General features: G+C 63.3%; 98 protein-coding genes and 1 tRNA gene (2 of these 99 cut by a window edge). 49 read left to right on the forward strand and 50 right to left on the reverse strand.

Annotated features, from left to right (window positions below; genetic code table 11):
• From ACIPZ5_RS03635 to ACIPZ5_RS03690, 12 genes are all read left to right on the forward strand, one after another.
• Positions 1-484, forward strand: the 3' portion of a protein-coding gene (locus ACIPZ5_RS03635; protein WP_343599486.1) for an EAL domain-containing protein. 3,260 nt of this gene lie to the left of the window's left edge; the window shows 484 of its 3,744 coding nt (coding positions 3,261-3,744); its start codon lies beyond the left edge, outside the window; the stop codon is at positions 482-484.
• A gap of 16 nt (positions 485-500) precedes the next feature.
• A tRNA-Ile gene (locus ACIPZ5_RS03640) sits at positions 501-577 on the forward strand.
• A gap of 120 nt (positions 578-697) precedes the next feature.
• Positions 698-1,159 carry an Lrp/AsnC family transcriptional regulator gene (locus tag ACIPZ5_RS03645; protein ID WP_261941816.1) on the forward strand — a complete coding sequence of 154 codons (462 nt, stop codon included), beginning with the start codon at positions 698-700 and terminating at the stop codon, positions 1,157-1,159.
• 193 nt (positions 1,160-1,352) lie between these two features.
• Positions 1,353-3,035: an FAD-dependent oxidoreductase gene (locus tag ACIPZ5_RS03650; protein ID WP_313710132.1), complete on the forward strand. Its 1,683-nt coding sequence runs from the start codon at positions 1,353-1,355 to the stop codon at positions 3,033-3,035.
• A 15-nt stretch (positions 3,036-3,050) separates the two neighbouring features.
• Positions 3,051-3,845: a carbon-nitrogen hydrolase family protein gene (locus ACIPZ5_RS03655; protein ID WP_400806754.1), complete on the forward strand. Its 795-nt coding sequence runs from the start codon at positions 3,051-3,053 to the stop codon at positions 3,843-3,845.
• A gap of 157 nt (positions 3,846-4,002) precedes the next feature.
• The gene (gene pqqF / locus ACIPZ5_RS03660; RefSeq protein WP_400806756.1) at positions 4,003-6,282 is read left to right on the forward strand and encodes a pyrroloquinoline quinone biosynthesis protein PqqF; all 2,280 of its coding nucleotides are present in this window, start codon (positions 4,003-4,005) and stop codon (positions 6,280-6,282) included.
• A 169-nt stretch (positions 6,283-6,451) separates the two neighbouring features.
• Positions 6,452-6,523, forward strand: coding sequence for a pyrroloquinoline quinone precursor peptide PqqA (gene pqqA, locus ACIPZ5_RS03665; protein WP_003243383.1), 72 nt, complete (start codon positions 6,452-6,454; stop codon positions 6,521-6,523).
• Between the two features lie 80 nt (positions 6,524-6,603).
• A complete protein-coding gene (pqqB, locus tag ACIPZ5_RS03670; protein ID WP_400806759.1) occupies positions 6,604-7,515 on the forward strand; it encodes a pyrroloquinoline quinone biosynthesis protein PqqB in 912 nt (303 codons plus the stop codon).
• 27 nt (positions 7,516-7,542) lie between these two features.
• Positions 7,543-8,280: a pyrroloquinoline-quinone synthase PqqC gene (gene pqqC / locus ACIPZ5_RS03675; RefSeq protein ID WP_176247323.1), complete on the forward strand. Its 738-nt coding sequence runs from the start codon at positions 7,543-7,545 to the stop codon at positions 8,278-8,280.
• Positions 8,277-8,552: a pyrroloquinoline quinone biosynthesis peptide chaperone PqqD gene (gene pqqD, locus ACIPZ5_RS03680; RefSeq protein ID WP_261941821.1), complete on the forward strand. Its 276-nt coding sequence runs from the start codon at positions 8,277-8,279 to the stop codon at positions 8,550-8,552. Before pqqC ends, pqqD begins: the two co-directional genes overlap by 4 nt.
• Positions 8,524-9,672 carry a pyrroloquinoline quinone biosynthesis protein PqqE gene (gene pqqE, locus ACIPZ5_RS03685; RefSeq protein ID WP_400806762.1) on the forward strand — a complete coding sequence of 383 codons (1,149 nt, stop codon included), beginning with the start codon at positions 8,524-8,526 and terminating at the stop codon, positions 9,670-9,672. The genes pqqD and pqqE overlap by 29 nt, the downstream gene beginning before the upstream one ends.
• Complete coding sequence (locus tag ACIPZ5_RS03690; protein WP_400806765.1) at positions 9,638-11,461, forward strand: prolyl oligopeptidase family serine peptidase; 1,824 nt, start codon at positions 9,638-9,640, stop codon at positions 11,459-11,461. The genes pqqE and ACIPZ5_RS03690 overlap by 35 nt, the downstream gene beginning before the upstream one ends.
• 32 nt (positions 11,462-11,493) lie before the next feature.
• Here ACIPZ5_RS03690 and ACIPZ5_RS03695 read toward each other — a convergent pair whose 3' ends face one another.
• Positions 11,494-11,652, reverse strand: a complete 159-nt coding sequence (locus ACIPZ5_RS03695) for a YqaE/Pmp3 family membrane protein (protein WP_009681539.1) — start codon at positions 11,650-11,652, stop codon at positions 11,494-11,496.
• Positions 11,653-11,791: 139 nt separating this feature from the next.
• On the reverse strand, positions 11,792-13,072 hold the full coding sequence (locus ACIPZ5_RS03700) for an aspartate aminotransferase family protein (RefSeq protein ID WP_400806767.1): 1,281 nt from the start codon (positions 13,070-13,072) through the stop codon (positions 11,792-11,794).
• 211 nt (positions 13,073-13,283) lie between these two features.
• Here ACIPZ5_RS03700 and ACIPZ5_RS03705 point away from each other — a divergent pair, with 211 nt between their 5' ends.
• On the forward strand, positions 13,284-14,207 hold the full coding sequence (locus ACIPZ5_RS03705; RefSeq protein WP_343599519.1) for a LysR family transcriptional regulator: 924 nt from the start codon (positions 13,284-13,286) through the stop codon (positions 14,205-14,207).
• A gap of 285 nt (positions 14,208-14,492) precedes the next feature.
• On the opposite strand, the gene ACIPZ5_RS03710 is transcribed toward ACIPZ5_RS03705, so the two are convergent.
• The 10 genes from ACIPZ5_RS03710 to bioB form a co-directional block, all read right to left on the reverse strand.
• A complete protein-coding gene (locus ACIPZ5_RS03710) occupies positions 14,493-16,271 on the reverse strand; it encodes an acyl-CoA dehydrogenase C-terminal domain-containing protein (protein WP_400806769.1) in 1,779 nt (592 codons plus the stop codon).
• A gap of 146 nt (positions 16,272-16,417) precedes the next feature.
• Positions 16,418-17,701, reverse strand: coding sequence for a GGDEF domain-containing protein (locus tag ACIPZ5_RS03715; protein ID WP_343599523.1), 1,284 nt, complete (start codon positions 17,699-17,701; stop codon positions 16,418-16,420).
• A gap of 292 nt (positions 17,702-17,993) precedes the next feature.
• Positions 17,994-20,132 carry a cytochrome c peroxidase gene (locus tag ACIPZ5_RS03720; protein ID WP_343594298.1) on the reverse strand — a complete coding sequence of 713 codons (2,139 nt, stop codon included), beginning with the start codon at positions 20,130-20,132 and terminating at the stop codon, positions 17,994-17,996.
• A gap of 524 nt (positions 20,133-20,656) precedes the next feature.
• The gene (locus ACIPZ5_RS03725) at positions 20,657-22,462 is read right to left on the reverse strand and encodes a phenylacyl-CoA dehydrogenase (protein WP_261941829.1); all 1,806 of its coding nucleotides are present in this window, start codon (positions 22,460-22,462) and stop codon (positions 20,657-20,659) included.
• Positions 22,463-22,758: 296 nt separating this feature from the next.
• On the reverse strand, positions 22,759-23,055 hold the full coding sequence (locus ACIPZ5_RS03730; RefSeq protein WP_060512164.1) for a hypothetical protein: 297 nt from the start codon (positions 23,053-23,055) through the stop codon (positions 22,759-22,761).
• A 124-nt stretch (positions 23,056-23,179) separates the two neighbouring features.
• The gene (gene bioD, locus ACIPZ5_RS03735; protein WP_261941830.1) at positions 23,180-23,860 is read right to left on the reverse strand and encodes a dethiobiotin synthase; all 681 of its coding nucleotides are present in this window, start codon (positions 23,858-23,860) and stop codon (positions 23,180-23,182) included.
• 10 nt (positions 23,861-23,870) lie between these two features.
• A complete protein-coding gene (bioC, locus tag ACIPZ5_RS03740; protein WP_400806773.1) occupies positions 23,871-24,689 on the reverse strand; it encodes a malonyl-ACP O-methyltransferase BioC in 819 nt (272 codons plus the stop codon).
• Positions 24,682-25,413, reverse strand: a complete 732-nt coding sequence (locus ACIPZ5_RS03745) for an alpha/beta fold hydrolase (protein WP_400806776.1) — start codon at positions 25,411-25,413, stop codon at positions 24,682-24,684. Before ACIPZ5_RS03745 ends, bioC begins: the two co-directional genes overlap by 8 nt.
• Positions 25,406-26,578 carry an 8-amino-7-oxononanoate synthase gene (bioF, locus tag ACIPZ5_RS03750; RefSeq protein ID WP_400806779.1) on the reverse strand — a complete coding sequence of 391 codons (1,173 nt, stop codon included), beginning with the start codon at positions 26,576-26,578 and terminating at the stop codon, positions 25,406-25,408. Before bioF ends, ACIPZ5_RS03745 begins: the two co-directional genes overlap by 8 nt.
• A 1-nt stretch (position 26,579) precedes the next feature.
• A complete protein-coding gene (gene bioB, locus ACIPZ5_RS03755) occupies positions 26,580-27,638 on the reverse strand; it encodes a biotin synthase BioB (protein ID WP_313710162.1) in 1,059 nt (352 codons plus the stop codon).
• An 89-nt stretch (positions 27,639-27,727) separates the two neighbouring features.
• On the opposite strand from bioB, the gene ACIPZ5_RS03760 reads away from it, so the two are divergent.
• The 4 genes from ACIPZ5_RS03760 (at position 27,728) to rarD (ending at position 31,259) form a co-directional block, all read left to right on the forward strand.
• Positions 27,728-28,465: a ComF family protein gene (locus tag ACIPZ5_RS03760; RefSeq protein WP_400807313.1), complete on the forward strand. Its 738-nt coding sequence runs from the start codon at positions 27,728-27,730 to the stop codon at positions 28,463-28,465.
• 26 nt (positions 28,466-28,491) lie between these two features.
• Positions 28,492-29,256 (forward strand): TOBE domain-containing protein, encoded by a 765-nt coding sequence (locus ACIPZ5_RS03765; RefSeq protein WP_343594303.1) that lies wholly within the window; start codon positions 28,492-28,494, stop codon positions 29,254-29,256.
• Positions 29,257-29,341: 85 nt separating this feature from the next.
• Entirely contained in the window at positions 29,342-30,316 is a 975-nt protein-coding gene (locus ACIPZ5_RS03770; RefSeq protein WP_343594304.1) for a serine/threonine protein kinase, read from the forward strand.
• 55 nt (positions 30,317-30,371) lie between these two features.
• Positions 30,372-31,259 (forward strand): EamA family transporter RarD, encoded by an 888-nt coding sequence (gene rarD, locus ACIPZ5_RS03775; protein ID WP_343594305.1) that lies wholly within the window; start codon positions 30,372-30,374, stop codon positions 31,257-31,259.
• A 247-nt stretch (positions 31,260-31,506) separates the two neighbouring features.
• Here the strand turns inward: rarD and ACIPZ5_RS03780 are convergent, their stop codons facing one another.
• Positions 31,507-32,025: a glycine cleavage system protein R gene (locus ACIPZ5_RS03780; RefSeq protein WP_400806783.1), complete on the reverse strand. Its 519-nt coding sequence runs from the start codon at positions 32,023-32,025 to the stop codon at positions 31,507-31,509.
• Positions 32,026-32,475: 450 nt separating this feature from the next.
• Between ACIPZ5_RS03780 and ACIPZ5_RS03785 the strand changes: the two genes are divergently transcribed.
• A complete protein-coding gene (locus ACIPZ5_RS03785) occupies positions 32,476-34,653 on the forward strand; it encodes a malate synthase G (protein ID WP_343594306.1) in 2,178 nt (725 codons plus the stop codon).
• Between the two features lie 100 nt (positions 34,654-34,753).
• Here the strand turns inward: ACIPZ5_RS03785 and ACIPZ5_RS03790 are convergent, their stop codons facing one another.
• Entirely contained in the window at positions 34,754-35,197 is a 444-nt protein-coding gene (locus tag ACIPZ5_RS03790; RefSeq protein WP_261941840.1) for a response regulator, read from the reverse strand.
• A 213-nt stretch (positions 35,198-35,410) separates the two neighbouring features.
• On the opposite strand from ACIPZ5_RS03790, the gene ACIPZ5_RS03795 reads away from it, so the two are divergent.
• The 8 genes from ACIPZ5_RS03795 to ACIPZ5_RS03830 all read left to right on the forward strand — a co-directional run bounded on the left by ACIPZ5_RS03795 (position 35,411) and on the right by ACIPZ5_RS03830 (position 46,893).
• Positions 35,411-37,348: a putative nucleotidyltransferase substrate binding domain-containing protein gene (locus tag ACIPZ5_RS03795; protein WP_400806784.1), complete on the forward strand. Its 1,938-nt coding sequence runs from the start codon at positions 35,411-35,413 to the stop codon at positions 37,346-37,348.
• A complete protein-coding gene (locus ACIPZ5_RS03800; RefSeq protein ID WP_343594308.1) occupies positions 37,345-38,055 on the forward strand; it encodes a 3'-5' exonuclease in 711 nt (236 codons plus the stop codon). Before ACIPZ5_RS03795 ends, ACIPZ5_RS03800 begins: the two co-directional genes overlap by 4 nt.
• A gap of 274 nt (positions 38,056-38,329) precedes the next feature.
• Positions 38,330-38,848 carry an RNA polymerase sigma factor gene (locus ACIPZ5_RS03805; RefSeq protein ID WP_400806787.1) on the forward strand — a complete coding sequence of 173 codons (519 nt, stop codon included), beginning with the start codon at positions 38,330-38,332 and terminating at the stop codon, positions 38,846-38,848.
• A complete protein-coding gene (locus ACIPZ5_RS03810; RefSeq protein WP_400806790.1) occupies positions 38,845-39,801 on the forward strand; it encodes a FecR domain-containing protein in 957 nt (318 codons plus the stop codon). The genes ACIPZ5_RS03805 and ACIPZ5_RS03810 overlap by 4 nt, the downstream gene beginning before the upstream one ends.
• A gap of 219 nt (positions 39,802-40,020) precedes the next feature.
• Positions 40,021-42,453 (forward strand): TonB-dependent siderophore receptor, encoded by a 2,433-nt coding sequence (locus tag ACIPZ5_RS03815; RefSeq protein WP_400806793.1) that lies wholly within the window; start codon positions 40,021-40,023, stop codon positions 42,451-42,453.
• A gap of 56 nt (positions 42,454-42,509) precedes the next feature.
• Positions 42,510-43,622 carry a PepSY-associated TM helix domain-containing protein gene (locus ACIPZ5_RS03820; RefSeq protein ID WP_400806795.1) on the forward strand — a complete coding sequence of 371 codons (1,113 nt, stop codon included), beginning with the start codon at positions 42,510-42,512 and terminating at the stop codon, positions 43,620-43,622.
• The gene (locus ACIPZ5_RS03825; RefSeq protein WP_343594313.1) at positions 43,619-43,795 is read left to right on the forward strand and encodes a hypothetical protein; all 177 of its coding nucleotides are present in this window, start codon (positions 43,619-43,621) and stop codon (positions 43,793-43,795) included. The genes ACIPZ5_RS03820 and ACIPZ5_RS03825 overlap by 4 nt, the downstream gene beginning before the upstream one ends.
• Before the next feature lie 71 nt (positions 43,796-43,866).
• Complete coding sequence (locus ACIPZ5_RS03830) at positions 43,867-46,893, forward strand: dermonecrotic toxin domain-containing protein (RefSeq protein WP_400806798.1); 3,027 nt, start codon at positions 43,867-43,869, stop codon at positions 46,891-46,893.
• Here ACIPZ5_RS03830 and ACIPZ5_RS03835 read toward each other — a convergent pair.
• The 8 genes from ACIPZ5_RS03835 to glnE all read right to left on the reverse strand — a co-directional run bounded on the left by ACIPZ5_RS03835 (position 46,854) and on the right by glnE (position 56,946).
• The gene (locus ACIPZ5_RS03835) at positions 46,854-48,296 is read right to left on the reverse strand and encodes a lipopolysaccharide kinase InaA family protein (protein ID WP_400806801.1); all 1,443 of its coding nucleotides are present in this window, start codon (positions 48,294-48,296) and stop codon (positions 46,854-46,856) included. The two genes, ACIPZ5_RS03830 and ACIPZ5_RS03835, sit on opposite strands and share 40 nt — an antisense overlap.
• Entirely contained in the window at positions 48,296-49,048 is a 753-nt protein-coding gene (locus ACIPZ5_RS03840; RefSeq protein ID WP_400806803.1) for a lipopolysaccharide kinase InaA family protein, read from the reverse strand. Before ACIPZ5_RS03840 ends, ACIPZ5_RS03835 begins: the two co-directional genes overlap by 1 nt.
• Entirely contained in the window at positions 49,045-49,779 is a 735-nt protein-coding gene (locus tag ACIPZ5_RS03845) for a lipopolysaccharide kinase InaA family protein (RefSeq protein ID WP_261941851.1), read from the reverse strand. The genes ACIPZ5_RS03840 and ACIPZ5_RS03845 overlap by 4 nt, the downstream gene beginning before the upstream one ends.
• Complete coding sequence (gene rfaP / locus ACIPZ5_RS03850; protein ID WP_343594317.1) at positions 49,779-50,585, reverse strand: lipopolysaccharide core heptose(I) kinase RfaP; 807 nt, start codon at positions 50,583-50,585, stop codon at positions 49,779-49,781. Before rfaP ends, ACIPZ5_RS03845 begins: the two co-directional genes overlap by 1 nt.
• On the reverse strand, positions 50,582-51,706 hold the full coding sequence (locus tag ACIPZ5_RS03855; RefSeq protein WP_400806806.1) for a glycosyltransferase family 4 protein: 1,125 nt from the start codon (positions 51,704-51,706) through the stop codon (positions 50,582-50,584). The genes rfaP and ACIPZ5_RS03855 overlap by 4 nt, the downstream gene beginning before the upstream one ends.
• Positions 51,706-52,764 (reverse strand): lipopolysaccharide heptosyltransferase I, encoded by a 1,059-nt coding sequence (gene waaC, locus ACIPZ5_RS03860; RefSeq protein ID WP_400806809.1) that lies wholly within the window; start codon positions 52,762-52,764, stop codon positions 51,706-51,708. Before waaC ends, ACIPZ5_RS03855 begins: the two co-directional genes overlap by 1 nt.
• Positions 52,765-53,814 carry a lipopolysaccharide heptosyltransferase II gene (waaF, locus tag ACIPZ5_RS03865; RefSeq protein WP_085676287.1) on the reverse strand — a complete coding sequence of 350 codons (1,050 nt, stop codon included), beginning with the start codon at positions 53,812-53,814 and terminating at the stop codon, positions 52,765-52,767.
• Between the two features lie 198 nt (positions 53,815-54,012).
• Positions 54,013-56,946, reverse strand: coding sequence for a bifunctional [glutamate--ammonia ligase]-adenylyl-L-tyrosine phosphorylase/[glutamate--ammonia-ligase] adenylyltransferase (glnE, locus tag ACIPZ5_RS03870; RefSeq protein WP_343594318.1), 2,934 nt, complete (start codon positions 56,944-56,946; stop codon positions 54,013-54,015).
• Between the two features lie 383 nt (positions 56,947-57,329).
• Here glnE and aceE point away from each other — a divergent pair, with 383 nt between their 5' ends.
• From aceE to ACIPZ5_RS03895, 5 genes are all read left to right on the forward strand, one after another.
• Positions 57,330-59,975: a pyruvate dehydrogenase (acetyl-transferring), homodimeric type gene (gene aceE, locus ACIPZ5_RS03875; RefSeq protein WP_261941856.1), complete on the forward strand. Its 2,646-nt coding sequence runs from the start codon at positions 57,330-57,332 to the stop codon at positions 59,973-59,975.
• Positions 59,976-59,988: 13 nt separating this feature from the next.
• Positions 59,989-61,611 (forward strand): dihydrolipoyllysine-residue acetyltransferase, encoded by a 1,623-nt coding sequence (aceF, locus tag ACIPZ5_RS03880; protein ID WP_400806814.1) that lies wholly within the window; start codon positions 59,989-59,991, stop codon positions 61,609-61,611.
• Positions 61,612-61,956: 345 nt separating this feature from the next.
• Positions 61,957-64,641, forward strand: coding sequence for a putative bifunctional diguanylate cyclase/phosphodiesterase (locus ACIPZ5_RS03885; protein ID WP_400806817.1), 2,685 nt, complete (start codon positions 61,957-61,959; stop codon positions 64,639-64,641).
• Between the two features lie 166 nt (positions 64,642-64,807).
• Positions 64,808-65,476 carry a peptide-methionine (S)-S-oxide reductase MsrA gene (gene msrA, locus ACIPZ5_RS03890; protein WP_261941859.1) on the forward strand — a complete coding sequence of 223 codons (669 nt, stop codon included), beginning with the start codon at positions 64,808-64,810 and terminating at the stop codon, positions 65,474-65,476.
• 3 nt (positions 65,477-65,479) lie between these two features.
• On the forward strand, positions 65,480-66,103 hold the full coding sequence (locus ACIPZ5_RS03895; protein ID WP_400806819.1) for a glutathione S-transferase: 624 nt from the start codon (positions 65,480-65,482) through the stop codon (positions 66,101-66,103).
• A gap of 84 nt (positions 66,104-66,187) precedes the next feature.
• On the opposite strand, the gene ACIPZ5_RS03900 is transcribed toward ACIPZ5_RS03895, so the two are convergent.
• Complete coding sequence (locus ACIPZ5_RS03900; protein ID WP_261941861.1) at positions 66,188-66,691, reverse strand: ATP-dependent zinc protease; 504 nt, start codon at positions 66,689-66,691, stop codon at positions 66,188-66,190.
• 182 nt (positions 66,692-66,873) lie between these two features.
• On the opposite strand from ACIPZ5_RS03900, the gene ACIPZ5_RS03905 reads away from it, so the two are divergent.
• Together ACIPZ5_RS03905 and ACIPZ5_RS03910 are read left to right on the forward strand one after the other, a co-directional pair.
• A complete protein-coding gene (locus tag ACIPZ5_RS03905; protein ID WP_400806821.1) occupies positions 66,874-67,761 on the forward strand; it encodes an acyltransferase in 888 nt (295 codons plus the stop codon).
• A 245-nt stretch (positions 67,762-68,006) separates the two neighbouring features.
• On the forward strand, positions 68,007-69,356 hold the full coding sequence (locus tag ACIPZ5_RS03910) for an APC family permease (protein ID WP_400806823.1): 1,350 nt from the start codon (positions 68,007-68,009) through the stop codon (positions 69,354-69,356).
• Positions 69,357-69,476: 120 nt separating this feature from the next.
• Here ACIPZ5_RS03910 and ACIPZ5_RS03915 read toward each other — a convergent pair whose 3' ends face one another.
• The 8 genes from ACIPZ5_RS03915 to ACIPZ5_RS03950 all read right to left on the reverse strand — a co-directional run bounded on the left by ACIPZ5_RS03915 (position 69,477) and on the right by ACIPZ5_RS03950 (position 79,207).
• On the reverse strand, positions 69,477-70,052 hold the full coding sequence (locus ACIPZ5_RS03915; protein WP_343594324.1) for a DUF2780 domain-containing protein: 576 nt from the start codon (positions 70,050-70,052) through the stop codon (positions 69,477-69,479).
• Between the two features lie 132 nt (positions 70,053-70,184).
• A complete protein-coding gene (gene fdhA / locus ACIPZ5_RS03920) occupies positions 70,185-71,384 on the reverse strand; it encodes a formaldehyde dehydrogenase, glutathione-independent (RefSeq protein ID WP_060480490.1) in 1,200 nt (399 codons plus the stop codon).
• A gap of 269 nt (positions 71,385-71,653) precedes the next feature.
• The gene (purU, locus tag ACIPZ5_RS03925; RefSeq protein ID WP_060512211.1) at positions 71,654-72,511 is read right to left on the reverse strand and encodes a formyltetrahydrofolate deformylase; all 858 of its coding nucleotides are present in this window, start codon (positions 72,509-72,511) and stop codon (positions 71,654-71,656) included.
• Between the two features lie 10 nt (positions 72,512-72,521).
• Positions 72,522-73,154, reverse strand: a complete 633-nt coding sequence (locus ACIPZ5_RS03930) for a sarcosine oxidase subunit gamma (RefSeq protein WP_085676302.1) — start codon at positions 73,152-73,154, stop codon at positions 72,522-72,524.
• A gap of 169 nt (positions 73,155-73,323) precedes the next feature.
• Complete coding sequence (locus ACIPZ5_RS03935; RefSeq protein WP_400806826.1) at positions 73,324-76,341, reverse strand: sarcosine oxidase subunit alpha; 3,018 nt, start codon at positions 76,339-76,341, stop codon at positions 73,324-73,326.
• Complete coding sequence (locus ACIPZ5_RS03940; protein WP_019436925.1) at positions 76,338-76,673, reverse strand: sarcosine oxidase subunit delta; 336 nt, start codon at positions 76,671-76,673, stop codon at positions 76,338-76,340. Before ACIPZ5_RS03940 ends, ACIPZ5_RS03935 begins: the two co-directional genes overlap by 4 nt.
• A gap of 14 nt (positions 76,674-76,687) precedes the next feature.
• Positions 76,688-77,938, reverse strand: coding sequence for a sarcosine oxidase subunit beta family protein (locus ACIPZ5_RS03945; RefSeq protein ID WP_003255680.1), 1,251 nt, complete (start codon positions 77,936-77,938; stop codon positions 76,688-76,690).
• A gap of 15 nt (positions 77,939-77,953) precedes the next feature.
• A complete protein-coding gene (locus tag ACIPZ5_RS03950) occupies positions 77,954-79,207 on the reverse strand; it encodes a serine hydroxymethyltransferase (RefSeq protein WP_261941866.1) in 1,254 nt (417 codons plus the stop codon).
• A gap of 347 nt (positions 79,208-79,554) precedes the next feature.
• Here ACIPZ5_RS03950 and ACIPZ5_RS03955 point away from each other — a divergent pair, with 347 nt between their 5' ends.
• Positions 79,555-80,595, forward strand: a complete 1,041-nt coding sequence (locus tag ACIPZ5_RS03955; RefSeq protein ID WP_343594326.1) for a low specificity L-threonine aldolase — start codon at positions 79,555-79,557, stop codon at positions 80,593-80,595.
• 235 nt (positions 80,596-80,830) lie between these two features.
• Positions 80,831-81,277 carry a hypothetical protein gene (locus ACIPZ5_RS03960; RefSeq protein ID WP_400806830.1) on the forward strand — a complete coding sequence of 149 codons (447 nt, stop codon included), beginning with the start codon at positions 80,831-80,833 and terminating at the stop codon, positions 81,275-81,277.
• A gap of 91 nt (positions 81,278-81,368) precedes the next feature.
• On the opposite strand, the gene ACIPZ5_RS03965 is transcribed toward ACIPZ5_RS03960, so the two are convergent.
• The 3 genes from ACIPZ5_RS03965 to ACIPZ5_RS03975 all read right to left on the reverse strand — a co-directional run bounded on the left by ACIPZ5_RS03965 (position 81,369) and on the right by ACIPZ5_RS03975 (position 84,017).
• Positions 81,369-83,306 carry a methyl-accepting chemotaxis protein gene (locus ACIPZ5_RS03965; RefSeq protein WP_400806833.1) on the reverse strand — a complete coding sequence of 646 codons (1,938 nt, stop codon included), beginning with the start codon at positions 83,304-83,306 and terminating at the stop codon, positions 81,369-81,371.
• A 181-nt stretch (positions 83,307-83,487) separates the two neighbouring features.
• Entirely contained in the window at positions 83,488-83,790 is a 303-nt protein-coding gene (locus ACIPZ5_RS03970) for a cell division protein ZapA (RefSeq protein ID WP_085676306.1), read from the reverse strand.
• Complete coding sequence (locus ACIPZ5_RS03975; protein WP_261941869.1) at positions 83,787-84,017, reverse strand: hypothetical protein; 231 nt, start codon at positions 84,015-84,017, stop codon at positions 83,787-83,789. Before ACIPZ5_RS03975 ends, ACIPZ5_RS03970 begins: the two co-directional genes overlap by 4 nt.
• Positions 84,018-84,293: 276 nt before the next feature.
• On the opposite strand from ACIPZ5_RS03975, the gene ACIPZ5_RS03980 reads away from it, so the two are divergent.
• Positions 84,294-85,919 carry a methyl-accepting chemotaxis protein gene (locus ACIPZ5_RS03980; protein WP_400806836.1) on the forward strand — a complete coding sequence of 542 codons (1,626 nt, stop codon included), beginning with the start codon at positions 84,294-84,296 and terminating at the stop codon, positions 85,917-85,919.
• Between the two features lie 107 nt (positions 85,920-86,026).
• Here ACIPZ5_RS03980 and gbcB read toward each other — a convergent pair whose 3' ends face one another.
• Positions 86,027-87,127, reverse strand: coding sequence for a glycine-betaine demethylase subunit GbcB (gbcB, locus tag ACIPZ5_RS03985; protein WP_261941871.1), 1,101 nt, complete (start codon positions 87,125-87,127; stop codon positions 86,027-86,029).
• Between the two features lie 295 nt (positions 87,128-87,422).
• Between gbcB and gbcA the strand changes: the two genes are divergently transcribed.
• Together gbcA and ACIPZ5_RS03995 are read left to right on the forward strand one after the other, a co-directional pair.
• Complete coding sequence (gene gbcA, locus ACIPZ5_RS03990) at positions 87,423-88,715, forward strand: glycine-betaine demethylase subunit GbcA (RefSeq protein WP_261941872.1); 1,293 nt, start codon at positions 87,423-87,425, stop codon at positions 88,713-88,715.
• Positions 88,716-89,392: 677 nt separating this feature from the next.
• Positions 89,393-89,596 (forward strand): hypothetical protein, encoded by a 204-nt coding sequence (locus tag ACIPZ5_RS03995; protein WP_343594330.1) that lies wholly within the window; start codon positions 89,393-89,395, stop codon positions 89,594-89,596.
• Positions 89,597-89,732: 136 nt separating this feature from the next.
• On the opposite strand, the gene ACIPZ5_RS04000 is transcribed toward ACIPZ5_RS03995, so the two are convergent.
• From ACIPZ5_RS04000 to ACIPZ5_RS04025, 6 genes are all read right to left on the reverse strand, one after another.
• Positions 89,733-90,503, reverse strand: coding sequence for an electron transfer flavoprotein subunit beta (locus tag ACIPZ5_RS04000; RefSeq protein WP_400806839.1), 771 nt, complete (start codon positions 90,501-90,503; stop codon positions 89,733-89,735).
• 10 nt (positions 90,504-90,513) lie between these two features.
• Complete coding sequence (locus tag ACIPZ5_RS04005; protein WP_343594331.1) at positions 90,514-91,746, reverse strand: electron transfer flavoprotein subunit alpha/FixB family protein; 1,233 nt, start codon at positions 91,744-91,746, stop codon at positions 90,514-90,516.
• Positions 91,746-93,698: a dimethylglycine demethylation protein DgcB gene (gene dgcB / locus ACIPZ5_RS04010; protein WP_400806841.1), complete on the reverse strand. Its 1,953-nt coding sequence runs from the start codon at positions 93,696-93,698 to the stop codon at positions 91,746-91,748. The genes ACIPZ5_RS04005 and dgcB overlap by 1 nt, the downstream gene beginning before the upstream one ends.
• Before the next feature lie 173 nt (positions 93,699-93,871).
• Positions 93,872-95,932, reverse strand: coding sequence for a dimethylglycine demethylation protein DgcA (gene dgcA, locus ACIPZ5_RS04015; protein WP_046614485.1), 2,061 nt, complete (start codon positions 95,930-95,932; stop codon positions 93,872-93,874).
• Between the two features lie 15 nt (positions 95,933-95,947).
• Positions 95,948-96,478 carry a DUF5943 domain-containing protein gene (locus ACIPZ5_RS04020; protein ID WP_008091518.1) on the reverse strand — a complete coding sequence of 177 codons (531 nt, stop codon included), beginning with the start codon at positions 96,476-96,478 and terminating at the stop codon, positions 95,948-95,950.
• A gap of 76 nt (positions 96,479-96,554) precedes the next feature.
• On the reverse strand, positions 96,555-97,532 hold the full coding sequence (locus ACIPZ5_RS04025; RefSeq protein WP_023382781.1) for a dipeptidase: 978 nt from the start codon (positions 97,530-97,532) through the stop codon (positions 96,555-96,557).
• Between the two features lie 285 nt (positions 97,533-97,817).
• On the opposite strand from ACIPZ5_RS04025, the gene ACIPZ5_RS04030 reads away from it, so the two are divergent.
• The 3 genes from ACIPZ5_RS04030 to ACIPZ5_RS04040 all read left to right on the forward strand — a co-directional run bounded on the left by ACIPZ5_RS04030 (position 97,818) and on the right by ACIPZ5_RS04040 (position 99,676).
• On the forward strand, positions 97,818-98,219 hold the full coding sequence (locus ACIPZ5_RS04030; RefSeq protein ID WP_343594333.1) for a lysozyme inhibitor LprI family protein: 402 nt from the start codon (positions 97,818-97,820) through the stop codon (positions 98,217-98,219).
• A 115-nt stretch (positions 98,220-98,334) separates the two neighbouring features.
• A complete protein-coding gene (locus tag ACIPZ5_RS04035) occupies positions 98,335-99,051 on the forward strand; it encodes a hypothetical protein (protein WP_343594334.1) in 717 nt (238 codons plus the stop codon).
• 73 nt (positions 99,052-99,124) lie between these two features.
• Complete coding sequence (locus ACIPZ5_RS04040) at positions 99,125-99,676, forward strand: hypothetical protein (protein ID WP_400806846.1); 552 nt, start codon at positions 99,125-99,127, stop codon at positions 99,674-99,676.
• Here ACIPZ5_RS04040 and ACIPZ5_RS04045 read toward each other — a convergent pair.
• Entirely contained in the window at positions 99,667-100,629 is a 963-nt protein-coding gene (locus ACIPZ5_RS04045; RefSeq protein ID WP_343594336.1) for a GlxA family transcriptional regulator, read from the reverse strand. The two genes, ACIPZ5_RS04040 and ACIPZ5_RS04045, sit on opposite strands and share 10 nt — an antisense overlap.
• Positions 100,630-100,774: 145 nt before the next feature.
• On the opposite strand from ACIPZ5_RS04045, the gene choX reads away from it, so the two are divergent.
• The 5 genes from choX to ACIPZ5_RS04070 all read left to right on the forward strand — a co-directional run bounded on the left by choX (position 100,775) and on the right by ACIPZ5_RS04070 (position 104,874).
• The gene (gene choX / locus ACIPZ5_RS04050) at positions 100,775-101,719 is read left to right on the forward strand and encodes a choline ABC transporter substrate-binding protein (protein ID WP_261941879.1); all 945 of its coding nucleotides are present in this window, start codon (positions 100,775-100,777) and stop codon (positions 101,717-101,719) included.
• Positions 101,720-101,840: 121 nt separating this feature from the next.
• Positions 101,841-102,725, forward strand: coding sequence for a 3-keto-5-aminohexanoate cleavage protein (locus ACIPZ5_RS04055; protein ID WP_400723773.1), 885 nt, complete (start codon positions 101,841-101,843; stop codon positions 102,723-102,725).
• Between the two features lie 176 nt (positions 102,726-102,901).
• Positions 102,902-103,867: an L-carnitine dehydrogenase gene (locus ACIPZ5_RS04060; protein WP_261941881.1), complete on the forward strand. Its 966-nt coding sequence runs from the start codon at positions 102,902-102,904 to the stop codon at positions 103,865-103,867.
• 10 nt (positions 103,868-103,877) lie between these two features.
• Entirely contained in the window at positions 103,878-104,348 is a 471-nt protein-coding gene (locus ACIPZ5_RS04065; RefSeq protein WP_261941882.1) for a thioesterase family protein, read from the forward strand.
• A 268-nt stretch (positions 104,349-104,616) separates the two neighbouring features.
• Positions 104,617-104,874: a hypothetical protein gene (locus ACIPZ5_RS04070; protein ID WP_003255717.1), complete on the forward strand. Its 258-nt coding sequence runs from the start codon at positions 104,617-104,619 to the stop codon at positions 104,872-104,874.
• 121 nt (positions 104,875-104,995) lie between these two features.
• On the opposite strand, the gene ACIPZ5_RS04075 is transcribed toward ACIPZ5_RS04070, so the two are convergent.
• Together ACIPZ5_RS04075 and ACIPZ5_RS04080 are read right to left on the reverse strand one after the other, a co-directional pair.
• Positions 104,996-106,102 carry a GlxA family transcriptional regulator gene (locus ACIPZ5_RS04075; RefSeq protein WP_085676322.1) on the reverse strand — a complete coding sequence of 369 codons (1,107 nt, stop codon included), beginning with the start codon at positions 106,100-106,102 and terminating at the stop codon, positions 104,996-104,998.
• A 481-nt stretch (positions 106,103-106,583) separates the two neighbouring features.
• Complete coding sequence (locus ACIPZ5_RS04080) at positions 106,584-107,960, reverse strand: L-serine ammonia-lyase (RefSeq protein ID WP_261941883.1); 1,377 nt, start codon at positions 107,958-107,960, stop codon at positions 106,584-106,586.
• 442 nt (positions 107,961-108,402) lie between these two features.
• Between ACIPZ5_RS04080 and ACIPZ5_RS04085 the strand changes: the two genes are divergently transcribed.
• The 3 genes from ACIPZ5_RS04085 to choV all read left to right on the forward strand — a co-directional run bounded on the left by ACIPZ5_RS04085 (position 108,403) and on the right by choV (position 111,455).
• Positions 108,403-109,350 (forward strand): choline ABC transporter substrate-binding protein, encoded by a 948-nt coding sequence (locus ACIPZ5_RS04085; protein WP_261941884.1) that lies wholly within the window; start codon positions 108,403-108,405, stop codon positions 109,348-109,350.
• 81 nt (positions 109,351-109,431) lie between these two features.
• Positions 109,432-110,280: a choline ABC transporter permease subunit gene (gene choW, locus ACIPZ5_RS04090; protein ID WP_177326675.1), complete on the forward strand. Its 849-nt coding sequence runs from the start codon at positions 109,432-109,434 to the stop codon at positions 110,278-110,280.
• Complete coding sequence (choV, locus tag ACIPZ5_RS04095) at positions 110,277-111,455, forward strand: choline ABC transporter ATP-binding protein (RefSeq protein WP_343594339.1); 1,179 nt, start codon at positions 110,277-110,279, stop codon at positions 111,453-111,455. Before choW ends, choV begins: the two co-directional genes overlap by 4 nt.
• Before the next feature lie 135 nt (positions 111,456-111,590).
• Here the strand turns inward: choV and hisF are convergent, their stop codons facing one another.
• The 6 genes from hisF to ACIPZ5_RS04125 all read right to left on the reverse strand — a co-directional run.
• On the reverse strand, positions 111,591-112,361 hold the full coding sequence (hisF, locus tag ACIPZ5_RS04100; protein ID WP_011536177.1) for an imidazole glycerol phosphate synthase subunit HisF: 771 nt from the start codon (positions 112,359-112,361) through the stop codon (positions 111,591-111,593).
• Positions 112,362-112,371: 10 nt separating this feature from the next.
• A complete protein-coding gene (gene hisA / locus ACIPZ5_RS04105) occupies positions 112,372-113,109 on the reverse strand; it encodes a 1-(5-phosphoribosyl)-5-[(5-phosphoribosylamino)methylideneamino]imidazole-4-carboxamide isomerase (RefSeq protein ID WP_003255731.1) in 738 nt (245 codons plus the stop codon).
• A gap of 27 nt (positions 113,110-113,136) precedes the next feature.
• The gene (locus ACIPZ5_RS04110) at positions 113,137-113,397 is read right to left on the reverse strand and encodes a DUF2164 domain-containing protein (RefSeq protein ID WP_085676326.1); all 261 of its coding nucleotides are present in this window, start codon (positions 113,395-113,397) and stop codon (positions 113,137-113,139) included.
• Positions 113,397-114,035, reverse strand: a complete 639-nt coding sequence (hisH, locus tag ACIPZ5_RS04115) for an imidazole glycerol phosphate synthase subunit HisH (RefSeq protein WP_060512243.1) — start codon at positions 114,033-114,035, stop codon at positions 113,397-113,399. The genes ACIPZ5_RS04110 and hisH overlap by 1 nt, the downstream gene beginning before the upstream one ends.
• Complete coding sequence (gene hisB / locus ACIPZ5_RS04120; protein ID WP_027917570.1) at positions 114,036-114,629, reverse strand: imidazoleglycerol-phosphate dehydratase HisB; 594 nt, start codon at positions 114,627-114,629, stop codon at positions 114,036-114,038.
• Positions 114,630-114,884: 255 nt separating this feature from the next.
• Positions 114,885-115,343, reverse strand: partial view of an OFA family MFS transporter gene (locus ACIPZ5_RS04125; RefSeq protein ID WP_343594341.1) — the 3' portion only. The gene runs 1,203 nt beyond the window's last position; the window shows 459 of its 1,662 coding nt (coding positions 1,204-1,662); its start codon lies off the right edge, out of view — the gene reads right to left on this strand; it ends in the stop codon at positions 114,885-114,887.

A 115,343-nucleotide genomic window follows, 5' to 3' on the forward strand; every position in this document is an offset into this window, starting at 1 on the left:
CATCGAGCATCTGTTGAAGGTCTACCAGCTCAAAGCAGGCGACCTACAGCTGGAGATCACCGAAAACTTCATCATGAGCCAGGCCGAAGAGGCCCTGACCGTGCTGCACCAACTCAAGAAACTGGGTGTGCAGCTGGCCATCGATGACTTTGGCACCGGCTATTCGTCGTTGAGTTACCTCAAGCGCCTGCCGCTGGACATTCTCAAGATCGACAAGTCGTTCATCCGTGGCCTGCCGGACGACCCCCACGACGCCGCCATCGCCCGCGCCATCATTGCGCTGGGGCGCAGCATGCAGTTGACGATCATTGCCGAGGGCGTGGAGAACCAGGCGCAGCAACGCTTCCTGGCGGCTGAAGGGTGCGAGCAGATTCAGGGTTACATCGTCAGCCTGCCGTTGCCACCGGATGAATTCGCGGCGTCGTTTCTTCGTATAGCACTGTCTGATCTTTCGGATGGCACGCTTTCAAAACCCTCGTTATAATCCGGGCACTTACTGAGGGCCTATAGCTCAGTCGGTTAGAGCAGAGGACTCATAATCCTTTGGTCCACGGTTCGAGTCCGTGTGGGCCCACCAGACATGAAGAAGCCGCGCATCAGCGCGGCTTTTTTGTGCCCGATGGTGTGCCAACGTCTTGGGGCTTGCCCTGCTCATCTTCGGCTGGCTAGGCTAGCGGACCCACCGTAGAGACTCACAATGTCGGACGCGCGCCCCATCACCCTCGATGAAATCGACCGCCAGCTGCTCGCCCTGCTGCAGATCAACGCCCGCGAAAGCGTCGCTACCCTCGCCCGCCAGCTGGGTATCGCCCGTACCACGGTCAACTCGCGCCTGGAGCGGCTGGAGAAGAACAAGGTCATCACCGGCTATGGCGTACGCCTCGGCCAGCGCCTGATTGGTGGTGGGCTGCAGGCTTATGTCGGGATCAAGGTGCAGCCACGCTCCGGCAAGGAAGTGGTACGGCGCCTGAGTGCCATGGGGCAGGTACAACAGCTGTGCGCGGTGAGTGGCGAGTTCGATTACGTGGCCTGGCTGCGCAGCGATTCGCCGGAGCAACTCGACCAGTTGCTGGACCAGATTGGCAGTGTCGAAGGGGTGGAGAAGACCACCACGTCGATCATCCTCAGCAGCAAGGTCGATCGCGGGCAGCCGCTCTAAAACCGCGCCCACAGCAATGCGCTGCCTGTTTATCATCAGAATGACCAGATGGTCGGTCGATATGACCATCCAACGCACATTACGACATCATTCTGCATCTTAATTACGAACACCCCGCTTCATAAAATGACTCACAGCCATCTCCTATACTCAGGCTCCGCCCCCCGCGCAGCCGCTCTGGCAAGGTCACTTCATGAACAAGAAAAACCGCCACCCCGCCGACGGCAAACAACCCATCACCATCTTCGGCCCGGATTTCCCTTTCGCCTTCGACGACTGGCTTGAACACCCGGCCGGCCTGGGCAGCATCCCGGCAGAGCGCCATGGTGAGGAGGTCGCCATCGTTGGCGCCGGCATCGCCGGGCTGGTCGCGGCCTACGAATTGATGAAGCTGGGCCTCAAACCTGTGGTGTACGAGGCCTCGAAACTCGGCGGACGCTTGCGTTCGCAAGCCTTCAACGGCACCGACGGCATCATCGCCGAACTCGGCGGCATGCGCTTCCCGGTGTCCTCCACCGCCTTCTACCATTACGTCGACAAGCTGGGCCTGGAAACCAAGCCTTTCCCCAACCCGCTGACCTCCGCCTCGGGCAGCACGGTGATCGACCTCGAAGGCCAGACCTACTACGCCGAAAAGGCCAGCGACCTGCCCAAGCTGTTCCATGAAGTGGCCGACGCCTGGGCCGATGCGCTGGAAAGCGGCGCACAGTTTGCCGATATCCAGCAGGCGATCCGTGACCGAGACGTACCTCGGCTGAAAGCACTGTGGAACAAGCTGGTGCCCCTGTGGGACGACCGCACCTTCTACGACTTCGTCGCCACCTCGCGCTCGTTCGCCCAGCTGAGCTTCCAGCACCGCGAAGTGTTCGGCCAGGTCGGTTTCGGCACCGGTGGCTGGGACTCGGACTTCCCCAACTCGATGCTGGAAATCTTCCGCGTGGTGATGACCAACTGCGACGACCACCAGCACCTGATCGTCGGCGGCGTGGAGCAAGTCCCCCAAGGCATCTGGCGCCATGTGCCGGAACGCTGTGCCCACTGGCCGGAAGGCACCAGCCTCAGTTCGCTGCATGGCGGCGCGCCGCGCACCGGGGTCAAACGCATTGCGCGTGCCGCCGACGGGCGCCTGGCAGTCACCGACAACTGGGGCGACACCCGCCACTACGGCGCAGTGCTCGCCACTTGCCAGAGCTGGCTGCTGACCACCCAGATCGACTGCGAAGAGTCGCTGTTCTCGCAAAAGATGTGGATGGCCCTGGACCGCACCCGCTACATGCAGTCGTCGAAAACCTTCGTCATGGTCGACCGGCCGTTCTGGAAGGACAAGGACCCACAGACTGGCCGCGACTTGATGAGCATGACCCTCACCGATCGCCTTACCCGCGGTACCTACCTGTTCGATAACGGCGACGATAAACCAGGGGTGATCTGCCTGTCCTACGCCTGGATGAGCGACGCCCTGAAGATGCTGCCGCACCCGGTGGAAAAGCGCGTGCAGCTCGCCTTGGATGCGCTGAAGAAGATCTACCCCAAGACCGACATCGCCGGCCATATCATCGGCGATCCGATCACCATTTCCTGGGAGGCCGACCCGCACTTCCTCGGTGCCTTCAAGGGCGCGCTGCCGGGCCACTACCGCTACAACCAGCGCATGTATGCGCACTTCATGCAGCAGGACATGCCTGCCGAGCAACGCGGCATGTTCATCGCCGGCGACGACGTGTCGTGGACCCCTGCCTGGGTCGAAGGCGCGGTGCAGACGTCGCTGAATGCGGTGTGGGGTATCATGAACCACTTCGGTGGCCGCACTCACGCGGACAACCCAGGCCCAGGCGACGTGTTCGACGAGATCGGCCCCATCGCCCTGGCTGACTGAAACCAAGGAGGCAGCATGCGCATCGCTCTGTTCCAGGGCGCACCCAACCCGCTGGACGTGCCCGGCAACCTGCAACGGCTGCGCCACCAGGCGCAACGGGCGGCCGAGCGTGGCGCGCAGCTGCTGGTGTGCCCGGAGATGTTCCTCAGCGGCTACAACATCGGCCTGGCCCAGGTCGAACGGTTGGCCGAAGCCGACGATGGCCCCTCGGCCATGGAGGTGGTGGAGATCGCCCAGGCGCACCGCATCGCCATCGTCTACGGCTACCCGGAGCGCGCCGATGACGGGGCGATCTACAACAGCGTGCAATTGATCGACGCCCACGGCCGCAGCCTGTGCAATTACCGCAAGACTCACCTGTTCGGCGAGCTGGACCGGGCGATGTTCAGCCCGGGTGCCGGCCATTTCCCGGTGGTCGAGCTGGAGGGCTGGAAGGTCGGCATGCTGATCTGCTACGACATCGAGTTCCCGGAGAACGCCCGGCGCCTGGCGCTGGCCGGTGCCGAGCTGATCCTGGTGCCGACGGCGAACATGACACCTTACGATTTCGTCTGCCAGGTGACCGTGCGCTCGCGGGCGCAGGAGAACCAGTGCTACCTGGTGTATGCCAACTACTGTGGAGCCGAGGACGAGATCCAGTACTGCGGGCAGAGCAGCATCATCGGCCCCGACGGCAGCCTGCTGGCCATGGCCGGGCGAGAAGAGTGCCTGCTGCTGGCGGAGCTTGAGCATGAGCGGGTGGTACAGGGGCGTGAGTCGTTCCCTTATCTGACCGATCTGCGTCAGGAATTGCATCTGCGCCAAGGCTAACAGGGGCCGCTTCGCGGCCCATTCGCGGGTAAACCCGCTGCCACACGAATAGCATCGACCGCCCAATCACACGGTCCCTGTGGGAACGGGTTTACCCGCGAATGCGCCAGAGCTGCGTTGCAAATGGGTTAGCATGAACACCTGCCCCGGAGTTCCCATGCCTGATGCCACCCGCCACCTCACGCTCGCCAACGGCCTGCAGCTGACCCTGCGCCACGCCCCGCGCCTGAAGCGCTCGGCTGCAGCCCTGCGCGTACACGCGGGCAGCCACGATGCGCCGCGTCAGTGGCCGGGCCTGGCCCACTTCCTTGAACACCTGTTCTTCCTCGGCACCGCGCGCTTCCCACTGCAAGACGGCCTGATGCGCTACGTCCAGGCCTTGGGCGGCCAGGTCAACGCCAGCACACGCGAGCGCACCACCGACTTTTTCTTCGAAGTGCCACCCGCGGCATTGGCCGAAGGCCTGGAGCGCCTGTGCCAGATGCTTGCCGAACCGGACCTGGGCATCGAACGCCAGCACCGTGAGCGGGAAGTCATCCACGCCGAGTTCATCGCCTGGTCGCGTAACCCGCAGGCGCAGCAGCAGTTCGCCTTGTTGCAATCTGTGGCTGGCGATCATCCGCTAATCGGTTTTCATGCAGGCAACCGCTATTCCCTCGTTTTGCGCAATATTGCCTTCCAGCAAGCGCTCACGGGCTTTCACCAGCGCTTCTACCAGGGAGGTCAGATCACCCTGAGCCTCTGCGGCCCGCAGCCGTTGGATGAACTGGAACAACTTGGCAGGCAATACGCCGGCATCTTCGAAGCGGGTGCCCTTGTGCCACAGACCTTGCCTCCAGCCCTGGCCGCCAACAGGCCGTTGCTGTTCGCCCACCAGGGGCTGCCCGCAGGTGCAGAACAGGCGCTGGAGCTGCTGATGGCCAACCTCGCTGACAACGGCCCCGGCAGTTGGCTGGATGCATTGGAGCGACGCGGCTGGCTCAAAGGGTTCAAGGTCGAGAAGTTGTATGCCTTCGCCGGGCAACTGCTCTGGCACATCGACCTGAAGCTTGCCCCGGATGCCGACAGCGATGAGGCACTGAAGCTGCTGCACGGCTGGTTCGACTTCGTCCTCCAGGCCGCCTGCGCGCCACTCAACAACGCGTTCGACCTGTTGCAACAACGTCGCGAACGCAGTGCCAGCGCGCTGGAACTGGCCCGTCGCGACAGCGCCGGGCAGCCGTTTGCCGCGCTGGATTCACAAGCGCGGGCCGCGCTCGAAGCATTGCTTGAACAGCTGCCGCGTTGCGCATACGGGGTATGGCAGCTGCCTGCGGCCGAGCCGTTGTTGCTCGATGAACTGCCCACTGCTCTAGCCGCAGAACCGCCACCTGCGCTGGGCCTCAGCGACCTGCTTGCGCCAGCCAGACAATACGCGGCACTTTATCTGCGCTGGCATGTGCCATCGGCATTGCGCCAGCAGTTGCATGGATTACTGGAACGCGCCTTGCACCCCATGCAAGTGCGTTGTGAGCGGGCCTGCGTGCAATTGCAGTTCAGTGCGTCAGGCGAATACTGGCAGTTGCGCTGCGCTGGCCACCCTGCAGCCGTGATACGCGCCACAGGCCAAGCCCTGGCGCTTCTGCAGGCGCCTTCCATCTGGCAACCAGCGCCACCTGAGGCGCTCGCCCTGATTCCGATCAGGGCGCTGATCAATCAACTACCAGACAGCGTGCTCGGCACTTGGCCCGAAACACCTGGGTCATGCACTCTAGACCAGGCACTGCTCGATGGCGCCTGGCAACAGAGCCTCTGGCATGGCTTGGCTGTAGGCTTTGATACCCGCGCCGCGCAGGCGCTGGGCGCGGTACTGCGGGGCTGCCCAGGGCAAAGCGCTACGCCCACGCCAGCCCCCCTCTGGGCGGGCCGTCGCTGGCAGCATGCCAAGGTGGCGGGCAGTGAGAATGCCCTGCTGCTGTTCTGCCCAGTGCCTACCGGGCAGCAAGCCTGTGGTCGCCTGCTGGCGCAGCTGCTGCAAGGCCCCGTGTATCAACGCCTGCGGGTCGAACTGCAACTCGGCTACGCGGTGTTCAGTACCTTCCGTCAGGTCGAAGGCATCGGTGGCTTGCTGTTCGGCGTGCAGTCGCCGCATGTCAGTCAGGCGGAAATCCTTGAGCACCTGCGCGCGCTTCTGAGCCAAGGCGTCACACTCGACAACGGCGCCCGACAAGCACTGGCCGAACAGTTCGACGAGGCAGCCATGGCCAACGCCGATGTCGCCGAATGGGCATGGCAGACACACCTGGCCACACAACCCGGCGATCTGCTTGCGCTGCAGCGGTCTATTCTGATGACGCAACAAGCGGATCTGGACGGCCTGTTACGCGACCTGCTCGGCACCGATTGCGCCTGGCTATGCCTGGCTAACAGCGCCGCACCAGATGCGTCCTGGCACTGAACCTGCGGGGATTGTTACGTTTGCTGCAAGGGCGCTTATCAAAGAATTAACCTTTCGGTACAAAGTTTTCTTGTAAGATAACGCTATCTCAGCCAACGGAACCTCCTGCTCGAGGCGGAGCCCAACTAGTAGCTGAAGTACCCCAACCCCATCCGGAAGGAGAACGCCCATGTGGACCAAACCTGCATACACTGACCTGCGTATCGGCTTCGAAGTGACCATGTACTTCGCCAACCGCTAAGCCCTGCTTTGCGGCATGACGCCTCGGCCTGCCGGGGCGTCGTCGTTTTTCCGATACGGCTTTTCGCAGAAGGAGTGGCCATGTACATCCAGATTCTCGGTTCCGCCGCCGGTGGTGGTTTCCCGCAGTGGAACTGCAACTGCGCCAACTGCAAGGGCTATCGCGACGGCAGCCTGCGCGCCACGGCACGCACCCAGTCGTCCATCGCCCTGTCCGACGACGGTGAGCACTGGATCCTGTGCAATGCCTCGCCCGACATCCGCGCCCAGCTCCAGGCCTTCGCGCCGATGCAGCCGGCGCGTGCTCTGCGCGACACCGGCATCAACGCCATCGTCCTGCTCGACAGCCAGATCGACCACACCACCGGCCTGCTCAGCCTGCGCGAGGGCTGTCCGCACCAGGTCTGGTGCACCGACATGGTCCACCAGGACCTGACCACCGGCTTCCCGCTGTTCAACATGCTCAGCCACTGGAACGGTGGCCTGCAGTGGAACCGCATCGAGCTCGAAGGCAGTTTCGTCATCGAAGCCTGCCCTGACCTCAGGTTCACGCCTTTCCCGCTGCGCAGCGCCGCGCCGCCCTACTCACCGCACCGCTTCGACCCGCACCCCGGCGACAACCTCGGCCTGCTGGTCGAGGACACCCGCACCGGCGGCAAGCTGTTCTACGCCCCTGGCCTCGGCCAGGTCGACGACCAGTTGCTGCAGATGATGCACGGCGCTGACTGCCTGCTGGTCGACGGCACGCTGTGGGAGGATGATGAAATGCAGCGCCGTGGTGTCGGCACCCGTACCGGCCGCGAGATGGGCCACCTAGCACAGAACGGCCCCGGCGGCATGCTCGAAGTGCTCGACGGTTTCCCGCGCCAGCGCAAGGTGCTCATCCATATCAACAACACCAACCCGATCCTCGATGAAGACTCCCCCGAGCGCGCCGAAGTCCAGCGCCGTGGCGTCGAAGTCGCCTTCGACGGCATGAGCATCGAGTTGTAAGGAGGCCCCGTGAGCGACGCACTGCCAATGACCCCTGCCGAATTCGAGCAGGCCCTGCGCGCCAAGGGCGCCTACTACCACATCCACCACCCTTATCACGTGGCGATGTACGAAGGCCGCGCCAGCCGCGAACAGATCCAGGGCTGGGTGGCCAACCGTTTCTACTACCAGGTCAACATCCCGATGAAGGATGCCGCGATCCTGGCCAACTGCCCGGACCGCGAAGTGCGCCGTGAGTGGATCCAGCGCCTGCTCGACCATGACGGCGCGCCCGGCGAGGACGGCGGCATCGAGGCCTGGTTGCGCCTGGGCCAGGCGGTCGGCCTCGACCCCGACCAGCTTCGCTCCCAGGAGCTGGTACTGCCCGGCGTGCGCTTTGCCGTGGACGCCTACGTCAACTTCGCCCGCCGTGCCAGCTGGCAGGAAGCGGCCAGCAGCTCGCTGACCGAGCTGTTCGCCCCGCAGATCCACCAGTCGCGCCTGGACAGCTGGCCGCAGCACTACCCGTGGATCGACCCTGCCGGCTACGAATACTTCCGCACCCGCCTGGGCCAGGCCAGGCGCGACGTCGAGCATGGCCTGGCGATCACCTTGCAGCACTACACCACCCGCGCGGGCCAGGAGCGTATGCTGGAAATCCTGCAATTCAAGCTGGATATCCTCTGGAGCATGCTCGACGCCATGAGCATGGCCTACGAGCTGAACCGCCCGCCTTACCACACCGTCACCCAGCAACGGGTATGGCACAAGGGGATCGCCCTATGAGTTTCGACCGCAAGCAAACGCCGAACTGGCGCCCAGGCTACCGCTTCCAGTACGAGCCAGCGCAGAAGGGCCATGTGCTGCTGTACCCTGAGGGCATGATCAAGCTCAACGACAGCGCCGGCCTGATCGGCGGGCTGATCGACGGCAAGCGCGATGTGGCGGCGATCATCGCCGAACTTGAACAGCAATTCCCTGGTGTGCCTGAAGTCGCCGATGACATCGAGCAATTCATGGAGGTGGCCCGTGCCGAACACTGGATCACCCTCGCCTGAGGTGCCGGTCGGTCTGCCGCTGTGGCTGCTGGCCGAGCTGACCTACCGCTGCCCGCTGCAGTGCCCGTACTGCTCCAACCCGCTGGACTTTGCCGCCCAGGGCCAGGAACTGAGCACTGCGCAGTGGTTCAAGGTGATGGCCGAAGCCCGCGAGATGGGCGCCGCACAGATCGGCTTTTCAGGTGGTGAGCCGCTGGTGCGCCAGGACCTTGCCGAGCTGATCGGCGAGGCCCGCCGGCTGGGCTACTACACCAACCTGATCACCTCCGGCATCGGCCTGACCGAAGCACGCATCGCCGCCTTCAAGGAGGCCGGGCTGGACCACATCCAGATCAGCTTCCAGGCCAGTGACGAGCAGGTCAACAACCTGCTGGCCGGCTCCAAGAAGGCCTTCGCGCAGAAGCTGGAGATGGCCCGCGCGGTGAAGGCCCACGGCTACCCGATGGTGCTCAACTTCGTCACCCATCGGCACAACATCGACAAGATCGACCGCATCATCGAGCTGTGCATTGCCCTCGAGGCGGACTTCGTCGAGCTTGCCACCTGCCAGTTCTACGGCTGGGCGCACCTCAACCGCCTGGGCCTGCTGCCGACCCGCGCACAACTCGAACGCGCCGAGCGCATCACCAACGAGTACCGGGAAAAGCTCAAGGCCCAGGGCAGCCCATGCAAGCTGATCTTCGTCACCCCGGACTACTACGAGGAACGTCCCAAGGCCTGCATGAATGGCTGGGGCAGCCTGTTCCTGACCATCACCCCGGACGGCACCGCCCTGCCCTGCCACGGCGCACGGCAACTGCCGGTGCAGTTCCCCAACGTACGCGACCATGACCTGCACCACATCTGGTACGACTCGTTCGGGTTCAACCGCTTCCGTGGCTACGACTGGATGCCCGAGCCGTGCCGTTCGTGCGACGAGAAGGAGAAGGACTTCGGCGGCTGCCGTTGCCAGGCCTTCATGCTGACCGGCGATGCCAGCAAGGCCGACCCGGTGTGCGCCAAGTCGGCCGACCACGGCCTCATCCTCAAGGCCCGCGAAGAGGCAGAAACCACCAAACTCGCCATCGAAGAGCTGACCTTCCGCAATGAGCGCAACTCCCGTGTCATCGTCCGCGGCTGACTTCAGCGCCGCCCAGGCCGTCGCCGCCGGCACCGACTTCGCCGAACTCAAGGTCAGTGCCGAGGGGCTGTTCTGGAACGAGTTCCGCCCGGCCGATGGCGCCTGCCGCATCTGGCATTGGCGTGACCACCAGGCGCGTTGCCTCACGCCCGATGGTTTCAGCGTGCGCAGCCGGGTATACGAATATGGTGGCGGCAGCTTTTGCCTGGGTGGTGACGGGCTGCTGTTCGTCAACGAAACGGACCAGCAGGTCTACACCCAGAGCCTCACAGGCGCTGCACCACGAGCCCTGACCGCCCAAGCCGAGTGCCGCTACGGCGATGTGCAGTGGCATGCCGGCAAGGTGCTGGCCGTCGAAGAGCGCCATGGCGAAAGCGTCGAGCATCGCCTGGTGGCCCTGGATGAAACCACCCGCGAAGTGCTCGCCGAGGGTGCCGACTTCTATGCCTCGCCAACGGTCAGCGCTGACGGCCAACGCCTGGCCTGGGTCGAGTGGGACCGACCGGCACAACCCTGGACCGTTACCCGGCTGATCTGCCGAACCCGCGCTGCCAACGGTGACTGGGGAGCCGCGCGCTGCATCGCCGCCGAGGACGAGTCGCTGCAACAGCCGCGCTTCGATGCCGAAGGCCGCTTGTACTGCCTGTCTGACCGTAATGGCTTCTGGCAGCCCTGGGGCGAGGTCGACGGCCACTGGCAAGCGCTGCCGGCCGAGCCGGCCGACCATGCCGCCGCCCCTTGGCAGCTGGGCACCAGCACGTGGCTGCCAATAAGTCCGCGGCACTATCTGGCCACCTGGTTCGAAGGCGGTATCGGGCAACTGGGCTTGCGCGATGAGAATGGCCGTATGGAGCGCTTTGCCAGCGCCTACACCCGGTTCCGCAACCTGGCCATGGACGCCGAACACCTCTATGTCGTCGCAGCCTCGCCGATCAGCCCGCCGGCGGTGATCGCCATTGCCCGCGCCAGCCATGAGGTCAGCGTACTGGCCGGCGGCGCCGAAGTGTTGCCTGCGGCGCAAATCAGCCTGCCGCAGTCGATCCATTACGGCAGCGGCGGCACGTCTGCCCATGGCTTTTTCTATCCGGCAACCGGCACCAGTGGCCCCGCGCCCCTGCTGGTATTTATCCACGGCGGCCCGACTTCGGCCTGCTACCCCGTGCTCGACCCACGCATCCAGTACTGGACCCAGCGCGGTTTCGCCGTGGCCGACCTGAACTACCGGGGCAGCACCGGCTATGGCCGCGCGTACCGACAGGCGCTGCACCTGCGCTGGGGCGAAAGCGATGTGCAGGATGCCTGCGCCGCCGTCGAACATCTGGCCGGGCTAGGGTTGATCGACCCCGGCAAGGCCTTTATTCGCGGTGGCAGTGCCGGTGGCTACACCACGCTGTGCGCCCTGGCTTTCCACAACGTGTTCCGCGCCGGTGCCAGCCTTTACGGGGTCAGTGACCCGGTCGCCCTGGGCCGGGCCACGCACAAGTTCGAAGGCGATTACCTGGACTGGCTGATCGGCGACCCGCAACAGGATGCCGAGCGCTACCGCCAGCGCACCCCGCTGCTGCATGCCTCACGGATCAAGGTGCCGGTGATCTTCTTCCAGGGCGAGCTGGACGCGGTGGTGGTTCCGGAACAGACTCGCTCGATGTTGGCGGCGTTGCAGGCCAACGGCATCGCCGCCGAAGGCCATTTCTATGGCGGGGAACGGCATGGTTTGCGAAAGGCCGAGAACCAGGCCCATGCACTCGAAGAAGAATGGAAGTTCTATTGCCGGGTGCTGGCCGGATAACACCCTGGGGCCGCTCTGCGGCCCCGGCATCCTCAGCGCTTGGCGATGATGTACACCGCGTGCACGATCCCCGGGATGTAGCCCAGCAGGGTCAGCAGGATGTTGAGCCAGAACGCCCCGCCAAACCCGACCTGCAGAAACACGCCCAGCGGCGGCAGGATGATGGCGATGATGATGCGAATGAAGTCCATGCGGGTCTCTCCTGAAGGGGTTACATCAGAGACTAGCCGCGCATCGCAGAGGTTCCACAGGCAAAAAAAACGCCCCGGGCCAAATGAAACAGGCACGGGGCGATGCGCAGAAACGCCAGACGGTTCGTTGAATTCGTGATCAGGCCGGCATCTCGCGGCGGGCCTGTTGTTGCGCATGCAGGCGGGCAAAGGCCCGGGCCAGGCGCAGCAGCATTTCATCGATGTTGCCCTTGCTCACGGTCAGTGCCGGCGAGAAGCGCACCACATCGGGCTGCGGGGCGTTCAGCAGCAAGCCTTCGTGCAGGGCGGCGTCGACCAAGCCCTTTGCCAGGTTTTCCTGCAACTGCAAGGCCCACAACAGCCCCTGGCCACGCACTTCGCCCTGGCCATAACGGCCTGCCAGGCGGCTCAGACCATCGCGCAGATGACGACCACTGTCCTGCACCTGCTCGAAAAAGCCCGGCTCCAGCACGGTATCCAGCACGGCAAGGCCAGCGGCGCTCATCAGCGCATTGCCGTGATGGCTGCCCTCCAGTTCGCCCGGTTCGGCACAGCATGCGGTCCCGCGAGCCAGCAGGGCGGCCAGAGGCACACCACCGCCCAGGCCCTTGCCGAGGGTAATGATGTCGGCGCGCACGCCGTAGGTCTGTTCCGCCAGCAATGCCCCACAGCGGCCAATGCCGGTCTGCACTTCGTCAAGAATCAGCAGGATGCCCAGTTCCCGGCAGAGCTTTTCCACGCCTTGCAGATACTCGCGTGTAGCCGGGATCACCCCCGCCTCGCCCTGTACCGGTTCGAGCATGATCGCCACGGTGCGCGAATCGACCTCGGCATGCAGCGCCGCCAGGTCGTTGAACGGCACCTTGCTGAACCCCGGCAGGCCCGGCTCGCAACGGTTGCACGGCAGCGGGTCGGAGGCCGACAGCGCGCCCAGGCTGCGGCCATGGCAGGCCTGGCTGGCAGTGATGATGTGGTAGGCGCCGTTGCGGTGCAGCTGGCCCCACTTGCGCGCCAGCTTGATCGCCCCTTCACAGGCCTCGGCACCGCTGTTGAGCAGATAGGCCTGGTCGCTGCCGGTGCTCTGGCACAGGCGGTTGACCAGCGCCAGCAGGCCACGGCTGTGGTAACCCGCCCCTGGGTTGATCAGCGCCTGGGCCTGGTTGCTCAGCGCCTTGACCAGCGCCGTCGGGCTGTGCCCGAGGCTGTTGACCGCGCCGCCTTGGGTGAAGTCCAGGTAGGCATGCCCTTCGTTGTCCCACAGCCAGGAGCCCTGACCACGCACGAACACCTGCGCCGCACGCTCGGTACTCGGCATCAGGCGCTCGCGAGACAACTGCGGCGCATCCGCCACGATCACCGCCGCACGCTTGGGCTCGGCAACCGCGGCAGGGGCCGAACGGCGCAGGTTGAACAGGTTCATCGGGGCTCCAACCAATCACGGTAAAGGGCGGCCAGGGTCCAGCCTTGCTGCTGGCACAGAATAATTTTGCCTTGCCTATCAAAAGTGTTTTTCAACTGCGGTAACAATGAGCGGCTGGATCGCTGTAACCCGTTGGAATACGGCGATAGACTAGGCTTCGGCAGCGTTTGCGGCCATTTCGTTTTCCCAGCTTTTTCGATAAGTGTTACTTATGGATTTTCGCCAACTGCGTTATTTCGTCGCGGTGTATGAAGAAGGCCATGTCGGCCGCGCCGCCGAACGCCTGTCGCTGTCGCAACCGGCACTGTCACAGCAGATTCGCCAGCTTGAGCACAGCCTCGACCTGAGCCTGTTCGAGCGCAGCAACAAGCGCCTGCTGCCGACCCTGGCTGCGCACACCCTGTACAACCATGCCCTGCCGCTGCTGGATGGCCTGCAACGGGCCCATGAAGCCATGCGCAACTTCAAGGGCCAGTCGCTGCGCACGCTGGCCATCGGCGTGCTGCAGACCGTGCGGCCAAGCCTGGTGCCGCAGTTGCTGGAGCGTGTGCGCAAGGCCCAGCCGCACCTGGTGGTGCAGATCTACGAACTGTCGGGGCTGGAGATCGAACGGCGGCTGCTCAATGGCAACCTGGACATCGGCATCAGCTACCTGCCACCGCGCCAGCCTGGGCTACACGGCTCGCTGCTGTACGAAGACGAGTTGCAGGTGGTGATCCCGGCCACCCACCCTCTGAAGGACTTCAAGAAAGTCTCCATCAAGCAGGCCGCCGAATTACCGATGCTGATGCTCGGTGAGGAATTCCAGATCCGCCAGATCTGGAAGGAACAGCTCGCTGCCCAGGGCCGCAGGCCACAGGTGCAAGCAGAGATGAACAACATGGCGGGGATTCTCGACAGCCTGGCGCACACGGCGCTGGCGACCATACTGCCGGGGCGGGCCAAGGATGCCGCCGAGGATGACCAGGGGTTGCTGTGGAAACCGCTGAGTGAGCCACGCGTGCCGCTCAAGGTTGGCCTGGTGTTCCGTGATGCCCAACGCCAGCAGGCGTCGGTGGAGCTGCTGCGCACGTTGCTGGAGGAAGAGACCGATTCGCGGCAACTGGGTGCCCCGCCGCTGGATGTGCTTGGCTGAAAAACACCCAGACGAAGAAAACCCCGCCGAAGCGGGGTTCTCTAGACTGTTTCCCTGTGACATCCCTATCGCCCCGCCATCCTGGCAGGTAATCCTTCGTTGTCCCTGTTCTGTCCTTTGCGCTTCCTGCGCAACGTCCATGTAGAAAGATTAACCGTGGATCCAATCTGGCACCAGTGGCGAAAAGTCACCACGTCATGTAGGAAAAGGCTTACAAGAAGTAGTCCAGATACATCGGCTGGAGCCCACTCGCGGGTAAACCCGCGAAAAGGCCCACGCGATCGGTCAAAACTGCTCGGCATCCAGTAGGTACAACGACTCACTGCCCGCCTTCACCGACGCCACCAGCGAATTCACCCGCGGCAGCAACCGGGCGAAGAAGAACCGTGCGGTGCCCAGCTTGGCCGAATAGAACGCCTCGTCGCCTTCAGCCGCCTGGGCTGCACGCGCCATCAATGCCCACATGTAGGCATAGGCCACATAGCCAAAGGCATGCAGGTACTCGACCGACGCGGCACCGATTTCATTCGGGTTGCCCTTGGCCTGCTCCAGCACCCACTCGGTCAGCCCATCGAGCTGATCGAGATAGGCGCCAAGCGGCTTGGCAAACTCCTCCAGCTCGCTGCCCGCGCTGGCAATGAACTGGCGAATCTCGGCAGAGAACAGCTTGTAGTACGCCCCGCCGCTGGCCACCACCTTGCGCCCCATGAGATCCAGCGCCTGGATGCCATTGGTGCCTTCGTAGATCTGGGTGATACGCACATCGCGCACCAGTTGCTCCTGGCCCCACTCGCGAATGTAGCCATGACCACCGAATACCTGCTGGCCGTGCACCGTGCACTCGAGGCCAAGGTCGGTGAGGAACGCCTTGGCCACCGGGGTCAGCAGCGCCACCAGCTCTTCGCTGCGTTTGCGCGTAGCCGGGTCTTCGCTGTACTTGGCGCTGTCGAGTTGCATCGCCACGTAGGTGGAGAAGGCACGACCGCCCTCGATCAGCGCCTTCATGGTCAGCAGCATGCGCCGAACATCAGGGTGAACGATGATCGGGTCAGCGGCCTTGTCCTTGGCCTGCGGCCCGGTCGGCGCGCGGCTCTGCAGGCGATCACGGGCGTATTCCACCGCGTTCTGGTAGGAACGCTCGGCCGACGCCAGGCCCTGGATACCTACGCCCAGGCGTTCGTAGTTCATCATGGTGAACATGGCCGCCAGGCCCTTGTTCGGCTCGCCTACGATGTAGCCGACTGCCTCGTCGAAGTTCATCACGCAGGTAGCCGAAGCCTGGATGCCCATCTTGTGCTCGATCGAGCCGCACGTGGCCGGGTTGCGCGGACCGAGGCTGCCGTCGGCATTGACCAGGAATTTCGGCACCAGGAACAGCGAGATGCCCTTGGGGCCAGCCGGCGCGTCCGGCAGCTTGGCCAGCACCAGGTGGATGATGTTTTCGGTCAGGTCATGCTCGCCGCCGGTAATGAAGATCTTGGTGCCGCTGACCTTGTAGCTGCCATCGGCCTGGGGCTCGGCCTTGGTACGGATGATGCCCAGGTCGGTACCGGCATGCGGCTCGGTCAGGCACATGGAGCCGGCCCAGACACCGGCGTACATGTTCGGCAGGTACGTTTCCTTCAGCGCATCGCTGGCATGGGCGTTGATCGACAGGCAGGCGCCAGCGGTCAGCATCGGGTACAGGCCGAAGGCCAGGCTCGAAGCATTGACCATTTCCTCGACCTGGGCCGAGACCGCCTTGGGCATGCCCATGCCACCGAACTGCGGGTCACCGCCCACGCCCACCCAACCGCCTTCGGCGTAGGTGTTGTAGGCCTCGATGAAGCCGGCGGGTGTACGCACGGCACCGTTGTCCCAGTGGCAGCCTTCTTCATCGGCGGCACGACTGAGCGGGGCGATGCTCTTGCTGGTGACCTTGCCGGCTTCTTCCAGCACAGCCATGGCGGTGTCCGCGTCGACCGCCTCGGCCAGTTCGGGCAGTTGCGACCACAACTCGGCCACGTTGAAGACTTCATTCAGTACGAAGCGCATGTCGCGCAGGGGCGCTTTATAGTCAGCCATGACAACCTCTCGCTGGTCGGGTCGGGGCGGTCACACGGACCGCGGCACGGGGTTCGTAAATAAAAGCAACCTGGGGTTGAATCCAGTGTAACCGAACAACTTTTGCGAGACATAGGGTCATCACGCGACCATATAGTCTATTTTGGTCACGCCATCCGCACGGCCCCGCGCTGGGATTGTTGACCATAGACCATGACACAGTTGCGCCCGGCCCCCTTGGCGCTGTAAAGCGCCTGGTCGGCGGACTTGAGCACTTCTTCCGGGTTGCGATGGTCGACCAGCCGCTCGGCCACGCCGATGCTGATGGTCACCGAGACCGTGCCGCCAGCGCTGCCACTGCGGCGCTGACGCCCGGTCGAATCGTCCTGCGGGCGGCTGTTCTGGTCACGCAGGTGCATGGTGTAGTTGGCGATCATCTCGCGCACCGCCTCCACGTGCGGCACGCACTCTTCGGCGGTCTTGCCGGCAAACACCAGGGCGAATTCCTCGCCTCCGTAGCGATAGGCGCGGCCACCGCCGGTGACCTTGGACAAGCGGCTGGCGACCAGGCGCAGCACCTGGTCACCGACATCGTGGCCGTGGGTGTCGTTGAATTTCTTGAAGTGGTCGACGTCGGTCATGGCGATCACGTAGTTGCGACCCAGGCGCTGCATGCGCTCGTTCAACGCGCGGCGCCCAGGCAACCCGGTAAGTTCGTCACGGAAGGCCATCTGGTAGGCCTCGTGCGATACCGCAGCGGCAATCATCAGCATCACCTGGCTGCACATGATGTTCAGGGTGAAGGGCAGGATGAAGGTCTTGGGCAGCATCCAGAAGATACCGACCAGGCCAATCAGCTGCGCCGCATGCAAAGGCCGCGGCTCGCGCAGGTACTGCACCACCAGCAGGGCGAAAACCACCAGGAATACCGGGTAGACCATCTGGATAAGGCTCATCCACTGGCCATGCAGCGACGGCCAGCGGATCTCCGCCAGCCAGCTCAGCAGCGCTTGAGGGAAACTTTGCTCGAGTGCCACCGCCACGCTGCCGACGGCGAACAGCACAGCGAAGCGGGCCAGCAGGTCCTGGGCCAGGTGAGTACGCTCCTGCCATGCGCCGAACAAGCCGTACAGGGCCGGCAGCAACAGGCACACCAGGTGGAAGATCACCGCTGCATCCTCGCGCACGCGGCCATTGTCGCGGTAGTAGTCGGTCTGCGTGTCGAGCAGGAAATAGGCGATGTACACCGTGACCATCAGGAACAGCTCACGCTGGCGGCGATACACGGCGCAGTAGGCGCCGCCCAGCAGCAGGACCAGGGTGGGAAGGACGTTGAACAGTGAGGTGAAGAAGACGCTGAGGTCTCTTACATAAGCCGCCGCAAGCCCAGCCAGCAACAGAAACAGCGAAGGCAGGAAATGGCTCGCGCGAACAGCGTTTAGACGAAACAAGGGCAATCTCCGACCCGGCAGATCAATAATAGCATTGTGCCTTTACTTCATCGGCAGCACACGTGAATAGATGAGTACACCGGTGGGTTAACGGCAGCGGGGGTGGAGGGCTTGAGTTTTTCTTGTAACTGGACTGTAAGCTGGCGCGGCCCCTGTGGGAGCCGCGCTTGCCGGCGAAGGGCCGCGAAGCGGCCCCGGCAATTCATGCAACAACTTTGAAATCGTGGGGCCGCTTTGCGGCCCTTCGCCGGCAAGCGCGGCTCCCACAAGTACAGCGCACGCCTAGAGAGCGTTACAAGTCGTTGTTGAATGGCTGCAGTGGCCCCTGCGCTGTGGAGCGACCTGAGGCACCGACGGCATTGAGCTGGAAGTCGGCGTCCTGGGCTTGCCGAGAGGTGATCTGCGCGCTGGCCGGTTTTTGCCCGACCGAGTTTTCATCGCCCTTCTCACCCTGTGGCAGCACCAGTGAAGGGTGATCGAACGGCGCCCGTTCCCAGGCGACGCGCGGGTCGGTCAAGCCAACTTCCATGAACTTGACCAGTGCATCCACTTCATCCGGGGTCAGGTTCAGCGCGGTCATGTCCGGATCGAGGTTGGAGCCGTTGTGCTGATTGACGGCTGGGTGCTCGAAGCCGCTGGTGTTGCTGGCGTCTTCACCACGCCGGTCGCCGCCGCGGTTGTAGAACTCCATCACCTGTTGCAGCGTTGCCCGGCTGCCATTGTGGAAGTACGGCCCGGTCAAGGCGATGTTGCGCAAGGTCGGGGTCTTGAAGGCGCCATCGACCGAGTCACGGAAACCGACATTGGGCTTGAGTGTCGGATCGCAAGGGATCGCTGCGCTCAGCGGCACCTCGAAGGTGCACACATCGACATCCAGTGGGTCAGGAATATTCCCGCCTTGCAGTTGAGTGTTGTACTGACGGGTGAAGGACAGAGGGTTGCCCCAGGCGTCCGAGCCGCCCAGCGCCAGGTCCTCGGAGGTCGGACGGACACCGGTGTTGTAGAAGCCGTTGTCATAGAGCGTGGTCAGGCCGTCCGCCATGACCATGCGCTCGATGCGCTCACGCGGCTGGAACAGCAGGCGGCTGCCGGCGTTGGTCAACTCCGCGCCACCGTGGCAGGCAACGCACTTGCCCTTGCCCAGGAACAGGTTCATGCCTTGCACCTGCTGAGCATTCATGGCGGTGTGATCACCCTGCAGATAGGCATCCAGTGGCGCCTGGTCGGAGATCAGCGTGGACTCGTACATCTGGATCGCCAGCCCGAAGAACAGCGGGAAGTTCGCCTCCATCTGGGTGTAGGGCTCGCCGCCCAGCAAGACCTGTTGCGTGGCATTCCACAGGCGCGGCTGGAAGGCATTCTTGATCAGCTCGCGATAGGTCGGCCGGCGGGCACTGGAGACGGGCCCGAGTACCGAGTCGGTGGGCGCGATCTTCTGCCCCTTGAGCATCATGGTGTCGAGCATGCGCCGGCCAATGTCGGCGAAAGTACGCCCGCCACACGACATTTCCACCGCGCTGCCGGGTGGGCCGACGGCTTGCGAGGCGGCGGAGGCATCCTTGAGGGCCAGGCGCACCTTGACCGCCACGCCACTGGCATCCTTGGTCACGAAGATCCCCGCGTCAGGGTCGCGGTTACCGAACGGCGAGAAGCCGTTGAACACGTTGTTGGCCCGACCATCCCAGAAGTTGCGCACGTTGAAGGCCGCGTTGATCACCGACGGCGCATTGCGCCCGGTACTGCGGCGCACGTTGATGCCGCCCACCTGGAAAATGCCGTCCGGTTGCTGGGTGCATTTGTCGAAGCGCGATTGACGGGGTTTGACGAAGTTGGCGTCGAACACCCCTTGCGAACCGATCACGTCATCGCTCGAATAGACAATCGCCGAGTTGCGATCCAGGGGGTTGGCCAGCACGTGGGTCGGGAAGTCGCCTTTTTTCAACGTGTAGTTCGGGCCGCCCTTGCCACCGGAGCGCGTGGTGTAGCTCGGCACGTCGCCGGGAATATCTGCGGCCGTGAACGGTTTGTTGAAGATCGACGCGACGTTGGCGTTGGTATTGGCCTGGCCGGGGTTGATCTGGTTGGTGACCCGGTGATCGACACCTGCGTGGTAATGGCAGGAAGCGCAGGCGGTGGCGCCGTCACTGCCAACGGCCATGTCCCAGAACAGGGCCTTGCCCAACAGAACCACCGCTCCGCGATTGATCACATAGTCGGACATCAGGTCGACCTTGCGGCCACCCTCGGTACCGGAAGGGTCCGGCGGCGTCATGCCACGCAGTGATTGCAGGCTGGGCACATCCGGCACGACCGGAGCGGTTCCGGCCGGGTCCGCAGCCCGGGCACTGGTAAAAGAAAGGCCGGCGGCGAACGTCATCGCTATCGCACAGGCCAGGCGGGGGATTCGCACATTACTCAGATAGTCGACCATGATGGACTTCCCGACGGCGCAGATTTATCAGGCTGATCGTTCACGCAACAAGTGCGCTTAATGCCAACATAGCTGTAACAAAGTATTTCAGCTTGAAACATTCAAAGATTTTTTATACCGGTTTATTTAGACATTCATACCGATAAATACTTAACCAAAAACTTCCTCAGTTCTGGTGAAAGCGCGCCCCCACTAGTGGGTGGCATCCCCCAAAGTTACTTCACGAAACGTTCACAAAACCCACGCAAGCCATAGCCCATGGGCTAGCCTAGCCGTGAATGCGAACAGGAAAACCTGGCAATGTATTTGCTACCTCATACTGAACGGGCAACCAATAGTTGGAGAAGCCTGAAATAAAAACCAAATAATCCCTACAAAAAATATGAAAGCTGCGCGCGCACGAAAGTTGTGCTGCGTCAGCTATGCCTAATTAAAAAATATCGGAGCAAGCAGGCTAAATAAAATTAGAGCCACAAAAAAAGCCGCTCACGAGGAGCGGCGTTTTTTCAGTGGCTCACTAAGGCTTAATAACCCAGAGAGAAGTCTTCTTCCTTCATGTCCATCAGGTTGTTGGCGCCCGACAGCATGGTGGCCACGTGCGTGCGGGTACGCGGCAGGATGCGCTGGAAGTAGAAGCGCGCGGTCTGCAGCTTGGCGGTGTAGAAGGCTTCTTCGCTGGTGCCGGCAGCCAGTTTTTCTGCAGCCAGGCGGGCGATGTCAGCCCAGAAGTAGGCCAGGCACGCGTAACCGGAGTACATCAGGTAATCCACCGAAGCAGCGCCGACTTCCTCGCGGTCCTTCATCGCGGCCATGCCCACTTTCATGGTCAGCTCGCCCCACTCCTTGTTCAGCGCAGCCAATGGCGCGACGAACTCCTTGACCGCTTCGTTGCCTTCCTGCGCCTGGCAGAACTTGTGCACGATCTTGGTGAAGCCCTTGAGCGCTTCGCCCTGGGTCATCAGTACCTTGCGGCCGAGCAGGTCGAGTGCCTGGATGCCGGTAGTGCCTTCGTACAGCATGGAGATACGGCTGTCGCGCACGTTCTGCTCCATGCCCCACTCGGCGATGAATCCGTGGCCGCCGTAGATCTGCACACCGTGGTTGGCGGCTTCGAAGCCGACTTCGGTCATGAATGCCTTGGCGATCGGAGTCAGGAAGGCCAGCAGGGCGTCGGCCTTCTTGCGCTCTTCCTCATCCTGGCTGTACTTGACGATGTCCACCTGCTTGGCAGTGAAGTAGACCATCGCGCGGTTGCCTTCGGCGAAGGCCTTCATGGTCAGCAGCATGCGACGCACGTCCGGGTGGACGATGATCGGGTCAGCCGCTTTGTCCGGTGCTTTCGGGCCGGTCAGGGAACGCATCTGCAGGCGCTCGCGGGCGTACTTCAGGCCGCCCTGGAACGCCACTTCGGCGTGGGCCAGGCCTTGCAGCGCGGTACCCAGGCGTGCGGTGTTCATGAAGGTGAACATGCAGTTCAGGCCTTTGTTGGCCGGGCCGATCAGGTAACCGGTGGCACCGTCGAAGTTCATCACGCAGGTGGCATTGCCGTGGATGCCCATCTTGTGCTCGATCGAGCCACAGCTCACGCCGTTGCGCTCACCCACGCCGCCTTCTGCATTTGGCAGGAACTTCGGCACGATGAACAGCGAGATACCTTTGGTGCCCGCCGGAGCGTCCGGCAGACGGGCCAGCACGATGTGGACGATGTTGTCGGCCATGTCGTGTTCGCCGGCCGAGATGAAGATCTTGGTGCCGGAGACCTTGTAGCTACCGTCGGCCTGTGGTTCGGCCTTGGTGCGCAGCATGCCCAGGTCGGTGCCGCAATGTGGCTCGGTCAGGCACATGGTGCCAGTCCATTCGCCGGACACCAGCTTGGTCAGATAGGTGTGTTGCTGCTCGGCAGTACCGTGCGCGGAGATGGTGTTCATCGCGCCATGGGACAGGCCCGGGTACATGCCCCACGACCAGTTTGAACCACCGACCATTTCGCTCAGGGCCAGGCCCAGCGACTCAGGCAGGCCCTGGCCGCCGTGCTCGACGTCATGCGCCAGGCTCGGCCAGCCGCCTTCCACGAACTGCTGGTAGGCCTCCTTGAAACCGGTCGGGGTCTTCACACCCGACTCGCTCCAGGTGCAGCCTTCCTGGTCACCGACACGGTTCAGCGGCGACAGCACCTGCTCACAGAACTTCGCGCCTTCTTCCAGGATCGCGTCGACCATGTCAGGGGTAGCGTCCTGGCAACCCGGCAGGCTCTGATAGTGCGCCTCGTAGCCGAGCAGCTCGTCGCGGACGAAACGAATATCACGCAAGGGGGCTTTGTAATCAGGCATTGCGATGAACCTCTGTGATGAGTTCGGTAGGGGACCGCTGATACCGACCAGCTCTTGTCGGCTTTCGATCAAACAGTTGTTTGAAACTTACGTTTAGGACCGCCCGATGTCAAGAAGGGACTATAGTGCCATTTGCGCCGCGAAAGATGGCGTTTATGCCATTGCATGAAATCGCAGGCAAAACGAGTGTGGGAGCGGGTTTACCCGCGAAAGGGCCAGCACAGACAAGAGAGGTGTCTGCGCGGACGCATTCGCGGGTAAACCCGCTCCCACAGGGATCGCCGAGGGGGCAAGAATCAGGCGTAGGTGTCGATGAACCGCCCGAGCATTTCGTCGGACGCCTTGGCTACCTTTGCACCGAGTTCGACCTCGGTCTTGCCCAGGGCCAATTGCACGGTGCTGGTTGCCAGGTCCATCTGCTGGCTGCGATCAACCCCACGCAGGCGCTCGGCCTGGAAGTCGCTGGACTGGCTGGTGGCGGCGCGCTCGACCGAGGCGTTGGCGATCTGGCCAGCGGCCTGATCGACACGGTTCTGGCCGTTGTAGATGGCGTTAAGGCCCGCGTAGTACGCGGTGCTGCCGGTGATTTCCATGTCAAAACTCCAATGACGCTGGATATGAACAGGGCCAATTAAAGCAGGCCCGGCACGAAAAGGCCCGTTTAAATCCCTAATGGCCCCGTGCTACCTGATAGGCCACGGGCATACCTGCCAGCGCTCAATCCAGCAGGTCGAGCTGCAGGTGCTCCGCCACTGCATCCGCGGTGGCCAGCTTGAGCTTCGGCACCCGCCCCAGGCAAGGCGCTGGCAAGCGCTCTGCCAGACTGGCCAGGTTCTCTTCCAGGCGCGAAGTCCGCGGTTCGATGATATTCGCCACCCAGCCGGCCAACTGCAGCCCGTCCCGGGCAATCGCCTCGGCACTGAGCAAGGCATGGTTGATGCAGCCCAGGCGCACCCCGACCACCAGAATCACCGGCAGCTTGAGGGCGATAGCCAGGTCCGACAGGTTGGCGTGGTTGGACAGTGGCACTCGCCAACCACCCGCACCTTCGACCAGGGTGAAGTCTGCCCCCTGGTCCAGCACATGGCGCATGGCCTTGGCCAACACGGCAACTTCTAGCGCAACGCCCGCCTCCCGGGCCGCCACGTGCGGCGCAATGGCCGGTTCGAAGGCAAACGGGTTGACCTCTTCGTAAGCGAGTTTGACCGAGCTTTCGTCGATCAGCGCCTGGGCATCGCTGTTGCGCAGGCCCTTGGGCGTCAGGGTGCAACCCGAAGCCACCGGCTTCGCACCCAGGGTACTCAGCCCTTGCAAGCGCGCCGCATGCAGCAGCCCGGCGGCGATGGTGGTCTTGCCGACATCGGTGTCGGTACCGGCGATGAAATAGGCCTGGCTCATCTCGCTCCTCTCATGCCTGTGGCTTGCGCAACACACCATAGACCACCTGATAGGTGGCAGGCAGCCCCTGGGGCTGGCGAAACGCTTCGTAGGCCTGCAACAAGCCTTGCATGCGTGCCCGACCGGTCAGGCCAGAGGGCCGCCCGGGGTTGAGGTTGTGGGCACCCAGGGCCTTGAGTTCATGGGTCAGGCTACGCACATCGGGGTAGTGCAGCACATGGGGCTGGCGCTGCAGGCTGAGCTGTTCAAGGCCACTGGCAGCACACAGGCGCTGATAGTCTTCGAACCTGCGGAAGCGATTGACATGCACCATGCCATCCACCGCCTGCCAGCTGGCGCGCAACTCATCGAGGGTACCGACGCACAGGCTGCTGAAGGCCAGCACGCCACCCGGGCGCAGTACGCGCTGGGCTTCGTCCAGCACACTGGCGAACTGACCGCACCACTGCACCGCCAGGCTGGTGAACACCAGGTCGACACAGGCATCGCCCAGCGGAAGACGCTCGGCATCACCGGCCACATGGTAGTGCGCCCCGCCGCGCTCGCCACGGGCATGGCGCAACATGCCTTCGGCAATATCCACGGCCACACCGGTAGCCTGTTCGAAGCGTTCGCCGAGTACCCGGCTGAAATGCCCGGTGCCACTGCCAAGGTCCAGCCAGCGTGTCGGCGCCAGGTCATCCGGCAGCTGCTCCAGCAAGCTCACGCCTACTGCGCGCTGCAGTGCCGCGACGCTGTCGTAGCTGGCCGCCGCACGGGAGAACGAAGCGGCTACCTGGCGCTTGTCCGGCAACGCGCCGGGCAGGGTTGGACGGGAAAGGTCAGTCATCGCCACTCTCATGCAGGAAACTCTTGATGCCCGCCGCCAGCTCCTGCGGATATTCCAGCAGGAAGGCGTGGGAACTGTCTTCGACCAGGCCAACTTCCACATCGGGTAGCAGCTCGCTCAGCGCCTTGGCCGCCTCGGCTGGCACCAGCGCATCGCTGCCGGCAAACAGGTGCAACTGCGGGCCGCCATAGGCCTGCAGGGCTTCACGGGTATCGAGCTGCGCCAGCACTTCAAGGCCGGTGGCCAGGTACAGCGGATCGGTGTCGGGCACACCGACACCCAGCTGACGCAGCAGCGTGCGCGGTTGCAGGGCGCCATCGCTACACAGTGTGCGGAAACGCTTGAGGGTCACCGAGGTGTGGCTGCGGCAACCGTCAAGGAAGGTGCCGAAAGTGTCGTTAGCCATGCCGTGTGGCCAGTCGGCGCGGGCCACGAAACTGGGGTTGCTGCCCAGGGTCAGCAAGCCGCAGCAATGGTCGCCGCGCTTGCTCGCCAGCTCGCTGGCGAGCATGCCGCCAAACGACCAGCCACCCAGCCAGGTATCGCTAGGCAATTTGCGGTCAAGGTAGTCCACCCACGCCTGCACATCGGCATCGGCCAGTTCCGGCAGCGGCGCCAGTTCGACCTGCAGGCGCGCATCCTGGGCCCGCAGGCTGGCGGCGAGGGGCTCGAGGGCGGCGGTCCCCAACCCCCAGCCAGGAAGAAGAATCAAACGGTTACGCATCGGCGGCCTCCAGCTGTGGATAACACTCGGCCAATGCATTCAACAATAGCTGCACCTGCGCCTCGCTGTGCGCCGCGCTCAGGGTGACCCGCAGGCGGGCACTGCCGGCAGGCACGGTGGGCGGGCGGATGGCGGTCACCAGCAGGCCACGGTCGCGCAGCATGCGTGACAGCTTGAGGGCCTGGGCACTGTCGCCTATCAGGATCGGCTGGATCGGCGTCGGGCTGTCCATCAGCTGCAAGCCGATTTGCTCGGCCCCCTCACGGAACTGGCGAACCAGCGCGGCCAAGTGCTCGCGGCGCCAGGTTTCGCGGCGCAGCAGCTCCAGGCTCTTGAGCGTGGCGCAAGCCAGCGCCGGGGGCTGGCTGGTGGTGTAGATATATGGCCGGGCGAACTGCACCAGTGCGTCTATCAGCTCTTCACTGCCGGCGACGAATGCACCAGCGGTGCCACAGGCCTTGCCCAAGGTACCGATCAGCACCGGCACATCGTCGATGCCCAGGCCGAAGTGCTCGACGATGCCGCCACCTTGATTGCCCAAGGTGCCCAGACCATGGGCGTCGTCGACCATCAGCCAGGCACCCCGTGCGCGGGCGACGCTGGACAGCGCGGGCAGATCGGCGAGGTCGCCATCCATGCTGAACACGCCGTCAGTCACCACCAGCGTGTTGCCGGTGGCCTTGCCCAGGCGATTGGCCAGACTGGCAGCGTCGTTGTGCAGGTAGCGGCTGAAACGGGCACCGCTGAGCAACCCGCCATCGAGCAGCGACGCGTGGTTGAGGCGATCCTGCAACACGGTGTCGCCCTGCCCCACCAGTGCGGTGATGGCGCCAAGGTTGGCCATGTAGCCTGTGGAAAACAGCAGCGCGCGCGGGCGGCCGGTCAGTTCGGCCAGTGCCTCTTCGACGGCATGATGCGGCGCGCTGTGGCCGATCACCAGGTGCGAGGCACCGCCACCGACCCCCCAGCGTTCGGCGCCAGCCTGCCAGGCGGCGATCACTTCAGGGTGGTTGGCCAGCCCCAGGTAGTCGTTGCTGCAGAAGGCCAGCAAGCGCTGGCCTTCGACCACTACCTCAGGCCCCTGTGGGCTTTCCAGCAATGGCCGCTGCCGATACAGATCTGCGGCGCGCCGTTCGGCCAGGCGCGCCGCCAGGTCGAAGGCCATCTCAGGCAGACGCGGCGTCGTAGAACAGCTCGCTGCTGCGTTGCTCGACCAGGGCCTGCTCGATTGCCGCCTGATGCACTTCGTCGGCATGCTCTTCGCGCGCTTCAGGCTTGATGCCCAGGCGGGCGAACAGCTGCATGTCCTTGTCGGCCTGCGGGTTGGCGGTGGTCAGCAGTTTCTCGCCGTAGAAGATCGAGTTGGCGCCGGCCATGAAGGCCAATGCCTGCATCTGCTCGTTCATCTGCTCGCGGCCGGCGGACAGCCGTACGTGCGACTTGGGCATGAGGATACGGGCGACCGCCAGCATGCGGATGAAGTCGAACGGGTCGACGTCTTCTTCCTCGGCCAACGGGGTACCGGCAACCTTGACCAGCATGTTGATCGGTACCGACTCCGGGTGCTCTGGCAGGTTGGCCAGCTGGATCAACAGGCCAGCGCGGTCGTCCAGCGACTCGCCCATGCCAAGGATACCGCCAGAGCAGATCTTCATCCCGGCATCACGCACGTAGGCCAGGGTCTGCAGGCGCTCGCTGTAGGTACGGGTGGTGATGATGCTGCCGTAGAACTCCGGCGAGGTGTCGAGGTTGTGGTTGTAGTAGTCCAGGCCAGCTTGGGCCAGGGCCACGGTCTGCTCCTGGTCGAGCTTGCCGAGGGTCATGCAGGTTTCCAGGCCCATGGCCTTCACACCTTTGACCATCTCCAGCACGTAGGGCATGTCCTTGGCCGACGGGTGCTTCCAGGCCGCACCCATGCAGAAGCGGGTAGAGCCGATGGCTTTGGCGCGCGCGGCCTCTTCCAGAACCTTCTGCACTTCCATCAGTTTCTGTTTTTCCAGCCCGGTGTTGTAGTGACCGGACTGCGGACAATATTTGCAATCTTCGGGGCAGGCGCCGGTCTTGATCGACAGCAGCGTCGAAACCTGTACGCGGTTTGGGTCGAAGTGCGCGCGGTGCACAGTCTGCGCCTGGAACAGCAGGTCATTGAAAGGCTGCTGGAACAGTGCCTTGACCTCAGGCAGGGACCAGTCGTGACGTGTTGTTGCAGTTGTGCTGGCGCTCATCGGCGTTTCCTTGTTTAGGCTGTAACTGGCGCCGAGGCAGAACTGCCCGCCAGCGCATCACGGATAGCTCGCATAGTCATGGAAGGCCTATGAACTGTCAACCTTGGTTAAAAGCACTGGTTTACAAGTGTATAAATATTAACCAAACCTGTTTGCTATGCAGCGACGCCGCCGAACAACGCTACCCGCTGTGTGCCGCCTGCGAACAGGAATTGCCCTGGCTCGATGAGCATTGCCTGCGCTGCGCCCTGCCCTTGCCAATGGCCGGCCTGATCTGCGCCCAGTGCAGCCGCCGCCCGCCAGCGTTCGATCAGGTAATTGCGCCTTGGCACTATGGGTTTCCGCTGGACACGCTGATCAGTCGCTTCAAGCACAATAGCCAATGGCCGCTGGGTCGGCTCATGGCCGAAATGCTGAGCCTGAACCTGAGCCACCGCTTTCAGGAAGGTCTGCCCACACCAGACCTGCTGTTGCCTGTACCGCTGGCGCGGCGTCGACTGCGCCAGCGGGGCTTCAACCAGGCCGGCATGCTCGGGCGCTGGTTGTCGAAAGCACTGGCTATCGAATGCGATGAGCGGTTGTTGCTGCGAACGCGCGAAACACCGGCCCAACAACGCCTGGATGCCCGGGGACGCCAGCGCAATCTGCGCCAGGCGTTCGCGCTTGCCAGCGAGGCATCGCTCAAGGGCAGGCACGTCGCCGTGATCGATGACGTGCTGACCACCGGGGCCACCGCGCAGGCTATCGCGCAATTGCTGCGTCACGCCGGTGCACGCAGGATCGATGTGTATTGCCTGGCACGCACGGCAAAACCGGGGCAAGCTTGACGAGTCAGTTTCAGATAGGCGCCACCATGTCCCTGCCCGCTCTCCTCACCCAGCACATCGCCCGTCGCCCGCAGCGTATCGCCCTGCTCCAGCATATTGCCGAACAAGGCTCTATCACCCGCGCGGCCAAGGCTGCCGGCATCAGCTACAAGGCGGCTTGGGATGCAATCGATGAACTCAACAACCTGGCCAGCCGGCCCTTGGTAGAACGCAGCACGGGCGGGCGTGGCGGTGGTGGCGCAAGGCTTTCGGTAGAGGGTGAGCGCGTGCTGCGCCTGTACCAGAAAGTGCAGGTACTGCAGGCGCAGATTCTCGAAGCGGCGGAAGAGTCCAGCGACCTCGACTTGCTGGGCCGCCTGATGTTGCGCACCAGTGCGCGCAATCAGTTGCAGGGGCAGGTCAGCGGGCTGCGCCGGGAGGGCCGACATGATCGGGTCAGCCTGGCCTTGGGTGGCGGGCTGGAGATCGACGCATTGATCACCCATGACAGCACGGCGCGGCTGGAGCTGACACTGGGGAGCACGGTGATGGCGCTGCTCAAGGCCGGGTGGGTGCAGTTGCTTGCGGCGGATGATGAGGCCGAGGCAGGCAGCAATGTGCTGAACGCCACCGTCGAAGAGGTGCTGGCAGATGCACAGGGCGACAGCGAGGTACGCTTGGCGCTGGGCAACGGGCAGACATTGTGTGCGATTGCCGAGGCAGCTTGGTTGGCCGAGCAGTCGGTCAAGGAAGGAAGCAAGGTGCGTGTGCAGTTTCATCCTTCCTATGTGTTGCTCGGGGTACCTGTTTAACCTGTGCCGGCCTCTTCGCGGGTAAATCGGGGCAGGCCATGGAATGGGTTACCATGACGACATGTCGCCCATCCCCGGAGCCCCCATGTCCCACCCCTTCGACACCCTCACCCCCGACCTGGTCCTGGACGCCGTGGAAAGCCTGGGCTTTCTCAGCGATGCCCGGGTCCTGGCGCTGAACAGCTACGAGAACCGCGTCTATCAGGTGGGCATCGAAGATTCGCAACCGTTGATCGCCAAGTTCTATCGCCCTGGCCGCTGGAGCGATGCGGCGATTCTCGAAGAGCACCAGTTCACCGCCGAACTCGCCGATTGCGAAGTGCCCGTGGTCGCGCCACTGCAACATGGCGGTCAGACCCTGTTCGAACACAAGGGCTTCCGCTTCACCCTGTTCCCGCGCCGTGGCGGCCACGCGCCGGAGCCCGGCAACCTTGATCAACTCTACCGCCTCGGCCAGCTGCTCGGCCGCCTGCATGCCGTGGGGGCCGCGCGGCCGTTCGAACATCGTGAAGCACTGGCTGTGGACAACTTTGGCCACGCCTCGCTGAACACCCTGCTCGACGGTGGCTTCGTCCCCAAGGACCTGCTGCCCGCCTTCGAGTCCGTGGCCCGCCACCTGCTTGAGCGGGTCGAGGATGCCTTCGCCCGCACCCCGCATCAGGTCATCCGCCTGCATGGTGACCTGCACCCCGGCAACCTGATGCACCGCGACGAGGTGTATCACGTGGTCGACCTCGATGACTGCCGCATGGGCCCGGCCGTGCAGGACCTGTGGATGATGCTCGCTGGCAGCCGCGAGGAACGCCTGGGGCAACTGGCCGAACTGGTCGACGGCTACAACGAGTTCCACGACTTCGACCCCCGCGAGCTGGCCCTCATCGAGCCGTTGCGCGCCCTGCGCCAGCTGCATTACAGCGCCTGGCTGGCGCGGCGCTGGGACGACCCGGCGTTCCCGCCGAGCTTCCCGTGGTTCGGTCAGCCGCGTTACTGGGGTGACCAGATCCTCGCCTTGCGCGAACAACTGGCAGCGCTGGATGAACAACCACTGAAATTGTTCTAGAAGCAAGCGCGCCTCTGTCTACAATAGGCCTCGCTTTACTGAGCAAGGACTCTCCATGCACTCTGCAAACCCGCGCCGCGGGTACCTTCTGGGCCTTGGTGCCTACATCATCTGGGGCTTGTTCCCGCTGTACTTCAAAGCTATCCAGAGCGTTCCGGCGGTGGAGATCATCGTCCACCGGGTGCTCTGGTCGGCGTTGTTCGGTTCACTGTTGCTGCTGGTGTGGAAACACCCCGGCTGGTGGCGCGAGCTGCGTGAAAACCCGCGTCGGCTGGCGATCCTGGCCCTGAGCGGTACGTTGATCGCCGGCAACTGGCTGACCTATGTCTGGGCGGTGAACAACGGGCGCATGCTCGAAGCCAGCCTGGGCTACTACATCAACCCATTGATCAATGTGCTGCTGGGCATGCTGCTGCTTGGCGAGCGCCTGCGCCGCCTGCAGTGGCTGGCAGTGGCCATGGCGGCGATAGGCGTTGCCCAGCAGGTATGGCAGGTGGGCAGCCTGCCGTGGGTGTCGCTGGCACTGGCCCTGAGCTTCGGTTTCTATGGCCTGATCCGCAAACAGGCACCAGTAGCGGCGCTGCCAGGCCTGGTGGTGGAAACCTGGATGCTGGTGCCGCTGGCGTTGGGCTGGATGCTGCTGAATCCGGCGGCAATCAGCGCACAGGCTGACTTCTACAGCAGCAGCGAGGCACTGTGGCTGATCGCGGCGGGGCCGGTGACACTGGTGCCGCTGGTGTGCTTCAACGCGGCAGCACGCCACCTGCCCTACACCACCCTGGGCTTCCTGCAGTACCTGGCGCCGACCCTGGTGCTGCTGCAGGCAGTGCTGCTGTTCGATGAGCACCTGTCGCCGAGCAGCTTGATCGCGTTCATCTTCATCTGGGCGGGGTTGGCGGTCTATAGCGTCGACGCCTGGCTGAATTTGCGCAAGCGCGCCTGATCAAAAAACGATCAAAACCTTGCAGGCCACGTAGTTCGTGGCCTGCAGCAACATCTCCAAAGGTTATCCACACCCTCGTCCCCGTGCTTTGTGCACAAGCGACTGATTTCTGTACGTTTTTTGCTCAAACCTCGGGAGGGCTTGCCGTACCTGGGCTAGCGAGGTGCACCCCCAGCTTATCCACAGGGCCGTCCCCGTGAAATCGGGATAACCGCTAGGGGCCGCTTCGCGTCCCGGCATTTCCAGATCATTCCTCCGGCCGCAACTTCAACTCCACCATCAAATCGTCCGCCAGGCTCTCCAGCTTCTTCTGCAATTGGTCCAGCGACAACGTCAAAGGCAACGCCAGTAAGGCATCGGCATGGAACAGTGGCTCACTGCTCATCGGCGCCGGCCGCACATCGGTAGTGAAGCGCTCCAGGTTCACCCCCTGGTCCGCCAGCAAGCGGGTGATATCGCGCACGATGCCTGGGCGGTCGTTACCCACCAGCTCCATGGCAATAGGTTTCCAGGTGCATGACGGTTCTATGCCGCTCTCGGCGATCAGCACGCGAATATCGTACTTCCCCAGCGCCTGCAGCGACTTCACCAGTTCGTCGTAGTTTTCCGCCGGCACCGCCACCCGCAGGATCCCGGCGAACTGCCCGGCCATCCGCGACATGCGGCTCTCCAGCCAGTTGCCGTTATGATCGGCGATGCATTGGGCAATGCGCTCGACCTGCCCGGCTTTGTCCGGAGCAATCACGGTCAATACAAGATGATCCACAGGCCCTTCCTCTGCGTCGGGCCGCCCGAGGCGGCGTAAATACGGGGGATCGACTCAGTATAGGCAAGGCGCGGCAACCTGCCGCAGGGCAATCCGCACAAACAATCGTGTACTGTTTCAAGATTTATCTGGAACAATCCACCCGTTTTTTGCGAACATACGTTCTCCCAGCGTGACCATACGCGACCAACCGGTCGCATAACGGCGCTTTTAGTCTGATTTTGCCTCGCCTACTGCTTCATGTAGTATCCCGTGGCGCGGACTACAAAACGTCGTTTGGATGTCTGCCAAGGCGCCTGTGAAAATACGCACACTGTCTGCCAGCCTGTCTGGCAGGCCGCACCCAGCCGCGCTCGTGCATCCGACGAGGGCAAGCACTGGAACGTGTTTAGAGAAGCGCTACAGGCTTAATACAGAAGAGCGAAATAGCTGAGCAGAGTGAGGCAAGCAATGACTGGATACGTTCAAGTCGGTGGCCTTCAGGTCGCCAAGGTCCTGTACGACTTCGTCAACAACGAAGCCATGCCAGGGACCGGCATCGTCGCCGAGCAGTTCTGGGCCGGTGCAGAGAAGATCATCAATGACCTCGCTCCAAAGAACAAAGCCCTGCTCGCCAAGCGCGACGAGCTGCAAGCCAAGATCGACGCCTGGCACCAGGCACGCAAAGGCCAGGCACACGACGCCGTAGCCTACAAAGCATTCCTCCAGGAAATCGGCTACCTGCTGCCACAAGCCGACGATTTCCAGGCCACCACCCAGAACGTGGACGAAGAAATCGCCCACATGGCCGGCCCGCAGCTGGTCGTCCCGGTGATGAACGCCCGCTTTGCCCTGAACGCCGCCAACGCCCGCTGGGGTTCGCTGTACGACGCACTGTACGGCACCGACGCCATCAGCGATGAAGGCGGCGCCGAGAAAGGCCAGGGTTACAACAAGCGCCGTGGCGACAAGGTCATCGCCTTCGCCCGCGCCTTCCTCGACGAAGCCGCGCCACTGGCAGCCGGCTCCCACGTCGACTCCACCGGCTACCGCATCGAAGGCGGCAAGCTGGTCGTCGCCCTGAAAGGCGGCAGCAACAGCGGCCTGCGTGATGACGCCCAGCTGATCGGCTTCCATGGCGACGCCAAGGCACCGACCGCCGTACTGCTCAAGCACAACGGCCTGCACTTCGAAATCCAGGTCGACGCCAGCACCCCGGTCGGCAGCACCGATGCCGCCGGTGTCAAAGACATCCTGATGGAATCGGCACTGACCACCATCATGGACTGCGAGGACTCGGTCGCCGCAGTCGATGCCGATGACAAAGTCATCGTCTACCGCAACTGGCTGGGCCTGATGAAAGGCGACCTGGCCGAAAGCGTGAGCAAAGGCGGCAAGACCTTCACCCGCACCATGAACCCGGACCGCGAATACGCCGCGCCCAACGGCGGCAGCGTAACCCTGCACGGCCGTTCGCTGCTGTTCGTGCGCAACGTGGGTCACCTGATGACCAACCCGGCGATTCTCGATGCCCAGGGCAACGAAATCCCTGAGGGCATCCAGGACGGTCTGTTCACCAACCTGATCGCCCTGCACAACCTCAACGGCAACACCAGCCGCAAGAACACCCGCAGCGGCAGCGTGTACATCGTCAAGCCGAAGATGCACGGCCCGGAAGAAGTCGCCTTCGCCGCCGAGATCTTCAGCCGCGTCGAAGACCTGCTGGGCATGCCGCGCAACACCGTCAAGGTCGGCATCATGGACGAGGAGCGGCGTACCACGGTCAACCTGAAGTCCTGCATCAAGGCGGCAGCCGAACGCGTGGTGTTCATCAACACCGGCTTCCTCGACCGTACCGGTGACGAAATCCACACTTCGATGGAAGCCGGCGCCGTGGTGCGCAAGGGCGCCATGAAGAACGAGAAGTGGATCGGCGCCTACGAGAACAACAACGTCGACGTCGGCCTGGCCACCGGCCTGCAAGGCCGCGCGCAGATCGGCAAGGGCATGTGGGCCATGCCTGACCTGATGGCCGCCATGCTCGAGCAGAAGATCGCTCACCCGCTGGCCGGCGCCAACACCGCCTGGGTACCGTCGCCGACCGCCGCCACCCTGCACGCCCTGCACTACCACAAGGTTGACGTGCAGGCGCGTCAGCGCGAGCTGGCTGCGCGCACGCCGGCTTCGGTCGATGACATCCTGACCATCCCGCTGGCGGCCGACACCAACTGGTCGGCTGAAGAGATCCGCAACGAACTGGACAACAACGCCCAGGGCATCCTCGGCTACGTCGTGCGCTGGATCGACCAGGGTGTGGGTTGCTCGAAGGTCCCGGACATCAACGATGTCGGCCTGATGGAAGACCGCGCCACCCTGCGCATCTCGGCCCAGCTGCTGGCCAACTGGCTGCGCCATGGCGTGGTTACCCAGGAGCAGGTGCTGGAAAGCCTCAAGCGCATGGCTGCGGTGGTCGACCAGCAGAACGCCGGTGACGCCCTGTACCGCCCGATGGCGCCGAACTTCGACGACAACGTCGCGTTCCAGGCAGCCATCGAGCTGGTGATCGAAGGTGCCAAGCAGCCGAACGGCTACACCGAGCCAGTGCTGCACCGCCGTCGCCGCGAGTTCAAGGCGCGTAACGGGCTGTAAGGCCGATTCGCGGGCAAGCCCGCTGCCACAGGTACACCGCAGCTCTCAAAGGCAGCGCATTACCTGTGGGAGCGGGCTTGCCCGCGAATGCCCTGCTTCGCTATTCGATCCGTAACTCTCTTTTCACCAACCCCAGCAGTTTCCCCAGATCCACCGGTTTCAGCAGAAAATCCACCACCCCCAGGTGCATCACGTCCACCGCCTCCTTCACATCGGTGTCGCCCGACACCACGATGATCGACAACGCAGCCCGCTCCGTCTCACGAATCTGTCGGATCAGTTCAAGGCCATCCTTGGGCTCCATGCGCAGGTCAGTAATCATCAGGGCGATGCGCGGTTCGTAATGCAGCTTGAACATTGCCTCCTGCGCACCATCAGCAGTCATGCACTCGATGCCCCTGCTCTTCAGGTACAGCTTGAGTGCCTCACTGTTCACCGGGTTGTCATCGACGATCAACACCACCGGACTAGGCGCAACGGGCGCACTCAACACGGCCAATGCCTCGCGTTCGGCGTCACTCAGGATGTCGTCATGCTCAGCCATGGTCTTCTCGTCAAAAAAATCCCGCTCAGTGGTTAGGACCGCAAAAGCCCTGTAACCCGGCTCGCCTTTCGTCGGCTCTTTGACAGCGGGGGCTCACTAGACTTACGTCCAATGGGCACCACCCCGCTGCCAGCCGACCATGGGGACCGAAAACAACATGGCCGATCCTATATATAGATATATATAGTTCGGCGTAGCGATACGGTCAGTGTCATGAGCAAAAAGGACGCCTACAGTCAGGCGGGCAGAACGGCAGTACTGCAGAACATCCAGGGCACCTTGCAGTTCCTGCAGCGCTTCCCGCCGTTCAACCAGATGGAGCAGAGCCACCTGGCCTTTCTGGTGGAACAATGCCAGCTGCGCTTCTATGCCAGCGGCGAAAGCATCATCAAACCCACGGACGGGCCGGTCGAGCATTTCTACATCGTCAAGCAGGGCCGTGTGGTCGGCGAGCGCCAGCACCTGGTCAAGCCTGGGGTGGAAACCACCTTCGAAATCACCGGTGGCGAATGCTTCCCGCTGGCGGCGCTGCTCGGCGAGCGGGCGACACGCACCGAACACCTGGCCGGTGAAGACACCTTTTGCCTGCAACTGAACAAAGCTGCGTTCATCCGCGTATTCTCGATGTCGGAAGTGTTTCGAGATTTTGCACTGCGCGGGGTCAGCAGCCTGCTCGACCAAGTCAATCAGCAGGTACGTCAACGTGCAGTGGAAACCCTCGGCACCCAATACTCACTGAATACCCCGCTGGGCGAACTGGCCATGCGTCACCCGGTGGTCTGCGCGCCGGATACACCCTTGCGCGAGGCGGTGCGGCTGATGCATGAACAGCAGGTCGGCAGCATCGTCGTGGTCAACCCGCAGCGCTACCCGGTGGGCATCTTCACCCTGCGCGACCTGCGCCAGGTGGTGGCTGCCGCCGATGCCGACCTCGGTGCACCGATCGAACAGCACATGACCGCCAGGCCGTTCTACCTCAGCCCACAGGCCAGCGCCTTCGATGCGGCCATGGCGATGACCGAACGGCATATCGCCCACGTCTGCCTGGTGGACAACCAGCGCCTGTGTGGCGTGGTGTCCGAGCGTGACCTGTTCTCCCTGCAGCGGGTCGACCTGGTTCACCTGGCGCGTACCATCCGCCATGCGCCACGCCTCGATTCGCTGGTGCAGCTGCGTGGCGAGATCGGCCAACTGGTCGAGCGCATGCTCGCCCATGGCGCCTCCTCGACGCAGATCACCCAGATCATCACCCTGCTCAACGACCACACGGTGTGCCGGGTGATCGAGCTGGCCATTGCCGAACGTGGCGACCCCGGCGTGCCCTTCAGCTGGCTGTGCTTCGGCAGCGAAGGGCGCCGCGAGCAGACCCTGCACACCGACCAGGACAACGGCATACTCTTCGAAGCCGCCGACGACACCGAAGCCGAGGCCATTCGCGCACGCCTGCTGCCCTTGGCGCAGTACATCAACCAGTGCCTGGCCCAGTGCGGTTTCACCCTGTGCAAGGGCAACGTCATGGCCGGCAACCCCGAGCTGTGCCTGTCACGCGTACAGTGGGCACGGCGCTTTGCCGGTTTCGTGCGCGAGGCCAGCCCGGAGAACCTGTTGGGTTCGAGCATCTACTTCGACCTGCGCGTGGTCTGGGGCAATGAACAGGGCTGTGAACAACTGCGCCGGCAGCTGCTGGAGCAGGTGGCGGACAACCGCATCTTCCAGCGCATGCTGGCCGACAACGCCCTGCGCCAGCGCCCGCCGGTGGGCCGCCTGCGCGAGTTCGTGCTGACCCGCCAGGGCAACGACAAGGCCGCCACCCTCGACCTCAAGGTTCAGGGCCTGACGCCCTTCGTCGATGGCGCCCGGCTGCTGGCACTGGCCAATGGCATTGGCGCCTGCAACACCCTGGAGCGCCTGCGCCAGCTGGTCGACAAGGGGGTCATCGAGGCGCTTGATGGCGCCGCCTATGAAGAGGCCTACCACTTCATCCAGCAAACCCGCATGCAGCAGCACCAGCGCCAGACCCGTGACAACCTGCCGTACTCCAACCGCCTCGATCCGGACAGCCTCAACCATCTGGACCGGCGCATCCTGCGCGAATCCCTGCGCCAGGCCCAGCGCCTGCAGAGCAGCCTGGCCCTGCGGTATCAGTTATGAGCCTGTTCGCCTGGCTGCGCCCTGCTGCCCCGATGCTGGACGATGCCTTGCGCCAACGCCTGGCGCGGTTGCCCAAGGCCAAGCCATTGGGTGTGTGCCCCTTGCGCGAGCAGCGCTGGGTGGTGCTCGACCTGGAAACCAGCGGCCTGAACCCCAATCGCGACCAGGTGCTGTCGATCGGCGCGGTGGCCATCGAGGACGGTGCCATCGATTTTGCCCAGCAGTTCGAGCGCACCCTGCACCGCCCTGAACAGAAAACCAACGCCAGCGTGCTGATCCACGGGCTCGGGCCGAGTGCCCTGGCTGCTGGCTGCGCCCCGGCCGAAGCCTTGCTCGACCTGCTCGAATTCATCGGCGACAGCCCGGTGCTGGCGTTCCATGCGCCGTTCGACCAGCGCATGCTTGCCCGTGCCTTGAAGGAGAGCCTGGGCCATCGCTTGCAGCTGCCCTTCCTCGACGTGGCGGAACTGGCGCCAATGCTCAACCCCGACACCGTGTTGCGCGAGGCCGGGCTGGACGACTGGGTGGCACGCTTCGGCCTGCAGGTGGATGAGCGTCACCATGCCAGCGCCGATGCACAGGTCACGGCAGAGCTGGCGCTGATCCTGTTCAGCCAGGCCCGGCGCCAGCAGCTCGACAGCCCGTTGCAGTTGGAGCAACGACTGCGGGGGTGGCGCAGGCGCGCAATGCATAACCACGGCCTTTAGATAATCTCTGGCCTCTTCGCGGGCAAGCCCGCTCCCACAGGTAATGCGTAGCTTTCAAGGTTGGCAAAATCCCCGTGGGGGCAACTGTCTTGCTCAATTTCCAGAATCTGGCGCGATCACTGTGGGAGCGGGCTTGCCCGCGAAGAGGCCGGCCCAGGGAACACACCTTGGATGATGGCCATCCGATAAGCGTCCATTGCACCTCACCCTCCGCCTCTGTAACAATCGCGAATAATTATCGTTAGTTAATGCATTCGTTCCGGGGGGACGCTGCGTGTCTTCTGCCAACAGCCCACACGCCGAATTGGTCGGTTCGCTGTACCGCGACCATCGCGGCTGGCTGCTCGCCTGGCTGCAACGCAGCATGGCCTGCCGTCAGCGTGCCGAAGACCTGAGCCAGGACACCTTCGTGCGCCTGCTCGGCCGCGAGCAGCTGGACACCCCGCGCGAACCGCGCGCCTTCCTCGCCGCCGTGGCCAAGGGCCTGATGTTCGACCACTTCCGCCGCACGGCGCTGGAACAGGCCTACCTGGCCGAGCTGGCGTTGGTCCCCGAAGCCGAACATCCCTCCCCGGAAACCCAGCACCTGATCCTCGAAGACCTCAAGGCCATCGACCGCCTGCTCGGCAAGCTGTCGAGCAAGGCTCGCGTGGCATTCCTGCACAACCGCCTGGATGGCATGGGCCACGCCGAAATCGCCGAACGCCTGGGCGTATCGGTATCGCGCGTGCGCCAGTACATCGCCCAGGGCATGCGCCAGTGCTACGTGGCCCTGTACGGGGAACCGACGTGAACAACACACCGGTTTCGTCGCAGGTGCTGGAAGCCGCCATTGCCTGGAAAATGAGCCTGGACGATGGCAGTGGCACGCCTGACGAACGCACCGAATTCATCCGCTGGCACGCCGCCAGCGAAGAACATGCCCGCGCCTGGCGCCAGCTTGGCGCCCTCGATCAACGCGTCAGCGCTGCTGCCGGCCCGGCTCGCCAGGCCCTGCTGCAATCGCGCGCCGGTTTGCGACGGCGCATCGGCAAAGTGGGTGGCGGGCTGGCCGGGATGTTCCTGCTCGGTTCGCTGCTGGCCTGGGTCGGTGCTCCGTCACTGGCGCCCAGCTACTGGCTGGCCGATCAGCGTACCGCCACGGGCGAACTGCGCACCTTGCGCCTGGAAGACGGCACGCTGCTGAGCCTGAACACCCACACTGCCGTCGACATCGACTACCAGGGCGAGCAACGCCTGATCGTGCTGCATCAGGGCGAAATTTCGGTCGAGACCGGCCATGACGACCCTCGCCCGCTACTGGTACGTACTGACGATGGCCGCCTGCGGCCACTGGGCACGCGCTTCCTGGTACGCCGGGAAGACAAGGGCACGCGCCTGGAAGTGCTGCAATCGTCGGTCGCTGCCATGCCACACAACAGCGGTGACGAACAGGTCCTGCGCGAAGGCCAGCAAGTGCTGATGAACGGCAATGGCCTGGGCCACATAGGCCCGGTGCAAGCCGGGGCCGACGCCTGGACTCGCGGCATGCTGGTGGTCGACAACGTGCGCCTGGCTGACCTGCTGAAGCAACTGGGCCATTACCGCAGCGGCCACCTGGGTGTAGCCGATGAAGTGGCCGACCTGCGCGTGACCGGCAGCTTCCCGCTGACCGACACCGACCTGGCCCTGGCCTCGCTGGTGCCGGCCCTGCCGGTGAAGATCGAGCGGCATACACCGTGGTGGGTGACTGTCGTTCCCAAGTAGACCTGTACCGACCTCTTCGCGGGCAAGCCCGCTCCCACTGGATTTCCGCAGCCCTTAAATCTGCGGCGCACCTGTGGGAGCGGGCTTGCCCGCGAAAGGGCCGGTGCAGGAAAAAGCCAGATTCAAATAATTCTCACTTTTTTTCCGATTCCCCCTGTCACTTCTGGAATCTCGCTCGGCAAGGAAGCAGTTAGCACTTATCCGTCGAGGAACCGCTGCATGTCCCGTGCCGTTGATCGTATCCTGCGTCCCAGCCTGATGACCCTGGCCATCGCCATGGCTATGCCCTTGTCCAGCACCGCCCTGTTCGCTGCCGAACAGTCCGCACCGCGCGCCTACAACCTGCCCGCCGCGCCTCTGGCCACCACCCTGAACCAGATCGCCAGCCAGTCGGGCATCGCCCTGGCCATCGATCCGGCGCTGGTCAGCGGCCGTACCTCGGCCCCGGTCAATGGCCAGTACAACGGCCTCGGCGCCCTGCAGGCGGCCTTGCTGGGCACCGGGTTGCAACTGCAACAGAGCAGCGTCGGCAGCTATAGTCTGGTCGCCGTGCCGGATGGCGCCCTGGCACTGCCGGAAACCACCGTGAACGCCGTCAGCGCTGCCGAAAGCGCCTGGGGCCCGGTCGATGGCTACCTGGCCAAACGCACCGCTGCCGGCACCAAGACTGACACCGCGCTGGTCGAAGTCCCGCGCTCGATCTCCGTGGCCACCCGCCAGCAGATGAGCGACCGTGGCGTGCACAGCCTCGACGACGCCGTGAAATATATGCCGGGCATCGTCTCCGCCAGTTTCGGCAGCGACACCCGCTACGACTGGATGCGCGTACGCGGTTTCGAGCCGACCCAGTTCCTCGACGGCCTGCCGCTGCCACGTGGCGTGTATGCCAACCCCAAAGCCGAAACCTGGAACCTCGACCGCCTGGCCCTGCTGCGTGGCCCGGCTTCCTCGCTGTATGGCCAGACCCCTCCTGGCGGCCTGCTCGACATGGTCAGCCGTCGCCCACAGGCCGAAAGCGCCCACGAGATCGAACTGCAGTACGGCAGCGACAACCACCGCCAGATCAACTTCGCCAGCACCGGCAAGATCGATGACCAGGGCCAATTCCTGTACAGCGTCAGCGGCGTGATCCGCGATGGCGGCACGCAGATCGACCATATCGACGACAAACGCTACAACATCGCCCCAAGCCTGACCTGGAACATCGACGACGATACCTCGCTGACCCTGCTGACCCAGTTCACCCGCGACGATACCGGCGCCACCAGCCAGTTCCGGCCGATTCAGGGCACCAAGCTCGACATGCCGTTCGGCAAGATCTCCCATCACAAGAACCTGGGTGACCCGGATTACGAGTTTTACGACCGCACCTACTACGCGCTCGGGTACGCCTTCGAACATCGCATCAACGATGTCTGGCAGTTCCGTCAGAACCTGCGCTACACCAAGACAGACTTGGCGTTCCAGACCATCACCCCCGGCAGCTATAACCCAACCACGCCACCGGTGAAGGACGATGGCACCGTCAGCCGCATGTCCACCAACACCGATGAAGACATCAGCCAGTTCGCGGTGGACAACAACTTCCAGGCCGACTTTGCCACCGGCGACGTGACCCACACTCTGCTGCTCGGCCTGGACCACCAGCGCGTCAACACCAACTATTTGTCGATCTTCGACTTCAATGTGCCGGACAGTAACGTCGTCAATCCTGTTTACGGGGTGCCCATCACCCGTCCCGATCGCTCCACGGCGTTCTACGACTACGACCAGAAGACCCGTCAGACCGGCGTGTACGTCCAGGACCAGATGGCACTCGGCAACTGGCGCCTGACCCTGGGCGGTCGTGAAGACTGGGTGCACACCAGCACCAAGTTCCTCAACCAGGGTGATGCCACCAACACCCAACGTGACAAGAAATTCAGCGGCAACGCAGCCATCAGCTACGTGTTCGACTCGGGCTTCGTGCCGTACCTGTCGTATGCCGAGTCGTTCCAGCCATCCAGCAATGCCGCCGTGTCGGCCACCGAGTCGTTCAAGCCGACCGAAGGCAAGCAGTGGGAGTTGGGCGTCAAGTACCAGCCACCGGGCTCCAACACCCTGCTGTCGGCAGCCGTGTATGACCTGACGCAGAAAAACGTTTCGGTCACCAACAACGTGGGCGGTGTGACCGTCACCAGCCAGACCGGCGAAGTGAAAGTCCATGGCCTTGAGCTGGAAGCAGTCTCCGACGTCACCGAGAACCTCAAGCTGACCGCCGCCTATACCTTGGCCAAATCGGAAGTGCAGGACGGCCTGTACAAGGGCAACCGGCTGCAGCTGATGCCCAACCAGCAAGCCTCGCTGTGGGCCGACTACACCTGGCACAGCGGTGTGCTCGACGGCTTCGGCATCGGCGGTGGCGCGCGCTATACCGGCAACACTTACGGCGACCAGGCCAACACCTACCTGGGCAAGGCCAACGCCTATACCGTATTCGATGCCTCGGTGCACTACGACCTCGGTCGCCTGAGCACCAGCCTCAAGGGCGCGTCGGTGGCGGTCAATGCCACCAACCTGTTCAACAAGGACTACATCTCCACCTGCGACAGCTACTACTGCTACTACGGCGACGAGCGCAGCGTCGTTGCCAGCGCTTCCTACAAGTTCTGAGTGAGCGGGGGCCGCGTCGCGGCCCCACGGTCCAACAGACAAAATTCGGTACCGTGATGAAAAGCCCAACCATCCGCCGCTGGTCGGTGATCCACACCTGGAGCAGCCTGGTCTGCACGGTGTTCATGCTGTTGCTGGCGCTGACCGGCCTGCCGCTGATCTTCCACCACGAACTCGAACACCTGCTCGGCGATGCCCCGCAACTGCGCGAGATGCCCGCCGGCACCCCGCAACTGGACCTGCAGCAGCTGGTCATCAAGGCCGAGCAACACCGTCCCGGCGAGGTCGTGCAGTACTTCGGCTTCGACGAGGACGAGCCCAACGGCGTGCTGGCGATCACCGCCGCCACTGCCGGCACCGAGCCCAATTCGTCACACACCTTCATGCTCGACGCCCGCACCGGCGAAGCCGTGGCCATGCCTGCCGCCAACGGCGGCTTCATGATGCTCATGCTGCGCCTGCACGTGGACATGTTCGCCGGCCTGCCCGGCAAGCTGCTGCTGGCGTTCATGGGGGTTCTGTTCATCGTCGCGATCGTCTCCGGTACCGTGCTCTACGCACCGTTCATGCGCCGCCTGGGCTTCGCCACCGTGCGCCACGACAAGTCCCGCCGCCTGCGCTGGCTCGACCTGCACAACCTGATTGGCGTGGTCACCCTGGCCTGGGCGCTGACGGTGGGTGTCACCGGGGTGATCAGTGCGCTCTCCGACCTGGTCATCGCCGCCTGGCGCAACGATAGCCTGGCGGCGATGGTCGCCCCCTATCGCGACGCCCCGCCACTCACCGAACGCGCCAGCGCCACCCACCTGCTGACGATCGCCGAACGCGCAGTGCCCGGCATGCGCCCGGACTTCATTGCCTTCCCTGGCACGCGCTTCTCCAGTGAGCACCACTATGCCGTGTTCATGAAGGGCGCCACGCACCTGACTTCGCACCTGTTGACCCCCGTGCTGGTCGATGCCCGCACACTGGAGGTGACTGCCGTGGGCGAACGCCCCTGGTACATGGACGCCATGGGCCTGTCGCAACCGCTGCACTTCGGTGACTATGGCGGCCGGCCGATGCAGATCCTCTGGGCAGTACTCGATGTGCTGACCCTCATCGTGCTCGGCAGCGGCCTTTACCTGTGGTGGGGCAAGCAGCGCAAGCACCGGGAGGCACGCGCATGACCCACAAGTCGCAAGCCACCGCGCGGGTCTTTGCCTGGCCACTGCTGATCGCCGTGCTCGGCGCGCTGGGGCTGTTCGCCGCGTTGCTCGGCGATGGCGGGTGGGACGCGCTTTCCTGGCTGGGCCTGGGTATCCCGGCCTGGCTGTCGATACGCGGCCTTTGCCGACGCTGAGGTAGCCGGCTAACACAACCACAAGGATTCACTCCCGCACCATCGTCCGCCTTCACACCCGGAGACGGACCATGACCGCACAGACCCGCTTCCAGACCCTGGACAGCAGACTGGAAGCTCTTCTGCCCCCCATCGACGGCGTCGAACCTAGCCTGGACATCGTCGTCGAACAGCTTTGGCCGAACCTCTCGATCACTGCACGCACACTGTATTTCGGCACGCATCACCTGCTGCAGCTCGTGGGTTTCCACCTGTTCGACGGCGGCACGTTTCGCTTGCCCAACGGTAGCCAGCCGCGTCATGCCAGCTACCCGGTGCTCAATTTGCCGGTAGATTTCGCCAGCCATATCGACCGCTTCTGCAAGACCATTCGCCAAGACCTGCATGCCCGCCTGGCCAGCTACTGGCTGGAGCGCGACAGCAAAGGACTGACCCGTCTGATTCGACTGGCCTCCCATTACCGAGACCAGCTGGATGCGGAGATTCGCCTGCGCAGCACCGACCAGACCCTGTTGCCAGGGCATGCACAGCTGCTCAGGACCTGCCTTGAGCTGCCGCGCCCCTGGCAGCGTCGGCACCTGCCTGTCACATCGCGGCCGCAAACCTATCGCCTGCTCCTTGCCAGCACCGCCCCTAACTGGCGCTGCCATGTGCCTGGTTTTCTTGTGCTCACCGAACAAGGGCCCGAAGGGCGCCTGCTGGAACACGACGAGCCCGTCGGCCTGGCGCTACTGTGCAGTGTCACCCATGGCATAGAAGCCTTCGACGGCCTCGCCGAACTCCATGCAGAGGTCTGCGAGCGACTGGAGGATCCGCTGCAAAGCGGGCATCTGCTGGCCATGATGGTCGAGCCTGGCAACCAGCAGCAGGCCCGACAGGCCGAACGCCTGCGCTATGACTGGTACACCGAGGACCCTGCCGAGTTCCTGGCCTTCGCCATACGCGACGCGCAAACCAGCCACCTGACTCATGCCTGGCAACAGGCCTGGGAACAGGGACAACAGCGCAGTATCGAACAGCTGGATTCGGCCCTGGCCAGAGCCCTGGACATCAGGCAAACCGTTGGCAGCCGCGGCCCAATGGCCAATCGCTATGGGCTGCTACTCGAAAAACACCTGCCAAACTGGCTGCGCACAACCTCGCGCCAAGGCGTCACGCACATCATGCAGGCCATGCAGGAACAAGTGGTCGCCATTCAGGCGGCCAGTGCGCCCGGTATTCTCACCCTAGAGCAGTTCCGCCAGCAGCACAGCTTGCTGAACTGGGTCAACGAGCGCCTGCGCGAATACTTGCAACGAGACCCAGGCCTGGATTACGACCCACGGGACATCTCCATCAGCGTCACGCTTGCCCGCCAGACAGGACCAATCGTGAACCCGCTGCCGGTCGGCGGTACCAGTGGCTACGTGCCGGTCGCCAGCAGACCACAGGTCGGTGACACTATCGAAGTGATCCGCCACACCTACAGGCTCGATGAGCTGGCCTTGCTGAACATTGCCTGGTTCGACGTGGATTACTGGCTGACTGCCCGCGTATACCTGAACGATGACCAACCGCTACCTGCCCTGACACCGCAACGGGTCAAGGACATCGTACGGCGGCTGAATGCTGGCAGTGGCTATCAGGCCTACCTGCGCACCCAGCTGCTGGATTCGCCTGAGGGCCGCTGGCGCCGGGCGGCGCATGGGCAGATCACCCGCACGCGCATGAATGCCGAAGCCGTCAAGGCGCGCTATGCCAGGCACTTCCTGCCTGACACGTTCGAGCAAGGGTATGGCTGGGCCAGCACGGTGATCAGCGCGCCCGACAGCAATAACCGCCCGCACTACAACGAGCAGCAAGTCATTGCGCAGCAGCTGCTGGTACAGGGGGATACACTGCTGGGCGTGTTGCTGCTGGTTTCACCCGAAAATTCGAAACGCATCGTGCTGTACTGCCCGGATGTACCTGACCGCCGCTTCTGGCGCGAGTACCACGACACCAAAGCGCTGATCCTCGCTGCCCGCAGTGACTCGAGCTTTCAGGACTACCTGACCGGGCGCTTGCCACAGGCCAGCGGCAAGCTGCTCGGCGCGCGGCTGAAAAAAGGCCGGATCGGCGCAATCGTCACGCGCCAGACCATCACCGGCAACCTGTTCGAGGCGCTGTACCGGGCAGAAGTCAAAAGCCTGATCGCGCAAACCGACACCGCAACCCGCAGCAACGAAGAACTGCTGGGTGAGTTCTCGGTCAACGTGCTCCGGCTGGTGCTGGACCTCGTCACCTTCGTCCTGCCACAGCGGGCACTGCTCGCACTGGCGTTCGGCCGCATGGCGATCTCGATCTGGGATGGCTTCGAGGCGTTCGATCAGGACGACCATGCCGGTGCCCTGCACCATGCCGTGGCCGCCCTCGGCCATGCCTCCGCAGGCCTCAACGAAATGGCGGGTTCCAGCCTCATGCGCCGCGCAATGCGCGGGCTGCCGAAGCCACCACCGGTACCGTTGCCGCAGCGCTACCAAGTGGTACCCGACGTCGGCAGGCTGCGCTACCGGATTGACTCGGTACATGGCGAAGCAGTCTATGAACAGTTGTCGGTCAACCCGGGCCTGAGCCAGTACTTCGTGCGCGACAACCAGGGCCACTATTTCAATGTGAGCTTTGACGGCAGCCGCTGGCGCGCCACCGACCCTGACCAGCCTTATGCGTACCTGAAGCTACCGATCACGCGCAGCCAGAGCGGCGGCTGGATCGTCGATTCAGCTGTGCATTGGCATGAGGGGTTGCCCGATATCGCGCAGCTGCTTGGCCAATGCCGGCTGGAGCCGCGCCTGGAAGGCGTTGCCGATGAGCACGAGAACAATCTGTTCAACCATGGCAGCACGTTGTACCTGCAGCTGCTGAGCCACCAGCTGCCGGTACGCCGCCACTTGCTGCCCGGGCACTACCACCTGGTCTTGCCCGCCGGGCTCAGCGGCACAGTACCCGCCTGGGCAGTCCTGCGCCGCGAACACGACGTATGGCAGATCCGCGTGCGCCAGCCCGGTCGCGGCAGCGACTGGCTGGCCCTGCCAGAGGATTACTCGCCGAGCCGAGGCAACAGCCTGTCCAAGCGCTGATGCAGGGCGCTGCCACTCGGCCAGTTGCGCAGCAAGCGCGCCCGGTCACGCGCGTAGGCCGGCGCGAAGCTGAGCTGGGTGGCGTGCTGGCACATGGCATCGAGGTCGATCAGTGACCACTGGCCGTTGTGCCAGAACAGGTTGTGGCCCTTGAAGTCGCCATGGCTGATGCGCTCGCGAATCAATTGCTGCATCACGTGGACCAGGGCATCGACCTGCTCTTCCGGTGCGTCGCCGTTCTCCACGTAGGGCGCGAAGCAGGCGGTCAGGTCCGGGCCATCGACAAACTCGGTGACCAGGTAGGCACGGCTGCGCAAGCCCATCACTCGCTGTTCCAGCACCGCCAGCGGGCGTGGCGTGGCGATGTCGAGAAACTCCAGGCGCAGCCCTTCGATCCAGGAGTGCCAGGCCCGGCTCGGGCGCCAGAAGCGCTTGAACCAGTGCGCGGTGTTCTTGATGTTGTAGCGCTTGAGCACGAGTTGGCGCCCGTTCACCTCGATGCGCGCCACGCTGGCCGCGCCACCGGTCTTGTACAGGTGGCCCTTGTCGATCAGCGTATCGGCTTGCTCCAGGACCGGCAGCATGGCGCCCACCTCACTGCGGCGAATCGCGCGCAGGCCTGACAGGCTGCGCTCGACGCTGAACAGGCTGCACTCGCGACCGGCCTTTTCCAGGTAGTCCTTCTGCCGCCAGTTGCGCACCTTGTCCACCTGCTTCTGCAGCGCTTCCATCGGCAGCGCATGCTCGGCGTTGGCCAACAGGTAGTGCACCAGCAGCTCTTCGATGAACGGCTCCAGGCGTTTGGGCAACTGGGCGAAGAACACTCCGAGGTTTTCCAGTACACGGGGCCGCGACAACTGCTGGCCGGGCGTCTCGGCCTTGATGCCGGCACCGTCGATCAGGTACAGCTTGCCGCCATGGCGCAGCAGGTTGTCCAGGTGCAGGTCTTCCTGCCACAGGCCATGCGCATGCATCTGTGCCACAGCGGTGAGTGCTTCACCCAGTACCAGGTGCTGCTCGTCAGCCAGCACCGGCAGGCTTTCTACCGAAGCCCAGGCATCGGCCAGGCTTTCGGCGCCATCGAGGAATTCGAACAGCAGCCAGCCGCCCTCACCTTCCTTGAGGCCGTCGGCGAGCAGCTGCGGCGTGGTCAGGCCTTCTTTGGTCAGCAGCTTCACGCCATCCAGTTCACGCTGGAAATGCCGTGCAGCGCTGCCGCCGACGAGCAGCTTGGCCAGCACCGGGGTGCCGCGCCAGATGCCGGCACCGACATAACGCTGGCCGGGCAGTACCCGCAACAGGCTGAGCAGTTGCAGGTCAGCCGTGCCGGCGGCGTCGGCCAAGGTAATGCTCAATGGCAGAGACGGGCTGCGCCCGGCGTCTTTGAGTTCGGACAAACGCATCAGCGGGCCTCTTTTTCACGACGGCGTTGCGTCAGGCGTTGCAGCCAGGTACCGACCAGGGCGCTGTCGGCAGGCTGCTGCAGGTAGGCGGCCAGCAGCTGGCGTACCTCCGCCTCGCTCCAGGCACGGGCACGGCGCAGCAGCGGCTCCAGATCGCGCAGGCGGTCACGCATGCCAAACAGCAGCGGCCGGGTCTTTTCCAGGTCGATCAGCTGCGCTTCCCAGCCATCGCGGCGTTGACGCAGGAAGATGTGCTTGGGATAGAAGCAGCCGTGCACCTGGCCGGCACCGTGCAGGGTGCGCGCCAGCTGGCCGCACGCCTTGAGGATGCCCGCCCGGGCGTCATCGGCGAGCTGCGGCCACTGGGCCAGCAGCCCCTCCAGGTCGCTCCATTCGTCCAGCGCACGGGTCATCAGGATCGCCCGGTGCTGGCCGTTCTGCTTGCGCTCGCCGTAGAACACGGCCTGCAAGGCCGGGATGCGCAGCTTCTGGTAGCGGCTGATATTGCGGAATTCGCGGGCGAAGGTCGGTTCGCCAAACGGCCGGTGCAAGGTGCGGGTCAGGTAATCGCTCTGGCGCTTGAGGTAATAGCCCTTGCCTTCAAGTTCCAGGCGGTAAACGCTGCTCCAGCCGCCGCGGCCAGTGTTGGGTTCGTCCACGGCGTCGAGCTGCAGCGCCCACAGCGCTTCGAAGTCGTTCAGGCCATGGCGTTTGAGCAGCGCGACGTCCGCGCTGGCCAGGTAATCGGTCATTCCCTTCCCTCGAAGAAGCTCAGCACCTGACGAATGCGCCGTTTGTCGCGCACATTCAGGCGCTGACGCCCACGGTACTGCAGGTAGAAGCGCAGGCGCTGGGTCGCCGACAGGTGATATTTGGCCACCTTGTCCAGGCATGCCAGGTCTTTGATCATGCGGTGGCGCCACATGAAGCCGCGCCAGAAGTCGCCGGTCGGGCAGTCGATGAAGAATAGCGTGCCCATGTCATCGACCAGCAGGTTGCGCCACTTCAGGTCGTTGTGAGCGAAACGGTGTTCATGCATCACCCGGGTGTGGCGCGCCAGCTGGCGGCTCAGCTTGTCGACCCAGGCGCGGTCGGCCAGGCGCGGGTCATTGCGCTCGGCCAAGGCCGAGAGGTCTTCGGTGCGTGGCAGTTCGCGGGTGATCATCGCGCCTCGGCCAAAGGCCAGGCCTTTACGTTCAAGGCCCCAGGCCACCACTTCGGCAGTGGGAATTTCCCACTTGGCGAACTGCTTGAGGTTCTGCCATTCGGCCTTGATGCGTGGCCGGCCCAGGTAGCGGCGCATGTGCTTGCCGGCGCCGGTGTAGCGCTTGACGTAGTAGTTGACTCCGTCACGCTCGATGCGGATGACCTCGCTGAGCGGGTCACGCGTGAGGCGTTCGCCCTTGAGGGCAAAGACCGCATCAAGGCTGCCGAAGTCCGACGCCAGATGTTCGTAGCCAGGCGCCAGTGTCCAACCCGCCATCAGAGTGCATCCCCATAGCGTTGCTTGCGATCGTAGAGTTTCTGCGCCTTGCGTTCGAGCCAGGCGAGCAGCGCGGCCTCCTCGGCCAGAACCTGGCGCAACGGGCGCTGGAAATAACCGCGCAGGAAGCGCAGCTTGTCGCGTTGGGTCAGGCCGATATCCAGCGCCGAGAAGTACAGCGCGGCCAGGTCCTTGTCGCGCCAGCGCCGGCTGATTTTCGCCCGGGTCTGCGCGCGATGCAGGTCGATCACCGACAGTTTGAAGTCTTCCGGCGTCACCGGCCGGTCAGTGTGCAGCAGGAAATGGCAAATGTAGCAGTCGCGGTGGTTGACCCCGGCGCGGTGCATGCCACCGGTCATCTTCGCCACTTCAGCGATCAGCGCGTGCTTCAGGCGTGGCTCGGGCGGATGCTTGACCCAGTCGATGCTGAAGTCTTCCAGGCTGATGGTCGGCGCCAGCTCTTCGGTGATGATGAACGAGTGCTGGCTGGCCGGGTTGCTGCCACGCTCGCCATAGGCGACGGCGGTCATGGTCGGCACGCCCACTTCATGCAGGCGCTGGATGGCCTGCCATTCCTGGCCGGCACCGAGTACCGGCAGTTTGGCGGTGAGCAGGTTCTTGAAGATCTCGCCCCAGCCGATGCCGCGGTGGATCTTGACGAAAAAGCCTTCGCCGTCGACCTCGGTACGCAGCGTGCGGCGGCCTTCGAGCTCGCGATAGACCTCGCCTTGCAGCGCTTCCACGGCATCGAAGGCATCACGCCCGGCCCACAGGCGCTTGAAGGGTTCGGCCAATATCAGCTTCATGGGTTCTCCTGCCCCAGGATCACATCGGCAGCACGCTGCGGCATGCTGTACAGGTCGGCGCTGTCGGCAAAGGCCAGGCCATTGCGCGACCAGTCGGCACGGGCCTGCGGGTCTTCGAGCATGCGCTGCAGGTAGCCATTGAGCTGTTCTTGTTCGAACGGCTCATCCAGTACCAGGCCGCTGTCGGCCTCGGCGATGTAATGGGCATAACCACAGACCTTGGACACCAGCACCGGCAGGCCGGCTACCAAAGCCTCGAGCAGCACCGTGCCGGTGTTCTCGTTGTAGGCCGGGTGGATCAGCAGGTCGGCGCCCAGCAGGAAGCGCGGGATGTCGCTGCGGCCCTTGAGGAACTGCACCTGCTCGCCCAGGCCCAGTGTGGCGCTCTGCAGCTGGAAGACCTTGGGGTCGTCCTGGCCGATGACCATCAATTTCGTGCGCTTGCGCAGCGCCGAAGGCAGCGCGGCCAGGGCCTTGAGGCTGCGGTCGACGCCCTTGGTCTTGAAGCCCGAACCGATCTGCACCAGCAGCAGGTCGTCATCGCCCAGGTTGAATTCCTTGCGGAACTCGGCGCGGATTTCGGCGGCATTGGTCGGCGCGCGGCGGTCCTGGGAGATGCCTGGCGGCAGCAGGTGGAAACGTTCCACGGGGGTGCCGTAGTGCTTGATGAACAGCGGCTGCTGCACTTCGGAAATCATCAGTACTTCGGTGCGCGCGTCCTTGGCGAACACGGCCCGCTCGTACTCGGCGAAGTGCCGGTAACGGCCCCAGCGGCGGTACAGGCCGCCACGCAGGGTCTGTGCCTTGTCTTCGAAGCAGCCGTCGGCGGCGTAGTACACGTCCAGCCCCGGCATCTTGTTGAAGCCGATCAGGCGGTCGACCGGGCGCTTGGCCAGGTCCGCTTCCATCCAGGCACTGAGTTTCTCGTTGCGCCGGTGGTTGAAGATCGCCTTGACCGGCGCCACCAGTACCTCGAAGCCCGGCGGAATGTCACCCTCCCAGATCAGCGTGTACACGCGGATCTGGTGGCCCCGCTTCTGGCACTCCAGGGCAATGCGCATGAAGTCGCGCTGCAGCCCGCCGAAGGGGAAGTATTTGTAAAGCACGAAAGCCAGTTGCATCAAAGAACATCCTCAGCCAGCAGCAGCGCGCTCAGGCGGCTCGCTACATGCTCGGGATTCAGGCGAGTGAAGCACAGCGGCCACTCGCGTTTCAGATCGAACCGGCGCTGGTCGTCAGCGCTCGGTTTGTAGGTGCACTTTTTCTGCAGGCACGGTGCACAAGGGAAATCGCTGGCCTGGTGGACCTGCACGCGGCCGTAGGCACCGGTCAGGCCCGGGTTGGTCGGGCCGAACAGCGAAATGGTCGGCACATCCAGCGCTGCAGCCAGGTGGCCGAGGCCGGTATCCACCGCCACACAGGCCTTGGCCGCCGCCAGCACACGGGCGACGCCGGCAAGGTTCAATTTGGGGAGCACCTGGCAGTTGTTCAAGCCCTGGGCGATGCGCTCGGCGCGAGCCTTCTCGGCCGGGTTGCCCCACGGCAGGCGCACCTGCAGCTTGCGCCGGCCCAGGCGCTCGGCCAGTTCGCGCCAGTAGGCTTCGGGCCAGTGCTTGGTCGCCCAGGTCGTGCCGTGCAGGAACACCACGTAAGGCGCAGCCGGCGGCAGTTGCAGGCGGTCGAGGTCGAGGCCGTAGTGGCCGATGCCTTCCGGCAGGTCGTAGGCCAGGGCCATGGCGAACAGCTGGCGCACACGTTCAACGGCGTGCTGGCCGACAGCAACCGACAGCGGCCGGTCATAGAAGCGGCTGGCCCAGCCTTCACGGGCCGAGTATCGGTCCAGGCCGGCGACCGGCGCCTTGACATAGCGGGTCAGCCAGGCCGACTTGACCAGGCCCTGGGCATCGATCACCAGGTCATACTTGCGCTCGCGAACGCGCTGCTTGAACGCCTTCCACTCGCCACTCTTGATGGTCTGCCAGATATTCTTGCGCCAGCGGCGGATCGCCACCGGGATGACCTGGTCGACCGCCGGGTGCCAGCTGGGGATCTCGGCGAAGCCTTCTTCCACCACCCAGTCGAAGCGGATGCCCGGGATGGCGTGGGCGGCGTCGGTAAGCGCCGGCAGGGTGTGGATCACGTCACCCAGCGACGAGGTCTTGATGATCAGTACCCGCACTTAGTCGACCTCGGCCACGGTATCGATCAGGTTCGGACCACCCAGGCTGTGCAGGGCGGCGATGACTTTGCCGGGCTCGAGCAGGCGCAGGCAGTTGTAATGGCCGAAGCGGCAGGTGCGGTCGAAACATGGGCTGCACTCGATGCCGGTGCGCACCACTTCCACCTGTTCGGCCAGTGGCGGCGTGAAGCCTGGCGAGGTGGAGCCGTACACCGCGACCAGCGGGCGGTTCAGCGCGGCAGCCACGTGCATCAGGCCGGAATCGTTGGAGACCACGGCATCGGCGCAGGACATCAGGTCGATGGCCTCGGCCAGCGAGGTTTCGCCCGCCAGGTTGTAAGACTCTTCACGCAAGCCCGGGATCAGGCGATCGCGGATCTGCTCGCCAACCGGGTGATCGTTCTTCGAGCCGAACAGCCACACCTGCCAGCCTTGGCGGATCATCGCATCGGCCACGGCGGCATAGTGCTCGCTCGGCCAGCGCTTGGCCTCGCCGAATTCGGCGCCTGGGCACAACGCCAGCACCGGGCGGTCCAGCGCCAGGCCAAACTTGGCCATTGCGGCTTCACGGCTGTGCGCTTCGATCTGCAGGCTCGGCCGCGGATACGGCTGCGGCAGCTCGGCACCGGGCGCGTAGGCCAGGGCCATGAAGCGCTCGATCATCAGCGGGTAACGGGCTTTGTCCAGCTTGCGCACGTCATTGAGCAGGCCGAAACGCATTTCGCCGCGCCAACCGGTGCGCTTGGGGATGCCGGCAAAGAACGGCACCAGCGCCGACTTCAGCGAGTTGGGCAGCAGAATGGCCTGGTCGTACTGGCCGGCCAGGGACTTGCCGATGCGCCGCCGCGTGGCCAGCTCCAGCGCGCCGTGGCCGAGCGGGAAGCTCAAGGCCTGGCGCACTTCGGGCATGCGTTCGAGGATCGGCCGGCTCCACTCGGGCGCCAGCACGTCGATCACGCAGTCGGGGTGCTGCTGTTTCAGGCACTGGAACAGGGTCTGCGCCATCACCATGTCGCCGACCCAGCTGGGGCCAATGATCAGTATTCTCATGCTTAGTCCAGAAACGCTCAGGGAGGCTACAGGCTGCATACAGCCTGGCCTCCCCTCTTTATATTCAGGCTATGTGGCGGACAGTGTACCACTCGCATGGCCCCTTCGCGGGCAAGTCGGGGCGCCGAACCGCCGCTCCCACAGGTATCGCACAGCCCCTGTGGGAGCGGGCTTGCCCGCGAAGAAGCCAACGCGGTATCAGCTCAGGCCCAATTCACCCCAGATCCGCCGCACTTCGCGGCGCTCATCGGCAAACTGCGCCGCATCGATCACCCCGGCCTGCTTCTGCAGGGCCTGGCGGTGCGACGCCGAGCGGAACGCCTTGTACACTTCACGCAACAGCACCGCGTCACTGGCCGGCATCAATCCTGCCTGCTCCAGCTCTTCCAGAATGCGGATGTTATCGGTCCATCGGAGTATGGCCGGGTGCTCGTGAGACCAGGCCAAAGCGGCGTATTGCACCATAAATTCGATATCGACGATACCGCCGGCATCCTGCTTGATATCGAACGCCACACCGGCATCGAAGGCATTGGCCGCGGTACCGGCGGCCGTGGCCTTGGTGCCGAGGTTGTCGCGCATCTTGGCGCGCATCTCGCTCACTTCGCTGCGCAACTTGCCCAGGTCGCGTGCCTGGCCCAGGACCTTGGCCCGCACGCCCTCGAACGCCGTCGCCACCTGTTTGCAGCCTACCAGCACACGGGCGCGTACCAGAGCCTGATGCTCCCAGGTCCAGGCCTCGCTCTGCTGGTAGCGTTCGAATGCCCCCAGCGAGCTGACCAGCAGCCCCGCCGCGCCGGACGGGCGCAGGCGCATGTCGACATCGTACAGCTGGCCGGAGTTGGTCTGGGTGGTCAGCAGGTGGATGATGCGCTGGCCCAGGCGGGTGAAGAACTGTGCACTGTCGATCGGCTTGGCGCCGTCGGTTTCCGCTTGCGGGTCGCCATCATGGATGAACACCAGGTCCAGGTCCGAACCATGGCCCAGTTCCAGGCCACCGACCTTGCCATAGCCGATGATGATGAAGCCCGGGTCGCACAGGCTGCCGTCGCTGCGCTTGGGCTGACCATGGCGGGCCACGGTCTGGCGCCAGGCCAGGGCCAGCACCTGATCGAGAATGGCTTCGGCCAGCCAGGTCAGGTAGTCGCTGACTTTCATCAACGGCAGGTTGCCGCTGATTTCCGACGCCGCCACACGCAGGCTGTGGGCCAGCTTGAAGTGGCGCAGCGCTTCCATCTGCTGTTCCAGGTCGTCCTCGGGGATGCGCGTCAGCCGCTCGCGCAATTCGGCGGCCAGCTCCGGCGCCAGCGGCGGGCTGAACAGGCGCCCTTCGTTGAGCAGCTCATCGAGCAGTAACGGGTAGCGGGCGATCTGCTCGGCGATCCACGGGCTGGCCGCGCACAGGGTCAGCAAACGCCGCAGGGCACCTGGGTTTTCGGTGAGCAGCACCAGATAGGCCGAACGCCGCGCCACGGCTTCGACCAGCGGTAGCACGCGCTCCAGCACCAGGTCCGGGTTGTCGTGCTCCACGGCCTGGGCCAGCAAGCGTGGAATAAAGGCGTCAAGGCGCTCGCGGCCAATGCGCTGCATCGAGCGCAGCTGCGGGCTGGCGCGCAGCCCGGCCAGGCGGCGCAGGGCTTCGGCCGGCTGCTTGAAGCCGGCCTCTTCCAGCTGGCGACCCGCAGCATCTTCATCCTGGGCCTGTTCCCACAGCGGCGACCACTCGCCGCCCACCACCAGCTCGCCTTCGCCTTCGTCTTCATCCGGGTCGGCAATAACCTGGCGGAAGTGCCAGTCGACCCGACCGCGCCAGTACATCAGTTGATCGTGGAAGCTCTGCCAGTCGGCAAAGCCGAGGATATAGGCGACACGCTCACGGTCGAGCTCGCTGTCTGGCAGCATCTGCGTCTGGCGGTCGGCGATAGCCTGGATGGCGTGCTCGGTGTAACGCAGGAACTCATACCCTTCGCGCAACTCTGCCACCACTGCCGGCGGCAGGTAACCCTGGCCTTCCAGGGTCGCCAGCACCTTGAGCAGCGGCCGCTGCTGCAGGCTCAGGTCACGCCCGCCGTGGATCAGCTGGAAGGCCTGAGCGATGAACTCGACCTCACGGATACCCCCCGCACCGAGCTTGATATTGTCGGCCATGCCCTTGCGCCGCACTTCCTGCTGGATCAGCTGCTTCATGGTGCGCAGCGCTTCGATCGCCGAGAAGTCCAGGTAGCGCCGGTATACGAATGGCCGCAGCATTTCCTGCAGTTGCGCGCCCGCCGCCTGGTCACCGGCCACTACCCGCGCCTTGATCATCGCGTAGCGTTCCCAGTCGCGGCCCTGGTCCTGGTAGTACTGCTCCAGCGCATTGAAGCTGAGCACCAGGGCGCCGGCCGAGCCGTAGGGGCGCAGGCGCATGTCGACGCGGAACACGAAGCCGTCGACGGTGACCGGGTCCAGCGCCTTGATCAGGCGCTGGCCCAGGCGGGTGAAGAACTCCTGGTTTTCCAGCGAGCGCTTGACCCCTTCGGTTTCGCCACCTTCGGGGAAGGCAAAGATCAGGTCGATGTCCGACGACAGGTTCAGTTCCACCGCGCCCAGCTTGCCCATGCCCAGCACCACCATGTGCTGCGGCTGGCCGCTGCGGTTGCCGATCGGCGTGCCGAACTGCTGGCAGTGGCGCGGGTACAGCCACTGGTAGGCTTCATCGATGGCGGCATCAGCGAGGTCGGACAGGTCGCGGCAGGTCTCGCCCAGCTCGGCCTGACGGGTGATGTCGCGCCAGATGATGCGCAGTTGCTGGCGGTTGCGCTCGCGGCGCAGGTTGCGCGCCAGCTCGTCCTCGCTCTGCGCGGCCTGGGCTGCGGCGGCAATTTGCCCGCGCAGCTCGCCCGGGGCGTAACGGCGGTCCAGTTCACCGCTGGCGATCAGGGCAAACAGCATGGCCGGCTCACGCTGGGCCAGGCCAAGCACGAAGTCACTGGCAGCGGCTACCTGATCGAACTGTTGCCGGTGCAGCGGGGTCCAGGTTTGCAGGTCGAGCTCAGCGCGGCCTGCCACGGCATCGTTGAGAAACTGCTGGTTGCGAACGACCAGCGGTTGCAGGGAAGCAGGCAGTTCGAGCGGCAAAGGTAGGCGCATGGTCTATCCTTGATCGGCGTGAAATGGAGGGGAAAAAGCGGCCAAGAGGGAGCCGGACCACGGTTGGACTGTCATACAAAAGTTGGAAATAGCTGAAAAAAACGAATCATTGGCAAGAAACATCAAGATCCACCCGTTCGCTGCACACCGCCAACCAACATGAACGTTTTTCCTCACAAGCCAAGGTGCGACCAAACGTCGCATTTGTGTAGTTTTACTACTACCCATGACGTGCAAAAGCATGAAATGCCGAAGCAAATGTAGTAAAACTACACGGCGCCGGGAGACACCCCGGTAATCCAAGAATTCACGACGTCTGCCCATAAGGCCAGTCGCAAACTCAGGCCCCCGATTCTGGTGGCCTTTCCGCCCTGGAGCAAGCCATGCAAGACCTCGATCCAATCGAAACCCAGGAATGGCTGGATGCCCTGGAGTCGGTCCTCGACAAAGAAGGCGAAGACCGCGCTCATTACCTGATGACCCGCATGGGCGAGCTGGCCACCCGCAGTGGCTCTCAGCTGCCGTACGCAATCACCACGCCATACCGCAACACCATCCCTGTCACCCACGAAGCACGCATGCCTGGCGACCTGTTCATGGAACGCCGCATTCGCTCGATGGTGCGTTGGAACGCGCTGGCCATGGTGATGCGCACCAACCTGAAGGACTCGGACCTGGGCGGCCACATCTCCAGCTTCGCTTCCAGTGCCACCCTGTACGACATCGGTTTCAACTACTTCTTCCAGGCACCGACCGAAGAACATGGCGGCGACCTGATCTTCTTCCAGGGCCACGCATCGCCAGGCGTCTACGCCCGTGCCTTCATGGAAGGGCGCATCAACGAAGACCAGATGAACAACTTCCGCCAGGAAGTGGACGGCAACGGCCTGTCTTCGTACCCGCACCCATGGCTGATGCCTGACTTCTGGCAGTTCCCGACCGTTTCGATGGGTCTGGGCCCGATCCAGGCCATCTACCAGGCACGCTTCATGAAGTACCTGGAAGCCCGTGGCTTCATCCCGGCCGGCAAGCAGAAGGTCTGGTGCTTCATGGGCGACGGCGAGTGCGACGAGCCGGAATCCCTGGGTGCAATCGCCCTGGCTGGCCGCGAGAAGCTGGACAACCTGATCTTCGTCATCAACTGCAACCTGCAGCGCCTCGACGGCCCGGTTCGCGGCAACGGCAAGATCATCCAGGAACTCGAAGGCGTGTTCCGTGGCGGTGGCTGGAACGTCAACAAGGTCGTCTGGGGCCGCTTCTGGGACCCACTGTTCGCCAAGGACACCAACGGTGCCCTGCAGCGCCGCATGGACGAAGTCATCGACGGCGAGTACCAGAACTACAAAGCCAAAGACGGCGCGTACGTTCGTGAGAACTTCTTCAACACCCCAGAGCTCAAGGCCATGGTCGAAGACCTGTCCGACGACGAGATCTGGAAGCTCAACCGTGGCGGCCACGACCCGTACAAGGTCTACGCGGCGTACCACCAGGCTGTGAACCACAAGGACCAGCCGACCGTCATCCTGGCCAAGACCATCAAGGGTTACGGTACCGGTGCCGGCGAAGCCAAGAACACCGCGCACAACACCAAGAAGGTCGACGTCGACAGCCTGCGTCACTTCCGTGACCGCTTCGACATCCCGGTCAAGGATGCCGACCTGGAGAACCTGCCGTTCTTCAAGCCGGAAGAAGGTTCTGCCGAAGCCAAGTACCTGGCCGAGCGCCGTGCTGCCCTGGGCGGCTTCGTGCCTCAGCGCCGTGCCAAGAGCTTCAGCGTGCCGACCCCGCCACTGGAAACGCTGAAAGCGATCCTGGACGGTTCGGGCGACCGCGAAATCTCCACCACCATGGCCTTCGTGCGCATCCTGGCGCAGCTGGTAAAGGACAAGGACATCGGCCAGCGCATCGTCCCGATCATTCCGGACGAAGCCCGTACCTTCGGTATGGAAGGCATGTTCCGTCAGCTGGGCATCTACTCGTCGGTCGGCCAGCTCTACGAGCCAGTCGATAAAGACCAGGTGATGTTCTACCGCGAAGACAAGAAGGGCCAGATCCTCGAGGAAGGCATCAACGAAGCCGGCGCCATGTCGTCGTTCATCGCTGCCGGTACCTCGTACAGCTGCCACAACCAGCCGATGCTGCCGTTCTACATCTTCTACTCGATGTTCGGCTTCCAGCGCATTGGCGACCTGGCCTGGGCCGCCGGCGACAGCCGTACCCGTGGCTTCCTGATCGGCGGTACCGCCGGCCGTACCACCCTCAACGGTGAAGGCCTGCAGCACGAAGACGGTCACAGCCACATGATGGCGGGCACCATCCCGAACTGCCGCACCTACGATCCGACCTACGGCTACGAGCTGGCGGTGATCATCCAGGACGGCATGAAGAAGATGACCGAAGAGCAACAGGACATCTTCTACTACATCACCGTGATGAACGAATCCTACCAGCAGCCAGCCATGCCGGCCGGTGTCGAGGAAGGCATCATCAAGGGCATGTACCTGCTGGAAGAAGACACCCGCGAAGCCGCGCACCACGTACAGCTGATGGGCTCCGGCACCATCCTGCGTGAAGTCCGCGAAGCGGCGAAGATCCTGCGTGAAGAGTTCAACGTCGGCGCCGACGTCTGGAGCGTCACCAGCTTCAACGAACTGCGTCGCGACGGCCTGGCCGTGGAGCGCGCCAACCGCCTGAAGCCTGGCCAGAAGCCACAGCAGACTTACGTCGAGCAGTGCCTGAACGGTCGCAAAGGTCCGGTCATCGCCTCTACCGACTACATGAAGCTGTTCGCCGAGCAGATTCGCCAGTGGGTACCGAGCAAAGAGTTCAAGGTCCTGGGTACCGACGGTTACGGTCGCAGCGACAGCCGCAAGAAGCTGCGTCACTTCTTCGAAGTCGACCGCCACTTCGTGGTGCTGGCTGCCCTGGAAGCCCTGGCTGACCGCGGCGAGATCGAACCCAAGGTTGTGGCTGACGCCATCGTCAAGTTCGGCATCGACCCGGACAAGCGCAACCCACTGGACTGCTGAGGAGTATTTTTAAGTGAGCGAACTCATTCGCGTACCTGACATCGGCAGCGGTGAAGGTGAAATCATCGAGCTGTTCGTCAAGGTCGGTGATCGTATCGAGGCTGATCAGAGCCTGCTGACCCTGGAGTCCGACAAGGCCTCCATGGAGATCCCGGCCCCCAAGGCCGGCGTGATCAAGGAACTGAAGGTCAAGCTGGGCGACCGCCTGAAAGAAGGCGACGAGCTGCTGGTCCTGGAAGCCGAGGGCGCCGCAGCTGCGGCCCCTGAGGCTCCGGCTCCTGCTGCTGCTCCAGCGCCTGCCGCCGAAGCAGCCCCTGCCCCAGCAGCAGCGCCGGCTGCCGCCAGCGTGCAGGACATCCACGTACCGGACATCGGTTCGTCGGGCAAGGCCAAGATCATCGAAGTGCTGGTCAAGGTCGGCGACACCGTCGAAGCCGACCAGTCGCTGATTACCCTGGAGTCTGACAAGGCTTCCATGGAAATCCCTTCGCCGGCTGCCGGCGTGGTCGAAGAAGTCCTGTGCAAGCTGGAAGACGAAGTCGGCACTGGCGACCTGATCTTCAAGCTGAAAGTTGCTGGCGCTGCGCCTGCTGCCGCTCCGGCACCTGCCGCTGCTGCCCCGGCCAAGGCTGAGGCTGCTCCGGCCGCCGCACCTGCCGCTGCCGCCCCGGCTGCAGCTCCAGCTCCGGTCGCTACCGCACCGGCTGCCGGCAGCAACGCCAAGGTTCACGCCGGCCCGGCAGTTCGCCAGCTGGCCCGTGAATTCGGCGTCGACCTGGGCGCAGTTGCCGCCACCGGTCCACACGGCCGTATCCTGAAAGAAGACGTGCAGGTCTACGTCAAGGCGATGATGCAGAAGGCCAAAGAAGCACCAGCCGCCGCTGGCGCAACCGGTGGCGCTGGCATCCCGCCAATCCCTGCCGTTGACTTCAGCAAGTTCGGTGAAGTGGAAGAAGTGGCCCTGACCCGCCTGATGCAGGTCGGTGCCGCCAACCTGCACCGCAGCTGGCTGAACGTGCCGCACGTGACCCAGTTCGACTCCGCCGACATCACCGAGCTGGAAGCCTTCCGCGTTGCGCAGAAGGCCGTGGCCGAGAAGGCTGGCGTCAAGCTGACCGTGCTGCCACTGCTGCTCAAGGCCTGCGCCTTCCTGCTCAAGGAACTGCCGGACTTCAACAGCTCGCTGGCGCCAAGCGGCAAGGCCATCATCCGCAAGAAGTACGTGCACATCGGCTTCGCCGTGGACACCCCGGACGGCCTGCTGGTCCCTGTGATCAAGAACGTCGACCAGAAGAGCCTGCTGCAACTGGCTGCCGAAGCCGCTGCACTGGCCGAGAAGGCGCGCACCAAGAAGCTCTCGGCCGACGAGATGCAAGGTGCCTGCTTCACCATCTCCAGCCTCGGTCACATTGGCGGCACCGGCTTCACGCCGATCGTCAATGCACCGGAAGTGGCAATCCTGGGCGTCTCCAAGGCGACCATGCAGCCCGTCTGGGATGGCAAGGCCTTCCAGCCGAAGCTGATGCTGCCACTGTCGCTGTCCTACGATCACCGTGTGATCAACGGCGCTGCCGCCGCGCGCTTCACCAAGCGCCTGGGCGACGTGCTGGGCGATATCCGCACCATGCTGCTGTAAGGCGGCACACTGCCCCTCCTTGCGGGGGGCAGTACTCTTTTCGAGCTGCCACGCTCGTACCTCAACCCCGTCGATTGGCGGGGCTTTTTTTTGTCCGCCTTTAGCGTTTTGGCGCCTGTGAGATCGAGCGCCGCGCAGGCGGCGCTCGATCTCACAGGCGCCAAAACCGTCAAGGCGAACACTCACCAGGCGCCAAAAATCCCAAGCCGAACTAAGGATTTCAGCCCGGCGGCCGAAAACATATACATGACAGCCCTCATGGCCGCTTGCCAGCCTCAGGGACATGATGCAACCTTGCCAGATGCGCCGCCGCCCAGGCCGCGTCCCCCTTCAAGCGAGTCTTCGATGAAAAGCCAACCCGATGCCGCCAGCCGTGTGGCGGCCGAGGTCGTCACGCAGCTTCCCGTGCCCTCGCGGCTCGGCATGCTGCGTTTCGAAAGGCTGAACGAAGCCAACTGGGCGATGCTCTACCTGGACCCAGCCTGCGATCGCCAGTTCGGCCTGCCCGCTTCCGAGCTGTGCGCGCTGATCGACTCGCCCTATGCCAGCCTGATGGAGCCCGAGGCACGCTACCGGCTGCACGATGAAATCCAGCTGCAACTGAGCAACCGTGGCTATTACCGTGTGCGCTACACCCTGCATACCCAGTTGCGCGCGCTGCGCCTGCTGGAAGCTGGCGAGGCGTTCAAGCAGCACAACCGCCAGTTGCTGCGCGGGTTCCTGACGGTGCTCGATGACGAAGACGACAGTGAGCTCGACACCAACGACCTGGAATCGCGCAACAACCGCTTGCAACTGGCCCTGCAGATCAATCAGCGTGCCCAGCAGGAACAGCTTGAGCACCTGGAGCGCGTGCGTGCCCAACAGGACCTGATCCTGCGCCTCGCCCGCCAGCGCTACAGTGCGGAAAACTCGCTGCTCGAAGCAGCCCAGCTGATCACCCGCAGCGCCTGCGAAATCTACAAGGTCGACAGCGCCAGCATCTGGCACCTGGAAGACCAGCGCCTGGAGCCGATCAGTGCCTGGCTGCGCGACGATCAGGTGCACCGCCTGCCCGAGCCAATCGATGCCAGCCGCTTCCCCGACTACCTGGAAGCCCTGCACGCCAGCCGCGCCATTGATGCGCACAACGCCAAGCACGACCCGCGCACCCGTGAGCTGGCCGAGAGCCTGTATGTCGACAACAACGCCATGCTCGACGCCAGCATCCGCGTCGATGGCCAGGTGGTCGGCGTGCTGTGCCTGGAGCAGACCGGCCAGCCGCGCGCCTGGCAGTCCGATGAAATTGCCTTTGCCGGTGAGCTGGCCGACCAGTTCGCCCAGGTCATCACCAACCACAACCGGCGTACCGCCGCCAGCGCCCTGCACCTGTTCCAGCGGGCCGTGGAGCAGAGCGCCAGCGCCTTCCTGCTGGTCAACCGCGACGGCGTGGTGGAGTACGTAAACCCGAGCTTCACGGCCATCACCCAGTACAGCACCGAGGAAGTCCAGGGCCACCACCTGGCCGAGCTGCCAGCCCTGGAAAACCTCAGCGAGCTGCTGTTCGACTCGCCGTCGAGCCTGGCCATGGGCAACAGCTGGCAAGGCGAATTCAAGAGCCGGCGCAAGAACCTCGAACCCTACTGGGGCCAGCTGTCGATTTCCAAGGTGTACGGCGACAACCGTGAGCTGACCCACTACATCGGCATCTACGAAGACGTCACCCAGACCAAGCTGGCCCAGCAGCGCATCGAGCGGCTGGCCTACACCGACAACCTGACCAACCTCGGCAACCGCCCGGCGTTCATCCGCAAGCTCGACGAGCGCTTCGCCCGGGACAGCGAGAACCCGATCTGCCTGCTGCTGGTGGACATCGACAACTTCAAGCGGATCAACGACAGCCTCGGCCACCAGACCGGCGACAAGCTGCTGATCAGCCTGGCCCGGCGCCTGCGCAACAGCCTGAGCGTCAATGGCGTGCTGGCCCGTTTTGCCAGCAACGAATTTGCCGTACTGCTCGACGACACCAGCCTGGAAGACGGCCAGGGGGTTGCCCTGCAGTTGCTGCGCACCCTCGACAAGCCAATGTTCGTCGACAACCAGCTGATCAACGTCACCGCCTCGGTGGGCCTGGCCTGCGCGCCGCTGCACGGTAGCGACCCGACCACCCTGATGAAGAACGCCGGCCTCGCCCTGCACAAGGCCAAGGCCAACGGCAAACACCAGGTGCAGGTGTTTACCGAAGTGCTCAACGCCGAGGCCAGCTACAAGCTGTTCGTCGAGAACAACCTGCGCCGCGCCTTGACCCAGAATGAGCTGGAGGTGTTCTACCAGCCCAAGCTGTGCCTGCGCAGCGGCCGCCTGCTCGGCCTTGAGGCGTTGCTGCGCTGGAACCACCCCGAGCGCGGCATGATCCGCCCGGACCAGTTCATCAGCGTGGCCGAAGAAACCGGCCTGATCATCCCCATCGGCAAGTGGGTGGTGCGGCAGTCGTGCCGCATGAGCCAACAGCTGCAGCAAGCCGGCATGGGCTGCCTGCACGTGGCCATCAACCTGTCGCCCAAGCAGTTCTCCGACCCCGACCTGGTGGCCTCGATCGGCTCGATCCTCAAGGAAGAAGGCCTGCCTCCGCACCTGTTGGAGCTGGAGCTGACCGAAGGCCTGCTGCTGGAAGCCACCGAAGATACCCACCGCCAGCTCGACGAGCTCAAGGCCCTGGGCCTGACCCTGGCCATGGACGACTTCGGCACGGGCTACTCGTCGTTGAGCTACCTGAAGAAATTCCCGATCGACATCATCAAGATCGACCGCAGCTTCATCAACGAGATCCCCGACAACCAGGACGACATGGAAATCACCTCGGCGGTGGTGGCCATGGCCCACAACCTCAAGCTCAAGGTGGTGGCCGAGGGCATCGAGACGCCGGAGCAGCTGGCGTTCCTGCGTCGGCACCGCTGCGACGTCGGCCAGGGTTACCTGTTCGACCGGCCGATCCCGGGCCGCGAGCTCGAGGAAAAACTCAAGCGCTACCCGCGCGGTCCAATGGCCTGACAGCGGCGCCAAGCTCGGGCACTATAGAACCCATTCGGGCCCTTTCGCGGGCAAGCCCGCTCCCACAGGTACTTCCCCCCTCAGCCCTGTGGCGATCCCCGTGGGAGCGGGCTTGCCCGCGAAGGCCCCAACACCTATCCAACTGAATTGACACAGAGGAACAGCCATGGTCCTGCGCTCGGAAATCCTGGTGAACAAAAACGTCATGCCCACTGCGGAGCAAGCCCTGCCTGGCCGCGAAACGCCCATGCAGCTGCCCGAGTTTCATTACGTATTCAAAGAAACCCCACTGCTCGGCCCGTTCTTCGAAGGCGCAATCGATTTCGCCATCTTCGGCCTGGGCTGCTTCTGGGGTGCCGAGCGCCGCTTCTGGCAGCGCGAAGGCGTGGTCAGCACCGTGGTCGGCTACGCTGGCGGCTTCACCCCGCACCCGACCTACGAAGAAGTCTGCTCGGGCCTGACCGGCCACACCGAAGTGGTGCTAGTGGTGTTCGACAAGGACAAGGTCAGCTACCGCGAGCTGCTGGCGATGTTCTGGGAACTGCACAACCCGACCCAGGGCATGCGCCAGGGCAACGATGTCGGCACCCAGTACCGCTCGGCCATCTACTGCACCAGCCCTGAACAGCTTGAACAGGCAAAGGCCAGCCGCGACGCCTTCCAGGCCGAGCTGAGCAAGGCAGGCTTCGGCGAAATCACCACCGAAATCGACCAGGCACCGACCGTGTACTTCGCCGAGGCCTACCACCAGCAGTACCTGGCCAAGAACCCGGACGGCTACTGCGGCATCGGCGGTACCGGCGTGTGCCTGCCACCCAGCCTGCAGGGCAACTGAACCATGAGCACGATGACCCTGTTCCACTCGCCATTGTCGCCCTTCGTGCGCAAGGTCATGGTGGTGCTGCACGAGACCGGCCAGCTGCAGCGTGTGAGCCTGCAACCGGTGAACATCAGCCCGGTAAGCGGCGACGAGCAGCTCAATCAGGACAACCCGATCGGCAAGATCCCGGCCCTGCGACTGGAAGACGGCACCGTGTTGCACGACAGCAGGGTGATCTGCGAGTACCTCGACCTGCAGCATGTCGGCCTGCCGCTACTGCCACGCGAGGGCTCTGCGCGCTGGCGGCGCATGACCTTGGCTTCGCAGGCCGATGCGATCTTGGATGCGGCGGTGTCCAGCCGCTACGAGAGCTTCCTGCGGCCCGAGGAGAAGCGCTGGGAGGGCTGGCTCGAAGCGCAAGCCGAGAAGATTCGCCGCAGCCTGGCCAACCTTGAGCAGGAGCATCTGGCCGAGCTGGCGTCCGGGTTCGATCTGGCGGCGATTGGCGTGGCTTGTGCGCTAGGGTATCTGGACCTGCGTCAGCCGGAATTTGGCTGGCGGGAGCGCCAGCCTGGCTTGGCGGCGTGGTATGCCGAGGTAGCCAAGCGGCCATCGATGGTAGCCACAGCCCCGACAGCCTGACTAGCCAATCGCGGATCAATCCGCTCCTACACACACCTGTAGGAGCGGATTTATCCGCGATGAGGCCAGTACAGGAAACAACAATCAGCAGTCAGGCTTGCCAGCGGTAAACTTCTTGGCCGGGTTGACCGCCGCCTTGAACTCGCGCAACGCCTTGGAGCCCACCAGCAACGGGTAATTGAAGTTGCTGCGGTCCACCAGGTTAACCTCCACCGTCCGCTTCACATCACCCAGGCACAGCTCCAGGTCGACCACCGGCCGCTTGGAAACCTCCGGTGCATCGCCCTCGTCCTCTTCATCGGCTCGGCCCTTGATCTTGCTGATGCGCGAGACCTTATGCTCGTATACCTTGCCGTCGGCGTCCTTGGTCGCCAGGCGGAAGCGCACCCATTCCTCGCCATCGCGGTTGAACAGCTCGATGTCCTTGGCCGACAGCGACGCGGTGAAGGCACCGGTGTCCATCTTGGCCTTCAGGGTTTCACCACCCAGTTCCGGCAACTTGATGTTCTCGTAACGGCCGTAGAGCGTGGGTTCGGCGGCCATCACCGGCAACGCCATCAGCGACAACAGGGCAAGCAGAGATTTCACAGGCAGGCTTCCTTGAGAAGGGTCAGTGCTTAGACTGCACTGGCAGGATAGGTTCGCTGTCACAAGCCTAAACAACATGTTGTGAAACATTTGTCCCCACCGTCGGGCATTGGACATTTGGCGTAGACCACGGCGCTGCTTATCATTGCGCCCTGCTAATTTCCCACAACAAGAGTTTCCTTATGCGTCGCCTGTTTACCGGCATTCTTACGACCACCCTGCTGCTGCTCAACACTGTGGTGTTGATCTGCCCGCTGCTGGTCTTCGCCCTGCTCAAACTGGTGCTGCCAGGCCGTGGCCGTGACTATGCCTCGTGGGCAGTGATGTGGGTCGCCGAAACCTGGTCGGAAATCGACAAAGCCATCTTTGCACTGTGCATCCCCACCCAATGGGACATCCGTGGCGTCGAGAACCTGCGCAAGGACACCTCCTACCTGGCCGTCAGCAACCACCAGACCTGGGTCGACATCCCGGCACTGATCGAAAGCCTCAACCGCCGTACGCCGTTCTTCAAGTTCTTCCTCAAGAAGGAGCTGATCTGGGTACCGCTGCTGGGCCTGGCCTGGTGGGGCCTGGATTACCCGTTCATGAAGCGCTACAGCAAGGCCTTTCTCGAGAAGCACCCAGAGCTCAAGGGCAAGGACCTGGAAATCACCAAGGCCGCCTGCGAGCTGTTCAAGCGCCAGCCGGTGACGGTGGTCAACTACCTCGAAGGCACCCGCTTCACCGAGGCCAAGCACCGCGAACAGCAATCGCCCTATCGCTACCTGCTCAAGCCCAAGGCTGGCGGCGTGGCATTCGTGCTGGCGGCGCTGGGCGAGCAGCTGGACGCGCTGCTGGACGTGACCATCGTCTATCCCGGCAAGCAGGCGCCTGGGTTCTGGGACTTGCTCAATGGCAGCATCAGTCGGGTGATTATCGACATTCAGGTGCGTGAACTGGACCCGGCATTGTGGGATGGGGATTACGAAAATGATCCCGCCTTCCGCCAGACCGTACAGGCCTGGGTTAATCAGCTGTGGCTGGAGAAGGATCAGCGGATTGCACAGCTGCATGCGGAAATAGGCTGAGACATTTGCCGCCTGTACCGGCCTCTTCGCGGGCACGCCCGTTCCCACAGGGATTGCATAGGTCTTGAACTTTGCGCAGTACCTGTAGGAGCGGGCGTGCCCGCGAAGAGGCCGGCACAGGATTACGCATACTCCCGATTAAAACCCAGGCTAATAATTAGAATAAGTAATACTTTTTTGTCATCACCCACCCAAGTGGATAAAAATCGACCAAAGCACAACTACAAAAACGCCTGGATCGATCGATGGCCAACCCACCCAGCTCCAACTCCGCCCAACTGCGCCGTGTTCTCGGCCTCCCCGCCCTGGTGTTCTTCGGCCTGGTGTACATGGTCCCGCTGACCATCTTCACCACCTACGGCATCGTCACCGAACTCACCGGTGGCCGCACGGCCGGAGCCTACATGGTCACCCTGGTGGCCATGCTGTTCACCGCCGCGTCCTATAGCTTCATGGTCAAGCGCTTCCCGGTCGCGGGCTCGGCGTACTCCTACACCAACATGGCCTTCGGCCCCAACGTCGGCTTCCTCGCCGGCTGGTCGCTGCTGCTGGATTACCTGTTCCTGCCGATGATCAACTACCTGCTGATCGGCCTGTTCCTCAACATCGCCTTCCCGGCCATCCCGGCGTGGTCCATTGCGCTGGCCTCGATCGTGCTGGTGACGGTGCTGAACGTGATCGGCATCCACTCGGTAGCCAAGACCAGCAACCTGATCGTCGGTGCGCAGATCGTCTTCATCGGGGTGTTCGTCGCGCTGTCGTGCCAGTCGCTGGCCGGCCAACCGATCGACCTCTTGTCGCCGTTGCTGGGCGATGGCTCCAAGCCTGGTTTCGGCGCGATCATGGCCGGTGCGGCCGTGCTGTGCCTGTCGTTCCTCGGCTTCGACGCCGTTTCGACCCTGGCCGAAGAATGCCGCGATGCCCGCCGCGACGTGCCACGGGCGATCATCCTCACCACCCTGTTCGCCGGTGTGCTGTTCACCGTACTGGCCTACGTCAGCCAGCTGGTCATGCCGGGCACCACCTTCGCCAATGCCGATGCGGCGGCCAACGAGGTGATGCTCAAGGCGGGCGGGCAGTTCCTGGCCAACTTCTTCACCGCCGCGTACGTTGCCGGCAGCCTCGGCTCGGCACTGGCCTCGCAGGCGGCGGTGTCGCGCATCCTGTTCACCATGGGGCGTGACAACGTGCTGCCGCGGCGCAGCTTCGGTTACCTGTCGCCGCGCTTTGGTACGCCGGTGTTCGCCATTGCCTTGGTGTCGGCGTTCTCGTTGCTGGCATTGGTGATCGACCTGGCCACGCTTGCCTCGCTGATCAGCTTTGGTGCGCTGGTGGCGTTCTCGGCGGTAAACCTGGCGGTAGTGAAGACCCACCTTATGGATGGCGGGGCCCAGCGTAACCTCAAGGGGCTGCTGTGCTACGGCCTGGTGCCGCTGGTGGGGTTGGCGCTGACCCTGTGGCTGTGGACCAGCCTGTCAGCGCTGACGTTGGTGATTGGGCTCTGCTGGTTTGCGTTTGGCCTGGCATACCTGGCGGTACTGACCGCCGGTTTCCGCCGCCCGGTACAGTTAGTAGTGTTTTCGGAATCGGCCTGAACCTGTGGGAGCGGCGGTGCGGCGATCCGACTTGCCCGCGAAGCAAGCACCGCGGTGCATGGCACGAGCTTCGCCCGTGTTCGCGGGCAAGCCCGCTCCCACAATGTTCTCTTCCGGTCTTCAGACCGAGGGCTGTGCCAGCGGCGCCGGGGTGGTCCACAAGCTACCCAGATTCTGCAACAACGACCCGGCAATCCCCTGCTGCCCCAGGTACTGCAGAATCAACGGCGCAAACTGCCCGATCATGCCGGTATCCATCCCCAGTGCCTTGAACGCATTGTCGAGGTCACTGCGGTTCTCCACATCGTTGCCCAACGCCTTGTCCAGGGCCGACTGGCTGCCCTTGTCGCTGCCCAGCAACTCACCCAACCCGCTCAACCCGCCCAGGACATTGGCACCCGACAGCAGGTCCAGGCCCGGTACGGCCTTGGTCAACTGGCCATAGTCGTCGCTGCTCAGGTTATTGCGCGCCAGCCCCAACATCGCCCCTGCCCCACCCACGGCCTGTTCGGGGGTGATGTTCAACTGGCTGCCCAGGGTGTTGAGCAGATTGGCCTGGGCTGCAGGCGCCTGCACCTGGCCTTGTTGCTGCTGGTTCTGCATGGCGGAGACAGCGTTGGCGGCGTCGCTGAGGTTGAAGGCGAACACCGGGCTTGCGGCCAGGGTCATCAAGGTTGCCAGGGTGACTGCTTTCATCGGGAGGGACCTCGTCGGCCAGGATGGCCAGGGAAACGAGGCATTGGACTGGCGCCGCGGAACTTTGTTCCTGGCCGATTATCGTCCTGCTGAAAGTACAACGCCCCCTTGCGGGGGCGTTGAGTCTGTCACTTATGCCGCGCCCCACATCTTGTGCGGGTCGATCACGAACTTCTTCGGCACGCCTGCATCGAACTCGCCATAGCCTTCCGGCGCCTGGTCAAGGTTGATGACCTGCACGCCCACCACTTCGGCAATGTTGATGCGGTCCCACATGATCGCCTGCATCAGCTGGCGGTTGTACTTCATGGTCGGGGTCTGGCCGGTGTGGAAGCTGTGCGACTTGGCCCAACCCAGGCCGAAGCGGATGCTCAGCGCGCCGATCTTGGCAGCGGCATCCACCGCGCCCGGGTCTTCGGTCACGTACAGGCCCGGGATACCGATGTTGCCGGCAACGCGGGTCACCTGCATCAGCGAGTTCAGCACGGTGGCCGGCGCTTCGTGCTTGGCACCCTCGTGGCCATGGCCACGGGCCTCGAAGCCAACGGCGTCGACGGCGCAGTCCACCTCCGGCTCGCCGAGAATGTCGACGATCTGCTCGTGCAGCGGGGTGTCTTTGGAAAGATCGACCACTTCGAAGCCCTGGGACTTGGCGTGGGCCAGGCGGGCCGGGTTCAGGTCACCGACGATCACGCAGGCGGCGCCCAGCAGGCGCGCCGAGGCAGCGGCGGCCAGGCCGACCGGGCCGGCACCGGCGACGTAGACGGTGCTGCCTGGGCCTACGCCGGCGGTGACGGCGCCGTGGTAGCCGGTCGGCAGGATGTCGGACAGGCAGGTCAGGTCACGGATCTTCTCCATGGCCTTGTCGCGATCCGGCAGTTTCAGCAGGTTGAAGTCGGCGTACGGCACCAGCACATACTCGGCCTGGCCACCAGTCCAGTCGCCCATGTCGACATAGCCGTAGGCACCACCGGCACGCGCCGGGTTGACGGTGAGGCAGACACCGGTGTGCATTTCTTTGCAGGAGCGGCAGCGGCCGCAGGCGACGTTGAACGGTACCGACACCAGGTCACCGATCTTCAGGCGTTCAACGTCACGCCCCATCTCGACGATTTCACCGGTGATTTCGTGGCCCAGGACCAGGCCGACCTGGGCAGTGGTGCGGCCGCGGACCATGTGCTGGTCGGAGCCGCAGATGTTGGTGGAAACCACCTTGAGGATCACGCCGTGCTCGATCTTCTTGCCGCGTGGGTCTTGCATTTTCGGGTAGTCGATCTTCTGCACCTCGACCTTGCCCGCGCCGAGATACACCACTCCACGATTGCCAGACATGCTCTTACCTCGCTTGATTTTTATTTATGCAGCGGTGGTGGAAAGCGCCGCCGTCCATTGGCGGCATGTGTTACTGGAATGCAGGGAATTGTGGGCCTGATACGGCGCTTTGCACTGACTGGAAACGACAGGGAGATGCCTTTTAACGGCAGTGGAAATTGTGTTGGCCCATTCGCGGGCAAGCCCGCTCCCACAGGAAAAATGCCAGCCGTAAAGGCTGCAAATAACCTGTGGGAGCGGGCTTGCCCGCGAATGGCCGGTACAGGCTGTTACAGAACGACAGTCCGGTTGGCGTTGAGGAACACCCGCCGCTCGATGTGGTAGCCCACCGCCCGCGCCAGGGTCAGGCACTCGATGTCGCGCCCTTTGGCAATCAGGTCTTCCGGGTAATGGCTGTGGTCCACCACCTCGACGCCCTGGGCGATGATCGGCCCTTCGTCGAGGTCGTTGTTGATGTAGTGCGCCGTGGCACCGACCATCTTCACGCCCTTGTTGTACGCCTGGTGATAAGGCTTGGCGCCCTTGAATCCCGGCAGCAACGAGTGGTGAATGTTGATCGCCCAGCCGTCCAGGCGCCGGCACAGTTCCGGCGACAGCACCTGCATGTAGCGGGCAAGCACCACCAGCTCCGCGCCGGTTTCTTCGATCACCTGGATCACCTTGCGCTCTTGCGCCGGCTTGTCCTTGGGGTCGAGGGCGAAGTGGTAGTAAGGAATCTTGTGCCAGTGCGCCAGGGGCTCGAGGTCCGGGTGGTTGGACACCACCGCGACCACGTCCATGGCCAGCTGGCCGATGCGCTGGCGATACAGCAGGTCGTTCAGGCAATGGTCGGCCTTGGACACCATGATCACCACCTTGGGGCGGTGATTGGGTGCGGTCAGCTCGAAGGCCATGCCGAACGCTTCGCTGCGCTCGGCGAGGCCGGCCCGGAAGCCCGCCTCGTCGAAATCGTCCGGCTGGCGGAACTCCACGCGAATGAAGAAACGCCCCGACAGCCGGTCGTCGAAGGAGTGGTGCTCCGTCACGTAGCAGCGCTGCTCGTAGAGGTAACGCGTCACCACGTCGACGGTGCCGAGCATGCTCGGGCAGTCGGCGGTGAGAATCCAGGTATCCGGTGCCCGACTCATGTTCTGCTCCTTATGCCTCGATGCTCAGGCCGTATTCGGCCGAAGCGTCCTGCAGCCACAGCCACCAGTAATCGGCGAAGCTGCGGCGGATCACCAGTTCCCAAGTGTCTTCGGCGGTACGGCGGATCACCAGTTGCGACTTGGCAAACACGGTGCCGACAGCCTTGCCGACCGGGAAGTTGTTCGGGTGAACATCGTAGCTGGTGGATTTCATCAGCACTTCGCGCACGTTCGGGCCGCGCAGTTCCAGCAGGCTCTGCCCGCCGCTGACGTTGACCACCTGGATGTGCTGGCCTTCAAGAGCGGCACGCAGCTTTTGCTCGACCGCGACCTCCTGGCCACCTGGGACAATCAGCAGCCACTCGTCGGGGCCCATCCACTGCAGCGACATCTCGCTGTTGGCGACCACGGTCAGCGCCACTGGCAGCTCCAGGCCCAGGGCCTTGTGCACGCCGGCTGCGAATTCCGGGTTGTGGCCATCGCCACGGATAGTGAGGTGACCGAGGAATTTCTTTTCACGCAGGGTCACGCCTGCGTTCTTGCGGCCTTTGCCAACCAGGCTGGCCAGGTCGGCATGGTGCAGTGGCGACTGGGCCTTGGCCTCGGCGCCGGGGTTTTGCTGGAAGACGTTGATAGCGCTCATTTCTTACCTGCCTTGAATTCTGGGTTCGACCATGATGCCTGCCGCAGACGCCAATCCTGTGGGAGCGGGCTTGCCCGCGAAAGCGAAGGTGGATTCACCGCCCTCTTCGCGGGCAAGCCCGCTCCCACAGAGACATCATTCCAATCAGGCACCGATACGTACCGGGGCCTTAGACGTTCTGCCGCTCACCCTTTGGATCGAAGAACACCGAAGACACGATCTCCGCCTCGATCACGCTGCCATCGGCCTGTGGTGAGTAAACACGCTCGCCCATGCGCTTGAGGCCGCCCTTGACCACACCCATGGCGAACGAATAGCCCAGGGAGTTGGAGGCGTAGCTGGAGGTGACGTGGCCGACCATGTCCATCGGGATCGGCTGCTTCGGATCGAACACCAGCTGGGCCCCTTCCGGCAGCCACTTGGTCGGGTCGATCGGCTTCAGGCCCACCAGCTGCTTGCGGTTCTCGCGCACACAGTCTTCGCGGTTCATGCCACGCAGGCCGATCCACGAGAACGGCTTGTTGCGGCCCACGCACCAGCTCATGTTGAGGTCGTCCGGGGTCATCGAGCCATCGGTGTCCTGGCCGACGATGATGAAGCCCTTCTCGGCACGCAGTACGTGCATGGTCTCGGTGCCGTACGGGGTCAGGTTGTACTTCTTGCCCGCCTCGATGATCTGTTCCAGCACGCCCATGGCGTAGTTGGCCTGCACGTTGACTTCGTACGACAGCTCACCGGTGAACGAGATACGGAACACGCGGGCCGGTACGCCGCCGACGTTGCCTTCCTTCCAGGTCATGAACGGGAAGGCGTCCTTGTCCATATCGATGTCGGTCAGCTCGCTCAGCAGCTTGCGGCTGTTGGGGCCGGACAGGGTCATGGTTGCCCAGTGGTCGGTGACCGAGGTGAAGTACACCTTCAGCTCCGGCCATTCGGTCTGGTGGTACAGCTCCATCCACTGCAGCACGCGGGCAGCGCCGCCAGTGGTGGTGGTCATGATGAAGTGGTTGTCGCCGACGCAGGCGGTCACGCCGTCGTCGAAGACCATGCCGTCTTCCTTGCACATCAGGCCGTAGCGGGCCTTGCCCACATCGAGCTTGGTCCAGGCGTTGGTGTAGATGCGGTTGAGGAACTCGCGGGCATCCGGGCCCTGGATGTCGATCTTGCCCAGGGTCGAAGCGTCCAGCAGGCCCACGCTGTCGCGCACGGCCTTGCACTCACGGGCCACGGCAGCATGGATGTCTTCACCGGCTTTGGGGAAGTACCACGGGCGCTTCCACTGGCCGACGTCTTCGAACTCGGCGCCGTTCTTCACATGCCAGGCATGCAGGGCGGTGAAGCGCACAGGCTCGAACAGGTGGCCACAGTGACGGCCGGCTACCGCGCCGAAGGTCACCGGCGTGTAGTTCGGGCGGAACATGGTGGTGCCCATTTCCGGGATGGTGATGCCGATCGAACGGGCGGCGATGGCCAGGCCGTTGATGTTGCCCAGTTTGCCCTGGTCGGTACCGAAGCCCAGTGCGGTGTAGCGTTTCACGTGCTCGACCGACTCGAAGCCTTCGCGGGTGGCCAGTTCGATGGCCGCGGCGGTAACGTCGTTCTGCTGGTCGACGAACTGCTTGGGTGCGCGGGCAGTGCCTTTGTCGTGCGGCACCTGGAACAGCGCCACAGTGGCTTCTTCCTTGCGCGCCACGGTTTTCGGCAGGTTGCCAACGGTGGCTTTGAAGCCCGCTTCAGTGGCTGCGCGAACGCCGCCTTCGAAGCCATCGGCAATCACATCACCCAAGGCGTAGACGCCGTTGATGCCGCCCACGCATTCGCGTTTCTGTGGGGCGTCGCCCGGCACGAAGCCGAGGATGTCTTCACGCCAGACCGGGCGACCGCCCAGGTGCGAAGCCAGGTGCACGATCGGGCTGTAACCGCCGGAGGTGGCGATCAGGTCGCATTCGAGAGTTTCACCAGGGCTGGTGACTTTGTGCGCCTGCACATCGATGGCGGCCACACGGGCGCCGCTGACATGCTTGGTGCCTTTGGCCTCGATCACGGCGCTGGAGGTGAGGATGCGGATGCCCTTGGCACGTGCTTCTTCAACCAGCGAACCGCGTGGGTTGTGGCGGGCATCGGCAATCGCGACCACCTGCAGGCCAGCGTCGTGCCAGTCGAGCGCGGCGCGGTAGGCGTGGTCGTTGTTGGTCGACAGCACCAGCTTGCGGCCCGGGGCCACGCCGTAACGGCGTACGTAGGTGGACACGGCGCCGGCCAGCATGTTGCCCGGCAGGTCGTTGTTGCCGTACACCAGCGGGCGCTCGTGGGCGCCGGCAGCCAGGACCACGCGCTTGGCGCGCACGCGGTGCACGCGGTGGCGAACCTGGCCGATCGGGGCGCGGTCGCCGAGGTGGTCGGTGAGGCGCTCGTGAATGGTCAGGAAGTTATGGTCGTGGTAGCCGTTGACCGTGGCGCGTGGCAGCAAGGTCACTTCCGGCAGGCTTTCCAGCTCTTTGACCACGGCGTTGACCCAGTCGGTGGCAGGCTTGCCGTCGAGGGTTTCGCGGGTGTCGAGCAGGCTGCCGCCAAACTCTTCCTGCTCGTCAGCCAGGATCACGCGGGCACCGCTGCGGGCAGCGGCCAGCGCGGCAGCCAGGCCAGCAGGGCCGGCGCCGACGATCAGCACGTCACAGTGCTGGTTCATGTAGTCATAGGTGTCCGGGTCGTTCTGCAGCGGCGCACGGCCCAGGCCGGCAGCCTTGCGGATGTACTTCTCGTACGTCATCCAGAACGATTTCGGGTACATGAAGGTTTTGTAGTAGAAGCCTGGCGGCATCATGCTGCCGCCGACCTTGCCGAGGATGCCCATGACGTCGTTGTTGACGTTAGGCCAGCCGTTGGTGCTGGTGGCGACCAGGCCTGCGTACAGCGCCTGCTGGGTGGCACGCACGTTGGGGATCTGGGTGGCTTCGCTGGAGCCGATCTGCAGGATGGCGTTCGGCTCTTCGGTACCGGCAGCGATGATGCCGCGTGGGCGCGAATACTTGAAGCTGCGGCCGACGATGTCGACGCCGTTGGCCAGCAACGCGGCGGCCAGGCTGTCACCGGCATAACCCTGGTAGGTCTTGCCGTTGAAGGTGAAGTTCAGGACCTTGCTGCGGTCGATACGGCCGCCGCTGGCGAGGCGATAGGTCTGGCTCATACTTTTTCCCCTTGGCCTTTGACGGTCGACGCTGCGCTGGCGGCTTTGCCGTTGGCGGTCACTTGCGGCTTCTCGCCAATCTTGTAGGTTTCCAGAATTTCGTAGGTCACGGTGTCGCGGGTGACGTTGAAGTACTGGCGGCAGCCGGCAACGTGGTCCCACAGTTCATGGTGAATCCCGCGTGGGTTGTCACGGTAGAACATGTAGGTACCCCACTCCTCGTCGGAGCAGGCGTTAGGGTCCAGCGGGCGGGCGATGTGCGCCTGGCCAGAGGCGTGGAACTCTTCTTCGGAGCGCAGCTCGCCGCAGTGGGGACAGAAGATATGCAACATGACGGTGTCTCCGGTTAGTGGGCGACGGCGGCGGCGCCGTGTTCGTCGATCAGTGCGCCGTTGTAGAAACGGTCCATGGAGAACGGCGCGGCCAGTGGGTGCATTTCGCCCTTGGCCAGGCTCGCGGCGAAGACGTTGCCCGAACCCGGGGTCGCCTTGAAGCCACCAGTACCCCAACCGCAGTTGAAGAACATGTTCTTGACCGGGGTCTTGGTGATGATCGGGCAAGCGTCCGGCGAGGTGTCGACGATGCCGCCCCACTGGCGGTTCATGCGCACGCGCGAGAGGTTCGGGAACATTTCGACGATGGCCTGCAGGGTGTGCTCGATCACCGGGTACGAACCGCGCTGGCCATAGCCGACCCAGCCGTCGATACCGGCACCGATCACCAGGTCGCCCTTGTCGGACTGGCTGATGTAGCCGTGCACGGCGTTGGACATGATCACCGAGTCGATGATCGGTTTGATCGGCTCGGATACCAGTGCTTGCAGCGGGTGCGATTCCAGCGGCAGGCGGAAGCCGGCCAGCTTGGCCATGTGCCCGGAGTTACCGGCGGTGACCACGCCGACGCGCTTGGCGCCGATGAAGCCTTTGTTGGTCTCCACACCGATGACCGCGCCGTTTTCCTTGCGGAAGCCGATCACTTCGGTCTGCTGGATCAGGTCCACGCCCAGGGCGTCGGCGGCACGGGCGAAGCCCCAGGCCACGGCGTCGTGACGGGCCACGCCACCACGACGCTGAACGGTCGCGCCGAGGATCGGGTAGCGGGTGTTCTTGGAGCAATCCAGGTATGGGATTTCGGCCGCTACCTGGGCAGTGTTCAGCAGTTCACCGTCGACGCCGTTGAGGCGGTTGGCGCTGACACGGCGCTCGGAGTCACGCATGTCCTGCAGGGTGTGGCACAGGTTGTAGACGCCGCGCTGGGAGAACATGACGTTGTAGTTGAGGTCCTGCGACAGGCCCTCCCACAGCTTCATGGCGTGCTCGTAAAGGTGCGCCGACTCGTCCCACAGGTAGTTGGAACGCACGATGGTGGTGTTACGGGCGGTGTTGCCGCCGCCCAGGTAGCCCTTCTCGATCACGGCAACGTTGGTGATGCCGTGCTCTTTGGCCAGGTAATAGGCCGTGGCCAGGCCATGGCCGCCACCGCCGACGATGACCACGTCATAGACCTTTTTAGGGGTCGGCGTGCGCCACATGCGCTGCCAGTTTTCGTGGTGGCTGAGGGAGTGCTTGAAAAGGCCGAAGCCCGAGTAGCGTTGCATGGTCGTTTACTCCACTCAGCGGTAAACAGGGAAGTCAGCGCACAGGGCCGCGACGTTCTTCGCCACATCGGCTTCGACGTCTGCGTCACCGAGGTTGTCGAGGATGTCGCAGATCCAGCCGGCCAGGGCTACACACTGCGCGACCTTGAAGCCGCGGGTGGTGACGGCCGGGGTGCCGATGCGCAGGCCCGATGTGACGAACGGCGACTGCGGGTCGTTCGGTACGGCGTTCTTGTTGACGGTAATGTGCGCGCGGCCCAGGGCGGCGTCGGCATCTTTGCCGGTCAGGCCCTGGCGGATCAGGCTGACCAGGAACAGGTGGTTGTCGGTGCCGCCGGAGACCACGTCGTAGCCGCGGTCGATGAACACCTGGGCCATGGCCTGGGCGTTTTCGATGACCTGCTTCTGGTAGGCCTTGAAGCCTGGCTCCAGTGCCTCTTTGAAGCACACGGCCTTGGCGGCGATCACGTGCATCAGCGGGCCGCCCTGGGCGCCCGGGAATACGGCGGCGTTGAGCTTCTTCTCGATCTCTTCGTTCGACTTGGCCAGGATCAGGCCGCCACGTGGGCCGCGCAGGGTCTTGTGGGTGGTGGTGGTCACCACGTCAGCGAACGGAATCGGGTTCGGGTACAGGCCAGCGGCAACGAGGCCGGCCACGTGGGCCATGTCGACGAACAGCAGCGCACCGACCTTGTCGGCGATGGCGCGGAAGCGTGGGAAGTCGAGGGTCTTGGAGTAGGCCGAGAAACCGGCAACGATCATCTTTGGCTTGTGCTCGACGGCCAGGCGCTCGACTTCGTCGTAGTCGATCAGGCCGGTGTTGGTGTCGATGCCATATTGCACAGCGTTGTACAGCTTGCCCGAGGACGACACCTTGGCGCCGTGGGTCAGGTGGCCGCCGTGGGCCAGGCTCATGCCGAGAATGGTGTCACCGGCCTGCAGCAGGGCCAGGTAAACGGCGCCGTTGGCCGAAGAGCCGGAGTGCGGCTGGACGTTGGCGTAGTCGGCACCGAACAGCTGCTTGGCGCGCTCGATGGCCAGTGCCTCGACCTTGTCGACGTGCTCGCAGCCACCGTAGTAGCGCTTGCCCGGGTAGCCTTCGGCGTACTTGTTGGTCAGGCCGCTGCCCTGGGCCTGCATGACGCGCTTGCTGGTGTAGTTCTCAGAAGCGATCAGCTCGATGTGATCTTCCTGACGCTGTTCTTCGGCATTCATCGCCGCCAGCAGTGCATCGTCATAACCCTGGATCTGGTCTTGCTTGCTGAACATCGTGTATCTCCCGGCAGCGATCGTTTTTTGTCGTGGGGCACTGTGGCCCTTTGTGGCGATGTTATGACTGGCCGGGGCGGGTCAGATGCCTGCGCACGCCTTGCAATGGCGCGTTTACGACATTCGTTGCGGTGTTGGCCCCTTCGCGGGCAAGCCCGCTCCCACAAGGACCGCGCAGGTCTGGGCCAACCCCTGTGCAAGGGCCTGCCACAAACCTTGTGGGAGCGGGCTTGCCCGCGAAGAGGCCGGTCCTGAGAACACGGAAACAAGCCCATGCACAGCTTGTATAGGCAACCGCTGAATCGATGGTTTAGAGTGCTGTTCTGCGTCGTTCACAGGACAGTGTCATGACAGATAAGAGCCAACAATTCGCCAGCGACAACTATTCCGGTATTTGCCCCGAAGCCTGGGCGGCAATGGAGAAGGCCAACCACGGCCACGACCGCGCCTACGGCGACGACCAGTGGACCGAGCGCGCCTCGGAATACTTCCGCAAGCTGTTCGAAACCGACTGCGAGGTGTTCTTCGCCTTCAACGGCACCGCCGCCAACTCCCTGGCCCTGGCCTCGCTGTGCCAGAGCTACCACAGCGTGATCTGCTCCGAGACCGCCCACGTCGAAACCGACGAATGCGGCGCGCCGGAGTTCTTCTCCAACGGCTCCAAGCTACTCACTGCACCCAGCGTCAACGGCAAGCTGACACCACAATCGATCCGCGAAGTGGCACTCAAACGCCAGGACATCCACTACCCCAAGCCGCGGGTGGTCACCATTACCCAGGCCACCGAGGTCGGTACCGTCTATCGCCCCGACGAGCTCAAGGCGATCAGCGCCACCTGCAAGGAGCTGGGCCTGAACCTGCACATGGACGGCGCGCGCTTTACCAATGCCTGCGCGTTCCTCGGCTGCAGCCCAGCTGAGCTGACCTGGAAGGCCGGCGTCGATGTACTGTGCTTTGGCGGTACCAAGAACGGCATGGCGGTGGGCGAGGCAATCCTGTTCTTCAACCGCCAGCTGGCCGAAGATTTCGACTACCGCTGCAAGCAGGCCGGGCAACTGGCGTCGAAGATGCGCTTCCTGTCGGCGCCGTGGGTCGGGCTGCTGGAGGATGGCGCCTGGTTGCGCCATGGCACCCATGCCAACCATTGCGCGCAATTGCTGGCGTCGTTGGTGAGTGACTTGCCGGGGGTGGAGCTGATGTTCCCGGTGGAGGCCAACGGCGTGTTCCTGCAAATGCCGGAGCATGCGATTGAAGCGCTGCGCGGCAGGGGGTGGCGGTTCTATACCTTTATTGGCAGTGGTGGGGCACGGTTCATGTGCTCGTGGGATACCGAGGAAGAGCGGGTGCGCGAGTTGGCGGCGGATATCCGCAACATATTAAGTGCATGACGCGGACAGTGTGGGCAGCGGCGGTGAGTACCGCTGCTTTCCCTGCCCCGACCCTGAATACTCACCTCAGTCGACATTCAATTGTGCTGGTCTCGCTTACAGCCCTAACGCTTACACCTGGAACTAACAACTATCAGTTTTGTCAGTTGCGCTGCCAGCTCCATGGAGTAAAAATCAATCTCGAAAGTAGTAGTTTCTTCGTAAATCAGAACTAACCTTCTTGAGGGACTTACCCATGAGCACAACTTTGAAATTCAAGACTACCAACAAAACGATTGAAATCACCAACAACCGTGAAGCCATAAAAAATTTAGCATCGCTAAAAATCGGAAGCTACGTACGAATCGCCTCTGATAACGACTCACTTACTGGAGAAGTTTCAACCATTTCCGTAACCGGCGATGAAGAATTAGTCACTCAAACTTTTGAACTCACCCCAAGCAATCACATTTCACCAGCCCCCCTTGAAAACCGGACTAATGATGTATCAGCGACCATTTACATCGAGGACGATCGTTACCTCTTCACAGATGCCGCCGACGTAGCGGCTTTTACTTCGCAAGCGAAATTCAAGTTCAAAGGCCTCGATATTAACAACTCGTCTCCCCTCGTTGAAATCCATATCTTCAGCGAAGATGACATCACCGTCGACTATTTCATTAACAAACCTCAAACAGTCTAATAACGAACAGCTAATCCGGCATACGCAAGGCTGCTCGGGGCGTACGAGCAACCTTGCGCCGTGGTGCCCACCGCAATGATGAGCGTTCACCTTACAATTTGAATCCGCTCATTTGCCGAGCCAGGTCATTGGCCAACCCTCGCAACGCCTGGCATTCTTCGCGGCACCCCTGCACCTCGACAGCAGTCTCTCGCGCCAGGTCGGAAATCCCCTGCACCGTCCGGTTGATCTCTTCAGTTACCGCCGACTGTTCCTCGGTCGCCGTGGCCACCTGGTGGTTCATGTCGCTGATATGCTCTACCCGGTCTGTAATCGCACCAAGCGAGGCGCCAGTACGCTGGCTCGACTCCACGCCACTGCCGGTCGCCTGCTGCCCTGCCTGCATCGAACTCACCGCCGAGCCCGCGCCATGTTTGAGGCGCTGGATCATCTGCTGCACTTCATCGGTCGACAGCTGCGTGCGCCGTGCCAGGGTTCGTACTTCATCGGCCACCACTGCAAAGCCACGGCCCATCTCCCCCGCCCTCGCCGCTTCGATGGCGGCATTCAGCGCCAGCAGGTTGGTCTGTTCGGAAATGCTGCGTATCACCGCCAGTACTTCATCGATCGAGGCAACTTCTTCAGCCAACTGGCTCACCGCATCAGCTGCCTTGCCGATATCACCCGACATACCTTCGATGCCCTGGATCGAGCGCCGCACCACCTCTCGGGCCTGCAACGCTTCGTCGCGGGCCGACTGCGAAGCCTCGGCCGCATCACCGGCATTGCGGGCGATGTCCTGAACGGTCAGCCCCATCTCGTGCACAGCGGTGGCGACCATCTCGGTCATTTCCTGCTGGCGCCCAGAGCGTTCGGCGGTGTTATCCACCACCTGGGCCACCTGCCCCACGGCCTGATGCAGGCGCTCACTGGTACGCAGCACCTCGCCGATCAGGCTGCGCTGGCTGTCGAGAAAGCGGTTGAAACCACGGGCCAGGTCGCCCAGTTCATCCTGGCGGGCATCATCCAGACGGTGGCTGAGGTCGCCACCGCCACTGCCGATCTGTACCAGCGCGGCGGTGACGCGACGGATCGGGCGCACCAGCCCGCGCGCCAGCACCACCACCAGCAGCAAGGAGATCAACGCCACCGCGCCACCGATCAGGCTGGTCAGCCACACCGCATGGCGCATCGGTGCGTAGATCTCCGACTCAGGCACCTCGGCCACCAAGGTCCAGTTGAGGTCACGCAGCGGCAGGCCAAGGGCAACATAGGTTTCGCCATCGCGGCTGAAGCGGCTGCTCTGCAACTTGCCTGCCTGGGCCATTACCGCTTTCGCCGCCTCGTCGCCAACCTGCTCGGCCAGCTGACGCTTGCCGCTGAAGGCGTTATCCGGGTGCACTTGAATCAGCCCGTCGTTGCGCACCAGGAACACCTTGCCATGCTCGCCGAAGCTGAAGTCGTGGATCAGCTTAGACAACTCGCTCATGCGCAAGCCCATGCCGGCCACACCCACCAGCTTGCCGGCCTTTTCCACGCGATAGTCGATGAACAGCGCCAGCTCGCCGGTGGAACCGTCGATGTCGATGTTGATCAGGCGCTCGGCACCGCTGTCGATGTAGCCGTAGAACCAGGCGTCCTTGGGGTTGGTACGGCTCAGGGTGCGGTCGAGCCCCTTTTCGTTGTAGTAGTGACCGGTGCTGGTGGCGGCGAACATGGTGGTGAAGGCCTGGTTACGTTGCCGGGAGGCTTCCAGGTATTCGACGAAGCGAGCCGCCTCGGCGGGGTTTTCACCCGCCGCGAGCCAGTCGCGCAGCAGGGTGTTGCCGGCGATGTCGGCCGCGGCCACCAAAGGCTGGCCGAGCATGCGCTCGATATCGTTGCGGATCGCTTCGATGCTGGCCGGCAAGGCCGTATCGACCAGGTAACGTTCGGTCAGGCGGTTGAGCGCCACCGTGAAGATGACCACCACCACCAGGATACTCGCCAACAGGGCGGCGCCCATGCTCGCGATCAATTGCCACTGGATGCTCTTACGCCAGATACGCATGCCCATGCTCCCCGCTAATTATTGTTTTGCGGTAAGTGTATACACTTGCGTATTCAGTTAATCCAGTGATCTGGAACAACAACGCCGATCATGTGGGAGCGAGCTTGCCCGCGAATGCGGCGGCGGATTCACCATCGTATTCGCGGGCAAGCCCGCTCCCACAGAGGGCCAGTACCAATACTTACTGTTCGGCGATGGTCCGGACGATGGCGTCCACCGTGGCGTCGATCTGCGCCTGGGTACGCTCAAGGGTCAGCTGGTGTTCCTTCTGCAGTTCGACCTGCTTGGAACACAGATTCAGCGCGGCCAGAACCAGCAGCTTGTCGCCGATCAGGGTCGGGTACGAACGCTTGGTCTCGGCCAGGGCGGTGTTGAGCATCCGCACCGCCTGCGCCAGGGTTTCCTCCTGGCCTTCGGGCGCCTTGATCGAATAGTCGCTGCCGAGGATCGATACGACATTGATCGGCTGCGCTTGCAGTCTCATGCGCCGACGACGCCTGCACTGGCGCGCTCGACCAGCGCCTGGATGCGCGCAGCGGTGGCGCCGTGTTTCTCTTCCTGCTCCATCAGCGACAGCTGCAGGGTTTCGTTCTCTTCCTTGGCCTGGGCCAGTGCCTGGCCGAGGGTGGTGTTCTGCTCGGTGAGTTGAGCGTTTTTCTGCATCAGGTCGCTGACCAGTTGCTCGAGTTGATTCAGGGAGGCTTCCAGCATGGGTCTATCTCGGGTTGTTGCAAAGGGCGCACACGATAAAGAAAAGCGTGAGCCCCCGCCATTAAATATCGGATTCTTAAGGTTTCTACCCCGCAGATTGACAGGGTATCGGGCCCCTTGTTCCGACCTGGGTCAACCGCCGGTCAGGTAACCGGACAGTGAGCTGAAAACTTTCAACTGTTCATCCTCAAGACTGATCAGTCACGACCGATAGACAGGTAGGTCATATTCCGTCGCACGGACCGCGCCTCCTCACATCCTCCCTGGACTCTCTCCATGTCACTACGCAACATGAACATCGCCCCGCGCGCGTTGCTCGGGTTCGCTCTGATCGGCGCCCTCATGCTCGGCCTTGGTATCTTCTCGCTCATGCAGATGGGCAACATCCGACAGGCCGGCGTGACCATCGAAGTAAACAGCGTGCCCAGCATCAAGACGCTCGATGAACTGGCTGCGCTCAACCTGCGCATGCGCACACTGTCCTACCGGCTGCTGCTCAACCGCGAACCGGAAACCCAGCGCGACACCCTCAATCTGCTGGACCAGCGCAACGCCCAGATCGACCGTGCCCGCCAGGCCTACCTGCCAATGATCACGGCAGCCGACGAGCGGGCTGCCTTCGAGCAGTACACCCAGCTGCTCAACCAGTATCGCCAGCTCGAGTCACGCATGCGCAGCCTGAGCCAGGCCGACCGCCTGGACGAACTGCGTGACCTGCTCAATCGCGACCTGCTGGCCAACTCCGAACAGATCAACAAGGTCATGGAGACCCTGGTCCAGATCAACACCGAGCAGACCCGCACCACCAATGAAACCGCCGCCAACCAGTACAACAGCGCGTTCGCCCTGGTAATCGGCTTGTTGGTTGCCGCCACTGCCCTGACCTTCCTCTGCGCGTTCCTGCTGACCCGCAGCATCGTCAAACCGATCGAAGAAGCACTGCAGGCCGCCGAACAGGTGGCCGACGGTGACCTGACCAAGGTCATCCGCGCCGAAGGCACCGACGAAGCAGCCCGGCTGCAAGGCGCCATGGCCCGCATGCAGGACAAGCTGCGCGACACCTTGCAACTGATCGCCGGTTCCGCCACCCAGTTGGCCTCGGCGGCCGAGGAACTGAACTGCGTCACCGACGAAAGCGCCCGCGGCCTGCAACAGCAGAACAATGAAATCGAACAGGCAGCGACCGCCGTCACCGAGATGACCAGCGCCGTGGAAGAAGTCGCGCGCAATGCGGTCAGCACCTCGGAGGCCTCCAGCGAAGCCAGCCGCTCGGCCGGCGACGGCCGCGACCTGGTGATGGAAACCGTGGGCGCCATCGAGCGCATGAGCACGGACGTTCAGGGCACCGCCAAGCTGATCACTCACCTGGCCGAACAATCGCGCGACATCGGCAAGGTGCTCGATGTGATCCGCGGTCTGGCCGACCAGACCAACCTGCTGGCGCTGAATGCTGCGATCGAAGCGGCACGCGCGGGTGAGGCCGGGCGTGGTTTTGCCGTGGTGGCGGATGAAGTGCGGGCACTGGCCCACCGCACCCAGCAGTCGACCAGCGAAATCGAGCGCATGATCGGCAGCATCCAGGGCGGTACCGAAGAGGCGGTGGAATCGATGCGCACCAGCACCGAGCGCGCCGAGTCGACGCTGAACATCGCCAAGGGAGCCGGCATGGCGCTGGACACCATTGCTGCCGCCGTGGCGCAGATCAACGAGCGTAACCTGGTGATTGCCAGTGCGGCCGAAGAACAGGCCCAGGTGGCGCGGGAGGTGGACCGCAACCTGGTGAACATCAACGACCTGTCGGTGCAGAGTGCTACCGGGGCGCATCAGACCAGCGCGGCGAGTGCCGAGCTGTCGCGCCTGGCGGTGGACCTTAACAGTCTGGTCGCCCGCTTCCGCACCTGAAAGCATTCGCGGGCAAGCCCGCTCCCACAGGTTCACCGCAGTCTTGAAGAGAGCGGTGATCCTGTGGGAGCGGGCTTGCCCGCGAAAAACCCAGACTGGCCGCTGGATCAGTAATCGATCCGCACGTCCCCTTTCGGCACACTGCAGCACGACAGGATGTAGCCCTCGGCTTCGTCTTCCTCGGTAATCCCGCCGTTGTGCTCCATCTCCACTTCGCCACCCAGCTTGAGCACCTTGCAGGTCCCGCAGATACCCATGCCGCAGGCTTTCGGGATCATCAGCCCAACTTTCGCCGCCGCCGCATGCACAGTCTCGCCCGGAGCAACGCGGATGCTCCTCTCGCTGCCGATGAATTCCACCAGGTTGAGGTCCGAAGCATCCACTTCCGGTGCATCGGCCGCCTGCTCGGCATGCTCCACCGCATCGGCCTTGGCCTCTGCCGGCGTCGCGCCGAACGATTCCTCGTGGTAGTTCTTCATGTCGAAGCCGACCGCTTCGAGCATGCGCTTCACCGCGCTCATGTACGGCGTCGGGCCACAGCAGAACACCACGCGTTCCATGTAGTCCGGCGCGATCAGCTCCATCAGGCGCTGGTTCAGGTAACCGCGATAACCCGCCCAAGGCTCACCCAGCCCATGCTTCTCGCAGATGATGTGCAGGCTGAAGTTGGGAATGCGCGAGGCCATCTGTTCCAGCTCGCGGTGATAGATGATGTCCTTCGGCGAGCGGGCACTGTGCACGAACACCATGTCGACGTTGGCGTTGGTGTCGTAGAACCAGCGCGCCATCGACATCACCGGGGTGATGCCCACGCCGCCCGAAAGGTACAGCACCTTCGGCGCCGGGAAATCGATGGCGTTGAACAACCCCACCGGCCCGTGCACCGGCAGCTCGGCGCCTTCGTGCATGGTGTCGTGGAGGAAGTTGGACACCAGCCCGCCAGGTACACGCTTGACCGTGATCGAGAAGCTGTAGGGCACCGACGGCGAACTGGAGATGGTGTAAGAGCGCATCACCGGCTTGCCTTCGATTTCCAGCTCCAGGGTGACGAACTGCCCGGGCTTGAAGAAGAACATGATCGGCTGGTCAGCCATGAAGCAGAAGGTGCGCACGTCCCAGGTCTCCTGGATGACCTTGACGCAGCGCACGATGTGGCGGCCGTTGGCCCAGGTCTGGGTGGTGACCGGATTGAGGAAGGTATCGGACATGTTCATCTCCAGCGGCCGACTATGGCCCTTTTTATGGCTTGGATAATGCGCAAGCTGAAGACGACGTACATTCCTGCCAGCGACATCGGCGTGCTTATCGCGACCAGCCCCGCGCCACAAGGGCTGGCGCGTCGTAATTCAAATCGGCCATGTCGCCCATGGATACGGTTCATGGCGTCTTCGGACGCACACTCCACGGCAAAAGAACCTGCTGTTTTGCGACAGACAGCCTTGCGGCACCACAACAACGATTAGCCACCTTTTGCCGGCCGCACACGGCCCCGAGGAATACACGATGGACGTCACCGCAACCCTGAGCCTGGGCGATCCACTGGAACCTGCACGCAAGGCCACCGCCGAGATGCTGCAGACCCGCGAGCGCACCTACTCGCTGCCCCAGCCGTTCTACACCGACGAGCGTCTGTTCCAGATCGACATGGAGGAGATCTTCCAGAAGGAATGGCTGATCGCCGGCATGACCTGCGAGATCCCGGCCAAGGGCAACTACATCACCCTGCAGATCGGCAAGAACCCGATCCTGGTGGTGCGTGGCGCTGAAGGCAAGGTGCACGCCTTCCACAACGTCTGCCGCCACCGCGGTTCGCGCCTGTGTGTCAGCGATAAAGGCAAGGTGGCCAAGCTGGTCTGCCACTACCACCAGTGGACCTACGAGCTGGACGGCCGCCTGCTGTTCGCGGGCACCGAAATGGGCGACGACTTCGACATGAAGGAGTACGGCCTCAAGCCTGTGAACGTGAAAGTAGCCGGCGGCTACATCTTCATCAGCCTGGCGGAAAACCCACCTGCCATCGACGAGTTCCTGGCCACCCTGGAACACTACATGGAACCGTACGACATGGAGAACACCAAGGTGGCGGTGCAGACCACTTTGATGGAAAAGGCCAACTGGAAGCTGGTACTGGAAAACAACCGCGAGTGCTACCACTGCTCCGGTTCGCACCCAGAACTGCTGCAAACCCTGCTGGAGTGGGACGACACCAACGACCCGCGCGCCGACCAGGCCTTCAAGGACCACGTGGCTGCCTCCGCTGCCGCCTGGGAAGCCGAGAAGATCCCGTACCTGCACAAGAGCCACGGCCTGCGTAACCGCATCGTGCGCATGCCGCTGCTCAAGGGCACCGTGTCGATGACCATGGACGGCAAGCAGGCCTGCCAGAAGCTGATGGGCCGCATCAAGAACCCGGACCTCGGCTCGATGCGCATCCTGCACCTGCCGCACTCGTGGAACCACTGCATGGGCGACCACATGATCGTGTTCACCGTGTGGCCGATCAGCGCCCAGGAGACCATGGTCACCACCAAATGGCTGGTGCACAAGGATGCCGTGGAAGGTGTGGACTACAACCCTGAGCACATGCGCAAGGTGTGGGATGCCACCAACGACCAGGACCGTCGCCTGGCCGAAGAGAACCAGCGCGGGATCAACTCCACTGCCTATCAACCAGGCCCTTACTCCAAGACCTACGAGTTCGGGGTGGTGAACTTCATCGACTGGTACAGCCAGCGTGTGCTGGAGAACCTGGGCGCAGAGCCGGCGCCCTACCTGAAGGAAGTAAAGGCGCAGTAACGGCGCTGCAGTAATGAACGCCACGGCCGGGTTACCCTCGCCGTGGCGTTTTACATGACGATCCAGAGCTTCATCACATGTTATCCACAGGTTTACCTGAACCTCTAGAGAATACCGACAGCAAAGCGTGCAGCCCGCACGCCGACCGCTGCTGATCAATAATTGATCAAAACGTTCAAAGCCTCTGATCTAAAGGCTTGTAGCCCCTCCCGAACACCTTGTCCACAGAAGCGCCAACAGATTTTGTGTGCAGATCCCATCAGCCGCGAAAATCATTGTGGATAAGCAACGCAAGTGCCTGAAAAAGCTGGCTTCCGGTGTAAATAAACGACTTTGATCATTTACTGACCAATGTATTTCAGCCCAATGATTTCGGGGCCTTCAGCGGTTACCAAACAGTTTATCCACAGAGCCGCCAACAGTGATTGTGGGAAACGTGGCCGCCCCCATCCGACGGCAGCCCGCTTTCAACCTTCATGTCACTGATCATTTATTGAGCATTCCGACACAGCCTTTGGAATACAAGGCCTGTAGCGAAGCGCAAACACTTTATCCACACAGTCGCGAACAGATTCCGTGGGCAAAAAGTGGAGTACCTATCATTTTTGCCAGTTTCGCCCGATTGCCCCGTGTGATTCAGTGTGGGCTACTACTTGGCCATTATTCGGGAGTGACTTATGCACAGCCGCCTCGCAGGGACTGTGAAGTGGTTTGATAATCGCCATGGGATGGGAGTAATCAAGGCCGAGGGGCGGGCTTGGAACTATCTGGTATTGCGCTGTGCCACGCAGAATGGGGAACTTTTGACCGGGCAGCAGGTGTGGTTCGAGCCGATCACCAAAGGATTGGCAAACTGGGCGTTCAACGTGGTCAGGCAATAGCGCTTTTTTGTGGAAGCGGACTTGCGTCGCGATAAGCCCGCGCAGTGATCGCGTTATCGGGCGTATCGGCAAAAGTCCCAGGGCTGCAGTGCAGCCCTCTCGCGACCCAAAGCCACTTCCACAAACAGCACCAGGTTCAGCGCAGTACGCCCTCTTCCACCAGCAGCTTCAGGATGGCTTCGGCGCCTTCCTGTGGAGAAACATCCTTCAGCACCTTGCCACCACCGCCACTGGCCTTGGCCGTGGCCGCCTTCATCCGGTCCGCACCGCTTTTGGCCTTGATCACCTTGAGCCGCTTGGGCCGTGGCCGTGCCGGCTGCAGCTCGGCGTCCGCCAGCAGTTCATCTTCGACGATCGCCACATTGCGCGCCGCCAGCACACCCCGGCGAGCCGGGCCAAATGCGCTCTGGCGCGGCTTTGGCGCGGCGTTATCCACAGTCGCCAGCAGCGGCAGGCGTACCTTCAGCCGGCGCCGCTGACCACGTGGCAGCGCTTGCAGTACCTGGGCAGTACCGTTGTCGATCGACTCCACTTCGGCCAGCCCCACCACCAAAGGCCAGCCGAGTTTTTCGGCCAGCAGGAATGGCAGCATGCCCGACCCTTCACCGGTCTCGGCCTGGCTGCCGGTCAGCACCAGTTGGGCGCCAGCATCGCGCAGATAATCACCCAGCACGCCCAGCACATCGGCGCCGGCCGGTTGTTCCAGCACATCCAGATGGTCCAGGCCCATGCCCAGGTAGGCGCGCAGTGTCTCTTCACGCGGGTCGCCGGCATGCACCACCTGCAAGTTATCCCCAGCCAGCTGCAAACCCAGCTCCACCGCGCGGGCATCCTGCTCGGCGCGGCGGGCGCGGCCGGAGCTGGGGTGGGCACCGATGGAAACCAGGCTGATCACTTTCGTACTCATGCTCGTGCCCTTATGCCGCGTCGCGCTGGCCGCCGCTGCGGAAGTTGTCCACAGCCTCGATCAGTGCCTTGAGAATCGCCGAACTGTCGCCAATCACCGACAGGTCGGCCCGTTTGATCATGTCGCAGCCCGGGTCCATGTTGATCGCCACCACCTTGTCGCAGGCGCCGATGCCCTGCAGGTGCTGGATCGCGCCGGAGATACCGACAGCCACGTAGACCCGTGCCGTGACCCAGGTACCGGTAGCACCGACCTGGCGGTTGCGCGGCATGAAGCCGTCGTCGACCGCCACCCGCGAGGCGCCTTCGGTGGCGCCGAGGGCTGCAGTAGCCTTGTGATAAAGGTCCCAGTCCTTGACGCCGTTACCGCCAGAGACGATGAACTCGGCTTCGGCCATGGCGATGGTTGCCGGGTCGACGGCCACCGAGCCCAGGTCCTCGATGCGCGACAAGCTGCGCACCACGCTTGTGGACAACTCCACCGGCAGCGCTTCGTGACGGGTTTCGCTGACCGGCTCGGCACACTCCGCCGCGCCCAGGATCAGGCGTGGCACGGCGCGTTGCAGGTCTTGCTGGCCGGCACCGGCGCGGCCGATGCACTGGCCGTCCTTGACCTGCCAGACCCGCGTCGCCGGGCGTTCGCCGAGGGACGCACCGAGGCGACGGCCCAGTTCGCCGCCACCGGTTCGGCTGTCTGGCAGCAGCCAGTGGCGTGGGGTGAACTGGTTATCCACAGCGCGCAGGCCCTGCACCAGTTGCTCCGGTGCATAACCTTCGAACTCCTCGCCTTCGAGGACCAGCAGGCGATCGACACCGGCAGTGGAAAAGTTGCTTTCCTTGTGTTCGCCGAACACCACCGCCAGCACTGCGCCGTCACTGCCGGCCAGGCCGTGGGCCAGGCCCAGCAGGTCGCGGTCGTGGCTGCTCAGGCGGCCGCCGACCATGTCCGGTACCACGGCGATGTAGAACGCCGGCGCTGGCACCTGGTGCAGCGGCAGCTGCACTTCGGCCGCCGCCGTACGCCGCCCGCCGACACCGGTGCCCTGCTGGGCGCCGCTGCGGTCGATGCGCTTGAGCCCGGCCGGGCCGATGAAACCTGCGGCGATGGCATGGGGGTTCTTGCGGACCAGGCCGTTGGGCCCCATCCAGCGGGTCTGTTGCGTCTGCATCGCCGCGTGCAGCGGATGCAGACGGTTACGGGCGATCCACTCGGCGCGTGGATCGCGGCGGATAATATCGCTCATCAATGCACCTCCGCAGGTTCGCGTTTAACCGTTGGCGACTTTGGGGCCGCGGGAGTTTCCTCTTCGATCAGCACATCAGCCACCAGCTCGGCGAGGTCCTTGATCTGCGGGCGCGGTTCGACCACGCCTTCGAGCATCGCGGTGCACTGCGGGCAACCCACGGCCACCAGCTCGGCCTTGGTTTCGCGGATATCGTCCATGCGCATGTCCGGGATACGCTGCTTGCCGGGGATGTCGGTGATCGGCGCACCGCCACCACCACCGCAGCAACGGGAACGGAAGCCCGAGCGCTCCATTTCGCGCACTTCGATACCCAGCGCCTTGAGCACCGCACGCGGGGCTTCGTACTCACCGTTGTAGCGGCCCAGGTAGCACGGGTCGTGGTAGGTGACGCTGCCGCCCTTGTGCTGGCCAAGATTGAGTTTTTTCGCTTCGATCAGTTCGGCAATGTAGGTGCTGTGGTGCAGCACTTCATAGTCGCCGCCCAGCGCTCCGTACTCGTTCTTCAGTACATGGAAGCTGTGCGGGTCGCAGGTGACGATGCGCTGGAATTTGTACTTGGCCAGGGTCTGGATGTTGCGCTTGGCCAGTTGCTGGAAGGTCGCTTCATCGCCCAGGCGGCGCGCCACGTCACCGCTGTCGCGCTCTTCGAGGCCGAGCACGGCGAAGTCCACGCCGGAGGCCTTGAGCACTTTGACGAACGAACGCAGGGTGCGCTGGTTGCGCATGTCGAAGGCACCGTCGCCGACCCAGAACAGCACTTCGGTGGTTTTCACCTCCGACAGCAGTTTGAGGCTGAGGTCGGCCGCCCAGTTCATCCGCCCGCCCGGGGCGAAGCCGCCCGGGTTGTCGGTGGCGATCAGGTTTTCCAGTACTTCGGCGCCCTTGTTCGGGGTCGCACCCTTCTCCAGCGTGAGGTGGCGGCGCATGTCGACGATGGCATCGACGTGCTCGATCATCATCGGGCACTCCTCGACGCACGCACGGCATGTGGTGCATGACCACAGCGTCTCGGCATCGACCAGGCCGTTGACGATCGGCTGGTGCGGGTTGCCGCCGTGTTCACCGATCGGTTTGCCTGGGTATGGGCTGCCAGCGAATTGCGCATCGGTGCCACCGGCCAGGCCGATGACCATGTCTTGGATGAGTTTTTTCGGGTTCAGCGGCTGGCCCGCGGCGAACGCCGGGCACATGGCTTCACATTTACCGCACTGCACGCAGGCGTCAAAACCGAGCAGCTGGTTCCAGGTGAAGTCCACCGGTTTTTCCACGCCCAATGGCGCGTTACGGTCTTCCAGGTCCAGCGGCTTGAGGCCGGTGGAGCGGCCGCCGCCAAAGCGTTCGGCGCGGCGGTGCCAGGCCAGGTGCAGGGCGCCGGCGAAGGCGTGTTTCATCGGCCCGCCCCAGGTCATGCCGAAGAACAGCTCAGACACGCCCCACAGCACACCCAGGCCGAGAATGCCGACCAACACCCAGCCGCCCGTGTTGGCCGGCAGGATGCCAGCGACCGGCAAGGTGGCGATGAAGAAGCTGGCGGCGAACACCAGCAGGCTCTTCGGCAGGCGCATCCAAGGGCCCTTGGACAGGCGCGAAGGCGGGTTCAGGCGGCGTTTGAAGACAAAGATGGCCCCGGTGAACATGATCACCGTGGCGACCAGCAGCGCGTAGCCGAGAATCTTGCTCTGCAGGCCGAAGCCGTGCACCAGGATCGCCAGCGCGGCCGACAGCACGAAGCCGCCAGCGGTGGCCACGTGGGTCTTGGACATGTACTTGTCGCGTTCGACCACGTGGTGCAGGTCGACCAGGTAGCGCCGCGGCATGGCCAGCAGGCCGCCGATCAGGTTGACCTTGGACGGCCGGCCGCGCCGCCACATGCGCACCCGGCGCAGGGCGCCGAGCACTGCCAGGCCAAGGGCAGCGAACAGCAGGATGGGTAGAAGGGTGTTCAACATGGGAGGCTCCCACAACAGCGGTTGCTAGGGGTTCAGGCCCCTGGAATCCTGCACCAGCCCTGTGGGAGCGGGCTCGCCCGCGAATGCGTCAGGTCAGACAACCAAGTTGTTCGTGCTGAAGCTTTCGCGGGCAAGCCCGCTCCCACAGGGGCCGGTGTGTGCCGACAGACCGATCAGAAGTCCTTGCACAGGCGCAAGGCGTCGTAGATCGCCGCATGCACGTTGCGCTGGGCCACGCAGTCACCGATGCGGTACAGCAGGTAGCCCTCGCCCGGCTGGCTGAGGATCGGCTGTGGCTTGATGGCGAACAGCGCCTCCACATCGATCTGGCCCTTGTTGCGCGAACCTTCCTTCAGCGCGTAGTACAGCTGCTCGTCAGGACGCACGCCGTTCTCCACCACCACCTGGTCGACCACGCGTTCTTCCTTGGCGCCGGTGTACTCGTTCTCGAGCACCGCCACCAGCTTGTCGCCCTCGCGATAGACCTTTTCCAGCATCATGTCACCGGTCATGATCACTTCTTTCGGGTACATGCTGCGGTAGTAGGTCGGGAAGGTGGTACCGCCCATGGCCACGCCCGGCTTGATGTCGTCAGTGACGATCTCGACCTGGCTGCCCTTGTCGGCGATGAAGTCGGCCACCGACATGCCGGTGAATTCGCAGATGGTGTCGTACACCAGCACGTTCTTGCCCGGCGCGACCTTGCCGTCGAGCACATCCCAGCTGCTGACCACCAGCCCTTCGGCGGCGCCCCAGTGCTCGTTCTGCTCCAGGAACGAATGCCCACCCACGGCCAGCACGATGATGTCCGGGCGCAGGTCCTGGATGGTCGCCACGTCAGCGGCGGTGCCCAGGCGCAGGTCGATCTTCAGGCGGGCGAACTCCAGCTGGTACCAGCGGGTGATACCGGCGATCTGGTCGCGCTGGGGCGCCTTGGCGGCGATGGTGATCTGCCCGCCGATCTGGTCCTTCTTCTCGAACACGGTCACGTCGTGGCCGCGCTCGGCCGCCACGCGGGCTGCTTCCATGCCGGCAGGGCCGGCACCGACGATGACGACCTTGCGCTTGGGCCCGGTGGTCTTCTCGATGATGTGCGGCACCCCCATGTATTCACGGGAGGTCGCGGCGTTCTGGATGCACAGCACATCCAGGCCCTGGTACTGGCGGTCGATGCAGTAGTTGGCGCCGACGCACTGCTTGATCTGGTCGACCTGGCCCATCTTGATCTTGGCGATCAGGTGCGGGTCGGCGATGTGCGCGCGGGTCATGCCGACCATGTCGACGTAACCGCCTTCCAGAATGCGCGTAGCCTGGTTCGGGTCCTTGATGTTCTGCGCGTGCAGCACCGGAACCTTGACCACTTCCTTGATGCCGGCCGCCAGGTGCAGGAACGGCTCCGGCGGGTAGCTCATGTTGGGGATGACGTTGGCCAGGGTGTTGTGGGTGTCGCAACCCGAGCCGACCACGCCGATGAAGTCGATCATGCCGGTGGCGTCGTAGTAGGCGGCGATCTGCTTCATGTCCTCGTGGCTGAGGCCATCGGGGTGGAATTCGTCACCGCAGATGCGCATACCCACGCAGAAGTCGTCGCCAACTTCGGCACGCACGGCCTTGAGCACTTCCAGGCCGAACTTCATGCGGCCCTCGAAGGTGCCGCCCCATTCGTCGGTGCGCTTGTTGACCCGCGGGCTCCAGAACTGGTCGATCATGTGCTGGTGCACAGCCGATAATTCCACGCCGTCCAGGCCGCCCTCTTTGGCACGACGCGCAGCCTGTGCGTAGTTGCCGATCACGCGCCAGATCTCTTCGACCTCGATGGTCTTGCAGGTAGCGCGGTGCACCGGTTCACGGATACCCGACGGCGACATCAGGGTCGGCCAGTTGAAGCCGTCCCAGCGCGAGCGACGGCCCATGTGGGTAATCTGGATCATGATCTTGGCGCCATGCTTGTGCATGGCGTCAGCCAGGTTCTGGAAGTGCGGGATGATGCGGTCGGTCGACAGGTTGACCGACGACCACCATTCCTGCGGGCTGTCGATGGCGACGACAGAGGAGCCGCCGCAGATCGCCAGGCCAATGCCGCCCTTGGCCTTCTCTTCGTAGTACTTCACGTAGCGGTCGGTGGTCATGCCGCCGTCAGTGGCGTAGACCTCGGCATGCGCGGTGCTGAGCACGCGGTTGCGGATGGTCAGTTTGCCGATCTGGATCGGCTGGAACATTGCTTCGAATGCCATGACGCTATCTCCGGCTTACAACGGCTTTGTGACGAACAGGCCATCTTCGTGGCCTTCTTCCGACCCGCCGTAGACCTGTTCGGCCACGGTGCGGATCTTGCTGCCACGGGCAGCGAGAATCTGGTCCATGGCGCCGGCGAACCAGCCGGTGAACATGTAGTCGACCTTGCGGCCGCACTTGCCATAGACATAAACGAACGCGGAGTGCTTGAGCTTGACGCTGCAGGTGCCTTTATCCAGGTCGATGTCCTGGATCTCGAACAGGCCCCAGCCGCGCTGGCTCAGGCGCTTCATGTAGTGCTCGAACACCGCCACGCCTTCCAGGCCATGGCATTCGGCTTCCTTCTCGCACCAGTGCCAGGCGGACTTGTAGCCGGCCTTGTAGAGGATCTCGGCATAGGCGTCGGCGCCCAGCACTTCCTCGATGCCGATGTGGTTGTTGACGAAGAAATGGCGCGGCACATACAGCATCGGCAGGGCGTCGCTGGTCCAGACACCGGTCTCGCTGTCGACTTCGATTGGCAATTGCGGGGCGATCTTGGCCATGGAAACTCAACTCCATAAAATTTTTATGTGGGTGCCCCGGCGTTGCTGGCAGGGGCTATCAGGCTTGGAGAGCGGCTTACTCGCCCCAGACGTCCTTGAGGACGTTGACCCAGTTCTCGCCCATGATCTTGCGCACCACGCGCTCGGAATGGCCGCGCTTGAGCAGGGTCTCGGTGAGGTTGGGGAATTCGCCGACAGTGCGAATGCCCAGCGGGTTGATGATCTTGCCGAAGTTGGTCAGGCGGCGGGCGTAGCCCTTGTCGTGGGTCAGGTATTCGAAGAAGTCCTGGCCGTGGCCCTGGGTGAAGTCGGTACCGATACCGATGGCGTCTTCACCGACGATGTTCATGGTGTACTCGATGGCTTCGGCGTAGTCGTCGATGGTCGAGTCGATGCCCTTGGCCAGGAACGGCGCGAACATGGTCACGCCGACGAAGCCGCCGTGGTCGGCGATGAATTTCAGCTCTTCGTCCGACTTGTTGCGCGGGTGTTCCTTCAGGCCAGAAGGCAGGCAATGGGAGTAGCAGACCGGCTTCTTCGATTCGAGGATGACTTCCTCGGAGGTCTTGGAGCCGACGTGGGACAGGTCGCACATGATACCGACACGGTTCATTTCGGCGACGATCTCGCGGCCGAAGCCCGACAGGCCGCCATCACGCTCGTAGCAACCGGTGCCGACCAGGTTCTGGGTGTTGTAGCACATCTGCACGATGCCCACGCCCAGCTGCTTGAACACGTCGACGTAGGCGATCTGGTCTTCGAACGCGTGGGCGTTCTGGAAGCCGAAGAGGATGCCGGTCTTGCCCAGTTCCTTGGCCTTGCGGATGTCGGCGGTGGTGCGCACCGGCATCACCAGGTCGCTGTTTTCGCGGATCAGCTTCTGGCTGGCGGCAATGTTGTCGACAGTTGCCTTGAAGCCTTCCCAGACCGACACCGTGCAGTTGGCCGCGGTCAGCCCGCCTTTGCGCATGTCCTCGAACAGCTCGCGGTTCCATTTGGCAATGATCAGGCCGTCGATGACGATGCTGTCGGCGTGAAGTTCGGCTGGGCTCATCAGGCTGTCCCCTTTGTTGATATGGGTCGCGCCGAATCTTCTGCCGGCGCTTTGGGGCCAGCATATGCCTGTGCCCTGCGACGCCCCGATGCAAAAACGACAGGGGGTTTGCCGAAAGCGTCAATGCGCGACATCGCGCCCTCTGGCGCGCTGTCTGGCGATGAGAGACAGTCTCGATAACGACATTTGGCGCCGTTTCATGAACATTTCGTCAGAGAGCTATCGTCTTGTCTGCGGCTGAGCGAGAATCCAGCCGATTCGTCAGCCTTGTTGAGGAGAAAACGGATGAAATCAATGGCATGGCTGGTACTGCTGGCGGTCGTCTCGGGCGCCCACGCCGGTGAGGAAGAAAGCACCCCGTGCGACAACGTCGAAAGCGACCAGCAGACCTTCGCTTGCGCGGCCTTCAACAAGCAGACCGCCGAGCGCGAATTGAAATCGGCGTATGACGACCTGATCCAGCGCATTCGCGACCAGTATGCCGACGAAGGCGACAAGGCCACTGCCTTGGTCGGGCGCATGGACGCCGCCGAGAAACTGTGGACGCAGCTGCGGGATGCCGACTGCAAGGTCGAGACCTATGCCGAAAAGCCAGGCAGCAAAGCGTACCAGGCAGCCTGGGATACCTGCGTGGCGCAGCGCAGTGATGACCGCTCGGAGTACCTGCAGTCGATTGGCCAGCAGTAGAAGCTTCGGCTGAACGGGAAAAGCTTTCGGCTTATCGGTCTTGGCGTTCCGAACCACAGTGCATCCCTAGCGCCTCACCCGAGGCGCCGGACTGTACTGAACAGGAATCCAAGATATGACCTCCAACATCAGCAAAACCGACATGGACAGCGCCATCGCTGCCCTGAAGAAGGAAGGCGAAGAACGCGCCGTCATGGTCGCCAACACCGTCTGCATCTTTGCCCCGGATGTACCTGCCAGCGTTGCCGAAGACGTACTGGATGGCATGCGCCTGATGAACCTGTCGGCAAACAAAAAGTTCGACAAGGAAACCCAACAACGCGAGTGGTACAACTTCTACAACGACGGCCTGGGCAAGTTCGGCTGGACACTGACCGGCGCCGCCCATGTCGAAGAAGCCCTCGACAAGGACACCCACACGCTGGCCACCCTGGCGCCTGAAATCGTCACCGTGCAGATCGGCAGCACCCATCGACTGAGCCGTTGTGTGAAGCGCTCTTTCGAGGTGATCGTGAAAACGCCAAAGGCGCAGCAACTGCTCGAAGAGAGCAGCCTGAGTGTTTCGGGCAAATCCAGCACCATTCAGATTTCGGCCTGCGAGATGTCCCCGCAAGGGCTGCCGATCATGCACATGACCAGCGTTCAGCTCAGTTATGACAAAGCTGAAAAAGCTGCTGGCTCTGCCGGTCGCCTCATCGACAAGTCGAACACCCGTGTCTACCGGGCATCGCAGCAAGGCTCGTTCAGTGTTCGCCACTTCAACGCCATGCGCGAAGCCGTGAGGCTGAAGCTGGCCAGCCAGGCGTTCGACATCCTGGCACTGGACATCTGACCTGGACCTGGACCTGGCGTCGCCCTGGCGGCGCCGGGATTCCCTTCCAACATTTGCAGCGAGGGCCAAAAACATGCCCACAGAACCCGCCGCGCAACCCTACGATGACCTTCATGCCTGCCTGCGTCTGGCACAACTTGAAGCCAACCGGGCTCACGATCGCCAGCAAGACGGCGAGCGCTGGTTCAGCCGTTTTCTGCGGGGCCTGGAAGACAACGGTGTCGAACTGATCGAACGGACGACGAAGAACATCAGCTTCGTCCCCACGGATGCCGTGTTTCAAGATGTCTTCACCGGCTGGATTCCCGCCCCCCAGAAGCGCAACCTCAAGTTCGAACGGGTTGCCAGCGACATGCTCCATGGTTTGCAGCAGCCAGACCTCGCCCTGCTGCGCAGCACCTCGGCCAGCTCGCACATGCATATCGAATTTGACCTGGATGACTGTGGTAGCCAGATGGCAATCGTTTTTCACTTATGCTGTGCGACCGACCCGGATGCTCCTCGGACGCGCCTGATCCTGCATCTGGACCACCTGGGCGCGAAACTCGACGCCCGGGCTTTCGAGGCGCGGCGAATGCAAGTCGAAAGCCGCCTTCAAGCGCTGTCCGACCTCGATCAGTTCTGATCCGGCAATTGTGGCTTGAGCGCCTGACGTTCTTCACGTGGGCAGCGGCCAAAGCGTCGCTTGTAACGGCGGGTGAAGTAAGACGGCAGCTCGAAACCACACGCCACGCTGACCTGCGTAATGCTCATCTGCGTCTGGCACAGCAGCTGACGTGCCTTGTCCAGACGCAAGCTGAGATAAAAGCCACTCGGCGTGTCATTCAGGTACAACCGAAACAGGCGCTCCAGCTGTCGCCGGGTGATCATGGCTCGCGCCGCCAGATCCAATGTACTCAGCGGTGGCTCGGTATGCTTTTCCATATCACCGATCACCTGCACCAGTTTGCGGTTGCTGATGCCATAGCGCGAGGCAATCTGCATCCGCTGGTGATCCTGGCGTGGCCGGATGCGGCCGAGCACGAACTGCTCCGACACCTGCACCGCCAGCTCACTGCCATGGGATTGCGCAATCAGGTCGAGCATCAGGTCGATCGAAGCGGTACCGCCGGCACACGTGATACGCCGCCGGTCGATTTCGAACAGTTCCTGGGTCGCCTGCAGGCTCGGGTAGTTTTCCTTGAACGCGTCCAACGCTTCCCAGTGCAGGGTAGCGCGATGGCCATCGAGCAGGCCGGCCTCGGCCAGTACCACCGCGCCGGTATCGATGCCGCCGAGGATCACCCGTTCGTGATCCAGGCGCCGCAGCGTTTGCTGCAGTGCCGGCCCATAGCAGGCCAACGGGTCGAAACCCGCCACGATCAGCAGAATGCCACACGGCTCGGCTGCCCCCAGCGCTGCGTCGGCGTTCACTGACATGCCATTGCTGGCTTGCACCGCACCACCGTCCAGGCTCAGCACCTGCCAGCGATAAGAAGGGCCATTGAAACGGTTAGCCACGCGAAGAGGCTCGAGGGCACTGATGAACCCCATCGCCGAAAACCCCGGCAACAGCAGGAAATGAATGATTTGCGGCATTGCGTGCTCCCCGGCAAAGGTGGTCGCCTCCGTGCAATTGTTGGTCGCCAGGGTGCGATTTTCCACCCTGGCAGCAGCGTAGCGTGTTCACACGGCCCAGAGAGGCCGAAACCTATAAAAAATGCCCTGCCGATGGAGAGCCACCATGCACAGCTTGATCCGCCGCAGTCTGTTGACCCTTGCCCTGAGCAGCATCGCTTCCACCCCGCTTTTCGCCGCCGAGCCAGCGGCCTGCAAAAACGTACGCCTGGGCGTGGTCAACTGGACCGACGTCATTGCCACCAGCGCCATGGCCCAGGTGCTGCTCGACGGCCTGGGTTACCAGACCAAGCAGACCAGCGCCTCGCAGCAGATCATCTTTGCCGGTATCCGCGACAAGCGCCTGGACATGTTCCTGGGTTACTGGAACCCGATCATGACCCAGACCATTACCCCGTTCGTCGACGCCAACCAGGTCAAGGTCCTCGAAAAACCCAGCCTGGAAGACGCCCGCGCCACGCTCGCCGTGCCGAAGTACCTGTATGACAAGGGCCTGAAGACCTTTGCCGACATCCACAAGTTCGAGAAAGAGCTGGGCGGCAAGATCTACGGCATCGAGCCCGGCTCCGGCGCCAACACCCAGATCAAGGCGATGATCAGCAAGAACCAGTTCGACCTGGGCAAGTTCCAGCTGGTCGAGTCCAGCGAAGCCGGCATGCTCGCCGCCGTCGACCGCGCCGTACGGCGCAAGGAAGCGGTGGTGTTCTTCGGCTGGGCGCCGCACCCGATGAACGTGAACATCGACATGGCCTACCTGGGCGACAGCCAGGATGCGCTGGGTCCGGACGAAGGCCGTGCCACGGTATGGACGGTGACCGCCCCGGACTACGCCGAACGCTGCCCCAACGCCCACCGCCTGCTGGCCAACCTGAACTTCAGCGCCGAGGACGAGAGCCGCATGATGCAGCCGCTGCTCGACCACAAGGACGCGCTGGAATCGGCCCGCCAGTGGCTCAAGGATCACCCCCAGGACAAGGCCCGCTGGCTTGAGGGTGTAACCACCTTCGATGGCAAGCCTGCGGCGGACAATCTCAAGCTCACCGCCAACTGACAAGGCCTCATCGCCGGCTAGCCAGCTCCCACAGCAATAGCGCTCACCAGGGTTCACCGAGAACCCTGTGGGAGCGGGCTTGCCCGCGAAATGGCCACCCCAGACCACACAAGGAACCGCCATGAACCACGACGTCATCATCACCTGCGCCCTCACCGGCGCTGGCGACACGGTCGCCAAGAGCCACCTGGTCCCGGTCACCCCGAAACAGATCGCCGAATCCGCCGTGGAAGCCGCCAAGGCCGGCGCCACCGTGGTCCACTGCCATGTCCGCGACCCGCAGACCGGCCGTTTCAGCCGCGACGTGGCGCTGTACCGCGAAGTCATGGAGCGCATCCGCGAGGCCGACGTCGACATCATCGTCAACCTCACCGCCGGCATGGGTGGCGACCTGGAAATCGGCCCGGGTGAATCGCCGATGGAATTCGGCCCCGGTACCGACCTGATCGGCCCGCTGGAGCGCCTGGCCCATGTCGAAGCCCTGCTGCCGGAAATCTGCACCCTCGACTGCGGCACCCTCAACTTCGGCGACGGCAACGCCATCTACGTCTCCACCCCTGCGCAACTGCGCGCCGGTGCCAAGCGCATCACCGAACTGGGGGTGAAGGCCGAGCTGGAAATTTTCGACACCGGCCACCTGTGGTTCGCCAAGCAGATGATCAAGGAAGGCCTGCTCGAAGACCCGCTGTTCCAGCTGTGCCTGGGCATCCCGTGGGGCGCACCGGCCGACACCACCACCATGAAGGCCATGGTCGACAACCTGCCGGCCAACGTCACCTGGGCCGGCTTCGGCATCGGCCGCATGCAGATGCCGATGGCCGCGCAGGCCGTGCTGCTCGGCGGCAACGTGCGCGTAGGCCTGGAAGACAACCTGTACCTGGACCGTGGTGTGTTGGCCAGCAACGGCCAACTGGTGGAACGCGCCGCCGAGATCATCACCCGCATGGGTGGCCGCGTGCTCAGCCCGGCAGAAGGCCGGGAAAAAATGAACCTCAAGCGCCGCTGATCCCTGACAACGATTGCAGCAGCGCCACAAATCCTGTGGGAGCGGGCTTGCCCCGCGAACACCGGCGCAGCCGGTGCCATGCCATGCACCATCGCGTCGCTTGCTTCGCGGGACAAGCCCGCTCCCACAAAGATTGGCGCTCGTCCCAATAGTTCTGTTCACCCCGAGGACTCGATATGCCCTTCATCACCGAGATCAAGACCTTCGCCGCCCTGGGTAGCGGCGTGATCGGCAGCGGCTGGGTAGCCCGCGCCCTGGCCCATGGCCTGGACGTGGTCGCCTGGGACCCTGCCCCCGGCGCCGAGCAGGCCCTGCGCAAGCGCATCGCCAACGCCTGGCCGGCACTGGAGAAGCAAGGCCTGGCTCCAGGTGCGTCGCAGGACCGGCTGAAATTCGTTGCCACCATCGAGGAATGCGTGCGCGACGCCGATTTCATCCAGGAAAGCGCGCCAGAGCGTCTGGACCTCAAGCTCGACCTGCACGCCAAGATCAGCGCTGCCGCCAAACCTGAAGCGATCATTGGCTCCAGCACTTCAGGCCTGCTGCCCAGCGAGTTCTACGAGTCGTCCACTCACCCAGAGCGCTGCGTGGTTGGCCACCCGTTCAACCCGGTGTACCTGCTGCCGCTGGTCGAGATCGTCGGCGGCAACCGCACCGCACCGCAAGCCATCGAGGCAGCAAAAGCCATCTACACCGCCCTCGGCATGCGCCCGCTGCATGTGCGCAAGGAAGTCCCCGGTTTCATCGCCGACCGCCTGCTCGAAGCGCTGTGGCGCGAAGCCCTGCACCTGGTCAATGACGGCGTGGCGACGACCGGCGAGATCGACGATGCCATCCGCTTTGGCGCCGGCCTGCGCTGGTCGTTCATGGGCACCTTCCTCACTTACACCTTGGCCGGTGGTGATGCTGGCATGCGCCACTTCATGTCGCAGTTCGGCCCGGCGCTGAAACTGCCCTGGACCTACCTGCCGGCACCGGAGTTGACCGACAAGCTGATCGACGATGTTGTGGACGGTACGTCGGATCAGTTGGGCGAGCGCAGCATCGCCGCGCTGGAGCGCTATCGTGATGACACGCTACTGGCGGTGCTGGAAGCCGTGAAAACCAGCAAGGCCAACCATGGCATGAGTTTCGGCGACTGAGGAGCACACGATGCCCGCACTGATCACCTACCGTACCCCGGTCCAGGAGGACTGGGTCGATTACAACGGGCACCTGCGCGATGCCTTCTATTTGCTGATCTTCAGCTACGCCACCGATGCGCTGATGGAGCGCATCGGCCTGGATGCCGACAGCCGCGGGCAGAGCGGCAACTCGCTGTTCACCCTGGAGGCGCACATCAACTACCTGCATGAGGTGAAGCTGGGTACCGAGGTGTGGGTGCAGACGCAGATCATCGGCTTCGATCGCAAGCGCCTGCATGTCTATCACAGCCTGCACCGGGCCGGGTTCGACGAGGTGCTGGCTGCCAGCGAGCAGATGCTGTTGCATGTGGACCTGGCCGGGCCGAAGTCGGCGCCGTTCGGCGAGCGCAGCGTGACGTTGCTGCAAAGCCTGCAGGATAGCCAGCGCGACCTGCCGGCTGCGGAGTTTGTCGGCCGCGTCCTGCAACTACCTGGCTGACCAGACAAAAAATAACCCCGGAAAGCCGTGAGCATCCGGGGCCAAGAGCGAGCAACATCCACTGTGCATGACGAGGGTGACCAAACCCTCCATTGCGGTAGATGGCTTGAGTGTGCGCAGTTCCTGCCAGGTCGATTTAGCCGGGAACGACCTGTTCTTAGCCAAAGCAGCCATGCCGGCATTCTGTTGTTGCGGGCATGTCGCCGTCGTCACAGAATCGGTCGTAAATCACAGCAGCACTCTCTTAGCGATAAAAGGGACAACAGCCATGATGCATGCGGATTTGATTGACCAGGACGACCTGGCAGGCCACCTGCGCGCACGCGGGTTCGACATTCCCGCCGGGGCCAGTGCCGAGCAGGCCTGCGAAGCGGTGGTACGCGGTTTGACCGAGCCCAATGCGCGGGCGCTGAAGGGGATGGTGGAGCAGATGTATACCGGTAGCGCGACGATCCTGCCGGCGGTACGCCAAGCCATCGACAAACAACTGTTGCCGGCTTTGGCACAGTTTAATAAACGCGCCTGACCGATTTTTCCTGTACTGGCCCCTTCGCGGGCAAGCCCGCTCCCACAGGTAGTGCACCGCATTCAAAAGCGGTGCCGTAACCTGTGGGAGCGGGCTTGCCCGCGAAGGGGCCAGCTCTGTTTCAGAGCCTTACACTTGCAAAGGTCGACTCGTTGCGCGCCTGGCTCAGGGCCGCCATCGGGCCGCTGTGCGGCGACAGGGTCATGGCCTGCGGAATCGGCATCATCGCCACCTGCTGCGCGGTGTTGGAGCCAACACGCTCGTCACGCGGCGGAATGCCGAAGTACTCGCGGTAGCACTTGGAGAAGTGCGGCGTGGAGACAAAGCCACATACCGAGGCCACTTCGATGATCGACATCGGCGTCTGCTTGAGCAACTGCCGTGCGCGGATCAGCCGCAGCTTCAGGTAATAGCGCGATGGCGAGCAATGCAGGTACTTCTGGAACAGCCGCTCGAGCTGCCGACGCGACACCGACACATACACCGCCAGTTCGTCGAGGTCGATCGGCTCTTCCAGGTTGGCCTCCATCAGCGCGACGATCTCCTGCAGCTTCGGCTGGTTGGTGCCGAGCATGTGCTTGAGCGGTACGCGCTGGTGGTCCTGTTCGTTGCGGATGCGCTCGTAGACGAACATTTCGGAGATCGCCGCCGACAGCTCGCGGCCGTGATCGCGGCTGATCAGGTGCAGCATCATGTCCAGCGGCGCGGTGCCGCCAGAGCTGGTGAAACGGTTACGGTCGAGGGTGAACAGGCGGGTGCTCATGTTCACCCGTGGGAAGGCCTCCTGCATCGCCGCCAGGCATTCCCAGTGCACGCTGCAATCGAAGCCGTCGAGCAGGCCTGCGCAGGCCAGCGCCCAGCTGCCGGTGCACACCGCACCGAGGCGGCGCGACTGACGCGCCTGGGCCTGCAGCCAGGTGACATGTTCACGGGTGACGCTGCGCTGGATACCCACGCCGCCGCAGACGATCACCGTGTCGATCGGCGGCGCGCTGTGCATCGCCGCATCCGGGGTGATCTGCAGGCCATCGCTGGCCCACACCTGGCCGCCATCGGCGGTCAGCGTGTGCCAGCGGTACAGCTCGCGGCCGGACAGCTGGTTCGCCATGCGCAGCGGCTCAACCGCCGATGCCAGGGAAATCAGGGTGAAATTGTCCAATAGAAGAAACCCGATGGACTGGGGTGCTGTGCGGTTCTGGGTTGGGTTCCCGGAGGTGTACGACGTCATCGCGATTTCTCCTCACACAAATGCTGGGTGTGCCTCAGGCGGGCACTGATTTTCTTGTTATGGCCCCAGGTTCATGTGCAGGGGCTTGCTGCCAATCTCAACGCAAGGGTCGTGCCTGAAATTGAACGGCCATCCGAAAAAACCTGAAAACGACGCCTTCATTCGGCAAATCAGGCACTTCGATCGAGTTGGCAAGTCTTCGCAAAGCGCCGTGCTAGCGCATTGCGTGTAACGGCTGAGCAATTTGGTGACACGCGCAATCCAGGTTGCCCAGAAACGACACTCTTGAGTGTCACCGACAATGCCCACACTGATAGCGACAGCCGACGATTGGTCAGCTTGGGCCATGCACTGAAACAGGGCGCGACGCACTTAAAACACTCAAGGGCCCCATCGCGGATGAATCCGCTCCTACAAGATCATGCATACCCTGTAGGAGCGGATTCATCCGCGATGAGGCCCTTGAGGCTGGCTCAAAAACTCAACACTCGATGGCGCTGACCGCCAGGCCACCGCGCGAGGTCTCTTTATACTTGTCATGCATGTCGGCGCCGGTATCGCGCATGGTGCGGATCACCTGATCGAGGGAGATAAAGTGCTCGCCATCGCCGCGCAGGGCCATCTGCACGGCATTGATCGCCTTCACTGCAGCAATCGCGTTGCGCTCGATGCACGGCACCTGCACCAGGCCGCCGACCGGGTCGCAGGTCAGCCCGAGGTTGTGTTCCAGGGCGATTTCGGCGGCGTTCTCCACCTGCGCCGGCGTCGCGCCAAGCACTTCGGCAAGGCCCGCAGCGGCCATGGCGCAGGCCGAGCCGACCTCACCCTGGCAGCCGACTTCAGCACCGGAAATCGACGCGTTCTTCTTGCACAAGATGCCCACTGCGGCGGCGCCGAGGAAGAAGTCGACCACGCTGGACTCGTCCACCGCATCGCTGAAGCGCATGTAGTAGTGCAGCACCGCCGGGATGATACCGGCCGCGCCGTTGGTGGGCGCGGTGACCATGCGCCCGCCGGCGGCGTTCTCTTCATTGACCGCCAGGGCGAACAGGTTGACCCACTCCATGGCGCTCATGGTCGAGCCGATCACGTTGGGCTTGCCGATCTCCTGCAGGCTGCGGTGCAGCTTGGCAGCGCGGCGGCGCACGTTGAGCCCGCCGGGCAGCGTGCCTTCGTATTTCAGGCCGTTGTTGACGCACTCCTGCATGGCTTCCCAGAGCTTGTGCAGGCCAGCGCGGATCTCTTCCTCGCTGCGCCAGACTTTCTCGTTGGCCATCATCAATTGCGACACGCTGAGGTCGTTTTGCTTGCACAGGCGCAGCAGTTCGGCGGCGCTGTTGAAATCGTACGGCAGCACTGTCTGGTCGGCATCCAGCACGCCGCTGGCAGCCTGGGCGGCGTCGACCACGAAACCGCCACCGACCGAGTAGTAGGTGTCACGGTGCAGCTCGCCCTGTGCGCCCTCGGCGATCAGGGTCATGGCATTGGGGTGGTACGGCAGGTTCTCGTCCAGCAGCAGCATGTCGCGGGCCCAGACGAACTCGATGGGCAGGCGGTTATCCAGCTTCAGGGTATTGGTTTCGCGCAGGTCGGCGATCCGCGGGACGATCTGGGTCGGGTCGATGGCATCCGGCCATTCGCCCATCAGGCCCATGATGGTGGCGTTGTCGGTGCCATGGCCGATGCCGGTGGCCGACAGCGAACCGTATAGCCGCACTTCGATCCTTTGCACCTGTTCCAACTCGCCGCGCTCACGCAGGCCCTGGACGAACAGGGCGCCGGCACGCATGGGGCCGACGGTGTGGGAGCTGGAAGGCCCGACACCGATCTTGAACAGGTCGAACACGCTGATGGCCATTGTCGAATCACCTCTTGCTGGGCTTGTCTCTGCGCGCCATGCGCAGGGCGGGGCAACTGCTAGGCTGAAGCTGCGAGCCGCCACGAATGCACGCATCATCGGGCTTTTGCCTACCCCCTCGCCGTCTGCAACCGACGTACTTTTGTCCAGCAGCGCCGCAGCCTTTTCGGCCACCTTCGCGCCGTTTTCGAGCGGCGTGGTGACGCAAAAATGCGGCTACAGGGGTGGAAAAACTCATAAACGACATCGCCCGTACTGGATGCGACCCGTTCCGTACTGGTTACGACCCCACCAGTAGGCGATTGCCCGGCGCTGGAGGATTATCAAAAGCGACTCGTAAAGCACGGCCACGCATCCTGCCCTCTGCAGGCCTGGTCGACCGGACCCTGAGAAAGCCCGGCGACCCAAGCGAACCCGAAGACAAAATCACAGGAGTCCATCCATGAAAGGTTCACCCTCGCTGTTGCTGGTTGCGATGCTGTCCGCACCGTTCCTGGCCCAGGCCGCCGAACCCGAGCAGTGCCAGACGGTACGCTTCTCCGATGTCGGCTGGACCGACATCACGGTCACCACGGCGACCACCAGCGTTGTGCTCGAAGCACTGGGTTACAAGACCCACACCACCATGATCTCGGTACCGGTGACCTACAAGTCGCTGGCCACCGGCAAGGACCTGGACGTGTTTCTCGGCAACTGGATGCCGACCATGGAGAACGACATCAAGCAGTACCGTGACGCCGGCACCGTGGAGACCGTGCGCGCCAACCTGGAAAACGCCAAGTACACCCTGGCCGTGCCCCAGGCGCTGTATGACAAGGGGCTCAAGGACTTCAGCGACATTCCCAAGTTCAAGAAGGAACTGGACGGCAAGATCTATGGCATCGAGCCCGGCAACGATGGCAACCGCACCATCCAGAGCATGATCGACAAGAACGCCTTCGGCCTCAAGGACGCTGGTTTCAAGATCGTGCAGTCGAGCGAGGCCGGCATGCTGTCGCAGGTCGACCGCGCGCAGAAACGCGGCGAGGCGCTGGTGTTCCTGGGCTGGGAACCGCACCCGATGAATACCCGCTTCAAGATGCAGTACCTGACTGGCGGGGACGAATTCTTCGGCCCCGACTTCGGCAAAGCCACCGTGCTGACCAACACCCGCAAGGGCTATGTGCAGGAATGCAGCAACGTCGGCCAGCTCCTGAAGAACCTGTCGTTCGAGCTCAAGGATGAAAGCACCATGATGGGCTATGTCCTGGACGACAAGATGAAGCCCGAGGCGGCCGCCAAGAAGTGGCTCAAGGACAACCCCGGCAAGCTGGACACCTGGCTGGCGGGCGTCACCACCGTGGATGGCAAGCCGGGCCTTGAGGCGGCCAAGGCCAAGCTGGCGCAGTAACGCAACACGTCATAGCGCTACCTCGGGGCGGGACCGTGCCCGCCCCGGACTGATTTCAATCTTTGCAGGTGGAAGCTCGCTATCATGCTTATCGATCAGAAAATACCCCTGGGTCAGTACATCGCGTCGTTCGTCGAATGGCTGACCCAGAATGGCGCGAACTATTTCGACGCCATTGCCCGAGGCCTGGAGTTCATGATCCATGGCGTCACCAGTACCCTGACCTTCTTCAACCCGTTCGTGCTCATCGCCCTGTTCGCCGCCCTGGCGCATCTCATTCAACGCAAGTGGGCGCTGACCGCATTCGTCGCCCTCTCCTTCCTGCTGATCCTCAACCTGGGGTACTGGCAGGAAACCATGGAGACCCTGGCCCAGGTGACCTTCGCCACCGTGGTCTGCGTGGCCATCGGCGTGCCGCTGGGTATCGTCGCCGCGCACAAGCCGATGTTCTACACCGCCATGCGCCCTGTGCTCGACCTGATGCAGACGGTGCCGACCTTCGTCTACCTGATCCCGACCCTTACCCTGTTCGGCCTGGGCGTGGTGCCGGGGCTGATCTCGACGGTGGTGTTCGCCATCGCCGCACCAATCCGCCTCACCTATCTGGGCATCTGCGACGTGCCGCAAGAGCTGATGGACGCCGGCAAGGCCTTTGGCTGCTCGCGCCGCCAGCTGCTCACCCGTATCGAACTGCCGCACGCGATGCCAAGCATCGCCGCCGGCGTCACCCAGTGCATCATGCTGTCGCTGTCGATGGTGGTGATTGCCGCCCTGGTGGGCGCCGATGGCCTGGGTAAACCTGTGGTCAACGCACTGAACACCGCCGATATCTCCCTGGGCTTCGAAGCGGGCCTGGCGATCGTGCTGCTGGCGATCATGCTCGACCGTATCTGCAAGCAACCGGAACTGCCGGTAAGGGGTGAGGCATGAGCATCATTCGATTCGAAGACGTCGACGTCATTTTCTCCAACAAGCCGCGCGAAGCGCTGGCGTTGCTGGACAAGGGCCAGACCCGCGAGCAGATCCTCAAGCAGACCGGCCTGGTGGTCGGTGTGGAAAAGGCCAATCTGGATATCAAGAAAGGCGAGATCTGCGTGCTGATGGGCCTGTCCGGCTCGGGCAAGTCGAGCCTGCTGCGCTGCATCAACGGCCTCAACACCGTGAGCCGCGGCAAGCTGTTCGTCGAGCATGAAGGCAAGCACATCGATATCGCCCACTGCACCCCGGCAGAACTGAAGATGATGCGCACCAAGCGCATCGCCATGGTGTTCCAGAAGTTCGCCCTGATGCCGTGGCTGACGGTGCGCGAAAACATCAGCTTCGGCCTGGAAATGCAGGGTCGCCCGGAAAAGGAACGGCGCAAGCTGGTCGATGAGAAGCTCGAACTGGTCGGCCTGACCCAATGGCGCAACAAGAAGCCAGACGAACTCTCCGGCGGCATGCAGCAGCGTGTGGGCCTGGCCCGGGCGCTGGCGATGGATGCCGACATCCTGCTGATGGACGAACCGTTCTCGGCCCTCGACCCGCTGATCCGCCAGGGCCTGCAAGACGAGTTGCTGGGCTTGCAGGCCAAGCTGAGCAAGACCATCGTGTTCGTCAGCCACGACCTCGACGAGGCCCTGAAGCTGGGCAGCCGCATCGCCATCATGAAAGACGGGCGGATCATCCAGTACAGCAAGCCGGAAGAGATCGTGCTGAACCCGGCCGACGAGTACGTGCGTACCTTCGTCGCCCACACCAACCCGTTGAACGTGTTGTGCGGGCGCAGCCTGATGCGCAGCCTGGACAACTGCAAGCGGGTGAACGGTTCGGTATGCCTGGACCCGGGTGGCGATTCGTGGCTGGACCTGGGTGAAGGGAATTCGATCAAGCGTGCACGCCAGGGGCAGAACGGGCTGGACATGCAGAACTGGGCACCGGGGCAGTCCGTGGAAGGGCTTGGGCGCAAGCCGACGCTGGTGCATGCCGACATTGGCATGCGCGAGGCGCTGCAGATTCGTTACCAGACGGGCAACAAGCTGGTGCTGCAGGAAAACGACAAGGTGGTGGGGATTCTTGGGGATACCGAGCTTTACCACGCACTGCTCGGCAAGACCCACGGCTGATGCAATTGGGGCCGCCTTGCGGCCCATCGCGGATAAATCCGCTCCTACAGGGATCGCGCATGGTATTGAGCCTGCGTGGTCCCTGTAGGAGCGGATTTATCCGCGATGGGCTGCAAAGCAGCCCCAATCAATGTTTCAGCGAACGACGATCCCGCGCGAAGCCATGTAGGCCTTGGCCTCAGGCACCGTGTACTCGCCAAAGTGGAAGATGCTGGCCGCCAGCACCGCGCTGGCATGCCCTTCCAGAATCCCGTCAGCCAGGTGCTGCAGGTTACCCACACCGCCCGAGGCAATCACCGGAATCCCCAGCGCATCGCTGATGGCGCGGGTCACGCCCAGGTCGAAGCCATTCTTCATACCGTCCTGGTCCATGCTGGTCAGCAGGATCTCCCCGGCCCCCAGCCCTTCCATCTTCTTCGCCCACTCGACGGCATCCAGCCCGGTCGGCTTGCGCCCGCCGTGGGTAAAGATCTCCCAGCGCGGCGCTTCACCCGGCCCGGACACCTTCTTGGCGTCGATGGCGACGACGATGCACTGCGAACCGAAACGGTCCGCCGCCTCGCCGACGAACTCCGGGTTGAACACCGCGGCGGTGTTGATCGAAACCTTGTCGGCACCGGCATTGAGCAGGTTGCGGATGTCCTGCACGGTGCGCACGCCACCGCCCACGGTCAGCGGGATGAACACCTGGCTGGCCATGCGTTCGACGGTATGCAGGGTGGTGTCGCGGCCGTCGACGCTGGCAGTGATGTCGAGGAAGGTGATTTCGTCGGCACCCTGCTCGTTGTAGCGACGGGCGATTTCCACCGGGTCGCCGGCATCACGGATGTTCTCGAACTTGACGCCCTTGACCACCCGGCCGTTGTCCACGTCCAGGCAAGGGATGATGCGCTTGGCCAGTGCCATGGTTCAGTCCTCAGCCTTGGTAGTTGTCGCAGAAGGCCTGGGCCTCGGCGACATCGAGGGTGCCTTCGTAGATGGCACGGCCGGTGATGGCGCCGATGATGCCTGGGGCCTTGGCATCCAGCAGGGCCTTGATGTCGCCCAGGTTGTGGATGCCACCGGAAGCAATCACCGGAATGCGCGTGGCTTCGGCCAGGGCCTTGGTGAACGGCACGTTGCAGCCCTGCATCATGCCGTCCTTGGCGATGTCGGTGTAGACGATCGCCGAGACGCCATCAGCCTCGAAACGCTTGGCCAGGTCGATGACCTGCACCGAGCTGACCTCGGCCCAGCCGTCGGTGGCGACGAAACCGTCTTTCGCGTCCAGGCCGACGATGACCTTGCCCGGGAAGGCCTTGCACGCCTCGGCGACGAACTCAGGCTGCTTGACCGCCTTGGTGCCGATGATCACGTAGCTGACGCCAGCCTTGACGTAGTGCTCGATGGTTTCCAGCGAGCGGATGCCGCCGCCGATCTGGATCGGCAGGTTCGGGTAGCGCTTGGCGATGGCGGTGACCACTTCACCATTGACCGGCTGGCCTTCGAAGGCGCCGTTGAGGTCGACCAGGTGCAGGCGGCGGCAGCCACCTTCGACCCACTTGGCGGCCATGCTCACCGGGTCGTCGGAGAATACCGTGGAGTCTTCCATGCGGCCCTGGCGCAGGCGCACGCAGGCACCGTCCTTCAGATCGATAGCGGGGATAATCAGCATCTTGGGAACCTGTCTGTTCTTAGGGTTTCAGGGCTTCTCGAGCGCCCACAGATCGCTTTCGATGCTCTCGAACCGCTCCTTGAGGTGCAGCTGAACATCGGCAATCGCCCTGTTGTAGTAATGGGGTGCAATTTCTTTGCTGAACAGTTCGAGGACCTCGGCCACCTCGAATGACCCAAGCTCCAGCTCGAAGCGGTCTTCGAGAAAGCGCTTGAGCGTGTCGAGCGCCTCGCGTTCCTCTTCGGGGGCCAGGGTGATGACCGGGGCTTTGGTCTTCGAACGGCTCATTACCAGCGCCCGTCCCAGGCGACGAAGTTCTGCAGCAGCTGCAGGCCATGGGTATGGCTCTTCTCCGGGTGGAACTGCACGGCAAAGCGCGAGCCATCGGCCAGCGCGGCGGCGAAGTCGACGCCATAGTGGCCACGGCCGACCACCTGGCCTGGCTTGCCGGCATTGATGTAGTAGCTGTGCACGAAGTAGAAACGCGCACGGTCGGAAATGTCGTGCCACAGCGGGTGGTCGATGGTCTGGCTGACTTCGTTCCAGCCCATGTGCGGCACCTTCAGGTGCTCGCCGTCTTCTTTCAGGTCTTTGCCGAAGAAGCGCACCTGGCCAGGGAACAGGCCGATGCAGTCGACACCGTCGTTCTCTTCGCTGTGGTCGAGCAGCGCCTGCATGCCGACGCAGATGCCGAGGAACGGGCGGTCCTGGCTCACTTCGCGGACCAGGCTGTCGAAGCCCAGTCGGCGGATTTCGGCCATGCAGTCGCGGATCGCACCCACGCCTGGGAACACCACGCGGTCAGCCTCGCGGATCACTGCGGCGTCGCTGGTGACCAGCACCTTGCCGGCGCCGACGTGCTCGAGCGCCTTGGCCACCGAGTGCAGGTTGCCCATGCCATAGTCGATTACGGCTACCGTCTGCATTTACAGGCACCCTTTGGTCGACGGCATCTGCCCGGCCATGCGCTCATCGAGGGTCACGGCCATGCGCAAGGCGCGGCCGAAAGCCTTGAACACGGTTTCGATCTGGTGATGGGTGTTGTGGCCACGCAGGTTGTCGATGTGCAGGGTCACCAGGGCGTGGTTGACGAAGCCCTGGAAGAATTCCTGGAACAGGTCGACATCGAAGCCACCAACGGTGGCGCGGGTGTAGGGCACATGCATCTGCAGGCCTGGGCGGCCGGAGAAGTCGATGACCACGCGCGACAGCGCTTCGTCCAGCGGCACGTAGGCGTGGCCGTAGCGGAAGATGCCTTTCTTGTCGCCGATGGCCTGGGCGAATGCCATGCCCAGCGTGATACCGACGTCTTCGACGGTATGGTGATCGTCGATATGCAGGTCACCCTTGCACTCGATATCCAGATCAATCAGCCCATGGCGGGCGATCTGGTCCAGCATGTGTTCAAGGAAAGGCACACCGATATCGAATCGGGCCTTGCCACTGCCATCGAGGTTGATCGAGCACTTGACCTGGGTTTCCAGGGTATTGCGCTCGACGGAAGCCTTACGTTCGACCATCACCAGCTCCGCAAAATCATTGGGCGAAAAGGGCTCCATTATAGGCCCAGAACGCGCCCGCTTGAAACGCGGATGACATATGGCATGGCAAGGAATTGCGAGGCCGGACAGGCCTACAGGTCTATACAACCGGGTAATTGATGCTGCTTTGCGGCCCATCGCGACACAAGGCCGCTGCTACAAGGGAACGCAAATCCCTGTAGGAGCGGCCTTGTGTCGCGAATGGGGGCGCAAAGCGCCCCCGGTGCAACTACATCAATGGAACAGGACAGCAGTCTTCTGCAGGGTAATCCACACACCCCAAGCCAGCGGCACAACCACCACAGCCCAGGCCAGCAGCACCAGCGGCAGGCTGCCCGGCGCGGCGTGCCACTCCAGGGAACGGGCACCGTCAGCGCCTTTGTCGTGGCTCAACGCACGCTCGGCAGCCAGTTCGGCATCGGTCATGAAGTACTTGTCGGCCACCGGGCGGATCAGCAGGTTGCAGACGAAGCCCAGGACCAGCAGGCCGGCAAGGATATACAAGGTCATGTCGTATGCCGCTGCACGCTCCACACCCGCCGCCAGCTGGTACTCGCGCAGGTAGGTGATCAGCACCGGGCCCAGCACGCCGGCTGCGGCCCAGGCGGTCAGCAGGCGACCGTGGATGGCACCGACCATCTGCGTACCGAACAGGTCGGCCAGGTACGCCGGCACGGTGGAAAAACCACCGCC

This window comes from Pseudomonas sp. NPDC089428 (genome assembly GCF_044749325.1).
Taxonomy (GTDB): Bacteria; Pseudomonadota; Gammaproteobacteria; order Pseudomonadales; family Pseudomonadaceae; genus Aquipseudomonas.

Coding starts and splice junctions, on each gene's coding strand:
- ACIPZ5_RS03820 (WP_400806795.1), top strand. CDS start 42,510: ATGAAAAGCCCAACCATCCGCCGCTGGTCGGTGATCCACACCTGGAGC.
- ACIPZ5_RS03980 (WP_400806836.1), top strand. CDS start 84,294: ATGTCACTACGCAACATGAACATCGCCCCGCGCGCGTTGCTCGGGTTC.
- ACIPZ5_RS03960 (WP_400806830.1), top strand. CDS start 80,831: ATGAGCACAACTTTGAAATTCAAGACTACCAACAAAACGATTGAAATC.
- ACIPZ5_RS03705 (WP_343599519.1), top strand. CDS start 13,284: ATGGATTTTCGCCAACTGCGTTATTTCGTCGCGGTGTATGAAGAAGGC.
- hisF (WP_011536177.1), bottom strand. CDS start 112,361: ATGGCACTGGCCAAGCGCATCATCCCTTGCCTGGACGTGGACAACGGC.
- ACIPZ5_RS04055 (WP_400723773.1), top strand. CDS start 101,841: ATGAACCACGACGTCATCATCACCTGCGCCCTCACCGGCGCTGGCGAC.
- ACIPZ5_RS03955 (WP_343594326.1), top strand. CDS start 79,555: ATGACAGATAAGAGCCAACAATTCGCCAGCGACAACTATTCCGGTATT.
- ACIPZ5_RS03800 (WP_343594308.1), top strand. CDS start 37,345: ATGAGCCTGTTCGCCTGGCTGCGCCCTGCTGCCCCGATGCTGGACGAT.
- ACIPZ5_RS03845 (WP_261941851.1), bottom strand. CDS start 49,779: ATGGCGGGTTGGACACTGGCGCCTGGCTACGAACATCTGGCGTCGGAC.
- ACIPZ5_RS03815 (WP_400806793.1), top strand. CDS start 40,021: ATGTCCCGTGCCGTTGATCGTATCCTGCGTCCCAGCCTGATGACCCTG.
- ACIPZ5_RS03770 (WP_343594304.1), top strand. CDS start 29,342: ATGTCCCACCCCTTCGACACCCTCACCCCCGACCTGGTCCTGGACGCC.
- gbcB (WP_261941871.1), bottom strand. CDS start 87,127: ATGTCCGATACCTTCCTCAATCCGGTCACCACCCAGACCTGGGCCAAC.
- ACIPZ5_RS03950 (WP_261941866.1), bottom strand. CDS start 79,207: ATGTTCAGCAAGCAAGACCAGATCCAGGGTTATGACGATGCACTGCTG.
- ACIPZ5_RS03970 (WP_085676306.1), bottom strand. CDS start 83,790: ATGAGACTGCAAGCGCAGCCGATCAATGTCGTATCGATCCTCGGCAGC.
- fdhA (WP_060480490.1), bottom strand. CDS start 71,384: ATGTCTGGCAATCGTGGAGTGGTGTATCTCGGCGCGGGCAAGGTCGAG.
- ACIPZ5_RS03695 (WP_009681539.1), bottom strand. CDS start 11,652: ATGGACTTCATTCGCATCATCATCGCCATCATCCTGCCGCCGCTGGGC.
- rfaP (WP_343594317.1), bottom strand. CDS start 50,585: ATGAAGCTGATATTGGCCGAACCCTTCAAGCGCCTGTGGGCCGGGCGT.
- ACIPZ5_RS03795 (WP_400806784.1), top strand. CDS start 35,411: ATGAGCAAAAAGGACGCCTACAGTCAGGCGGGCAGAACGGCAGTACTG.
- ACIPZ5_RS03930 (WP_085676302.1), bottom strand. CDS start 73,154: ATGAGCGCTATCAACGTCTTCCAGCAAAACCCCGGCGCCGAGGCCAAG.
- ACIPZ5_RS04040 (WP_400806846.1), top strand. CDS start 99,125: ATGCCCACAGAACCCGCCGCGCAACCCTACGATGACCTTCATGCCTGC.
- ACIPZ5_RS03830 (WP_400806798.1), top strand. CDS start 43,867: ATGACCGCACAGACCCGCTTCCAGACCCTGGACAGCAGACTGGAAGCT.
- ACIPZ5_RS04110 (WP_085676326.1), bottom strand. CDS start 113,397: ATGAGCCGTTCGAAGACCAAAGCCCCGGTCATCACCCTGGCCCCCGAA.
- ACIPZ5_RS03915 (WP_343594324.1), bottom strand. CDS start 70,052: ATGAAAGCAGTCACCCTGGCAACCTTGATGACCCTGGCCGCAAGCCCG.
- bioF (WP_400806779.1), bottom strand. CDS start 26,578: ATGGCCTTCGACCTGGCGGCGCGCCTGGCCGAACGGCGCGCCGCAGAT.
- ACIPZ5_RS03855 (WP_400806806.1), bottom strand. CDS start 51,706: ATGCAACTGGCTTTCGTGCTTTACAAATACTTCCCCTTCGGCGGGCTG.
- ACIPZ5_RS04075 (WP_085676322.1), bottom strand. CDS start 106,102: ATGACGTCGTACACCTCCGGGAACCCAACCCAGAACCGCACAGCACCC.
- ACIPZ5_RS04005 (WP_343594331.1), bottom strand. CDS start 91,746: ATGAGCGATATTATCCGCCGCGATCCACGCGCCGAGTGGATCGCCCGT.
- ACIPZ5_RS03765 (WP_343594303.1), top strand. CDS start 28,492: ATGTCCCTGCCCGCTCTCCTCACCCAGCACATCGCCCGTCGCCCGCAG.
- ACIPZ5_RS04045 (WP_343594336.1), bottom strand. CDS start 100,629: ATGCCGCAAATCATTCATTTCCTGCTGTTGCCGGGGTTTTCGGCGATG.
- purU (WP_060512211.1), bottom strand. CDS start 72,511: ATGAGTCGGGCACCGGATACCTGGATTCTCACCGCCGACTGCCCGAGC.
- ACIPZ5_RS03725 (WP_261941829.1), bottom strand. CDS start 22,462: ATGCCTGATTACAAAGCCCCCTTGCGTGATATTCGTTTCGTCCGCGAC.
- ACIPZ5_RS03745 (WP_400806776.1), bottom strand. CDS start 25,413: ATGCGTAACCGTTTGATTCTTCTTCCTGGCTGGGGGTTGGGGACCGCC.
- gbcA (WP_261941872.1), top strand. CDS start 87,423: ATGGACGTCACCGCAACCCTGAGCCTGGGCGATCCACTGGAACCTGCA.
- ACIPZ5_RS03760 (WP_400807313.1), top strand. CDS start 27,728: ATGAACTGTCAACCTTGGTTAAAAGCACTGGTTTACAAGTGTATAAAT.
- msrA (WP_261941859.1), top strand. CDS start 64,808: ATGGTCCTGCGCTCGGAAATCCTGGTGAACAAAAACGTCATGCCCACT.
- pqqD (WP_261941821.1), top strand. CDS start 8,277: ATGAGTTTCGACCGCAAGCAAACGCCGAACTGGCGCCCAGGCTACCGC.
- ACIPZ5_RS03945 (WP_003255680.1), bottom strand. CDS start 77,938: ATGCAACGCTACTCGGGCTTCGGCCTTTTCAAGCACTCCCTCAGCCAC.
- ACIPZ5_RS03650 (WP_313710132.1), top strand. CDS start 1,353: ATGAACAAGAAAAACCGCCACCCCGCCGACGGCAAACAACCCATCACC.
- ACIPZ5_RS03975 (WP_261941869.1), bottom strand. CDS start 84,017: ATGCTGGAAGCCTCCCTGAATCAACTCGAGCAACTGGTCAGCGACCTG.
- ACIPZ5_RS03935 (WP_400806826.1), bottom strand. CDS start 76,341: ATGAGCCAGACCTATCGCCTCGCCAGCGGCGGCCGTATCGACCGCAGC.
- hisB (WP_027917570.1), bottom strand. CDS start 114,629: ATGGTCGAACGTAAGGCTTCCGTCGAGCGCAATACCCTGGAAACCCAG.
- ACIPZ5_RS03730 (WP_060512164.1), bottom strand. CDS start 23,055: ATGGAAATCACCGGCAGCACCGCGTACTACGCGGGCCTTAACGCCATC.
- choX (WP_261941879.1), top strand. CDS start 100,775: ATGCACAGCTTGATCCGCCGCAGTCTGTTGACCCTTGCCCTGAGCAGC.
- ACIPZ5_RS03885 (WP_400806817.1), top strand. CDS start 61,957: ATGAAAAGCCAACCCGATGCCGCCAGCCGTGTGGCGGCCGAGGTCGTC.
- ACIPZ5_RS03825 (WP_343594313.1), top strand. CDS start 43,619: ATGACCCACAAGTCGCAAGCCACCGCGCGGGTCTTTGCCTGGCCACTG.
- glnE (WP_343594318.1), bottom strand. CDS start 56,946: ATGCGCCTACCTTTGCCGCTCGAACTGCCTGCTTCCCTGCAACCGCTG.
- ACIPZ5_RS03655 (WP_400806754.1), top strand. CDS start 3,051: ATGCGCATCGCTCTGTTCCAGGGCGCACCCAACCCGCTGGACGTGCCC.
- ACIPZ5_RS03895 (WP_400806819.1), top strand. CDS start 65,480: ATGAGCACGATGACCCTGTTCCACTCGCCATTGTCGCCCTTCGTGCGC.
- pqqF (WP_400806756.1), top strand. CDS start 4,003: ATGCCTGATGCCACCCGCCACCTCACGCTCGCCAACGGCCTGCAGCTG.
- ACIPZ5_RS04000 (WP_400806839.1), bottom strand. CDS start 90,503: ATGAGTACGAAAGTGATCAGCCTGGTTTCCATCGGTGCCCACCCCAGC.
- dgcB (WP_400806841.1), bottom strand. CDS start 93,698: ATGTTGAACACCCTTCTACCCATCCTGCTGTTCGCTGCCCTTGGCCTG.
- ACIPZ5_RS03965 (WP_400806833.1), bottom strand. CDS start 83,306: ATGCGTATCTGGCGTAAGAGCATCCAGTGGCAATTGATCGCGAGCATG.
- ACIPZ5_RS04030 (WP_343594333.1), top strand. CDS start 97,818: ATGAAATCAATGGCATGGCTGGTACTGCTGGCGGTCGTCTCGGGCGCC.
- rarD (WP_343594305.1), top strand. CDS start 30,372: ATGCACTCTGCAAACCCGCGCCGCGGGTACCTTCTGGGCCTTGGTGCC.
- ACIPZ5_RS03910 (WP_400806823.1), top strand. CDS start 68,007: ATGGCCAACCCACCCAGCTCCAACTCCGCCCAACTGCGCCGTGTTCTC.
- bioC (WP_400806773.1), bottom strand. CDS start 24,689: ATGACTGACCTTTCCCGTCCAACCCTGCCCGGCGCGTTGCCGGACAAG.
- hisH (WP_060512243.1), bottom strand. CDS start 114,035: ATGCAGACGGTAGCCGTAATCGACTATGGCATGGGCAACCTGCACTCG.
- ACIPZ5_RS04035 (WP_343594334.1), top strand. CDS start 98,335: ATGACCTCCAACATCAGCAAAACCGACATGGACAGCGCCATCGCTGCC.
- bioB (WP_313710162.1), bottom strand. CDS start 27,638: ATGAGCGCCAGCACAACTGCAACAACACGTCACGACTGGTCCCTGCCT.
- aceE (WP_261941856.1), top strand. CDS start 57,330: ATGCAAGACCTCGATCCAATCGAAACCCAGGAATGGCTGGATGCCCTG.
- waaF (WP_085676287.1), bottom strand. CDS start 53,814: ATGAGAATACTGATCATTGGCCCCAGCTGGGTCGGCGACATGGTGATG.
- bioD (WP_261941830.1), bottom strand. CDS start 23,860: ATGAGCCAGGCCTATTTCATCGCCGGTACCGACACCGATGTCGGCAAG.
- ACIPZ5_RS03710 (WP_400806769.1), bottom strand. CDS start 16,271: ATGGCTGACTATAAAGCGCCCCTGCGCGACATGCGCTTCGTACTGAAT.
- ACIPZ5_RS03700 (WP_400806767.1), bottom strand. CDS start 13,072: ATGAACCTGTTCAACCTGCGCCGTTCGGCCCCTGCCGCGGTTGCCGAG.
- ACIPZ5_RS03720 (WP_343594298.1), bottom strand. CDS start 20,132: ATGGTCGACTATCTGAGTAATGTGCGAATCCCCCGCCTGGCCTGTGCG.
- ACIPZ5_RS04070 (WP_003255717.1), top strand. CDS start 104,617: ATGATGCATGCGGATTTGATTGACCAGGACGACCTGGCAGGCCACCTG.
- choV (WP_343594339.1), top strand. CDS start 110,277: ATGAGCATCATTCGATTCGAAGACGTCGACGTCATTTTCTCCAACAAG.
- ACIPZ5_RS03905 (WP_400806821.1), top strand. CDS start 66,874: ATGCGTCGCCTGTTTACCGGCATTCTTACGACCACCCTGCTGCTGCTC.
- pqqC (WP_176247323.1), top strand. CDS start 7,543: ATGACCCCTGCCGAATTCGAGCAGGCCCTGCGCGCCAAGGGCGCCTAC.
- dgcA (WP_046614485.1), bottom strand. CDS start 95,932: ATGGCATTCGAAGCAATGTTCCAGCCGATCCAGATCGGCAAACTGACC.
- hisA (WP_003255731.1), bottom strand. CDS start 113,109: ATGCTGATTATCCCCGCTATCGATCTGAAGGACGGTGCCTGCGTGCGC.
- ACIPZ5_RS04060 (WP_261941881.1), top strand. CDS start 102,902: ATGCCCTTCATCACCGAGATCAAGACCTTCGCCGCCCTGGGTAGCGGC.
- ACIPZ5_RS03690 (WP_400806765.1), top strand. CDS start 9,638: ATGAGCGCAACTCCCGTGTCATCGTCCGCGGCTGACTTCAGCGCCGCC.
- pqqB (WP_400806759.1), top strand. CDS start 6,604: ATGTACATCCAGATTCTCGGTTCCGCCGCCGGTGGTGGTTTCCCGCAG.
- ACIPZ5_RS04080 (WP_261941883.1), bottom strand. CDS start 107,960: ATGGCCATCAGCGTGTTCGACCTGTTCAAGATCGGTGTCGGGCCTTCC.
- ACIPZ5_RS04065 (WP_261941882.1), top strand. CDS start 103,878: ATGCCCGCACTGATCACCTACCGTACCCCGGTCCAGGAGGACTGGGTC.
- ACIPZ5_RS03940 (WP_019436925.1), bottom strand. CDS start 76,673: ATGTTGCATATCTTCTGTCCCCACTGCGGCGAGCTGCGCTCCGAAGAA.
- ACIPZ5_RS04025 (WP_023382781.1), bottom strand. CDS start 97,532: ATGAGCCCAGCCGAACTTCACGCCGACAGCATCGTCATCGACGGCCTG.
- ACIPZ5_RS04085 (WP_261941884.1), top strand. CDS start 108,403: ATGAAAGGTTCACCCTCGCTGTTGCTGGTTGCGATGCTGTCCGCACCG.
- ACIPZ5_RS03645 (WP_261941816.1), top strand. CDS start 698: ATGTCGGACGCGCGCCCCATCACCCTCGATGAAATCGACCGCCAGCTG.
- ACIPZ5_RS04020 (WP_008091518.1), bottom strand. CDS start 96,478: ATGGCCAAGATCGCCCCGCAATTGCCAATCGAAGTCGACAGCGAGACC.
- ACIPZ5_RS03840 (WP_400806803.1), bottom strand. CDS start 49,048: ATGACCGATTACCTGGCCAGCGCGGACGTCGCGCTGCTCAAACGCCAT.
- ACIPZ5_RS03995 (WP_343594330.1), top strand. CDS start 89,393: ATGCACAGCCGCCTCGCAGGGACTGTGAAGTGGTTTGATAATCGCCAT.
- ACIPZ5_RS03790 (WP_261941840.1), bottom strand. CDS start 35,197: ATGGCTGAGCATGACGACATCCTGAGTGACGCCGAACGCGAGGCATTG.
- ACIPZ5_RS03785 (WP_343594306.1), top strand. CDS start 32,476: ATGACTGGATACGTTCAAGTCGGTGGCCTTCAGGTCGCCAAGGTCCTG.
- ACIPZ5_RS03835 (WP_400806801.1), bottom strand. CDS start 48,296: ATGCGTTTGTCCGAACTCAAAGACGCCGGGCGCAGCCCGTCTCTGCCA.